Raw genomic sequence first — 115,343 nt, 5'->3', positions numbered from 1 at the left:
AAATAATTTCTAAGGCGGGATCGATGTCCATTAATAAACTACCCGAATCTTTGTACCCCAGCTTGCGGTAGAAATGCTGTGCATCTTCATTGGATTGAGAAGAGGTCATCACTTGCTTGTGCCCCATATTTCTCATCTCCGCTTCCCAGAACTCGACGAGCTTACGTCCATAACCTTTATTTCTGTACGCGTCATCAAAGTAAAGCATATTCATAAACGGGAAGAGGTCCCAGAAGTAACCGTATCGCAGCCAGCCGACTGCTTGGTTTTGGTCATTTAACGCTACAATAAACTCTTTATTCCTCAATTTTCTCATCATCAAAAACTTGCACATATGCTTGTCACGTTCAAGTATAAACGAATAGTAGCTTTCATCTGCAATTTCAAACCTCATTGTAATCCCCTCACATCATGATGTTGGATAAGTAAAGTGACTTTGTATGTAAAAATAAAACTATGAAAATTATACCATAATTATAGGTGTTCTATCATGCTATTTATTCTCTGAGTAAATCAAACTTGGTCAGCAGTGGAAGCCCCCTTAAGCGGAGATCAGCCTTAAGGGGGCTTAGCTAGCTATGCGTTAAAGGCGGAAGGGAACTGCTTCATAAAACCTTGTGAAAACATATCTGCCATTGCAAGAGCTTGCTGCTCAATTCGGTCATATGCAGCGATATCGGAAGCGTAGTCTTTGTGTAATCGATATATAGCTTCTGCTTTTGTCATATCTAGATGCTCATAAAGCATTTTTTTCATTTCGTTTTCTGGCCAGTATGGATTAATGCTGCTAAAAAACTTGGCAAGCTCATCGGCATTGGCATACCATTTTTTATTTATCTCAGCTACTTTTGCATCGTCTCCTGCTTTTGCTGCTTTGACAAGCTGTGCAGCTAAGACGAGATGGTCTCGAAACAGGGTCTCAAATCGGGCAGCAACTTGATTTCCATAGAAAAGACGAAAGATAGCCCCCATATCTGGAACGTTGCGTAAAAGTCGCTTGGTCGTTTGTTCTTCGTCAGCCAGTCCTTCCGCAATACTAATAATCGTCATTCTCGTCCATGCCACATGCTGTTCCCAGAGCGTTCGCATCAAATTCATAAATTGCACGGCAGTACTGCTAATGCCCGTTCGAGACCATGAATGAAAGCACAGATGGTGGTTTTCATGGTGGATAGGGGGTGGGTACACAGGAATCCCTGTTGGATACATATACATTGATTTGAGCTCCTTTACCTTTTTCACAGCATATGAAAGGGTATTTCTTTGGGTGAATATCACGAAGTTGTGATCTATAAAAGCAATTTATGAGCAAGTTAATAGAATAAAATCGAAATAAGAGTGAATTTTTGGTAAAATAGTAGAGGCATGATAGCAAGGGGGAGAGCAGTATGAAGACAACAGGCGTGTTATTATACCCATTATTTAGCGAATATGAAATTTCGGTTGCTCTGTCTATTTTGAAGCAAGGGAATCATCCGATTACGACGATTGGGATTGAAGAAGAACGTGGGCTTGTTGTTGGTGAGTCTGACTTCACTTGTGTGCCGGATACTACGATCCATGAAGTAGATATGTCCACGCTTGACAGCTTGCTGCTGCCAGGATGTATGGATATCTCGACGCTATTTGAGCATGAGGCATTGATGGATTTCCTGCGTAAATGTGCGGAGGTGAATCCCAACCTTATTATCGCGTCTATCTCTAGTTCGCCGTATTTGTTGGCGCGAGCAGGGTTGATTGGCGATCGTACCTATACGGTGGGTCTCACACAGGAACAACGCCAACTGCTTCAAGTATTTCAAGAAGAGAACTACAGAAATGATCTCGTAGTCCGAGATGGAAATTTGATAACGGCAAGAGGAAGCGGATTCATAGAGTTTGGTGAAGCACTGGGGAAAGAGTTGAATCTGTCATTTCAAATGAACTGGTATCAGAGAAACAGCTGAAAGGATGGCAGTAAATAACCAAATAAATAAAAGAACGTAATGATAAGCCATCTATGAATGACATAAGATTGAAAGGATACGACAAGTGAATACACAAGCATTAATAAAAATGATTATTGCGATGTCCATCTTCGGCTCTGTTGGTTTCTTTTCGGTTCAAACAGGGGTACCTGCGTTAGAGCTCGTATTTGTCCGATGTATATGTGCGACGATTTTTCTAAGTCTGGCCTGGTACGTAACAGGAAGCTATAAATCGGAGCAGTGGAAGTCAAAAGAAGTGATGCAAATTTTGTTTTGTGGGTTGTTTTTAGTACTAAACTGGGTGTTCTTGTTCAAGTCTTTTGAATTAACATCGATAACGATTGGGATTACGATTTATCATCTTGCGCCTGTTATTGTACTTCTTGTAGGAAGTATCTTTTTTAAAGAGAAGCTAACGATGTTTGCTGTACTGTCCGTCGTTACTTGCTTTGTCGGCACTGTGCTAATCGTGGGCGTGGATGCATCGATATCGATGACGGATTTGATGTCATCCGGATTACTATGGGCCTTTTTGGCTGCGGTTTGTTATGCGCTCTTGATGATGCTTGGTAAAGGTGTACAAGAGATGAGTTCATACACGGTTACCTTTTTGCAGACAGCACTCGGCATTGTTATTTTGCTACCATTCGTTAATTTCACAGAATTCTACGATCTGACTGCTGTAAATTGGTTTTATATTATCGCAACAGGTATTATCCATACTGGCATTGTTTATTTACTTTTTTTTGATAGTTTGCGTGAGCTCCCTACTGCTGTTATTTCGGCTTTGGTTTTTGTGGATCCGGCAGTTGCGATCTTGCTGGACATCGTTATAACAGGCTTTGTACCGAGTGTGATTCAAGGGGCTGGAATCGTCCTTATATTTGTAGGAATGGTGTTTGCCGTTAAAAAGCCACCAACCGATCATAGCTTAACGGAAAAGGCTTAGAGACAGAGATCGGAGCTGAGGCAGAGCTGTAGTTGGGGTTCTGACAGCATAAGTAATGTGAATGGTAAGTTTCAAAATGGGATGACAAATGACATACATAGTTAGCTGGTTAGTTAGTTGATAAGAAGCAGGAGGCGTTTAGATGAACAGACAATATCCAATAGGGACGTTTACTTGGGAAGGAACCATTGCGCCAGAGCAAAGACAGCAGTGGATTGCAGAAATTGAGCATTTGCCAGTCAAGCTGCGTGCGCTTGTTAAAGGGCTTAACGAACAGCAGCTAGAAACTCCCTATCGGGAAGGTGGCTGGACGATTCGGCAGGTCGTACATCATATTGCGGATAGCCATATCAATAGCATTACTCGCTTTAAGCTCGCATTGACGGAGGATGTGCCGACGATTAAACCTTATGATGAGGCCAAGTGGGTGGCACTCGGAGATTCGATTGATGTGGATGTTGAGGTGTCACTTGCTTTAATTGAAGCCTTGCACAAGAAATGGGTTATTTTATTACAATCGATGACGGAGCAAGATTTCCAGCGAACGTTCTATCATCCTGATTCGAAGCAGGAAATTCGTCTTGACTATAATGTTGGCCTATATGCATGGCATGGCAATCATCATGCAGCTCATATTGAGCTGGCGAAGCAGGATATTGGGATGTAGAAATAAGTTCGGAGGCAACTGCACCTATTAAACTAGAAAGCGAGTGATAGGGATGAGAAAGAAAATTGTTATAGCCGGCGGCACAGGGTTTATCGGAAAATATTTCGAGAAGCAATTCCGCAGTATGGGGTACGACGTGATCATCATCTCTAGACAACGACATCATTTAGCATGGGACGATAAGCAAGGCATTGTAGAGGCATTGAATAACGCTGATATGCTTATTAATCTGGCAGGCAAATCTGTGGACTGTCGCTACAATGAGAAGAACAAGCAGGAGATTATTCGCTCCAGAACGAGTACGACCAATCTGCTCGGTAAGTCGATTCAAGCCTGTTCCAACCCACCTTCCTTATGGATAAACTCCAGTACGGCGACGATTTATCGGCATGCAGAAGATCGTCCAATGAGCGAGGAAGGTGGAGACATTGGGACTGGCTTTTCTGTCGATGTAGCAAAGAAGTGGGAGGAAGCGTTATTTTCCTTTGAACTGCCTGCTACACGGCAAGTTGCCTTGCGGATCGCAATTGTATTAGGCAAGGAAGGCGGAGTGATGACGCCGTTTAAGAACTTAGTGCGTTTTGGGCTTGGCGGTGTGCAGGGCTCAGGCAATCAACGCTTTAGCTGGATTCATATTGATGATTTATTTCAAATCGTTATGTTCTTGCGTGAGAATGAAGAGCTGAGCGGAGTGTTCAATTGTTCATCTCCATATCCGGTAACGAATCGAGAATTGATGGAGGAACTGCGCAAGACGATGAATGTGAAGATTGGTTTGCCTTCGCCGCGCTGGCTGCTTGAAATAGGGGCCGTATTTATTAAGACGGAGACAGAATTAGTGTTGAAAAGTCGTTGGGTAATTCCTGAACGGCTGGAGCGGGCGGGCTACAAGTTTACGTATGACAAATTGGATAAGACGCTTGATGATCTGCTGACTTAGTCATTGCACACATCCTGTTAACAACTTAGAACAACCTTCACGTATCATGATTATGAAGAGGTGAACTTAGTTGAAGCGTACGCTGCTGCAAGCTTTTCTATTTTCCAGTGTGATCTGTATCGTTTACTTCGTTATTCAAATCGCAATTGGCATGTACAACACCATTACTTATGTACCAGACATCGAAAAACAGTATGAAAACGTTGAATATTTAGCGCAAGAAGTAAGCATTGGAGCTACGGGAGGCATAGTTGGAACAATTGTTCCAATTGCTATTGTATTGGCTGTTAGTATGATTAGCTTTGTTGCTGGTAAATTTGTGTGGAACAAAGTTAGACGAAATACGTAATTCGGAAAACGAGGGTGAATTTATACTGTAAGTGAATAGGTTACCCAATGGACATAGATGCTTAACATCTTATTAACTAGGAAGGTGTATATGGAACGAAAAATAGTTAAAGCGGGATTGTACGGCCTTATAGTAGGAATATTATTTTCCATTGTATATTATCCAGATGTAATAATTCAAAGGCAATCGATGGGGTATAGCAGTTATGAAGTTCCACTTAGGGAGTACATATTCACTGTACTGCGCAACGCGATCAAAATCTGTTTTTCAGCGATGATACTAATGGGGTTGTACCAACTATACAAAAGGTTTCCGAAAGCAGAGTATAGCAACAAACAGTTTATGTGGGGCGTTATAAAGTCATTTCTCATTGGAATTGTAATATTCATTATTATTTATTCTTTGATTAGTATGATGACGTAGTGCAATTCAAAAATAAAATAACGATTTGAAACACCTTTTAGAAAAGATGTTAGTGCAGCCTGTACGGCGACTCTAATGCTTGCTAAAGGGTGTTTTGCATTCATAATAAGTTCGGAATTGTCCGCAAAATAGTAGTGAATTTAGTTGAAATAGTCAAGATTCGACAAAAAAATTTAAAATTTCATAATAATTAAGTAACAAAGTACTATGCAATTGATCTATAAGGATAATGGGTATCGTTATTCTTTTTTCGTATAATTAAACTCTTGTTAGGAAGGAAGGAGATGGAATAAGCGTTTATCAATATAATGAATAAATGATCAAACTATCATTTATTTGAATATCAATGAGATAAAGAGTATGGATACGAAAGGGGATATAGACGTGAAACGGAAATGGAGATTAGTAAGTGCATTCGTATTGGTTATTTCTGTTGTCAGTTTGTTTCAGTACACAGGCTTGGCTGCTTATGTAGCTCAGTATACGTATGATGCGGGAGACCGATTAATAACAGCATCATCCAAAGAGCATGGAGAAACCTCCTATCAATATGATGCAGCAGGCAACATTTTGCGAGTAAGCACAGCACAAAATGCAGCTGGAAGCTTAATCAACGGGAATTTTTCAGGTGAGGTGCTTCCCACTGGGATTGGGCAAGGTTGGACAAGTTATGCCACAGAAGGGGTTGCAGCGGCCTATCAGATCGTAGCTGAGCCTGTGACGGTAGCCATACCAGCGATTCCAAATGGCGTAACTCCATCTGTCTATCAAGCTGTCTATCAATCTACTAGCCCTCACGTTCAGATGATTCAAGTTAGTTCGGCGCAACCGGGCGGTGCGAATATTTATCAGGACATGTCCGTAATGGGCGGTGCGACATACAGCTTAAGCGGCTGGATGAAGGCAGAAATACTGAATCATGCCGCAGCTCAAATGGTCGTGAATTTCTATGACAAGGACAATAAATATGTTAGCCATACCGTTGTGAGAAATGTGCTGACTCCTGAAGGTTGGACGCCCGTACAAACGGAACTAAAAGTTCCTGACCATGCTGTAAAAGCTCGGCTGCATTTGCAAGTATTACTTCTAAGTGACAACGGATCTGCGGTTGCGAAATATAGCAATTTGGCAGTCAATCTGTTAGCGACACCATAATGGAGGCATCTTCTATGAAAACTAGCTTAACTCGCTGGCTCGTGCTTAGTGTCGGCATGTTACTGATTTTATTGTATGGAATGCCGCAGGCAGCTTACGCGGCTGATTATACACACAACCTTTCACCAGGAGAATCTGCTCAAGTCAGCTCAAAAGACGGTAAATCGATAACGGCCAAAATGAAAGGACCTACATACGATTATGCAGAAACGAGCGAAACAAAAGGGGTAATTGGATACGGTAGAAGCAAGAGATCCACTTCTCGGATGGTGACTGGTGACGAACGGCTAACCATTACGAATACATCCAGTGATACCGTTACCGTAACGGTTGATGAAAATAAAGCGAGCATCAATTATTCATCAACTCCTGCGCTTGTAACAAAGTGGCTGCAGCCAGGTGATAGTGCTGAAATAAAAAACGTAGGAATAACAGATGAATATTTTAATGTCACAGGCAAAAATGATCATGCGGACTACGATGTAGATCAATCTTTGTTATCTTATGATGCCGATCATACGGGCGGGCAAATGATTAATTATCGCGATCGGAAAATAGCGATAACGAACCGTGATAAAGAAGCCATTGAAATCTATGCTCCGTATGCCAGCTTTAAAATTGAAACAAGGCAGCACCCAGCTGTGTTTCATCGATATATTGCTACTAATCAGACGTTGGAACTAAATAGTAGTATTAGTAATGATTCTGATTTCTATATTTACTTGAGAGTGCCTAAGGGAACAAGACAATATGATTATGTTTCTTATTACAAAGGTGAGATAAATGGTTATGGAAGCTCCTCGAATACAAATCGGAGGATGGGAGCAAATGAGAAATTTGTAATCACGAATAAAGGCAGTGAGCTTTTAGAAGTATACGGTCCATATGATGGTTTTTATCTCTATGATAGAGATGACTATGCTATGGAATCGAGGATATTGAAAAAAGGGGAAAGTATGCAGATTTCCAATAAGTCTGCTGAATCCCGTACGCTTACGCTCCGTGGAACGTATGATTTCGCTGAGTACGATATCCTTGGTAAAGTCGTTGATTTTGAAAAAGGAGCTTTTTCTACCAGTAAATCTATCGGCTCCAATAACAAAATGGTGATCACGAATAATAGTGCAGCGGATTTAGAAATAATTGCGCCAAAACAGGGATTTTCATATACATCAAGCCCTAATCCTGCCCTAATGGTCAAACAAATAGCCCCAAATCAAAGTATTGCAGGGGCTAATGGAACGACGGGAAAAGCGGCGATTAAGTTGAACGGTCTATTTGACTATGCGACCTATGATACGTTAGGTATGATTCAAACTTATTATCAAAATCGAAGCATTGCTCAGCTTCCTGTCGATTCGATGGAGAGGTTTGCATTAACGAATGTGGGATCTGCGACAGCGGAGATGTACACAGCTTACGATGCTTTTGTCTTTACGAAGCGTGACAAGCCCGTCAGCTTTAGTAAGCAACTTGCTGTTGGTGAAACGTTGAAAGCATTGAATAAAGCGACGAAAAGCTTTACGGTAACAGCCAGTAACCAGCATCATTATGCGATCTATAGTGGACAAAATAGTGTAGAGAAATTCGGTCGTCCATTAACAGGCGACACCTATAGTGTGGCAATAACGGAGCATATCGTCCTCACGAATAGTGGAGCTGCGAATCTGATTATTTCCGGAGCTGAAGATGCATTTATCCTTTCGGAACAAACTAATCCAGCTCTCTATAAAGGCTACTTGCCTGTTGGGTCAAGCTCTCGCATTACGAGCACCACGCCTGGGAACTTCAATCTTGATATCGAAGGGACCTATGATCAAGCAAGTTATAAACAAGATGGAGCATTGCGATCCTTTGATCGACTGCGGTCATCGAAATCTTTGCTGCTGTATGGTGGAGAACGAATAACCATTACAGGAGCAGGTACGGCCATGCTGCAATGGTTTGCGCCTTATGAAGCAGTAAGCGCTCAAACTAGTGAAACACCGGCACTTGCCCTACGCAAGTTGGCGGCAGATCAAAGTGTTGAATTTACGAACCAAACGACTCGATCTGAGAACATCAATCTCACAGGCAATTATGACATGATGGACTATGAAGTAGATGGGACACCAGGTACATATGCGCGAGATCGCAGTATCAGCTATCGTAGCGTGGAGGCTGGACAGCGTATTGCTGTCATGAGTCGACATTCAGAACCGATCGAAGTTTATGGTGCTTATGAAGTCTTTACGATGAAGGATCGTAAGCATCCGGTTACGTTCAAGCACAAGCTGCCAGCAGCTGCGAGTCTAGACTTGACGAATACATCGAAAAAGGCTTATTCCATTTATAGCGAAGGAAGCTATAACTTTGCCTTGTATGACGTAAAAGGACATGTATCTGACGTTGAACGTGGATATAAGAGCAAGTCCAAGCTTGTGAGCAGCGGTAATCGACTTGCACTAACGAATTCGTTAGCGACGAATACGGTCATCGAAGGACCTTATGATGTGTTCCAAGTCAAAGAGCGTGCTTTACCAGCTATATTTGAGCATGAGTTGAAGCCTGGAGCAAGCATGGAAGCAACCTTGACGAGTACACCGTCTGCTGAAGTGAAGATGACAGGCATCCATGATATGGCGAAGTATGATTCGCAAGGCAAGCTTACGTACTATCAAAATAATCGCAGTACGATAACGACTGAGAAGCTCGTCCATGGCGAAAAAGCAGCGGTACAAAATAGTGATGTGCAGCCGATTATCGTGTATGGGGCATACGATCCGTTCCGTGTTCAAGTACGAGAAAATCCGGTAACGTTTAAGCGTCATCTTCAAGCAGATGATACGATCATGCTGCGTAATAAGATGAATAAAATGATGTACGTAGATTTCGTAGGTACGTATGACTTTGCGCAGTACAATGCGGAAGGTGAAGTTTCTACTTACTATTCCAACCAGAGTGGCAGCACCAAGTCGATGTACAATCTATATAAAATGGTTGTATCTCCGACGAGTGGACAATCTGTCACCGTATCAGGAGCATTTGATGCGTTTGAGATTGTGAATCGTAAGGAACGGGCTGTAACGATCAAAACGATGCAGCCGATGGATACGATCTCGTTCTATAACATCTCAGCTGGTCCGTTTGCTCCTAGAGCTGACGCGCAATATGAGTATCAAATTTATGATGCTGCTGGAACTTTGAAGTCCGCAGGTAAAGCGGGCGGCGGTACAGCAAAATCATTTGATTCTACAGAACGAAAAGCAATTACGAATGCACAAGTGATTCCAATTACCGTCGAGTTGCCAACAGATGCGATCCGTTGGGCTGGGGATCAAAATCAATTTTTCCTTAAGCTTTTATCCGGAGACAGCATCGTAGCAACGAATGCAACGAGCGCTCCGCAGGAGCTGACCGTACGAGGGAAATATGACATAGCTGTCTACGATGAACAAGGCAAGGCTGTTCATTACAGCAAAGATGATTTGCAAGAATCCATTAAAGTACTGCCAGGTCAGCGAGTTGTGTTAACGAGTACGAAAGTTAACGGAACAGTGGTGACAGGCAATAAGAACGAACTGAAAGTAGTTCCAACGGATAAACCTGCTCTTATTCATGCGCAATTGGGAAGCGGCAAAGTGCTGGAAGCTACGAATATGAGCAATGTACAGAGTGCAATAACGGTTGTTGGTGACTTCAAATACCGTATTCTTCAGCAGCCGGAACAAGTCGGCTATAGTCCGATGACGATTCCTGCTGGTCAGACAGTATCGATTCGAAGTGCAGACACGAGCTCGATCAGCGCGTACGCACCGTATGAATGGTTCCAATTTGCAGAAAAGGATGCACCACCAGCTCCGATCTCAGGTGCTGCTGCGGCGGATGAAATTGCGAAGCTAGAAGCGTCTGACTATGATCCGCAGTCCTTCCATGCCGACCCAATTGATACGTCGACGGGTGCGCAAATTATTAACCGGACGCTGCTAACTGCGCATGGTGCGGTGCCGATTCCTTTCCAAGCACAATATCATTCTTTGCTAAAAGGGGATGCAGCGTTAGGGAAAGCGTGGGGTCATAACTATGAGCTTCGACTAGAGGTAAGTGAAACAGGAGAAGCCATAAAGGTTTATCGCAATGCATTCCATAGCAATAGCTTTAAGCAGCAGGCAGATGGAAGCTATAGGTCGGAAGATAAAGCTGTTAAGTTGGATAAAGTCGAAAAACAAGCTGATGGTGGCTATGTGTGGTCTCGGAATAAAGGAACCAACTACCACTTTGATTCAGTCGGTCGTCTTACTGAAATGAAAGACAAAACAGGCCAAGGCCTACAGTTCCAATATGATGCGAACGGTTTGCAAGCTGTAATCGATCCGCTTACGGGAGCAGCGTTAACATTTAGCTACAATGGGAATGGTGATGTGTCTTCTGTAAAAGATCACGCCAATCGCGAAGTAACATTTGGTTATGATGCTGCAGGCCGTTTGACTAAGATTACAGATGCAATGGGTAGAGTGACGAACTATGCCTATGATGCGCAGGACCGCATCGTTTCAGCGGAAAGTGAAGGTACGAAGCTATTCGTGAACGAATACGATAGCGAAGGCCGTGTCGTGAAACAGCAGGATGCGCTTGCTGGCAGCAAACCGACGTTGTTTGCTTATCAAGAAGCAGATGGGAAGCTAATCACGACCATCACAGACCGTAACGGAGATGTAATTAAACGCACGCATAATCGCAACTATCAACTGCTTGCCGTTGAAGATGCGTTGGGTCGAACGACTTCCTATACGTATGATGAAGCGGGTAATCGTACAAGTATGACGAATGCGCTGAAGCAAACAGCTCTTTACTCGTATGATGAGCGCGGGAACGTAATCAGTGCTGTCGATCATATGAATCAAGCGATGACGATGACGTACGACCAAGCAAACAATTTGCTAACCGCAACTGGACCAGATAAGAAAACGATTGTGAATACGTACGATCAGCAAAACCGTCTTATTACCGTTACGGACCCTGATCAAGGAAAAACAACGTATGCTTATGATGCAAATGGATTGCTTCAGTCGGTAACCGATGCACAAGGCGCTCAATCGCTGTACAAATATACGGGTAATCGTGTAAGTACGGTACAGAATGGCGAAGGGGAAACCCTCCATCTTGGTTACGATGAAGCAGGTCGTCTTGTTAGCGAACGGGATGAAGCAGGCAATACGACGAAGGTAGTTTATTTTGCAGACGATCAGTTGTCCACTGAGACTGATGCATTAGGAAATGTTGTACGTTATACGTATGGTAATCAAGGATTTTTGGCCAGTACGACAGATGGTCGAAATAATAAAACATCCTTCATCTATGATGGCAATGGCAAGCTTACACAAGTTACGAATGCTAAGAACGAAACGAGTACGTTTGGATACGATGGTGAAGGTCGATTGAACCGGATCACGAATCCGCTTGGCAACTATACAGCATATCAGCATGATGCCATTGGCAATGTCATTGCTGCTGCGAATGCGGAAGGTGAAACCTTCAAGTATGAATACGATGCCTTGAATCGCCTTACAGCAGTTGAAGATGCAGCTGGTGTCAAAGTATATCGTGTAACGTACGATGCGGCCGGCAATATGAAATCTCAGTCCAACGCATTGAACGAAACATGGACGTATATGTTCGACGAGAACAATCGCCTTACGCAATCTATTGATCCACTGCAGCGCCAAACGGCTTACACTTACGACGGGATGAACCGTCTGAATGCAGTAACCGATCCGCTGCAAGGACAAACGACTCAGCATTTTGACGCGCTTGGCCGATTACAAGGATTAACGGATCCCAATGGCAATGCTGCTGGTTATACGTATGATCGAATCGGTCGATTGACAGGTCAGTCTAACGCTTCTGGCGGTAATGAAGCTTATGCTTACAACCGATTAGGACAGCTGGACACGTCAACGAATGCGCGTTCACAAGTGACGACGTACAAATACGATCCAGTAGGATATTTGGCTTCTTTCACAGACCCGGCTGGAGAAGTGGCGTACACGCGTGATGCAAATGGAAATGTAGTGGAGCAGAAAGAAAACGGTGATGTTATCACACGTACTTTCGATGAACTCAATCGCGCGACACAATACGTAGACCAAGATGGTCAGCGAATGCAGTATGTGTACGATGCTGCTGGACGTTTAACGACACTCATTTATCCTGACGGCAAAGCAGTGAAGTACACGTATGATCGTGCAGGACGAATGAAAACAGTAACGGACTGGGCAAATCGCGTCACGACGTACAGCTATGATGCGAATGGTCGTCTTGTTACGACCGAGCGTCCTAATGCTACACTCGAAAAACGTGAATACAATCCAGCAGGTCGCTTAATCAAGCTTACAGATACACGTGCAGATGGGACACTCTTGCATGGTTACACCTACACGTATGATGCTGTAGGCAACGTATTGACGGAGCAAGAGCTGGCTGGCACTTCTGTTACAGCCAATGTGTACGGTACTGGCGCTACGAGCGCTATCGGTGCTGGCAAGTCTGGACAACCCGTTATGGATATCAATGGGCCGGGACTTTCCCCAATAACGCAAACAGTACCGGATGCTGAAATGACTTACACGACAGATAACCGTATGGCAACGTTTAATGGACAAGCCGTATCGTACGATGCAGATGGAAATCTCATAAACGGACCGATCGACGGCAGCATGCAGCCGTATACGTATGATGCTCGCAACAGGTTGGTCGAAGCTGGCGGTGTAAAATATGGCTACAACAGCGATAATATCCGTACTTCGGTTACGGTTAATGGAGTAACGACGAAGTACGTCGTCAATCCAGAAGCGATGCTGTCGCAAGTGCTTATGGAGACAAATGAACAAGACCAAGCACAAGTGTACTATGTGTACGGACTTGGATTAATTGGACGTGAAGATGCGTCAGGTGCATATGCAACGTATCACTATGACCGTCGCGGAAGCACGAAGGCATTGACTAATCCAGTTGGAGAAGTCACAGATACGTACACGTACGGTTACTATGGCGAAGCACTAGGACATGAAGGCGTTACAGAGCAGCCTTTCCGCTACAATGGCCGAGACGGTGTTATGACGGACTCTAATGGCTTGTATCAAATGAGAGCTCGTTACTATCATCCAGATCTGAAGCGCTTCGTGAACCGAGATATCGTGAGAGGCTCGATCGATCAGTCCCAGACGTTGAACCGTTTCGCCTACGTAAATGGCAACCCGATCTCTTATATCGATCCATTTGGACTTAGTAGAGACGGAGACTCTCCGTGGATTCAAGGCGGAGATTTCCTGGTAGATACGATGCCGGGAATCGGTACGGCTAAAGGATTCCAGCAAGCCTTTAGCGGCTACAATCATATTACGGGCGAACAATTATCGACCGCAGAACGTTGGGCAGAAGGAGTAGGCGCGACAGCGAGCTTTATTCCGATCCCTGGTATGAAGCATGCAGGTAAGTATGTAACGGAAGGTGTCTTCTGGGCAGGAAGCAAGATTAAGAACTTCTTTGGCTGGGGCAGTAAGAAGGTTGATGACGTAGCATGTAACTGCTTCACCGCAGGCACGAAAGTGCAGACGGATGAAGGGGAGAAACCTATTGAAGACATTCAGGTCGGAGATATGGTTCTTGCTAAAGATCAAAATGACCCTAATGGAGAGTTAGCTTACAAAGAAGTAACAAACCTGTACCGCAACCAACGTGATGATATAATTAAATTACATGTCGGTGACCAGATTATCGAGACAACGGACAACCATCCGTTCTGGGTTGAAGGTAAGGGATGGATATTTGCGGATGAGCTTAACGTAGGCGATAAACTCCAAAAGGCAGACGGAAGCAATCTAACGATTGATAAGGTAGATTTTGTTAAACTTAATAAGCCAGTTACGGTTTATAACTTTACTGTTGCGGACTATCACACGTATTATGTAACGGATTTGGGTATTTGGGTGCATAATACGAATTGTAAAGTAAACTATAATGGTTCTGATGTAGATGTTTATCGTGGTGGAAAAAGCTTTAAAGTAAAACCAAATGAAATCAAGATTGACCCTAAAACTGGAATGGTAAAAACAACACATGGTGTTTCGTTAGATGTTAAACCTGATACTGTTTCTAAGTTTGGTGGGGCTTACCGAATTGATTCACTACCTGATGGATTAAAAATAATTCAAAGGGGGAGCAGGGCTGAACATTTCGAGATCGTTCCAGCGTACAATATGTCTATAGATGAATTTCAAATTCTACTAAATCAAATTAATGTTTCATTATTAAAATAAGGGGGATCAACATGGGAGATTTTACAGTAACATTTACTGATAATACAGAATTAGCTGAACATGAAGCAGTAAATAAAGGATATAGAAATGATGTATTTGTAAAGGTTAAAGAAGAATACTACAACTTAAGAGTGTATGATATAGTTAGATTGAAACAGGATTTTGATAGCGAGGTAGAAGCATACGGATACTATTCGGCTGAACCAAATTTAGTGTTGGTCACAGAAGTAACCACAGATAACGTAATGAAAATTATTGCTCAACTTTATGAAGATGGATATTTTCATCATCTCAAACCTATAGACAAGAAAATGTTTGAATTAGTATAGTTATAACTTACCAAGACCTTGAGGAGTAAAACCTCAAGGTCTTTTCGATGCTCTATCCAATGTCCAATTAATTGGTTGCGAACACGCATCAGGTGCATATGCAACTTATCACTATGACCGTCGCGGAAGCACGAAGGCATTGACTAATCCAACTAGAGAAGTCATAGATACGTACACGTATGGTTACTATGGCGATGCACTAGGACATGAAGGGGCTACGAAGCAGCCGTTCGGCTACAATGGCCGCTATGGTGTTATGATGGACTCCAATAGATTGTACTAAATGAGAGCTCGTTACTATCATCCAGAACTGAAGCGCTTCGTGAACCGAGATATCGTAAGAGGTTCGTTTTATCAGTCGCAGAGGTTCTTAAACCAAAAAGGTGGTCGTTTATCAAATAAGTTACAATCAGAATTAGATTTGATTGAATAGTGAAGTGAGGATGACCATGAATAATTATATTTTATCGATTACAAAAAAGTTTGATTATTTTTTTCGAGATAAAGAAATTTCGAATATTATTTATTTGCACGACGAGGAAGATAATGAAAGATTAGATCATGTTATTTTCCTTGAACAGAATAATGGTGATGTAATAGGTATATTTATTAGAGGCATGAATCCGTTACTTTCACCGAATAGAATTTTTGATTTGGATGATTTCAATTTACTTGCTAGTTACGATGGATTAATTGAACGCAAAGATAATATACTATTCAAAGTAGAGCATTTATGTTTGTTTGTTAGTGCTAAATACAATGAACTTTTAGGTGTATATTTATCGAATGCCGATGATTCAACTTCCCTATTTATTTTATTTCTACATGATCAGATTGATGTAAAAAAGGGGTGTAATAAGTCAGATATAACTGAGATAATTACAGATAAATATTTGAATAATGGTTATATAACATATGAAAAGAAAAGTGGGGGAGGGTGGAAAGAAATAAAAATGGAAGACGGGTAACGGACTCCGTAATATGTATACTATGTAGTCTTGATCTTTTGACGGGATAACCAAACCCCAAGTATTATATGATTTTGAAAAAAGAAAAAGTCTATAAAAGGAAGACCTTGGGGGGACTTCAGAATATGCCTCTCAAGGTCTTTTTTTATGCAGCTCATTTCTTTAAAATACGACTAAGTTTGGCGAGTACTTGTTGGAAATTTCGTAGAACTAGAAGAGTTTGATAACCGTAACACTTGGTGCGGCTATCGTGGTTGCCGTTGCGAAGACATTTTGTAGCGTCAAAATGTTCGGCGCAGCACCTGTGTTGAATACAGCACCACCAGTAATGGTAGGTTGGATAGCGCTATTGGCTCCGGTATTCGCAACGGATTGAATCGATCCCGGTATTTGCACGCCGTTCAGGAATAAGGCGAAAGCTCGAAGCTGACCAGCCGCCAACGTGTTTGCATTTGCATTCCAAGTCGCGTAGTAAGTCTGGTTCGGGTCTAGAAGTATATCCGTCGAGCCCGCAACGTGTGATATTGCCGTTCCGTTAATCGTTCCGTTGGTGGAAAATGGCACGCTTGCATTACCTGCCACGGCTACGTTAACTGAACTAAATACAGTGGCATTGTTCGCCGTTACTAGTGGCCCAGTTGGTCCTGTAGGACCCGACACTCCAACGCCAGTCGCTCCTGTCGCTCCAGTTGCACCGTCAGCGCCAGTTGCTCCCGTAGCTCCGACTGCTCCAGCGGCGCCGGTAGCCCCAGAAGGTCCAGTAGGACCAGTCGGCCCTGGGTCTCCTGTAGCTCCCGTAGCCCCGGTGAGCCCTGCAGGTCCAGTAGGACCAGTTGGTCCTGGGTCTCCCGTAGCCCCAGTCGATCCTGCCGTTCCAGCAGCCCCGGTTGCTCCTATGGCACCTGTTGCCCCCGGAACGCCAGTTATTCCAGTCGCTCCCGTCGGCCCGGGAGGACCACCAGTTGGCCCTGTTGGTCCAGGAGGCCCCGTTGGACCAATTGAGATCGGCGTATTCAAAATACTGTTTAGCTTGCTGTCCAATAAATATTCCTTCTTCGTTAACTCACGTATCGTATTTCGTACACTCTCATTCATCGTGAGCACGTCACTAATTGTAGCTGGTGGTGATGTCACTCCTGGTAATGTACCAAGCACGTACTGAAGCTTTTCCCCTTCAGCATTCAAAATATGACTTAACCCAAGTTCCTCTAAAGCAATCGATGACAAGAGCAGCGTGATGGCATCATCACGTGTCACGGAGATGATAGGCGTTATATTTGGAATGTTTGATTGTGACATTAGCTAACCTCCCGTACAACTAAACTATTCTGCCATTATAGAGTCAGCATATTAGCTTCTAGTTAATATGGAACCCATCATGTGCTGATAATCTCTGAAGCACGCATAAAATAGATGATAGTTTACGAGATAGATATGGGAAGGTTGAAACAGATGGATAGCATCATTAATGATTGTGAAAGTATTTTTGAAATGCGCCCCTTAAACGTAGATGGTAGTGAAGACTGGCTTGGTGAATTCTAATGATTTTAGAAGCATTTTTTATGAAAATAGGTCTTTAGTAATGGTGAAAGTGGTTTATATACACTCCAATCCATAAATATTTACATTTGATTAAGAAAACTTTTTAAAAACAAGTAATAAAGTACTATGCAATTGATCTAAATGGTTAATATTCAGCATTATTCTTATTTTAGTATAATCGTTATATTGTTTGTACGCGTGAGCGCTATTTGTAATAGAACCATGCAAAGCGCACGAAGAAAATAACCTAATCCGAATACAATTTTTCTTATAGAGATATTTTAATGGGGGCAACTGTTATGAAATCTAGTTTACAACGCTGGCTTGTGCTTAGCGTTAGTATGCTTTTTGTGATTCTAATCGGTATATCGCAAACAGCCTATGCAGCTGAATATACATACCATTTAGCTCAAGGTGAATCCGCACGGGTCAGCTCACAAGATGGCAAGACAATAACAGCTACTTTGAAAGGAGCTGCTTTTGATTATGCGAAAACAACCCAATCGAAAGGGGCCAATGGATACGGGAAAGGGACGGAGTCTTCTTCTCATACTGTCACAGGTGATGAGCGGCTATTTATCACAAATACGTCAAACGATATCGTTACGATAGCGGTTGATCAAGACAGAGCGGCTATTGTTCGGTCGGAATCTCCTGCACTTGTAAGCAGATGGCTGCAACCGGGTGAGAGCGCGGAAATAACAAATATCGGGATCACAGATGAATACTTTTATGTAAATGGAAAAAATGATCAAGCGAATTACGATGAATATAATATGCTGCAATCCTATGAGGCTGATCATAAAGGTGGGCGAGTGCTCCTTGAAATCGCTAGAAAGATAGCGATAACCAATCGGGAAAAAGAGGCGATTGAAGTTTATGCGCCGCATTCCTATTTTAAAATAGAAACAAGACAGCATCCTGCCGTATTTCATCGATACATAGAGACGAATAAAACGTTGGAAATCAATAATGTAAGCGATAACATCTATTACATTTACTTTGATGCGGCTAAAGGAACGATGCAGTACGATTACGTTTCTTATTTGAACAACGAGATAGATCGTTATGGAAACTCTTCGGATTCCTCTCGGCAGATTGGCAGAATTAAATATGTCGTGACGAATAAAGGCGAAGAACCTTTGCATGTGTATGGTCCTTATGAGGTATTTGCTCTATATGAGAGAGAGGATTTTGCTTTGGAAACGAAGACCTTGAAAAAAGGGGAAAGTATGCAGATTGTAAATACGTCTGCCCAATCACATCCTCTCAACTTTAAAGGAACGTATGAATTTGCTGAGTACGATAATGAGGGGAAGGTTATTGATTTTGACAAAGGGGTACTATCCAGCAGTAAATCAATCGATTCCGGGAGTAAAATTATAATCAGCAATAGTAGTGAGGAAGATGTAGAAATTATCGGCCCGAAGGCTGGGGTTCTATATGAAACAGTCGTATATCCTCCACTAATAGTGAATAAGCGTGAGCAGTCTATTAGCTATAACGAGGGTTTGGCTATTGGAGAAACGGAAAAAGCATCGAATAAGATGACGAAGATCGTTATGGTTACAACTAATAATCAGCAACCCATTCCCATTCTAGATGGGCAAAAGAATGCATATCTATTTGCTCGTCCTTTTGCAAAGGCAAAAGACGTCTACACCGCAGTGGATAGTGATCTAAATGGTGAGGTTACTAGTCAGACCGTTCGAACAGAAGACGGTTCTTTAGGAAATATAGATAGGATTCCAAATGAAAGAAATGGGCCATCAGATGGATATGCTCAGAATCGGACCAGTAGTTATCGTAGTGGAAATGATGGGCAACTTGTTGCTGTTATGAACGACAGCTAGATATGCTCGAAATCATTTCGTTTATTTGGTGAACGAAATTATGCCCATAGCTAAAATGGGATTGCTTTCGAACAAAATGCGTCATATTAAGAAACTGACTATCTCTTAAGAGTCTGGGTATATGGTTACATTCCATTATTTAAATCCAGAGCAGGCAGATGGTTATTTGTGCTATTCGAATATGTTAAGGTTTTAATAGGATCATTAACTAATGCGATGAATATCTTCGTGTTATTTCTGTTCATACTAGCCTCTTGCGGTCAGTAATAATGAAAATGTAGTTAAAAAGTACTAGAGGTTCGTTTATAATACAAATAAATGAACATATTTTCATTATTAAGGGGTTAGAAAACATTGTTGAAATTACTTGATAAAATTCATCTGGGTTTACTTGCGGCTAGCTTATTCCTTAAAATGATAGCTGCTCTTTGCGTTTTGTTCATAATCACTCTTTTTGCTTATTTTCTCATCATGTCTCCGGTTATTGATAAAAACACGGAAACCATTATTACCTTAATTAAGGATGGCAAAGTGGCTGAAGCAGAAGAGATGTACCATGACAAATTTTCTATTCATATTAAGGATTATGAAGATTTGGGGAACTGTATTTGAAGAAAATAAACTTGGAGACGAAGCGTTTAATAATCAAGATTATGAACTTGCTTATCAAAAGTATAGTTATGTTTATAAAAACTTACTTGAAGATAAAGCAAAATCAGCAGCAATTGCTTTTGAGAAGCAGCAAAGGGATATGGCTAATAAACTAGAATCAGAAGGTAAATATGAGGAAGCGATTACTGTCTACGAAGAATTCGAAAAATCTGGGATGCCAATATCTGCAGATAAGAATGATCGTTCGATAAAAACGTATGGTGAGATTAGAAGAAAAATTGAGGCATTAAAAGAGCAAGTACAATTAGTAGAGATGATTACTCCTGCACTAGAAGGAGATTATAGTTCTACCTTTGAGTGGCTCGAGAAAGTGGTAAATGACTATTATAAAGATCCTTTGTATAACTATTTTAAAGCGAAAAAAAGTATAGCTAGTTTAGATAGTGCTGCAGCCAAGTATTTTTTGTACCGAATTGATCCGCAATATGAAGGTATGTTGAAGGATGAAGTACTTGCCTTGAAAGAGTTATATATCCCAAGAAGCGATTGGAATAAACTTTATTACCAGTACATAGAAGAGGTATATCCTCCTGAGGTAAGAAAGCATTTACCTGAACCAAGAAAGAGTATGTCCAAGGAAGAAGTGTTGTACGGAACTAATTTGGGCAAGCCTACCGAGAAAAGGGTAGATGAAGAGGATTTCGTTGAGAAATGGATTTATCGAAATAAGGACGGGAATGTATATATTGAATTCTCCTCTTTGGGAGATGTGCAACAAATTTTGTTCTCCTCTTAACTAAATGACAAGAACAACATTGAATAGTCGCATAGCTCTGGCTACTCTATTATGAACAATTCATGGTTGACTAGAATCACAGATCCTACAGAAAACGATATTAATGAACTAAGAAGAATCTATGGTCGTTGATGATATAGTGCGTCCTTAATTGTTATCGGTAAATCCTCAATTTAACATCTAGCTGCCAAGAGCCTCATTACTAAAAATGAAAAAACAATTTTGATGTGAAATCATTAGCTATTCCGATGTATGGGGCTAAATATGGTACACTATAAGCTGCGTAGTAAAAAGTAAAATAGGATGGATTACTTATACTGCAAAGCACTATACCCATTCGATGTAGAACTAACGGATAGCAAGGAGATAGAGTCGACAATGAAGCTTATATCATGGAATGTAAACGGCTTGCGGGCTTGTGTAAATAAAGGGTTTATGGATTATTTTCAGGAAATGGATGCAGATATTTTTTGTCTGCAGGAAACGAAGTTGCAGGAGGGACAGATTGATCTGGACCTTGGCGACCAATATTCGCAGTATTGGAATTATGCGTTGAAGAAAGGGTACTCCGGTACTGCGGTATTTACGAAGCATAAGCCATTATCGGTACGCTATGGGATCGAGGAAAATGAAGAGCCGGAAGGTCGGATTCTTACCCTTGAGTTCGAAACCTTTTATTTGGTGAATGTATATACGCCGAACGCGAAACGGGATTTGTCCCGTTTAGAAGAGCGATTGGTATGGGAGGATCGCTTCCGCAGCTATTTGCAGCAGCTGGATGCGATTAAGCCTGTCATTGTATGTGGTGATCTGAATGTAGCGCACCAAGAAATTGACTTAAAGAATGCAAAGTCGAATCACGGCAATTCAGGATTTACTACGGAAGAGCGGGAGAAGATGACGACTCTTCAGCAGGCTGGATTTACGGATACATTCCGCTATTTCTATCCAGAGCAGACAGATGCTTATTCGTGGTGGTCTTATATGCCGAAGGTGAGAGAGCGGAACATTGGCTGGCGTATTGATTACTTCCTTGTTTCTACAAGATTGCATGATTCATTATTAGACGCACGTATTGATTTTGAAATACTGGGCAGTGATCATTGCCCTGTTCATTTAATTATTGATGATGAAAAGCTATTGTCTGTATCTGAAAAACAAGCATAGGTTTTTGAATATGTAGGGTGTAATCAGGCGTTAAAAAATTATGATATACGTAAAGAGGCAGAAGATCGGTTTCTCAGTATAAGAGAGCCGGTCTTTTTTTATATAGCCAGATGTTGAAGCGATTGACACCACTCTCGTTATTTTTTGAGCGAACTGAGTGATTTCCTATAAACAGATGTTTATTCTATCAACATTGAAAGTGGAAAACATAGAATAGAGTAGTGGACCGAACGCGCTCGGTCCACTTACGTTATTTTAGGAGGTGATAGCATATGATAGAAGCACATCAAGATGAAATCGGCCCGTTTGCAGCCCAGATAACGGTTACTGCTATAACTAGTGATCGAGAAGGAGCGGTTACGGATATTCTCATTTCCTATCGTCCAGATGCAATTTTGGCGCTTGGAGCTGTTGTATTTACACTACCAGCAGGCTTTACGGCAACTACTACGGATACGTTGAATGGCACAACATTACTAAGCAGCCAAATCTCTAATAATGGGGGTAGGGTAACACTTGGATTGACACTTGATTTGTTGGGATTAGCACAATTTGATCTACTGCTCAAAGCGAAACCCCTTCCTGCTGCAGGAACATATCGATTTAGAGCAGAGAATACGCTGTTATTTTTAGGATCACAAGGGGTTGCGGAGACGGACTTTGCCGTAGAAGTGGACTCACTTGCATATGTAACGAACAATCTAGACAGTACGGTATCTGTTGTTCGATTAATGAGTGGAACCAGTGTGCAGACGATTACAGGAATTACATTTCCTGCTGGTTTAATTGATACTCTAAATGGCAGCTTCGTTTATGTTACGAATTTAATTACAAATCTCGTCTCGGTCATTGATACAACAAACAATACGGTAGTTCAATCGATACCCGTCGGGATATCTCCGATTCGGTTGGCTGTTTCACCTAACGGAGCCTTCATATATGCAGTGAACCGAGATAGCGGAAGTGTTTCGGTCATTGATACGGCAACAAATACGGTAACGGCTACCATTGCAGTAGCGAATAGCATTAATGGAGCAGCGATAACTCCTAGTGGAACTTTGTTATATGTAACGAATTCGGTTGAAAATAAGGTGCATGTCATTAGTACGGTTACAAATACGGTTATCCAAACGATTCAAGTAGGCTTTTCACCAATTGCATTAGCGATTACACCAAATGGACAACGAGTGTATGTTCTTAATTCAGGAGACAGCACGATAACTGTTATTAGTACGCCTACGAATACAGTGGTACAAACGATAGTGGGCATTGGATCATCTCCACAAGGGATTGCGATTACCGCTTCAGGCAGCTTTGCTTATATTTCAAGTTTAAATACGAGTGAGGTGCTCGTGCTCAATATTACGACAAATACCGTTACGACAACTTTTCCAGTTGGAAACGGACCGAATGGAATTGCGTTTTCTTCGGATGGTACGAAAGGTGCAGTAACGAATTATTATGATGGCACAGTCACGGTATTTGATATCGTAACGAATACCGTACTTCATACGATTTCGGTAGGTGCGGGACCTTTTGATGTAGTTGTAAAATAGATTATATGGTTACGTTAAAATGAAATACGATTGAATGTAAGCCGTGTTATATCACATTAAGCTTGTAGATGTGGTGTAGATGGCTTTTGGTGCTTTAAAAGCAGAGACTAGTAGAGTTACCTACAGTACGACAAGAAAATAGGGGGCTTGCGCCCCCGTCTATATAATTGCTATTTCATGTATACAAGCATTGATCATTATAATTTTCTGGATCAAACAACTAAGCGATACTGTAAAATGGTGAACCTTAGGAGCCTATGCAATTTGGAAGCAGGACCAAACGATACCTTGGTTACTGCTACCCCCCAAATTGAGTCCAATCGTTAATCCATTCGCAACATACTGTAAGTCAACTGTATCGCCGGCATTAAGTTGTACGTCACCAGCTAATACAACCTCTCCACTTCCAAGTATGGCTCTAAGTGTAAGAACTAAAGCTACGTTAACGTCTAGGATAGGGAACAAGCCATTGAGTAGAGGAGTTGAAGTAGGCGATGTTCGCTGTATCGTAAATGCGGGCGATACACCTGCACCGAGTGAAATGGATACTGTTGCCGTTGTTTGATAGTTAATTGTAGCTTTCATAGCATATCTTCCTGTAACAGGTGCTGTGAATACTCCAGTTGTAGCATTAAAGTTAGGGCTGCCGTAGTAAGGGGCTGCTGTGGACCAGTTAGTTAATGTAGCACTGGCTGACAATGATAATGCACTTATTAGAGCTGAGAATCCATTGGTACCAAATTCAGGTCCAGTAACACCAGTAGCACCCGTGGATCCGGTGACACCAGTAGCACCTGTTGCGCCAGTAGCGCCCGTAGATCCAGTGACACCAGTAGCGCCTGTTGCGCCAGTAGTACCCGTAGATCCGGTGACACCAGTAGCGCCTGTTGCGCCAGTAGTACCCGTAGATCCGGTGACACCAGTAGCGCCTGTAACGCCAGTAGTACCCGTGGATCCAGTGACACCGGTAGCACCTGTTGCACCAGTAGCACCCGTGGATCCAGTGTCGCCCGTTGCACCAGTAGCGCCGGTGACACCTGTGGTGCCAGTAACGCCCGTTGCGCCAGTAGCGCCTGTATCACCAGTAGAACCAGTCACGCCCGTAGAGCCAGTAGCGCCTGTATCACCAGTAGAACCAGTCACGCCTGTTGCGCCAGTAGCGCCTGTATCACCAGTAGAACCAGTCACGCCCGTTGCGCCAGTAGCACCTGTAACACCAGTAGTGCCAGTCACGCCGGTGGCGCCAGTAGCACCGGTGTCGCCTGTAGAACCAGTCACGCCCGTTGCGCCAGTAGCACCTGTAACACCAGTGGTACCAGTCACGCCCGTTGCACCAGTAGCACCGGTAACACCAGTGGTACCAGTCACGCCCGTTGCGCCGGTAGCACCGGTAACACCAGTAGTGCCAGTCACGCCCGTTGCGCCGGTAGCGCCTGTATCACCAGTAGAACCAGTAGAACCAGTAGAACCAGTAGAACCAGTCACACCCGTTGCGCCAGTGGCACCGGTAACACCAGTGGTACCAGCTACGCCCGTTGCACCAGTAGCACCGGTAACACCAGTAGTGCCAATCACGCCCGTTGCGCCAGTAGCACCGGTAACACCTGTCGGGCCTGTAACGCCCGTCGCCCCAGTTATACCTGTCCCGCCACCCGAAGGTCCCGTCGCCCCCGTAACGCCGGTAGCGCCTGTTGATCCAGTCGCGCCAGTGTCGCCAATCGGTCCAGTTGAACCGGTAACTCCCGTGCTGCCCGTCGATCCCGTTACACCAGTAGATCCTGTCGATCCAGTAACCCCCGTGCCGCCCGTAGCTCCAGTCGACCCAGTCACGCCCGTCGCGCCGGTGTCACCAACCGGTCCAGTACCACCCGTCGGCCCAGTCGCACCCGTGATCCCAGTAGGCCCAGTCGGCGTGCTTAATAAATCAATTCTCACATCCGCGGAACCAGGAGTAACTTCAATTTCTAATGTACTTGAATTAAAGGAAAGAACATCTCCAACAGCCATAGGAGCAGTCCCAGAAGGGCCGCTGACAGAAAACAATTCTGCTGGAAGCACACCAGTTGGACCGGTAGCTCCTGTCGCCCCCGTCGAACCTGTTGGTCCTACCGAGATAGGGGTAGACAAGATCGAATCGAGTTTATTGCTTAAAATGTACTCTTTTTTCGTAAGGGCGTTAATTGTGTCGCGTACGCTGGCATTCATTTGAAGGATATCACTGATGGTTGCACCAGGTGGTGTAACGCCAGGTAGAGTCCCTAGCACGTACTGCAGCTTTTCACCTTCTGCATTTAAAATATGGCTGAGTCCTAGTTCTTCTAGAGCAATGGAAGAGAGCAAAAGGTTAATTGCATCATCCCTTGTGACATTAATAATGGGGGTAATGTTGGGGATGTTTGATTGCGACATAGGAACACTCCTTTCCCTTGTGATGAGGATTCTACTAGACGCTTTATAAACCGAAGTTCAATAAATACGGGACAATTCTGCTAAAATTACTTGCTTGATGTACCGATGCGTCTATAGTCATTTGATTGCTATCATAGGATATTCAAGGATATAGCTAGTGCTTGGGTGGAAAAGAAAATTAGGTAATATTCCCAAATTGATAGCTAAAATAAAAGATAGAGGGTAGCCATCATGTATCATTCATCATTCCTATAATCACAGAAATGCTTCCTCACACATACTCATGGTTTATAGCCTATGCACAGGCAGTATTGAAAAGAGGGAGAGGCATGTTACAGTCATGGTTGGGTGTGCTTGTGTTTTTGCAGAAGGGGAAACGAAAAATGGAGGAACATCATATTTATGAAAAAATGACGATAGCAGGTCAGCAGCTAGGCTTGAATGTCTGTTTAATCAATCCTGCGGACGTTAATTATCGTACAGATAAAGCAAACGCACTCATTTATTTGCCTTCCTCTCAAAAATGGACTAGGAAATGGATCGATATTCCTCGATTTATTTTTGATCGCTGCCGTAGTTTTAATAAGAACAAATACGGTATAGTCCGAAAATTTCGTACGAAGTACAGACATTTGACCTATCTAAATTCCCCGCTTCGTAATAAATGGATCATTTACAACGTGCTGCATGAAAAACCTGAATTCCGCTCCTTTCTACCAACCACCATTTTATTCAATAGAGCACGGGATATTAAACATATGATGAACAGATCCAGGATGGTCTATGTGAAACCAGTCAATGGGACGGGTGGTCGCGGAATTCTTCGTATAGAGCATCATCAAAAACATCCGGCGTATTTGTTTGTTGAAGGTCGTGATCGATCTCGCCGCATCATTAAACCCCAATATGTAAAATTCGAACGCTTAGGTAGATATATGTATACATGGGTGAAACAGGAGCGCTTCATTGTCCAGCAAGGTATCGATGTAAAGCTTCCCAACGGACGTGTGCATGATGTAAGAATGTTAGTCCAAAAAAATGAAGTTGGACTCTGGTCATTAACAGGCATGGTTGGCAGGGTAGGTGCACGTCAAAGTGTAACCTCCAATCTGCATGGCGGTGGGCAGGCTGTTCCCATGAGAACGTTGCTTGAACGATGGATCGAGAACCGACAGCCTATTCACGAAATAGAGTATCAGTTAGAACGGTCTGGTATACAAATTGCTAAGTATGTAGAAGAGAAGTACGGATCTTTATGCGAATTGGCCCTAGACTGGGCCATAGATAAAAACGGACGATACTGGCTTCTGGAAGTGAACCCTAAACCTTCACGTGAAGTGTTTCAAAACGTAGGGGATGAAGCAGTTTACTATAGAGCGATTACAAAGCCGATTAAATATGCGAAGTGGATCATGACAAATCATAATCATAACTAGCATCAAGAAGAATTCTTCTTCATAGACTCATACAAGCAGCGTATGCCTATCCCTCTGGTATACGCTGTTGTCATGTGTTAGGGGGATAAAATATCTACAGTAAATCCTAGTCACTTGTAATCATAAACAAGGCATAAACTTCATAGAAATAGGATAAGCATAACAAGCCTCCTTAACAGAGGTTTGTAAAAATTGGGTCAGCTTAATGAAAAGGGAGATGAATGGGTAATGTCAATGCCAACTATTCCAGATATAAAACCAGAAATCGTCTTAAGACGTCACGAGGTAATCAACCTGCTGTTAACATCAATCGCCCTTGAAGAAATTGGTTTGTCACATATCATCAATGCAGAAGGTGAGAAGATACAAGCGTTGCTTAAAGATTCATGTGTCAGTTTGGATGACGCGTTAAAAATAAATCACAGTGTCGAACGTATGATGAGGAGCGTAATTAAAAATCAAATGCTGCTCCAATTTAAACTGGAGGACGTTATTGCATTGGACGAGCGGGAAGAATTTTTTGAAGAATAATGTGTTAAAAAGGACGTGGTTAAGGAAGGAGGTTCATTGTGAGAAAGAAGAATGATCGGATATATGAAGATCCTATTACCAAAGAAGAAGCTGCGGCACAGCTAATAAGGGCGATAGCGTTAGAAGAAGAGGCGTTGTCTAATCTTATTAACATCGAAACGGACAAGGCAGCAGCCTTTGTTGGGAAAAATCTTGATTTTCCCACAAGCCCAACTACTTCGGAAATTATCCAATTCAATCAAACCGTTGTCCAATTTCTTGATACGCTGCTTATGGCGGAATGGCTGCTGCTGAAAAAAATGGATACGGTTACGGGTATGCGAGAATATGATGATGTAGATCGCTTGGACGATAGGGAGTTCAAGAGATTCAGCAAGCGTGAATCCTATAATGAAGATGTATTTGACTATTAAATCAATGAATAAATGAGGCGTTGTATATGGTGCGCTCTAACATTGGAAATCAGGATACTCCATACTACCGTATGGAACGTGCAATTTTGCGCTTAGTGCGTGGAAGTTTGTATAGACGTTTATCTGTGAATGAAAGAGAAGCCTTTGCTATAGAAGCCAAAGTGTATACCTTAGTCCAGTCGATAATGGATCTGCATCATTTTCGGGATAGACGAATCCTAACAATACGTTATAGAGATAGACAATCAAATGAGTTAATTGGTGTAAATGAAAAAATCATAGCAGAAATCGTAGCGAACATTCAAATTGTTAAAGAGGAAATCCTATATCATCCATTCGAACGTGACGTACATATGGATTTTATTTTAACAAGTTTGGACAAGATTGTGGATCGTCATACAGCAAGTGAATGTCCGCTATCATCCAAGTCGATTGTTAAACGAGAAGTGGTGTCTCCTGTAATTAGGGAAGAAGAGGTTGTTCTCGGCAATACAGATGAAGAACCCGAGGTAGTGAAACCACAATCTCCAACGATGAAGGTGAAGAAAAAAGAAAATCCATTTGTACAAAGAAGCCAGATCAATACGAAAAAGAATCAAACACCGTCTCTACCCAAATTAACTACGTTCCTCACTGCTAATGTAGGAAGTATTTTATATGAACAAGGCGAATATGCGGACACAGGAACCTTGAATAAAGGGGAATCAATACATGAAAGAGAACAATTTAGAGCTAATTAACGGTAACAGCTATTTATTTGAAGAGGATTTAACGGTAGGGGTGTATATCAATAAATCCAATCAATCTGCTGTGCTCATTGACAGTGGCGCGAACAAAGATGTCGCGAAGCGGATTGATCAAGCTTTAAAGCAAAATGGCTGCCAACTAGCAGTGATTATCCTTACTCATGGTCATCAGGCGCAGCTAGGCGGGGTAAGTTATTTCAAACAAAAGTATAAACATATAAAAGTGTATGCTACATCATGGACTGCGCAGTTTATGGAGAAGCGGGCTTTGGAAAATTGGCTGTCTGGGCATATTCCCTGTGTAACAAAGGAATATGAGCACAACGAATCTGTTGATATGATTACAGACATCATTCCTTATCGTGATCGTCAGCTGGTCATTGAACAAGCATCCTTCTCTATCGTTACGCTGCCAGGTCACTTTCCTGGAATGATTGGTATTATAACTCCCGATCAAGTTTTTTACTGCGGGGATGCAGTATTCGGTGATAAGACTTTGATGAAGCAAAAATTGTTGTATTATACGGATGTGAAAGGCGCCAGAGCTAGCTTGAGAAAGATCGCTCAAAGCAAGCGATATGCTTATATCGTGTCACATGGGGGGAAATGTAAAGATATTGCATCCCTCGTCCAACAGCATCAGCAGCTTATTGATGAGACTTCACAATTTATATTAGGTCTTATTCGTGAACAACCTATGACACTGGAAAGTATCGTTCAAAAAGTCATGAATGAGTATCAACTCCAAAACAAATCAGCTCACTTTGCTTTAGCGAATTCCATCGTCAGGTCTTATTTGACGGAACTAAGCGACAGTTCAAAAGTACGTGCCACCGTAAATGATGGTATTTTGCAATACTATGCGCGTACGTCGGCAGCGTTGTTATAGTATGGGGGCTTTGTTTATTAATAACGTTTTCACATTAGAACCTGTAAGGTATAAGCCTTACTCGTATGTGGAGACGTTATTTTTTTTATTTCTATTTGTTCATTTGTTAACTCGGTAAAATAAGCTCGTATTTTGTACCCCTTGTTTGTAGATTCGACGTAATTAAAAGTTTTTTTACGTACAGGCAAATTGCTTCACAAGGACTCATATATTCTAACTGCACCCTGAAAGTACTTTTCTACTTAGATGACTGCTTCCTGAAAAATGGTTGTACTACTTAAATCGACATACGATTAGCGATGGATAGCATAGCTCGGCAAAGTTCTATAGGGAGGGAGGCTGTCACATCTGCTTTACTAACAAAAAATGCATCCTAGAGGAGAGATCGACATGTCACAAGCTAATATTCCAAACATTACACCTTCTATAACGTTAACACGTGATGATGCCATCAACTTGTTGTTGTCCTCGATTGCGTTGGAGGAACTGGGATTAGCCCATATCATTAATGCGGAAGCAGAAAAAATACAATATGCGGTTGGGACCATTCCAGGTCTTTCTGTGCCAGCAACTCTTAGTGACTTATTGCTTATTGATGACAGTGTAAAGAGCCTTCTGCAAGAAGCGATAAAAAAAGAAATTTTGCTGTCGAACAAATTGGATACTGTTGTATCCGTTATTCCAGGCAGTACAGGAGGAGTAGGTCCAACAGGAGCAACAGGTCCGGCGGGACCAGGTGGTACAGGAGCCACAGGAGCAACAGGTCCGGCGGGACCAGGCGGTACAGGTGCCACAGGAGCGACGGGTCCAGCAGGGCCAAGTGGTACAGGTGCCACAGGAGCGACGGGCCCAACGGGAGCTAGTGGGACTGGTTCGACGGGTGCTACAGGAGCTACGGGAGCCACAGGAGTAACGGGTGCCACCGGTTTCGGTCTATCGGTAACGTCAAGCAATGCGAAAGTAGTAAGCTTTATTCAGCAGACAGTATCGCCTGGTGATCCCTATGTATTTGAAGTCAATCTGGCTATAAACGGAACAGATATTTCTCATGTCGCAGGCTCTCCTAATATTCAACTCTCTCCGAATCAAACGTATTTGATTATCAGTTATTTGGAAGGATTCCAGATGCCTTCTGAAGGAATTGGCTACGCACTTCGATTAGACGGTATTCCACTAGTGGGCAGTCACGTCGGCAATGGTGGAGCTGTTGGAGTCGAGGAGCAGCTCTCAGGCAGTTACATTTTAACGACAGGTGTAGGGTTAAATATTCTGCAAATGTATAATGACCGTGCTTCAGATACGACCACTGCCTCAGACGGTGTGCCAGGTCCATCGTTAACGATCGTTAGGCTCGCCTAATAACAAGTAGAACGTTTTGAGAATGAAAAAATATTACTTAGTGATGGTTCAGTTTTATAGATTAGTGCGCATAGACATAGAAAGAGCGAGTTGAGATGAGACTGTGCGGTCAGGCATACAGCAATGAATTTAAGATGTGGTTAGTCTCCAGCGGTAAATAAATTAATGATTAGCCACTCCATGTCCGTAAGAGTGAAAAGCCTTTACATTCCATTACAGAGGTGATTTGAGAATGTCACAAGCTAATATCCCTAATATTACACCGACGATTTCCATAACAATTGGTGATTCGGTTAACCTGTTGCTAGCTTCCATTGCACTTGAAGAGCTAGCTTTGGCGCATATTATTAATGCCGAGGCAGAAAAAATCCAATATGTGCTTGGCACTTTGCCAGGAACATCAGGATTATCTCCAGCTGCTACCCTTTCTAACTTACTTGCTATCGATCGGAGTGTTGAAAGGACATTGCAAGAAGTAATTAAGAAAGAAATACTGCTTCAAATTAAGTTGGATAACATCGTAAATGGCTTGCCAATTTCACCACCGCCATCTCCATAAGTGATTATTGACTAGCTTAGCATCATTCTAGCTGGTGTACATTCTTTTATGTTTGTTTACTAACGTTGGATATGTCCACACATCAACAGATTCATGTATGCATAGTATTGCAGAAGTTCGTCTCATCTTACTCGATTATTGCTCATGTTTAGTGAATGTATTGACAATCTTAGATTACCTTCACGGAAAGCCGCTGCGAGATATATGCGAAGTGATATGAGATAGGTTGCCGTAGTGGCAGGCAGCCTATTTGCTTTGCTTGCAACCATACTTCAAGTTCTGATCGATGAGCGGTTCACATATACTTTGTAAGTAGTAATCATATAAGGCTTATCCGAAGTGTCAGGGGGAGAATAATGGACACCGTAAAAGTTTCGTTATGCATGATTGTTAAAAATGAAGAAAATTGCATCGCTCGTTGTTTAAGCAGTGTGCAGGATGCAGTAGATGAAATTATAGTCGTAGACACTGGCTCTTCGGATCGAACCGTTGATATATGTCAAGCTTATGGTGCTCAAGTTCTCGCGTATGAATGGAATGATCATTTTGCAGAAGCGCGCAATTATGGTTTGCAAAGGGCTAAGGGCGATTGGATATTGTGGATGGATGCCGATGAGGAGTTGGATAGGCAGAGCGCAAGTCAACTGAAGTCATTGCTAGCAGGGCAAAAAGAATCGATATGCTGGATCCATCTCATAAATTTCATTGGTGACTCGTCCGACGAAAATGATGCCTTTCATATTTCTCATTCCCGTCTTTTCAGGAATCATATTGGGTTTACGTTCAAGAACGCGATTCATGAAATGCTTAACCTTGAAGAAGTACTGCCTCATTTTACAGATTCTCGTCAGCAAACTTTACCGGTTAAAATGTACCATTACGGCTATATGGATGAATACGTGGAGACGAAGAAAAAATCAGAACGAAACATCCGATTACTTGAAATCGAACTGAAAAAAGAAGACCACCATCCATGGATTAAGTATCATATGGCGACTGAATATTATCGAATGAAGGATTATGTGAAATCGTTTGAATACTTGAATCTTGCCATCGTTCATTTCCTGCAAAAAGAGACGGCACCCCCTTCGCTGCTCTATAAGTTAAAGTATTCCATTCTTATTACGTTAGGAAGTGTGGACGGAGCTTGGCAAGGCATTGACCGTGCGATTCAAATGTACCCAGACTATGTAGACTTGCATTTTTACAAAGGCGTCATTTATTTTCTGAAAGAATGGTACGACGAGGCTATTCCTATATTTGAACATTGTATTGAGCTTGGAGAACAAAATATTAAGCATCTTACGTTGAAGGGCGTAGGGAGTTTTCACTCGTGGTATTATATCGGATTATGTCAGGAGAATTCAGGGCATTCCGAAAGAGCTGTTCAAGCATTCGAACAAGCGATTCAAATTTTCCCGGACTATACACCGGCGTTGGAGCGTCTCGAAGTTATGATTGGCTCACAGTAGAAAGGATAAGAGACACGATGGGACTACAGCGAATTTTATTTGTTATGTGTGTAAATAATGAAACGTTATTTCAACAAGCACAAAGACAGGTAGCTAATTTGTTAGTTCCACCTGGATTCATGGTAGAGCTGTACGATGTTCGCGGCGCAAAAAGTATGGCCAGTGGGTATAATAGTGCACTTCACCTTGAGGCGACTTATCGAATTTATATTCATCAAGATACGTTCCTCATTCATAAAGGGATGCTTTATGATCTGGTTCGACTGTTTGAAAGGCATCCTCACTTAGGCATGGTTGGGCTCGCTGGATGTGTGGAACTTCCGTCGAATGGGATATGGTGGGAGGGGAATCCGTTGGTCGGCCAAGTAATCGAACATCGGCATGATGTGTATCAATTACTTCGCTTTGATCATGGAGCTCTTGAAGCTTCTGATTATGTGCAAGTGCAGGCGATAGACGGTCTATTTATGGCGACAAGTGTCGATCTTCCGTGGCGTGATGACGTATTTGACGGCTTCCACTTTTATGATTCTGCTCATTCCAAGGAAATTGCGCTAGCGGGATATGAAGTAGGTGTGCTGGTACTGCAAAGTCCATGGTGTATCCATTATAATGGCGATGAATTCGATCAGATTTCCTATGAGCGGTACCGCCAGCTTTTTGTCCAACACTATATGTAATCCATTAACGACGCGTAGATAAAGTTGTTACGAATGAGCGCTTAATCCTGTATGTGTATTTTCTTAGGAAGGATGAGAAGTATGCATCAAACTGACAACCGTGTCACCGAGACTCGTATATCTTTATGCATGATCGTTAAGAACGAGGCTTACCTTATTGGTAAATGTCTAGAAAGTGTTAAGCATATTGTTGATGAGATCATCGTAGTAGATACAGGATCAACGGATGAAACGGTAGCTATATGTGAATCCCATGGTGCTAAAGTATTTCCGCTGGAATGGAAGGATGACTTTGCGGAAGCACGCAATTATAGCTTGCAGCAGGCTACAGGGAATTGGATATTTTGGCTGGATGCAGACGAGCAGTTGGACACGGATACAGCGTTAGCTCTACGTGAAATATTGAATGTCCAGGAAGCAGATATTGGGCTTATTGAGCTAATTAACTATATTGGGGACGCCGAAAATACCGAAGAAGCCTTTTTACTGCATCATCATCGCCTGTTCCGCAACCATAAAGGCTTTCAATTTAAGGGTCGTATACACGAACAACTCAATGTGCAAGACATTTTAGGTGCCACATTCCCTGTGCACAAGCTTCCTGTCAAAGTTCATCATTTTGGTTACATGAATGTTGTGGTTGAAGCCCGAGGCAAATCCGAACGAAACAAGCAGCTGCTGTTGAAAGAGAAACAAAGTAATCATTACAGTCCTTGGATTGATTATCATTTAGCAAGTGAGTACTATCGACTCGGACAATATGAAGAAGCCTATGAAACCGTGAATTTGGCCATCAAATCATTTATTGAAAATCAGAAGCTCCCCCCTTCACTTTGCTACAAATTAAAATATGATACCCTTCTCTCTAACGGCTCTTATGAAGGAGCATGGCCTTCTATTGAGCGGGCTATTCTACTTTACCCCGACTATGTAGATCTTCATTTTTACAAAGGACTTATCCTTTATCACAAAAATAAACCCGAATTAGCACTCGAATCTTTCCTGCATTGTATCGAATTAGGGGAGGGAAATTTGCAGCATCTCACCTTGCGCGGGATGGGCAGCTTCCATGCATGGTACCAAGTAGGGATATGCTATGAGAAGCTAGATAAACGTAAGAACGCGATACATGCTTACGAACAATCCCTTACGAGCAATGCCAAGCATGAGTTAGCGCAGCAAGCGCTAGAGCGCTTGTTGGAGCAGGAACAATTAGATTCGTCAGCTATCAAGATCAGCCTATGCTTAATTGTAAAGAACGAAGAAGAGAGCTTGCAGCGTTGTCTCGACAGTGTAGTCGGAATCGCGGACGAAATCATTATTGTGGATACGGGTTCCACGGATAATACGAAGCAGATAGCTAGTCAAAATGGGGCTAAATTATATGATTTCGAGTGGATCGATGATTTTGGAGCAGCACGAAACTTTGCGTTCAGCAAGGCGACACAGGAATACATTTTGTGGCTGGATGCAGATGATGTGATCGAGAGCAAAGATCGCAATGCCTTAAAAAAGCTAAAACGAGAACTGTCACGCGATATTAATAGTGTAAGTATGTCTTATGTGCTGACAACGAACGAGTCGGGCGAACCTTTATTTTCATTGAGACGCAACCGACTTGTGCGTAGAGCTGCGAACTTTAAATGGATTGGTCCCGTCCATGAATATTTAGAGGTGTACGGCCCGATATACCATAGTGAAATTTGTGTTTATCATAAAAAAGATAAACAGTATACCGATCGAAACTTGCGAATCTATGAAAACAGGTTGGCGGCGGGAGAAACGTTTACAGCACGAGACTTGTACTATTATGCAAATGAACTGAAAGATCATGCGCGTTATAAGGATGCACTTGAATACTATGAAAAGTTTTTGCAAACGAAGCAAGGGTGGTTTGAGGATTGTATACAGGCCTGCTTGAAGATGGAGTCTTGTCACGACAAGCTCAATCAAGAATCTGAGCGGCTGCCTGCGCTGTTTCGATCGTTCGAATTTGATAAGCCTCATTCCGATATTTGCTGCCAAATAGGGGAGTTGATGCTGAACAATCAACGTCATCATCAAGCTATTTATTGGTTTGAACAAGCGACTCAACTGGCGATTCCTTCTGACCAGTTAACGATGACACAAGCATCGACGTGGACGTGGATTCCTCACCTTAAGCTTTGTGTGTGCTACGATCAGATTGGTCAGCTGGATAAGGCTTGCTATCATAACGAGATAGCGCTGAGCTACCTGCCGGATCACCCGAGTATGCTGTACAATCAAAACTACTTCAAGCAAATATTGGGCGAAAAATATGAACTGGCATCTGTTAGTTCTGTTCATGCAGACCGTAATAGTGGGGGGAGCGAAGTATGAGAACAGGCAAGACGAGTATTATTATACTGACGCTCAATCAATTCCACCATACGATACTATGCTTGGAAAGCATTCGAAAATATACACCTGAGCCTTATGAGTTAATTGTTGTGGATAATGGCTCGACAGATCTAACGGAGATGTATTTGAGGCAGCAACCAGATGTGACACTTATTTGCAATGCTTATAATAAAGGATTTGCAGCTGGCTGCAATCAAGGGTTGGCTATTGCGACAGGGGACAATATTTTATTTTTGAACAATGATACTGTTGTGACGCCAAATTGGCTGGCACATCTGTTGGATACGTTGTATGCAAGTCCGGATATTGGCATGACAGGACCATTAACCAACTATTCAAGCGGACATCAGATAATACCTGTGCCGTATAAGGACTTGTTAGATTTGAATGCATTTGCCCATGAACATCAAATACGTAATGCAGGGAAAATGACGGAGGTACGACGTTTGATCGGCTTTTGCCTCTTAGTGAAACGTACGGTTCTCGATGAAATCGGAGGATTCGATGAATTGTACGATATAGGTAACTTTGAAGACGACGACCTGTGCTTGCGGGCTGCAAAAGTGGGCTATAGGCTTTATATTGCCAATGCCTGCTTTATTCATCATGTAGGGCATGCAACGATGAACGACATTCAAACGGTTGAACAAAAGAACAATGTGCAGTATTTAATGGGAATTAATCGTAAAAAAGCAAAAGAGAAGTGGGGAGAAGATATTTTTGATTTGATTTATAAAGAAGATGTAAAGCTGAGTTGCTGTGTAATTGCGAAAACAGAAACTTCCTTAATTAGAACGCTGGATTCTATAAAAGAAATTGCGGATGAGATTATCGTTGTAGATCGTATCGGAACATTTGGAGCAACAGCTGCCGAGTTTGGTGCTAAATATGTGGCTGGTCATCCGAGTAAAAATAACATCATGCAATGGAAGCGAGCAGTGGAGGAAACAGAGAGTCAGTATGTCCTGTTACTCGATGAGGATGAATATTTTTCTGATGAGATGCGACGAAAAATTCGGGTATTAAAACGTTCCATTGCGAATGATACAGTTGGTGTCGCCATGATATGCGATCATGTGGATCGTGCACAAAACCAAGCGCAAATTCGGCTCATTCAACGATCTATTCCATTGTTGGATGATGTTAGGAATCTGGCTGCATACGATGAAAATGTACTTATTAGTAGTATTGAAATTTACGGTGAGCAGTCTGTTCAAGAAAAGGATGCGATTTATTAGTGCGAGCTTATTGGCTTAGTCTTTATCATGAGTTATTTGATACATTCACACACAAAAAGCGCAACTGCCTATTCAGGGCAAGTTGCGCTTTTTGTATTGAGGCGTATTTTATGATTCATAGCCTTGCTTGATCTCTGCCCAATGCTTTTCCAATACATGATAATGCTGATTGATTCCTTTAGGAAACAAAATGCCGAGTCCACCGGAGTGCTCAAATTGAAGTGATGGATATTGTTCTTTCAACTCTTGCCACAATTTCCAGACGCCAAAGCCATAGGCATGAATGGAAATATCGTGGAACCATATGACCCCGTGCGGGGCAAGCTTTGGCAGCCATGATTCATAGTCATGCTTTACTGCTTCATATTGATGAAAGCCATCGATATGAAGCAGATCAATCGATCCGTTTGCAAATTGGCCTAGTGCTTCGTCGAAAGTGGTGCGTAATAGATGGCTAACGTTTGGATACAAAGAAGAAGCGAGAGAGGATACTTGATCGTAGACTTCGTTACCGTATTGGCCAGAGTGTGCATCTCCCACCCATGTGTCTACGGCATAGCATGAAGTTGGTAATGCCGCGTCCTTCACCGCTTGGCACATACTAAAGAAGGAAGCTCCCCAATGTGTACCTAATTCTACCGCTACATTCGGTTCATGCTGCCGAATGAAATCATAGCAGAAATGGCGATGGCCTACCCAAGCAGAGTGCTGCAGAATACGAGGCTCTAACTTCTCATATTCAAAAGTAGGGCTATGTTTTTGCCAAATGGTCATAGGTCACCTTCTTTTTATAATCAAGGTCATCCATTCAAGTTAAGTGAATGCAGGATAGCAGTCTATAGTTTATGTATATGAAGCAGTTGGGTATTTCGTTCATGGATCAAGCATGGATTGTGGAATGTTCTTGTGCAATTTAAATACGAATCATAAGGGTCTCCGTCGGTAGGAGAGCCTTATTTGTGCGGTTGGCGCGTGTAAATGGCCGATACGAATCGAACTCTATTTCCATATTTGTAATAATAGACGATTGAAATAGAATTGCCGCCATTAAGGGGGGACTTGTGTGTCTCAATCAAACATACCCAATATTACACCCCAAATCAGTCTCACTCGTGATGACGCTATTAATTTACTACTGACTTCCATTGCAATGGAAGAGCTTGGACTGAGTCATCTTATTAATGCAGAGGCAGAAAGGTTGCAGTATGCGATCGGAACGCTGCCCGGGCTTACGGTACCCTTGTCTTTTAGTCAAGTGTTGCAAATGAACACCAGCGTCCTCGACATGCTTCGTATCGTGAATAAAAAAGAGATGCTGCTGGCGGATCAACTTGAAAACATATTAGGCACTCCGGTACAAATAGGTGCAACGGGAGCAACAGGTGCAACAGGCGCAACGGGTATTGGCATAACCGGTGATCCAGGTGCAACAGGTAATACAGGTGTGACAGGAATTGTTGGTACGACAGGGGCCACAGGGCCAAGCGCAACAGGCGCAACAGGAAGTACAGGCGTTGTAGGAGCTACTGGCGATACAGGGGTCACGGGAGCAACCGGTGCTCCAGGTGTAACAGGAGCGACTGGAGGGCTGGGTAATACAGGACCGACGGGAGCAACGGGCGTAACGGGTACAACCGGGACAATTGGAACAACAGGTGCTACCGGAGCTACAGGTCCTACAGGGTTAACAGGACTGACGGGTGTCACGGGAGTAATTGGAGCGACAGGTTTGACAGGGCCTTGTCCGCCAGATTGTCCACCAGGGCCAACAGGACCGACAGGCCCCGATGGCGTTGGAGCAACAGGAGCGACGGGAGCAACAGGAACAGCGGGGATAACGGGGGGAATCGGTGTCACAGGTGTGACCGGTGTAACGGGCGCGACAGGAGAATTGATTACCGTAAACAATGCTAATTTTGTTACAGAAGGAACGATCATTGTCCCTGATGGTGAAGGGATTGCTTTAGAGCTCAATCAGACTGTGAATGGGACTTTAATTACGCACACACCGCTAACATCGACGATTACATTGGCACCGAACCATACTTACTTTGTTGATTATGAGACGCAGGCCATAGTAACGAGTACAACCGCAGCAGCCACACTTCAATTTAATGGGATTGATGTACTCGTGACAACAGCTAGCTATGACACATCTGCAGGTGTTCCTGTAGAGCTTTCCAGTCATACTATCATCCAGACGGGAGGAACACCCGGTACATTGGAGCTTATCAACACATCTGGAGTGGACACGGAATTTTCCAATATTTCAATATCAATTCTCGCTTTACTATAAGCAAGATTGTGAATGTGGTTTGGTCACAATTACGCTGCCATGCAGGGAGCAGGACGGAAAGTAAAGGGGTGAGGATATCTTGTCTCAATCAAATTTACCTAATATTACACCTACTATTTTGCTGACTAGAGATCAGGTCATTCCACTAATACTGTCATCCATAGCTTTAGAAGAGCTAGGTTTGAGTCACATCTTAAATACCGAGGGTGAAAAAGTTCAATTTGCACTAGGCACATTACCTGGAGTAACAACACTGGCAACATTGAGCGATATTTTGCAAATTAACGCTAGTGTTATAGATACGATAAGGGTGCTTACTAGGAAAGAAGCACTATTGGAAACGAAGCTGCAGCAAATTCTTGCTCAGGACGTGTCAACAGGAGCAACGGGATCGACAGGTGCCACGGGTGCGACAGGACCGACAGGTCCCGCAGGTGTAACTGGCCCAACAGGAGCAACGGGCGTGACTGGAGCAACGGGTGGAACGGGAGCGACAGGAATATCAGGGCCAACTGGATCAACAGGAGCAACGGGAGTAACTGGAGCCATTGGAGCAGCAGGTGCAGCAGGCGCGACGGGTCTGACTGGTATAACAGGTGTAACGGGTCCTATTGGTAGCACAGGCTTAACCGGAGCAACAGGTCCAACGGGAGCAAGCGGATCAACGGGTGCGACAGGAGTAACCGGAGGTACAGGCGGTATCGGATCTACTGGAGTGACGGGGCCAACAGGCGCTACCGGGGCGATTGGGCCAACAGGCGAATGCCCGATCAACTGTCCAACAGGACCAACAGGAGCGACAGGAACGCCAGGGCCGACAGGTGCAACTGGTGTGACAGGAGCTGTTGGCTTAACGGGTGCAACAGGTGCTACAGGAGCGACGGGCGCAACAGGTGAAACGGGTGCCCCCGCACTTGTCACGGCTAACTTCGGTAGTTTCGCTACGCCAGGGAATGCAGGTCCTTCTACTTTTCTCCCGCTTACTATTAATCGATTGTTGAATGGCACACTTATTTCTCATGTAGCTGGTTCAAGCGATATTATTTTGGAGCCTGGCCATACGTACTTTGCGGCAGCAGCGGTCGATGTTGATACAAATGCCTTAGCTGGTGGGCTTGATGTCATTCTCGGCTTAAATGGAGTCCCTCTTTTAACCATCTTTATGAGTAATCCCGCGGGAGCTTTTATTACGTTAAAAGGAAATGCTGTATTTGATACTCCTGCAGGTGGGCCATCTACATTGAACTTGTTTTCTCGTTCTGATTCAAATCAAAATGTGAATATTTGTGTATTTGCTTTGAGTTAAATAATGTCAGTGACAAAAGGGAGGGATACGGTTGTCACAGGCGAATATACCGAATATTACACCAGAAATATCGATTACGTTGGATGATTCACTGAATTTGCTATTGGCATCGATTGCGCTGGAAGAACTGGGACTCAGCCACATTATTAATGCTGAGGCGGAAAAGCTGCAATATGCGCTGGGCACTTTGCCAGGCTTAACTACACCTCTTTCGTTGAGTGAGGTACAGCTTGTAAATGATAGTGTGAAACAAACTTTGTTGGCTGCTATTAAGCATGAGTATATTTTGAATAATAAGCTCCAAGCTGTAATCGAAACACCATTACGTGGTGCGTCGGGGGCGGCAGGAGTTACAGGAGCGACGGGAGTAACAGGAGCAACAGGCGCTACTGGCCCCTCTGGTGCGACAGGTCCGACAGGAGCGACGGGACCAATAGGCGTTACAGGATTGACTGGTGTAACGGGTCCGACCGGAGCAACTGGTGATCCAGGAGCCACGGGTCCAACGGGTGCAACAGGAGTTACAGGCCCGATCGGCCCAACAGGCCCAACAGGTCTTACAGGTGCAACTGGAGCAGCGGGATTAACAGGTCCAACAGGCGCGACAGGGTTAACAGGGGCAACAGGAGCAACAGGAGGAATTGGTGCGCTTGGACCTACAGGAGTGACGGGAGATACGGGGCTGACTGGCCCGACAGGTCCCACAGGAGTGTGCCCTTGTGTTACTGGTCCGACTGGTCCAACAGGGGGCAGTGTAACGGGTCCGACGGGAGCTACAGGTGCGACAGGAGCCACCGGTGCAACAGGAGCGACGGGCGTGACGGGAACTACGGGTGTTACAGGGGCTACTGCTGTGCAAATTACGACCAACAACGGATTTTTTAGAACAACTGGGGCTGTTATTATAGCACCAGGTGTGGCCATCCCGTTAGATGAAAACTTTACCTTAAACGGTACGCAAATATCTCATACGCCGCCCTCGACAGATATTCTGCTGGCCCCCGATCAAACGTTTTATATTAGCTATCGAACAAAGCCGGAGCTTCCTACAGCAGGATCGATAACGCCAGAAGTTGCTCTTCAGCTTAATGGAGTTACCATCCCAGGGACAAATTCACAGATGGAGTCGCTGCCAGGCTCACCTCAGGCGATCACCTCTCTTTTATCAAATACGATTATTAATACGAGCAGTGGAGCACCGAGTGTGTTGACATTAGTTAATTTGGAAGCCAATCCTCGGCAATTTGACCAGACAACGATAACGGTGATTAAGCTAGCTTAAGATGTTTACGGAGGTGGAACAATGGCTAGCAGTGCAGATTTTGGATGCTCTGGCGGATGTGGTTCGATCTCCAGTAACGGCTCTCCAGCAATTCTATTTACCATTGTGCGAAATGGAAACGGAATTCAGCTCCAGGGATTGTCCAATATTACACTCGCACCGAGTCGGACGTATTTAGTCGAATACAACGCTGAATTTAACACTCCATTACTAGGAAGAGTTGTATCCACAGAGCTTCGCTTGAACGGGACATTGGTGCCAGGTTCACAAACCTCCTCTTTTCCAACCACTATGCCTCCAGGGCAAAATACACCAACGGCCTCTGTATCAGGAGGTGCCATTTTCAATACGAAATCGACTCCCGATCCAAGCATTTTGCAATTGGTTGGTTATCCTCCAGCAGGGACATCTGGCACAAATTTTAATGGTGTGAATATCCGAGTAACCGATATTACAGATTACGGCACCGTATCGTTGACGGGAAATAATGCGGCCATATATGGATTTGGTTATGTTGATGTTGCGAATAATGAAGCGGTTCCCTTTTTGGAAGCTGAGGTTGTAAATGGATCGGGGATCTTGTTTTCGGCTGCTGCTCCTACCGTTATTTCACTGGCTCCCAATGCAACATACTTTGCTGTCTATAACTTCATCGAATGTCCCTTGCTGTCAGGTTTGCCAGTAAGAGTTCAATTTACGTTGAATGATCGGACTTTGTTTCAGAGCTTATCTCTAGCGCCGCCCTTAGTTGATGGTAACTCGCGTTCAGGAGCAGCAGGTTCCGCTGTGTTTAATACAGGTCCTGGGACGAACCAATTAAAGCTTGTAAATACAAATTTAGAGACAATAAAGTTTGTTGCGGCGAACGTTAATATTGTACAGATTGGTTAAAAAGGAATGGATATTTAAAACTGTAAATAGCGAAAGCCTCTTTCCTGCAAGAAAGTGGGCGGCAGTCAGTCTCCAATTCATTTACACACTTGTTTGACTTTTGACATAAACAGGAGAGCTTCTCTCTGTTTATGTCATTTTTTTGTGAGATCCCTATCGTTTAAATGAAAGCCAGAGCATTCCTGTCTTTTAAGATAATGTTTCTATTTTTTAGAAAGATTTAATTAATTGACAACATGTAAAAATATGCTATAATCGTTTTCCAGTGATAGGTTTCCCCGAACCCCATGAAGAAAATTACCTCGAAACACTTTTTATGAGATTTACACGTAACTAACCCTTCTTAGACACTCATAATTCTCAACTCTTTTGTATTTGTTTCAAAATAATAAAGGATGTGAAAGTGAGATGATTGATACTTTTGCAGACATAATTAGACACCGAAGGTCAAATTTAAAGTTGACAATGGACAAGTTAGCTGAGAAGGCGAGTGTGAATAAAAGTATTATCTCCAGAATTGAAAATGGAGAAGTCAAGAAACCTGAAATTAATACAATAAAATCGCTTGCTGAGGCACTAGAAATATCTTATGATGAGTACATAAGGATATACATCTCATTAGAGCGTAATGCAGAGGTTATTCTAAAAATACTTCAAGAAGCTATTTCAATTTCATGTCCTGCATCCCTCATCACAGAAATTTCCACGAGATATCTAGAGATTCCTCACATAGATAGTTATGACGCTATTGAAAATATTTTCACTACAGCACACGATATCAATCATACTTCCACTAAATTAGCTTTATTTAATACTGTCGTAAATTACTCGCGTGAACATGGTGTGATGCCTTATATTGCAAAAGGTATGTATCAGGTGTACATGATCGAGCGAAATGATTTTACAAATTTACAAGCTTCATATCACTTTGGTGAAAATATATTAAACTATGTTGATTTTTTAAATCCCAAAGAGAAAGTTTATATTCATTACTACTTAGCAGTCCATGCGTATAGCCTGATGCGGTTTGAGGAATCTGTAAAACTAAGTGAGTATGTTATAAAGAATGCGACACAGGAAGAACACAAAGCGCTCTCGATTTATAATATTTGCATTTCCCTATATCAACTCGAACGATTTATTGAAAGTGAAAGTTATTTAGAAGAGTATAAAAAATTTAATTTCAGCTATATATCAGACACTTCTACAATGCTTACGGGGATTTTAAACGCAAAAATAGGGAACTTAGAACTTGCGCTAACCCAACTACATTCTTGTTTAAAAAATACATCAGACTACAATATCATTTTTATTATTTCGGAATTGATGGAGGTTTATGTAAAGTTAGACAGGATAGAAGATGCAATTAGTTTACTTCACTATGAAAGTAGATTAATTGTTTCGCTTAACGACGAGCGCACGACACCAAGCAAACGAAGGAGATTAGCCTATTTTTATAGGCAAGTAGGAACCATACTGCTGAGTAGAGACATCGAGCAATCTTTCGATTATTTTTTAAAAAGCGCATCTGAATATATGAAAGTTGGAATGGGTAAAAATGCCTTAGAAAGCGTTGCATTAATTAATGAGGCAATTCTTGAAAATGATTCATGTTTGACAACAGAACTAATTAAGAAAATCAATATTACCTTTAAACAAATTATTGAAATTTCTTAATAGAAAGGATTGGTTGACGTGAAAAAAATAATGTCAAAGTTACCGATTCTTTTGTTTGGAGCAATTTTATCATTAGCATTATTGGGGGATATTATTTTGTTTGATGCTCCTTGGATACTGCCTAAATAAAGTATAAATATTTAGTTTAATATCTAAGCAGACACTGATTTAAGTGTCTGCTTTTTTTTGTTTTTGTTGCTAGTGATTTGCATTTAGTGAAAGATCTAACAACAAAAGATATATTCTGTTTAGGGGGAACTTGATTTTTGGTGGGCAGGCAATAGGGGAGCCTCGTCCACCGTTATTAATCTGCAAGGACTGATGAGAATGCTTGAAGAGATCGAATTCTTACGGTTCCGAATAAATGAAGCCTATAAAAAAGGCTTAGAATTGACCGATGGTAGGATGGTTGAAATGAGTCAAGACCTAGATAAGCTATTGTTAAAGTACCAAAGGGAGAGCCTTCACCATGAAGTTAAGAATGAAGTATTTACGTAAAGATGCATTCTCAGAAGAAAATAAACTTCTTGTACGTAAGTTGGTGGGAGAAGAGATTGAAGACGTAGACACAACTAATAAGGCCCACTATTACACTAGGTGCGGCTGTATGTACAAAAAGTCTTATTACAAGCGTTTTGAATTTGAAAAAACATTTATTGATGTATTTGCTTGTTCGTGCGGGGCTTGGACAGTCAATCAAATGAAATGTTGGTGAAAATAAAAGTAATTTACATTTGTGTAAAAAGACCATATATGTTCATACGGGCATATGAAAGGGGTGATGATATATTAAATAATCTTGTTTTTAACATCCTTCTTCAAGTCTGACATTACCCACGAAAGCAAGTTGTGCATTGCAATGACAAAGTAGAGTAACTAAAATTATTTAACTTAAAGGAGAGTAAAAATGAAAAGAATAAAATTAATCGTTTTAGCTTTACTGCTATCCCTTTCTGTTATTAATGTTGGCGTTATTAGCGCAGACAGTTCTACTCCTACACACGAAGTCATCAAAGCAGAGGATATTGATAATCATTCAGACGTTAAACAATTCATTACGGATCAAGGTGCTTGGAATGAGATAAAGAGTTTACAAGAAAACAATGAGCTACAGTCCAGCACTAACAATTTAGATAGAGTTTATGAATCAGATTTACTAAGTCACTTGAGCAAAGAGCGTATTGACACTATAATTAACACATACGACCTTAACGCTCCAAATGTATTGCCTAATAATACTATATATATAGTAGAGAAATCTGCAACAAGCGTAAGCAATGTGTGGTATTTAAACTATAGTACCAACCAATCAGGATTTATTGTATCTGTTGTCAATGTAGGTTCTGATGCGATTGATTCTATATCAGGATCGTTGAAGAAATACAATAAAAGTGATTTGAATTGGGTTTCAGCAGGAAGTACAAGTTTTTCAAGAACTCAAATTAACACTGGAACCGTAAGTACATGGGTTCAACCAATCACAGCAGTTTCAGATTATTTTGAGTACAATATTACAGTTAAAGAAGATGCTAGTGTTTGGAATTATAACAATACAGGACAAACAAACTATCAAAGATATTCTTTCGAAGTAGGTAATTACAATGCTATTCAAGCTCTAGGTGGGCAAAGACATCATTTTGTTTCCCAATTTGCTTTAGCATCTAATGGATATAATAGCAATACAGCCCCAACAATTCGTATGATGACTGCTGACCACAGATTAACTCCAAATTGGGGTAGCTCTCATTCTGCCCAAAACTACAGAGCTACAGAAAGCCAACTCCTCAAAGACAAACAATATAGACCATTACTACAAATGGAAGTTGACGCATTTAAGCTCCTTCCAGACCCAGAAGGAAAATTTCCACGATTGTCTGATAAGTATATGGATGCATTAGTCGTAGCATTAGATCGATATGAAAGACTATTTGGATTAATTTAGTAAGGAGAATGAATGTGGAGATAGTTATTGAACCTGCTCAGGGTATTGGTCAAATTAAGTTAGGGATGACGAAAGATAAGGTTCAAGAATGTATACAATATTATACCAAATTCTATAAAAGCATTTCTTTAACCAATAACTTGTTTGATTATTTTTTTAAAATAGAATACAACAGGAATGGAGAAGTATGCTTCATAGAAGTACCTTGCAACGATAAGGGAATAATCACCTGTAAACTTAAAGATATTGATATAACAAACACACAGGCAGAAGAATTGATAGCAAAAATTAATTCCATTGAAAAATATGATGAAGATAAGTCTACTCCTGATACTTATTATTACTTTAAGTCGTTAGGATTATCATTGTGGAGATCGATGTCTCCAAGTGATGTAGATATTCAAGATCAAGATTGGTTCAAAGAACTGTCTCCGGAAGAAAAAGAAGCTGAAACGAGTTATCTTTACTTTGAATCAGTTAGTATCAGTAGCCCCGATTATTACAGTCAGAACTAAACTACATTAATAAAATAGTCAGAGTAGTAAGAAGCCTGTTCTTAATTGGACAGGCTTTTCTATTTATTCTTTGTAAAGTTCTTAAGCAAATTTTCTTGAAAGCCAAGCGTAAAATGATCATCGAAGATAGTCCGCTGAGCTGTGAGAAGATTGCTGACGGTTATATGGCTTATAATGCACGAAGGAGACCGAAGGAAGTAGGAAATCTCAATAATCTTTTGATGAGAGAACGGGCCGACGCAAGTTCAGCCCGTTCCTCTAGCTTATTCCAATGGTGTATAGTACTTAATTTCTTAATTGTCCAAACGAAAACCTAAGGATTCATAAAGTGATAAAACAGATTTATTCGTAGTTAATACCATGAACTTAGCATTGTATAGTTTAATAGACTAAACCATGTTATCTCCAAGCTTCACGAACAAAAACCTCTTCTATGGACACATGATCTTGTTCTTTCTATGCCTTTAAGCCGCCCACTAGTATGCTTTCATGACGTATAACCATAGATCGTCTAGTAAGTTAATGCAATGCTAGAGAAATAAATTGACAGAATATTCTTTACCAATTATTATGATCTAGCCGGCGTGATTGATCGATTAATTTAACAAAATTATTTGTATATGTATGTTTTGATGTAACATATATATTCCATTGATTTCTAGAATCAATATGATAACTATGTTACCGAAAACTAGTGTTTTAGTTATACTTAAACGATTAAATTCTACTAGACAAAAGGGGTATAGACATTGAATAAAATATTAAAAGCATCCGTATCAGCAATGCTTGTAGTAGGTTTAGTCTTTGGATCGATAGGAGTTACTCCAGTTACTCAGGCACAAGAAAATGTACAAGTTCAAAATGAAAATGGTCAAGTTCAATTTGAAACAGTTAGAAATGATTCAGAGTTTATAGAGTTAAAAATTACTGAAAACGGCGACCATTTATACGGTACAATAGATCTTAAAACTTCTGAGATAACGATGAAGACAGTTGAGCAACCTAAATCTCAGCTGAGAGCTATATTTAGCTCTGAAGTAGTTACTGAATATGATGTTAATGTTATTGAGCATACAGATACTGTATTAAATGCTATTATCATTGAACGAGAAACAAAAGAGGAATATATCATTCAAGAGGTATTAGAAGAGAAAGTACAAGCACAAGCACCGATAATAGGTATAATTAGATTGCTTGCTAAGAAGTACGGCGACGATATGGTTAAAGCATTGAGAACTGCAAAAAAAGTAAAAAAAGATAACGATGGTAATGAATGGGTAGATGCTAGAGATTCAGATATGAAGAAGTTTGTCACAGGTGAAAGTCATCTGTACTACAAAGCCTACGTCGACCATGATGTCGATACTACTGTTAGGATCGGTGACCCGATTGGATACCATGAGGCTCAATCAAGATCAGCAAATGGAAGTGATGTTTTTTGCAAGACTAAAATTGTGTGCAAGAATCTAGCTAAGGGAAATAGTGATGTTGATAACGCAATAATATCGGAACAAGCACATGGTAATCAACAAGAGGCAAGCGGTCAATTTTGGCATTTCCACCACAAAACAAATTCTGGTACAAATCGATCTCACTACTTTTACTATCTAGGTACTTAAGGTCACCCTCGCTACTTAACAATTAGTAAGTCATCGTAACTTTAAATTTAATTTATTGCCACAAACATTTCATATAGTTAAATGATAGTTTGTGGCAATAAAGCTGATAAACCATTATTCCTCTAGGGAAACGTTGTTAAAATCAAAAAAATAATTAAGGTACTCATAACATGATACAATTAATAGCGTACTGTTCTATGATGATAGATCATTTGGGTATAGTATTATTCCCTAGTAATAGTTTATTTAGAATAATTGGAAGATTAGCACTTCCTTTATTCGCTTACGGTATTGCTGTAGGCTTTTCCAGAACAAGTAATGTTACTAAGTATGGAGTTAGGTTATTAATAGTCGGTATAATATCACAAGTCCCATATACCTTATTATTTGGGAGTAAAGAGTTTAATGTTTGTTTCACTTTGTTGTTTGGATTGATAATAATAAAAATAATCAAAAGTAAAGTTATCTTATTTTTGAAGATTATATACACTTTGGGATTATGTATTATTTGTGAGGCCCTTGCTTTTGAGTATGGTTTATACGGAATCGCTCTTACCGTATTTTTTTCAGTGTTTAAACAGTGGACTACACTTCTAATTGCAAATAGTATCCTAGTATTTATATATTTATATTTCTATGAAAGTACAGCTGTTCAATATTATTCATTACTGGCAATACCATGTATAATGGTATTTGAAAAAAAATCTTTTCATCTACCTAAGATCATCCGTTATGCCTTCTATCCTAGCCACATTCTTGTACTTTTAATAATAGTAAATTACATCAATTAATTAATGAAAGATTGGGTGACTGAAATGATAATTGAAGTGGAGTTTGACACATTTCGACAATATATAGAATGTGAGAATGATATTTGTGAGAATATCGTAGAATTACGAGAAGAATTTTTAGAATGGTTATATGATGAAACAATTGATCATCAATATTGGAATTACCTAGACGGGATTAAAGCGGGTGTCGGTTTTAGTGCAGATGCCCTAGTTGAATGGTTTAACACGGTCAAATATAGTGAAAGAACTACAAAGGTAGTTCTTCTAGATGCAAAATTTATGGAACCAAATCTTGTGAATGCATCGATTTTCTTTTGAGTTAATGAAGCTTGTTCTTAAACAGTGAAAATTGCTTTCTTCAAAACCAACAGACTGGAACAGGCTATGTTCAGTCTGTTGGTTTTTTTGCGGTATCTTGTCGTGAACGGATGATTTGTTTCGATTTCAGAACTATGCAAACGTTATCATATCTATAATTTAGCCATCGTGCACTAGGAGTGTTCTTGAATGAAAGTAATTACACGGAGGAAGATATTAACTATATCAACCGTGCTAATTGTAATCTTTTTATTAGCAACTACGTTATATTCATACTATTTCAATAATAGTGTCAGCGTCCCAACAAACATTAACGAAAAACAAACGATACCTTGGGCCATTAATAAAATGAACGTCCGAGAACTATGGAATGAAGGTCTCACTGGGAAAGGAATTAAGGTTGCGATAATGGATAGTGGAGTTGATGCCTCCCACCCTGACCTTATTGATAATATGAATAGCGGTATAAATATTATAGATCCGACCACTCCACCTACAGACTATACGGGTCATGGCACATTTATCGCTGGAATCATAGGGGCAAGCAATAATCATTTCGGTCTAGTTGGGGTTGCTCCAGATGTGGAATTGTACCCAGTGAAAGTGCTTGATGAACTAGGGGAGGGAGACATATTACATATTGAAAAAGGTATTGATTGGTGCATAGAGAATGGGATTCAAATTATTAATATGAGCTTCGCTATTAATAATAATAAACCTCAATTACATGAAGCAATTAATAGAGCCTTATCTAAGGGGATCATTATAATTTCATCTGCAAGTAATTCATATGGGGAGACCGCTGGTTATCCCGCATCGTATAATCAAGTATTTTCAGTCAATGCAGTAGATCGGAATTTGGACATAAGTGAGCTAGCCTCTTTAGGCAAAATTGATTTCAGTGCCCCAGGTGTAGATATACTCTCTACTCACTTACATGGTGGCTATGGGGTCATTAGCGGTAACTCATATGCTGCACCGCAAATAACTGGTTTCATAGCATTACTCCTTCAAGATCCTGCAAAATTTGGTGTAACCGACTTGACGCATGACCAAATCAAAAATGTGCTCTCAAATTACTCAACGGATCTTGGTATCAAAGGTTACGATAGTTTGTTCGGAGCAGGATTTGTTAATTTTAATTAGATCGTGCCTGTCTCTAACAAGCCTGTGCCCTAAATGGGCACCTTTTTTAATTTCTGAGCACAAATCAAGATTAGCTAGACTCTATGAAGAAGATGATGTACGACAATTTTTGGGTGTCGGAATACAAAATTCTGGATGTGGATGATTTATGACGCTGATTTAGTTGCAGAAGTTGAACCAACTGTAAGCCTTCTTAAGCGTATCCATCACAAGTCTATTGTTGTTTGAGTGGCTAGGCTTTTTATGAATTCTGAGCTACCACATTATATAAGCGTCCTTTATTATCGAACTGATGATACGGGGCGTTTTTTTTATGTTTACGTTTTATTGGCAGGGGGATGCATTTTACTCTTAAGTTTCACTTCTATAGGCAAACGCCCAGACCAAATCTAGGTAGTAGCATAGAATGACGATATGAAATCATTAAAGGCAAGTGCCCAGGAGGAAAATAAATGTCTCAATCGAACATACCGAACATTACACCGCAGATAACGGTCACGCGGGAAGATGCGGTTACATTATTGCTGTCCTCCATAGCAATGGAGGAATTAGGACTAAGTCACATCATAAATGCAGAAGGTGAAAAGCTCCAATACATTTTAGGAACATTACCTGGTGTATCAGCGCCAACGGTATCCCTTACCGATATACTCGATGTGAATGAGAGTGTGCGCGATACACTTCGTGAAATTACGAAGAAAAACTTTATACTCGACAGCAAGCTAAACAACATTCTTAGTACACCTATAGCGATTGGTCCAACAGGACCTCCGGGTCCAACGGGTCCTTCTGGCGGACCTATCGGCCCGACAGGCCCAGCAGGGCCAACAGGTCCAGCGGGGGCGACGGGAGCTCAAGGAGTTCCGGGACCAGCGGGAGCTCAAGGGCCAATCGGTCCACAAGGTCCGGCAGGCCCAGCGGGTCCAGCGGGGGTTCAGGGTCCGGCCGGTCCAGCGGGACCACAAGGTGTAGCGGGCCCAGCAGGTCCACAAGGTGACCCGGGGGTAGCCGGTCCGCAAGGTGTAGCAGGTCCAGCAGGTCCTCAAGGTCCACAAGGCCCCGCAGGCCCGGCTGGCCCTGCAGGAGCAACAGGTCCAGCGGGTCCAACAGGAGTGACAGGCCCAGGAGGATTGCCGGGTCCAGACGGCCCAGCGGGTCCAACAGGTGCGACGGGCTTCACAGGTCCCGCAGGCCCGACAGGTGCAACGGGTCCAACAGGAACCGTTGGATCTGTACCATTTATAGATGTTCAAAATACTGCACCACAAAATGTTGGTGCTGCGCCAGAATTAATAACTTTTACAGCTGCGCTCACCAACGATCCGACCGTTTTTGCGATTACCACACCGAGTACTACTTTTACAATCAACCAGACTGGAAATTACTATATAAATTTTGAAATAGTAGCAGATAGCCTTGTTGCAACGACGGAACGAGTTACGGCCAATATACTATTAAATGGTAGTCCACTTGTTGGAGTATTTATAGATATTGCATCAGGTTTAGCACAAGAACTTACACGAACCATAATCGTGCCTATAACGACAGTTCCTTCCACGATCCAATTGCAAGTATCGGGAAGCGCAGGCTCCAGCTTTAACATAACTGCCGCAATGGTATCTTACAGAATCGGCGACCTTTAATGGAAATCTAGGTCTTTTTCGAAGTTGATTATTATCACAATTGCATTTGGTACTGTTTGAAGAAAATAAGGAAACGGTGAGCTAGGGGAAATTCTGTAGCTCTACTGCTTCCTTATTTTTGTTTTCTCTTTATTTATGATTCCTTAAAAGGTGTAGGTTGAAGTAGTAATGTTCGTTATGGTAATATACTCCACAATTCAAATGATTATAAATCTTAGTAAAGAGGAGTGTCATTAACGATGACAAACATGAAGCATTAACGTATTGTCGCTAGGGTCGAATACCGAGCTCGATCACCTCCATCTTAGTAGTTACTTTCATATTGTAACCAAACTAACTATTAAAAAAGGTGGAGGAATGAAGCATGAGTAAACCAGTGATGAGTATTGCGTTAGTATGCGGACCCGATAGTGATATGGAGGCAAATGCAATCCGAGCGACTTTGGAATCTTTTGATGCTCGTGTCATTACGTATTGGATTGGCAGGCCTTCTGATCTCATCGATATTTTATCAGGCAAAGATCTTTATTCGGATACGGATTTCATTATTTTTAGCTTCCATGGAGATGAGGGCAAATTTGTCATGCCTGAGCTGGATGAGTCTGTCTATGAAGAGGACGAGCCAAGGGAGGACTTTGGTCCAGATGAAGTAGCTCGATTTATTAACTTGCCAGGCAAGGTTGTACTTGCAAATGGGTGTTCATTAGGCGATCCGAAGTTGGCACAGACTTTTTTGAACGGTGGTTGCCGAACGTATATCGGACCGGATGATTATCCATACGGAAGCTCTGCGCTTATGTTCGTCGTGCGTTACTTCTATGAGATTCTTCATAACAAGAAGAGTGTGCAAGAAGCCTTTGTTTTGGCAAAGGCTATGGACGAGGAGCTGGAGATGTATCGGATTTATGAGCAAGAGTCTGCTGCTCAATAATACGGCTATTCTAACAGCCGTGATTGATTCAAGCTATAAGAAGGACAGAAAAGAAGGCTAATTTTATCCATTCTTGTATGCAATATTTTCTAATAAGATGATATGATGTAAGGAGATACATAACCCGTTCGGATATCCGAACGGGTTATTGTATACGTAATCATCGGAGGAGGAGACAGCAAGTGGGGAAACGTAAAATAACTTCTGAGGATTTGTTTAAGTTTAAATGGGTGAGCAGCCCTGCCATCTGTCCAGTCAGCAATCGTATTGCGTATGTATCGAAACAAGTTAACGAAGACAAAAGTGGATATGATACCGCCATTCGAATTGTATCAAGCAATGGAGAGCAGGATCGTGCCTGGACTCAAGGCTCAAAGGATACATCGCCTGCATGGTCGCAGGATGGAACATCATTTGCTTTTATCCGCAAGGATGGAGAGCATAATCAAGTCTGGATGATGGATGCTTCTGGCGGTGAAGCTTATGCGGTTACGAAGGCCGAGTCGGGTGTTACAAGCTTTGCTTTGTCACCGGATGGGCAGTACATACTTTATTTGTCCAAAGTAAGCGATGTTGCAGCATCTACTCAAGAAGGTGAAGATGTTCATAAACCAGGCAAGCAAGCTCTTGTCATCGATCGATTAATGTATAAGTCGGATGGGTCAGGGCTGTGGGATGGGAAAAGAACACATCTATTTGTGCACGACTGTGCAACAGGTGAAGCTAAAGCTTTAACGAATGGAAACTTTGATGTTACTAGTTTTGAATGGGCTCCGGATAGTACAACAATTGCATATACAGCAAAGAACATGCAAGATGAAACAGCTGATCCGGATCTGGTGCGGACGAATGACTTGTTCATCGTTGAACGTACGAATGGTGAATCTCGTAGATTAACAGATTCCGGCCTTTCGATTGGCAAACCAGTGTTTTCACATGATGGTCGAACAATTGCCTTCCAAGCTTCCGATTTCTCACATGGATTTGCGTCGCTGCAGCGTTTGTACACATTAACTTATCCAGAAGGTACCCTTACTTGTCGATCTCAGCACTTGGACTGGCAGCTTGGTAACAATGCAATTACAGATATGAAGGCTGGCGAGTTTGAAGGCCCAATATTCAGTAAAGATGACCAATCTATTTATACGCTCGCAACGATCGAAGGAAGTGTACACATCATTAAGTTTGGTCTAGATGGTACACACGAGCTATTGACTGAGGGGCCTCAAGAGATTATCCAATTTGAATTGACTACGGATGAGACAAGTATCGTTATGGTTAAGGCTGATTTCATGCAACCTGGCGCATTGTTCTCATATAATCTGGATACAAGCACGACTATCCAATTGACTCATCTTAATGATTCATTTTTAGAAGAGTTGGAATTAAGCAAGCCAGAGATATTCTGGTTGGAGACATCTGACGGCTGGAAGGTTCAAGGTTGGATGGTTCCACCTGTAGGCATGAAAAAAGGACGCAAGTACCCAACCATTCTAGAAATTCATGGCGGTCCACATGGCATGTACGCAAGCTCCTTTATGCATGAATTCCAATTGCTAGCTGCACAAGGCTATGCCGTTATTTATACGAACCCACGCGGTGGACATGGTTATGGCCAAAAGTTTGTAAATGCATGCCGCGGCGACTACGGTGGGCGAGACTATCAAGATTTAATGGAAGCCGTCGATTATGCAATTGCAAACTTTGATTATATTGATGAAAAACGCATAGGCGTGACAGGTGGAAGCTATGGCGGTTTCATGACGAACTGGATTGTCAGTCATACGGATCGTTTCGTGGCAGCTGTAACACAGCGCTCTATAAGCAATTGGATTTCATTCTATGGTGTAAGTGATATCGGATATTACTTTACGGAAGATCAAATTGACGGCAACGCATGGGCGGATATGGAGAAGCTGTGGAAGCACTCCCCAATTGCATATGTAGAAAAAATAAATACCCCTCTATTAATTTTGCATGGGGAACAAGATTTACGCTGTCCGATCGAACAAGCGGAGCAATTGTTTATTGCGCTGAAACGTCAGGGGAAAGAAACGCAGTTTGTTCGCTTCCCGGATGCTAACCATAACTTGTCTCGCAGCGGCCATCCAGAACTTCGTGTTGAACGATTAGATCGTATTGTGGGCTGGATGAATCGTTTTATTCCTGGCGGGGCTGTGTAACTTTGAATGTACTTATGAATGTATTCCTATGGAACACCATGTGCGTTGCTGTACTTGGTGTTCTTTTTACCATCAATACATAAATCAATTTCGAGTCAGTGAGCAGACGATAGGATCATCATAGTGAGCTGGAGATAAGGATGAGAAGAGGTGGGAGAAGATGAACGTACTGGATGATAAGAGCGATCAAAATCATAATGCTGACCCTACACCTACAAAAAACGAAAAATCTAATCGCTACGAACATATCAAGGGCATTATTTTCGACATGGATAATACACTGCTGCAATCGAAGATTGATTTCCAAGCTATGAAGCAAGAGACATATTCGTTCCTTGTGGAACATCACATTCTACCAGAAGGACTTCCTATTCAGCAGTACACAACCTCTACCATCATAGAAGAAGCGGTGGCAACCAATCGGATGTCAGCGGAGTTGCTGCAAGCGATGTGGGAAATACCTGTTAGGCATGAAGTAGCAGGTATGCATGGTGCAGTGCTGGAGCCAGGAGTGACGGAACTGCTGGAACAATTGCATGGATACTACCACTTAGCTGTAGTCACTAACAATTCAGAGAAAGCCGCCCATTCAGCTCTGAGAGATAACGGTATCATACACTATTTTGATCATGTTGCAGGAAGGGAACAAATGCAATCTCTAAAGCCATCCCCGGACGGTTTTTTGTATATTCTTAATTGTTACCCGACTACTGCGGCTGATGAGTGGTTATCAATAGGGGACTCTTGGATTGATGGAAAAGCATCCGAAAGAGCGGGAATCGAATTTATCGCTTACCGAGCAGACATAGAAAAGATGAAAAACGGAGAAGTATTTCCGAGGAAATATTTTAGCCATATTGGTGAGTTGATGAAGGTGCTGTCTTAAGTTTCAGCACAAGTACGTTTCAAATGATTGAGTAGGAATGATGAGAGCTTACAGCTTAGATGTAATTGTTAATTCGTATCTACAAACATATGCTACTTTCATAGGAGGCCAATTATGAGTCATCAAGATCAGGAATATACAGAAAGCGGTCAACCGATTTATCGCCATACGGAACGCAAACATGACTTTCAACTTGCTGAAGGGAATGAAGAATCAATTGAGAGGATTCGTAATCATATTGAGAAATATATAGGAAGGGTAGACAACGTATTTCACGAATTAATTTCCGATCTCGTTCATATTGATGTCTTTATGGTTGCCCCAACTCCAGAGAGAAATTATTATTCATTAATTACTTCCGGAATGAGCGAGCTGCCAATGACGGTGCCAGAAGGCGCAGAATCGTATTCGTATGCAGAATTGATGATCTGCCTGCCTCCGACATGGAACGTATCACAAGAGGGTTTCCAGAAGGAGGAAAACTATTGGCCTGTACGTTGGCTAAAAACAATGGCCAGGTTGCCACATGAATACGATACATGGTTGTATGCTGGACATACGATTCCAAATGGTGACCCTGCTGAGTCATATACGAATAATACCAAGTTGTCAGGCATGATGCTGGCCATTCCAACATTAGTGGATGATGTAGAAAGTTTTTTCAGCATGCCGTGCTCTGAAGATAAAGTTGTACATTTCTTTAGCTTGCTACCTTTATATCAGGAAGAAATGGATTTTAAGTTGAAAAAGGGTGTTGAGGATCTATTTGAGAAGCTTGAGCAAGCTGGTGTGAATGAAATTGTAAATATTAAGAGAAAAAATGTGTGCAAAAAATCATTTTGGATCTTTTAAGCTATTTCAAGCGGTATAGTACTACAATTATGTTTATACATAAAAATGCCCTTAACTACTAAAATGGTTAAGGGCATTTCTCTATTAAGTAGGCAGCGGAATGTATCCGCTAATTGTTAATTATTCCAAAGTGCCTGAAGGCCCAAAGAACTCATAATGGATACGATCAGGTGCAACATTAAGTTGCTGTAATTGTGTATTTATTGCTTTCATAAATGGTACAGGCCCACAGAAGTAGAAGTCTGCTTCTGCAAGATGGTCCGTGGATAGTACGGACTTAAGCCAAGTGGCATCGATGTAGCCTTCATGATCACAGTCTGTATCCACTGCTCTTTCTTCGTAGCAAGTCAATACTTTAACATGAGCATGCTCTTGGGACAGTTTATCCACTTCGTTCCGTAAAGCATGATGATTACGGTTCTTTGCTGCATGGATATAAATTGTTTCGCGTGCTGGTTCCTGCTCAGCGAGTGTATGCAGCATGCTCACCATTGGTGTTAATCCTACGCCGCCGCTGATAAGAACAACAGGAGTGCTCTTATCTTGAGCTAGGGTGAAATCACCAGCAGGTGGAGTGAGCTCTAATGTATCTCCAACGTGGACAGCATCGTGCAAGTAACAGGAAACGATTCCTCCAGCTTTATTATCGTTAGCTCCCTCGCGCTTGACCGTAATTCGATATAAATCTCCGCCTGGTGCAAGTGACAAACTGTAATGGCGAAGGTGTGTATTTGCTGAACCGTCTGGCTTCACACGAACCGTAATATATTGTCCTGGCGCAAAATGAGCAATAGGAGCATTATCATGTGGTTTCAGATAGAAAGAAGTAATGAATTCCGTTTCTTGAACTTTGCGCATAACAATGAAGGGACGATAGTCGCTCCAACCGCCTGGCTGCTGCTCTGCTTCCTTATACATATCATCTTCTACTTGGATAAATACATTGGCGATAACCCCATAAGCTTCCCCCCAAGCCGAAATAATTTCGTCTGTAGCTGCGTCTCCGAGCACGTCTTTTATAGCCATGAGCAAGTATTTTCCTACGATAGGATAGTGCTCTGGCTTAACATTGAGCGCCCGATGCTTATGTCCAATTTGCTTAACGACAGGAAGAAGGGTTTCGAGTTTATCGATATTTGCAGCAGCTGCGTAAACTACATTAGCTAGTGCGGTTGGCTGACGGTGTTGACTTTGATTCACATGATTAAAAATATTGAGCAGTTCAGGATGAGCCTCGAACATAATCGTGTAAAAACGCTTCGTAATGGCAGTACCATGTTCGCCGAGAACAGGAACTGTAGATTTAACAATTTCAATAGTACGGGAAGATAGCATAGTGGTGTCCTCCATCCATTTTCAATAGTGACTTAATTTCTGTATAGTTGTAGTTTGGTTCATTGATAGTTAGCACTAAATTAGCCGCCAGTCATTCATTTTCCTTCACACGTTGATTTTAATTTTTTCTAATCTGTCACAGTGTGATTGAACGCACATGGAATGTGATAGGTTCATGAACATCTTGTGGAAAAGTCATTCCATTGGTTGAAAATAAAGTCAATAGTGTCCTTGTAGGAGCATTTAAGAGCAAATCCAAGAGGAAGCAGAACTTGCATGGAGATCTTCTGCTTTTCTAACGGTTCATTCCGTTATACAGCGAACGGCGCCGATATTTGAGGGATAAGGCTGCTTTGGAGCGTAATAATTATATGGTATAATATACGTAAGTGAGAGAGTAATCTCTAACTCAAACCAAACAAAAGAAAGGATCAGGATACCAATGCGTCCCCGAAGGATGATGCCCCAAAGGACAATCTGGAAACGTTATGATCTTTCCTACATCTAGCTTCCCTTCGCAGAGTAAAGTTGCCACGACGGTATGACAGACTGCGGAAAAGGAAGCGAGAACTATGATGATTCGAAGGATGAAGTCCTCATCTCTTGCCCTCGCTTGTCTGTCGAAGGACAATGACAACAGAAGCGAGAGGGTACTATGATGAGGAGAAACGAACAATTACGTAAGATTGCATGGATGTTGCTAGGATCCGTATTACTAGCATTTAGTTATTATCACATTAACTTTCAGAACAACTTGGCTGAAGGTGGATTTGTAGGGTTGGCGTTGCTCGGCAAATATGCATTTGACTGGTCGCCAGCGGTTACAGTACTTGTATTAGATATTCCTGTTTTTATCGCGGCATGGTTTTTGAAAGGCCGTACCTTTATTATGAACACAGCGATTGCTGCAGGAGCGTTTTCGCTTACGTACTATTTGTGCGAGCAGTTTTCCACGCTCGTGCTTGACTTCGGCCCTAATTTGTTCTGGGCGGCTGTCGTATCCGGTATTTTAACTGGATTCGGAGCAGGACTGGTGCTGCGCTTTGGCGGAGCTACTGGCGGTGACGATATTATGGCTTTATTCGTAAGCCGTGTCACCAAGTTAAGTATAGGTACTGTATTTATTATATTTGACGTAGTCGTATTGCTAATATCCTTGATGTATTTGCCACTGATGGATGTGTTATACACGATTCTTGCGGTCGGCATTGCTGGTCAAGTTATTACATGGACGGTACAAGGTGGAATTACCGTACATCGTCCAGTAGTAGAGAAAGTTCAGTCTAAGGCTGCTGCTGTATCTGCTTCACCTACAGCAATACGTCACTCGTGATGAATAACATAAAGATAATAATTAACATGAAGAAGAACCGTCTAGTTTTTTTCAATAAGATTGAAGGAAACTGGGCGGTTTTTGTGCATTTATACATACAACGGTAGGAGTTGAAGTCGCATATGAGACGCATTTTAGTAATGGGTGGTACAAGGTTTTTTGGAAAAAGACTAGTACAGCGCTTGTTGGAAAATGGAGATCACGTTACGATTGCTACGCGTGGAATCACTGCTGATTCCTTTGGCGAACAAGTACAGCGTGTCATCTTAGATCGCGCAGACCGTCATTCCGTTCAAGCTGCTGCTCAACTGGGCGAGTGGGATCTAGTTTACGATAACATATGTTATTCTCCCGAATCCGCACAGTATGCGGTTGAGGCGTTTGAAGGGCGAGTAGGTCATTATGTATTTACCTCCACCTTATCGGTATACAATCCTTCTGGCAAGTTGCATGTTGAAGCTGATTTCGATCCATACCGTGTAGATTTGGATGAACCACTAGGTGAGGAGCAGCTTTCCTATCAAAAAGGGAAGCAGCTATGCGAAGCCGTGTTTCATCAGAAGGCTGCATTTCCTGTTTCTTCTGTACGGTTTCCAATCGTGCTTGGGCCAGATGATTATACGAAACGGTTGGAATACCATCTTGAGAGAGTGAACAACGAAATTCCTGTTTATATGCCAAATGTGGAAGCGCGAATGAACTTTATTCACTCTAGTGAAGCTGCGGCTTTCCTAGAGTGGGCGGGCAAGCATTCATGGACAGGACCGATTAATGCTTGTTCCAATGGAATGATTCAGCTAACCGATGTAATGAACATTGTGGAGCAGGCAGTTGGGAAGAAAGCAATCATCACAAACACTGGGATCGACGCTGATCGTTCTCCGTTTGGCGTGCCAGACAGTTGGTTAATGGATAATAGCTCTGCTCGTCAAGCTGGGTTTGAATTTGATGAGTTGCACGATTGGCTGCCATCGTTGGCAAAAGAGCTTACTGCGAGGTAGTAGGAGTAGTATTCAGCTAACTGAATAGGAAGAAAATTTCGTTTACATAAAAAGTCGAGGTGTAGGAACAGACTCTGTTCCTACACCTCGACTTTTTTTAGTTGTGTCTGACTTATAGGACAAATATGCAGTTATTTTTTCTATATATACGTAAGTCAGAGGAAATATCCACAAATGTGCATTTATTTTTACATCTATACCTTCTTTAAGGGCATAATCATCGAAATTAACTGCACATTTGTCCATATTTGCTGCCTAATTCAGAAAGTCACTTAAAATAGATGCATTTTTGTCCTGTTTATCCTATTATTATGCCGCTTAGGCGGTGGATTTTGCGCGCTGACTTTAGATCCTAACAGTTCTCTACGACGATGACAGTAGTCCGCTTGATTTTTATTTTTTAAAACAAGCAAGCATATTTTAAGATTAGATGTGAATAATGTGTGAAAAAAGTATGGATTATTTGTGAATGAGTGCGTTATACTATACATATACAGTTCCAACACGCGCTCGGCAACATCATTCATTTTCCTTCATCTACAGGCCGCTGCTGCCCTTACCTCATGTCAGTCGAACTTATCATACTTGCAAATAAGCGTGATTACGGAACTGAGATTCCCTCTAGTTACAGATTCAGATGTCTATTCAGTACGTTCATTTCCTTTATTAATGGTGAAAAGTAAATAATCATCCAACCAATTTGTAAGCGTTGCCAGAGCATGTCCGATTAAGAATATGTCTTATTTGGCTCCTTCACTTGAATGGATGAATTCGTATGCATCATGAATGGACAGAAGGCTGGGATGATAAAGAGAAGGCCATAATTATGAATATGGATGCCGGGAGGTAATGATGATGAAACGAAAAATGTTATGGTTGTTTGTCATTATGTTTATTGCTGTTGGAGGATTTTTTCAGTATTTTATTTGGACGGATCAATTGCAAGCAGCAGCTCAGCAAACAGCTGAAGTTGCTCAGACGGCGCAGTTACAAGCTGGAGCATATACTCCAGATTTTTCGTGGCAGGATGGAACAACAGTTACGTTGGGTAGAAAAATTCAATTTTTGATGTATTCAGCTGGTTATGTATTTGCTTGTGGAATTTTGTTAGTTATGATGAAAAGAATGCCTCGCTCCTAGTGGATATAAAGCTTAGTATCCAACATTGACCGAGCACATTATGATTACATCGAAGCCAATTGCGACAGAAAGTTGTAGGAAGTTGCAGTAAGTTGGATGTAATTTAACAATTATTCCTTATTTATTTGCTCAAGAATGCATGTTCGCTTCACTTGCTGCATATGTTTGTACCATTACATGGTCGAGCGTTCGCGCAAGGAGGGGTGAGGATGGAAGCGGTTATCAAAGTACTTTTGGATAAGTTGCCGCCTTGGGGTTATCATTTATTTGCTGTCGTATTGGCAGTAGGGTTGTTGTTTTATTTTGTCCGTACCATGTACATTAATAAGAAATTTAGTGAAATGATTACGGATGTATTGAAGCGGGATGAACGATTGCAGGGCTATCAGGAGAAGATGGAACAAGTTCAAACGGATAAACTGAGCAGCGAGCAGGCTGCACAGCAGACAAATTCCGCTTTGCGTAATATGAAGCCTTTTCTTGAGACGTTAAATGACCTGCGATCCACGCAGGATGCCTATAACGTACTGACAGATACTGCGTTCTTAATGCAAAGGATGCTTGACATGATTGCTATCGACATGAAACGCAAGCCTGGCGGACATCATCGATGCGGCATTTGGCTGTATGCGGAACAGAAGCTGACACTTCGCTTCGCCTCAGCTGGTTTCCCAAAGCATTACGTGGGTGAACGGCAGCTTCATGTTGATCGTTCAGTTGCTGGGCGCAGCTATCGCAAGCAATCAATTATCCAATGCGCTGATGTTACAAGGGATGAGGACTGGGAACGAAATACGGATTCCAAAAGTCCATACCAAACCCTGCTTTGCCTCCCGCTTGGTTCATATGGAGTTATGACCGTAGATGGGATAGAGCCGTTTAGTGAAGCTAGTCGATTAATCGGTGAGCTCTATGCCGAAATTGCTACGGGTGTACTCGCTGAACATGTTCAGGCCTATCAACGCTGGTCAGATCAGATGAATCGAAGCATTCATGATGGATTGTCCTTGTCAGAAGAGGAAGTAGGGCAGAACTTAGGTATCTGACCTTAGGTCGCAGTAGTTTACTTTCTATGTCGCTCTAATGATGACTCATCGATATTTTTATTCCAATGTCGTCTTTTCAAGCAGGTCTTGGTGTTGAGCCATAGACCTGCTTTTATGTATTTATTATAAGCGAACAGTTGTTTGTTTGATGGTCTGCTGGTATGATAGGAACATTAAAAATGAGGAAAATTATACATATGAAATGAGGTGGGTAGAACATGTGGAGGAACCGTAATGTATGGATCGTCTTAGCTGGTGAATTTATTGCAAGCCTAGGCTTATGGATGTCTATTATCGCCAACCTGGAATTTATGCAGGCACATGTCCCTTCTGACTTTATGAAGTCGTTGATCCTGTTTACAGGCTTGTTAGCAGGTGTGTTGGTTGGTCCACTAGCGGGAAGAGTTATCGATGCTAATAAGAAAAAGACGATACTCATTTATTCAGGTATTGGACGGTTAATTAGTGTGTGCTTCATGTTTGTTGCACTTGCTTTTGATTCGGTAGCATGGATGGTCATGTTCGCTATATTTTTACAAATATCAGCCGCATTCACCTTACCTGCTTTACAAGCGTTAATTCCACAAATTGTGGCTGAAAAAGATCTTATTACATTGAATGGGGTTAATATGAACGCTTCTACCATAGCGCGAATATTAGGTACGGCAGCAGCAGGTAGCTTATTAATGGTCGTTGATTTATATACGTTGTATATGGCCTCATTTGTCGCTTATGTGTTGTTGTTACTCTCAACGATGATGCTGCGTGTAGATGAAACGCAATTGGATGATAAGAAAAAACAGCATGGAGCGAAAGGAAGCTTTAAAGAAGTAATTCCGATGCTAAAGAACATGCCTGTAGCGACAATGGCACTCATCATTTCTATCGTTCCATTGCTATTCATTGGTGCATTCAACCTTATGGTTATCAATATTAGTGAAATGCATCAAAGTTCCCAAATTAAAGGTGCCTTATATGCGGTGGAAGGGATTTGCTTTATCGTAGCTGCTTTTCTTGTACGGCGTATTTCAGGTAACGGTAATTTGCTGAATCGGTTATATCTCTTCTCCTTCATGATAGCCATATCTCAATTCATGTTGTTATTTGCAGACTATGCCTGGGTTGCGCTGGCTTCATTCGGGTTGTTTGGTTTTGCGGCAGGTTGTTATTTCCCGCTGCTCTCAACTTATTTTCAGACGACGATTCCTAAAGAATATCATGGTCGCTTCTTCTCATTCCGCAGCATGATTGATCGGGTTATGTTCCAAGTCGTGCTCCTGACGGTAGGTTTGCTGTTGGATACGATCGGGCTGCAATATATGGCTGGTATCTTCGGCGCATTGTCTCTCGTATTGATTCTAATATCCATGCTGCGCTTTACGCAGGAGAAACAAGTAAAGACAGCCGCATCCACCGAGCAAGCGCAATAAAAGCACAATAGTACTTGAAACCAATACGAACATCCATCAAGAACGATAAAAAGGCCGCATTACACTGCACACGTGAACTAAGTGTGGTGTCTGCGGCCTTCTTCATTGAATTGAGGTATTGTTATTATAAAAGCAATGTAATAACAAGCAGTTCATACAGCACGAGAGGTAGAATAACGTTGCTTACATTTCTGTGCTCCTGTGGCGCAGCATATCCTCCAGCGCCAGCTTGGGAAGCTTGAGCAACTGCGGTAGGCATCATCACTTCGAGTAATAGAAAACTTCCATCGACCCCAACGATCTTGCCTTCATACATATTTCCATTATCAAGTGTAATCCGAACGGTTCTATGAAGATGAGGTTGGAGTACCTCTTGCATCGTGTCACGATACGTTTTCCATTTCGCTAGCACATCTAGATTGCCTTGATATAAAATGCCGGGCTTAGGTTGTTGGCAGGAGCATGGCATGTTGTCATTACCTCCATCTAACGATACATTTCTCATTACTGTATGTATACGCCTAGGTAACGGTTCCTCTTTACTTGTATGTATATTCCTGATTTAATGAATGGAAAGAGATGTAAATGAGGTGAGAGGATACAACATGGATGATGCAGTAAGTAGCGAACAGCTACATGACATTGTAGCGATAGCGGCATTGGTATTCGGAGTAGCACCAAGTGAAATGATTGAAATTGGTGGTTTTGAAAGCTATGTCTATGAGTTCAGTAAAGACAAAAAATCCTTCATACTTAAAATCATTCACCGAGAACGTCGTACCAAATTAATGCTGTTGGCAGAAGTGGACTATATCAATTATTTAGCTGAGCATGGCATATCTGTATCTCGTTGTATTCCAACTATAGATGGGCAGTATGTATATAAGGTAGGGCAATTTTACTTTGTGGGTTATGAGAAGGCTAAGGGCGATAAAGTGGGAGAAGAGGATTGGGGACCTGACTTATTTGTACAGTTAGGAGACATTGTAGGTCGAATGCATCGACTTGCAGAGGTGTATTCACCTTCAGATCCTTCTTATGTTCGCTCACAATGGTATGACGAGCCGCGCTTAAACCATTTTTCGGAATTGTTGCAGGGACAACCAGCTGTCATTACATATGGACAAAAGGTGTTGGAGCAGCTGCATGCTTTTCCTGTGACGTCTCAGAACTATGGGCTAATCCATTATGACTGTCATCGCGGCAATTATTTTGTTGCAGACGGACAAATTACTTTATTTGATTTTGATGATATGCAGTACAACTGGTATGTAAACGATATAGCTGTCATTTTATATTATGTGATAAAAGGCAATCAGATTGGCCAGAACAGTCAGAATATTCGGGAATTCTTGGCCTGTTTCGTAGAAGGGTACACGCGGCATCGTACATTGGAGCGCGAAGAGCTGGAGCGAATACCGACCTTTTTAAAGCTCCGTCAATTCCTACTGTATATTGCGGTAAGTGAAAAGCAAGCGGCAGGGCAGCTTACGGAGAGAATGAAGTCTACGCTCGACCGTATTCGTGGTGAGATTGAACGTAATGAAGAAATAATAGATGTAAATCTTCTTTTTTGAATCGGATAAGCAGCTGTCTGCAACAATATAAGTTGGAGGGTCGTCTATGAACAAAATGATAAGAAAGGAGCAAGGCTATGAAGAAAAAGATAGCAATCGTTATGTTGGTTGTATTTGGCGTACTTGGATCGACTGTCTATGCCGCTCCGCCTATGCCTGAGTTTAAGAAGCCTGTTAAGTTAATCCATGATCGGTTGGAGGAGAATCTGACGCGCGCAGAGTTGGCAACCGTTCTTGCTCGTTTATTTGAACTTCGGTCAACGGAGGCAGCATCCTTCGAAGATACGAAAGCACATTGGGCAGTTAACAATGGAGCGATACCTGCAGTTGTGGAAGCGAAGCTAATGACAGGGGTATCGAATAAGCATTTTAAACCGAATGAGAAGGTAACGCTGGAACAACTTCTCGTTGCTTTAATGAAAGGTTTTAAAGTTCCGATTGTAGGTACTGCTCCCATGAAAACAGAACCACAAGAATTATGGGATACCTCTGACTGGGCTTCTCCTTACGTCTTCACGGCATTGAATAAAGGAATATTGACGGAGGTAACTTCGTTCCGTACTGAAGTAAAGCGTAAAGATGTAACTACACTGGTGAGAATGTTGGCAAATATAGATACGGCACAACGGACAGCAGATCCGTTAAAGACAGATGTTCAGATTAGTACGGATGCAGCCACAGGGCAAACAAATTTTTTATTTACCGTACGAAATACAGGATCTGAGACGTTGTTGTTGGAGTACAATACATCGCAACGATTTGACTTAATTATAAAGGATGGAACAGGATCTATCGTCGAGCATTTATCTGCGGATCAAATGTTTATGCAAGTTCTTGGAGAGGAATCCTTGTCTCCAAATGAGACGGTGACTTACGATCATCAAGCGAAGTTGGAGCGGGGCAAATCGTATTCGGTAGAGTTTTGGATTACGGCGAAAGATAATAGTGCACGCGTCATTAAGCAATTTACGGTTCAGTAATGGAACAACTATATAATTGAATGATGCGAAAAGATGATTCCTGAGCAATACGGGGTCATCTTTTTTGATATCATTTTTATTTATAGCATAAAGATCGGTGAACCGTATCATAAATAAGGTCAAGTTTTTTTGCGGAATTCCTTGCGGGGCATGAGTTTGTATATATGTGTGTAGGTTTCGGGCTAAAGGCTATTCAATGGACATCGATCAAACCACATTTTAGTTCGCTTCTTCGAATGGCGGACTTCGCAAAGTGGGGAGGGTCAAAATTATAATATATGCACCAAAAATGGCTTAATCCGGTTTGGCAGGGCTGAATATGTCCTATAAAAAAGGGCTTCCACACATTGAGTTTTTCTTTCGGCTGTTAGGCCGGAGGTGCTAATGTCGAGAAGCCCTTAATTTTATTGTTTGCAGTAACATATCAAATGCCTCGGAGGTTCAAGAATTTTAGTATCCTATCTGCTTGGTTGACAATTAGGTGGCCCGTATTAGGCAGTAGTTCGATCTTAGCTTGTTGTGCAAATTGTTTAAGTCGCATAATACTCTTGCTTGCAGGTATTAATTGATCAGAATCGCCAAAAAGCATTAATATCGGCATAGTTAATTGATAAAGCAACTGATCACTGAATACTGGCATTTTTGCCGTTCGTGGTTTGAAATATTTAAACGTAAGTGATGAGAATGCAAGATCTTCTCCCAATCTGGATAACGATGAAGAAGAACTATTACCGCCACCCACTAATTTGAGTGTTTGAAGCTGGCCCCATTTTCCAAGTAGTGAGAAAAAAATTGCTTTCCATAGGAAACTGGCTTTTTCAGGTGCAAGCCCTCCGGGACAAAGCAAAACCAAATTATCAACCTTATCCGGATAGGTGGTGGCGAAACTCAATGCAATCCAGCCACCTAATGACATAGCTACAATTGAACAGCTGCTTAATCTAAGTGCAGTTATTGTTTCATTCAACCATAGAGCATATGCATCACTTTCGTAGTTTGGTCTAATTGCCGCTGATAATCCTGCTTCTCCAATAATGTCGATTGCATAGACATTGTGGGTTTTAGAAAGAGAAGCTACATCGCCGTACCAAGTGTAAGAATTTGATACGCTTCCATGCAGGAGGATTAACGGGGGACTGTCCTTTGATCCAGACTCTATGACAAAAGTCGGTCCAAGACTTGTCTCAACTACGTATTGGTGGTTTTCCACTGGCCAGCTGGCAAGTATTTTTCGATACTGTCCTAAAACTTCTCGTTTACCTTCTTCTGACCTATATATATTTTCCATTATAACTCTCCTTTCTTTCTATTTCAGAAGCCATTTTTCAGCTTCTTCTTTACTTTCATACAATCTAAAATGATTGCCTTTGTTCGTTTCCATGGCCATTTCTTTGAATCTGCCTTTTTGAATTGTCTCCTGAGGAATAATAGCAGTAGCTTTAATACCATAGTTTGTAAATTTCTGGATCATATTGCCGGCTAATTTGGTCTTAAGCTTGAAGAAGTCTTCTGATAAGGTTGCATAGTGTATCATAAGCACATTTGTCTCATGTTCCCAGCATAAAGCTATTAGATCAAGTGCATCATTCTCTGTACTTAAAGGCTCAGTAGTAGAAATCAGCTCAATATATTTTTTACTCTCTATTTCTCTAATTTGATAGTTCATTTTCTCCTCTTCCTCTACAACTTCATTTTTAAACAACTTCTGACGAGTTTCTCGGACCCAATTAAGTTCATTATTATAGGTTGATATGATGTTTTCTGAAATCATTTCCCATATTAAGCTTTCCCTATTGCTTCTATTAGGTGAATGAAGAGCACGTCTGTATTTCTCATTCTGCATAATCAAGTGCAGTTTGATTTCATTTTCATATTTTGAGAGTGCCTTACTTAATTCTTGATTACTTAACATATCTGACCATGCAAGCTGCACCAAAAATGTTTTTTTTATTTCTGGAACTTCTGGTGATGACACAAGCCACTTTTTTAGTTCTTTAAGTCCTTCTTCTGTTATGGAATATATTTTTTTTGAAGGAGAGTTATCCTGATGGACCACTTCACTAGTAACAAAATTTTCATTTTCCATGTACATTAGAGCTTTGTAAATTTGATTATTATTACCGGACCAATACATGAAGGAGGAATCCTCAAAAATCTTTTTTAATTCATATCCTGTTGAGGACTTCCAACTCAGAATGCCTAATATTGCTAATTGGATTGACATTATTACACCTCGTTATGAATAACATAGGTTAAGAGTAACTTATGTTATTGTGTTAGTCAATCTAATTTACTCTAAAAGGATAGCCCAAAAACTTGCCGTTACAGACAACGCGGTGAACCGTACCACAGATGATGCTACCCAAGATGAGGCAGGAGATTGTGTTAGATTGGAAATTATTTTAGTAGGCTTTGGAATTTGATTCGAATCACGAAAAACTGGAACGATCGTTCCGGAAATGTTATAATCCTTCTACACATAAGGAGGAGTTACTAATCGGACGGTCTAGAGAGTTTAACAAAGAGCACGTAATTCATAAAGCAATGTTAGTTTTTTGGGAAAAAGGTTATGAAGCGACAAGCATTCCGGATCTATTAAAAGCAATGGAATTAAGCAGATCAAGTTTGTATGAAACCTTTGTAGACAAAGAGACGCTATATGTTGAAGCCATGCAATATTACAAAAAACTAAGACAGAAAAAAAGAAATCTCTTAGTAAATGCGTCGTCTGCGAAAGTTGGAATTCGGCAGTATTTTGACGAGCATATTACTTCTGCATTTGATGAGAATTTGCCCAAAGGATGCTTCATTACAAACGCATCGCTTGGCTTGGATTCACCGGATGAACAACTACGCAAATTGATACGAGACAGCTTCGAGGAATTGGAGCAGGCATTTGATGAACTTCTAAGCAAAGGACAGCGGACAGGAGAAATTGACTCCAAGAAAGACATTAAGGTTCTATCACACTTATTGCTTAACCTTAACCATAGTATCAATGTAGTATCTAAGGTGAAAAGTGATAAAAAAATGGTTTATGACATGATGAACACCGTTATTGAGATGCTATAAACAAATTTTTTTAATCTTTCTGGAATGATCGTTCCGGAAAAGGAGGCTTATTCACCAGCAAAGGAGCGATAGCCTTGAGTTCAATCGAAGGTGAAAAACATGCAAACCCTATTTCGGCATGGCTCATACTCATTCTTGCTACAGCCTGTGGTCTAATCGCTGCTAATCTCTATTATGCGCAGCCTCTAGTAGGTCCCATTAGTTCGGCACTGGGGTTATCTTCTGGGGCAGTTGGCTTAATCGTTACCCTTACTCAGATTGGTTACGGAATCGGATTATTATTTATCGTACCCTTGGGGGATATACTTGAAAACCGAAAACTTGTTGTAGTGTCTTTGCTCCTCACTGTCGTAGCTTTGGCGCTTGCGGCTGTAGTCAAAAGTGCTGCCCTTTTTCTCACTGTTTCACTGTTTATCGGGTTGGGATCAGTTGCGGCTCAAATACTTGTACCTTACGCAGCTCAACTTTCGCCAGATGCTACTCGCGGTCGAAATGTTGGAAATGTTATGAGTGGTTTATTGCTCGGTATTATGCTCGCTCGTCCCATTTCAAGTATAGTGGCGGAGTTTTGGGGCTGGAGAGCCGTATACTACTTGTCCGCCACGGCGATTTTAGTGTTGGCTCTATTATTGGCAATGGTGCTTCCTGCGAGACGAGCGTTGACCACAACGCGATACTCGGTACTTTTGGGTTCCATGTTACATCTACTCAAAACTACGCCGATTTTGCAGCGTAGAGCGATCTATCACGCGTGTGTGTTCGCAACTTTCAGTTTGTTCTGGACTACGGTTCCTTTATTATTAACAAGTCCGATGTTCCATTTTTCCCAAAAGGAAGTTGCCTTGTTTGCCTTGCTTGGAGTAGTTGGGGCGGTAGCTGCACCAGTGGCAGGCCGGTTTGCCGATAGAGGCTGGACTCGACCAGTTACAGGTATAGCATTAGTTTTAGTTATTATTTCTGGGATTTTACCTCTTGTAATTCAAGGCAGTTCCACATTCGCATTAGTAACCTTGGTCATTTCAGCGATTTTATTAGACATGGGTGTTTCAGCAAATCTAGTTATCGGACAACGTGCAATTTTATCATTGGGTGCTGAGTTCCGAAGTCGGCTTAATGGTTTATACATGGCAATTTTTTTTGCTGGTGGTGCTATCGGCTCTGCGACAGGAGGATGGGCGTATGCTATAGGTGGGTGGAATGCAGCATTGTTGATTGGAATAGCTTTACCCGTCATTGCATTTATTTATTATACGACAGAGAAAAAGTAATGGATTCATTTTAAAAGTAGCGTCGTAGATAGTTGATTGCTGGTAGACACAATAGCACACTTAGAAGGCTTATTTCATTTGTTGAAGATGGAGTGAGTCTTTTTTGCATGCAGAAAATCTAAGGATGAACAGACAATAGAAAACGTAAACAGGTAGCATCGGAAGTAGTAACGTAAGCGGCGAAACAGGAGGTAGATAAATAGGTGCACTCAATTGTCTAGGGTCAATCTAATTTCGATTGGTTAAAAAGTAATTGGGAGTAATAAAAAAAGTAGTTGAAAACGCTAACATGCAAGATTATAATGTGTTTATCGAAACGTTTCGAATTATTGTTCATCTATTTTACAAACAAAGTATCTTTTTCTCGTAAACAGCTGTTTTCTTATGAGATAAGTTGTTTACATAAACAATAAGGAATGAATGGAAGTACTTAGTCGAAATAATAAGCAAGTGTTTTTGTGCGGAAAGTGGTCTTAATTTCGACAATTATCGAAACGTTTCGAATTTATAAGTATTCATCACTATGGTTCAAAAAGCACGTACATTACAGACGAGGTGAATGGAAATGAAGAGAAAATCGTTGTTGTTGGCGTTGACGGTATTACTCATGTTTTCGGTAGCTTTAGTTGGTTGTTCAGGTGGGTCTAAAGAAACAGCAGATGGGGAAAAGGTGTTAAAAGTTTGGGCCATGGGTGGAGAAGGACAGAAGCTGCCCGAGTTGGTAAAGCAATATGAGCAGCAAAATCCAGGCGTTAAAGTTGATGTGCAAGCGATCCCTTGGGGGAACGCTCATGACAAGTTGATGACGGCAGTAGCTTCAAAAAGCGGCCCTGACGTTATCCAGATGGGAACCTCTTGGATACCAGAATTTGCGAATGCAGGTGCACTGCTTGATTTGACTTCTTACATGGAGAAGTATCCGAATTTAAAAGAAGAGAACTTCTTCGATGGAGCCGTTCAAACGATGAAACATGATGGGAAAGTCGTAGGTATTCCATGGTACGTAGAGACGCGCGTGCTCTATTATCGCACAGACTTGCTAGCAGAGGCAGGCTATCCAGAAGGTCCAAAGACATGGGATGACTTGAAGGATGCTTCGAAGAAGCTGACAGCACGAGGAGAAGGTAAGTACGGTATTACGATCGATGGGCGTGACCAAATTACGACAGCATTGTTTGGTTGGCAAAACGGAAGCGAACTAATTAATGATCAGCGTGAGCCATTATTTAATCAGCCAGAATATGTGGAATCGATTGAATATTTAAAGAGCTTCTGGGATGAAGGCTTGGTGCCGCAAGGTTTAGATTTGGATCTTACTGCAGCGTTCAAAGATGGAACGATCCCAATGTTCATTAGTGGTCCTTGGATGATTGGTACTGTAAAGGAAAAGGCGCCAGAGATTGATGGAAAATGGGCAACAGTAGTTATGCCTACGAAGAAAACGAATACGTCTTCCATCGGCGGATCGAATCTTTCCGTATTCAGTCATACAAAAATGGCGGATGAAGCAGTAAAATTCGTTTCCTATATGTCCGAGAAAGAAACACAGCTGAAATGGTATGAAATGGCTAACACGCTTCCATCTGTAAAAGAAGCTTGGAATGATGAAAAGTTGAAAGAGCCGCTTGTAGCAGTATTCGGCGAACAGTTAGAAAATTCCCGTCCTGCTCCATTCGTTAAGGAATGGGAAACGATTGCTCAAGCGATTATTGCTAGCTTCGAGCAGATTACAGTCGGTGATGCAGATGTGAAGACAGAGCTGGATGCTTTGAATGAGAAAGCAAAAGAAATCTTAAACAAGTAAAAGCACCATAGCTTCATTATCATTTTAGTTTTGCTAGATCAACGTGAGCAAATGTTGTATGTTCGATGCGGCTTGCTCCATCGTGGGCAGGCTGCAGCTATAATCCGAGGGGGTGAAAGACGATGCAGCATATTTGGAAGCGGTGGACTAAATATAGAGTCCCATACTTATTTATCGCACCTACGCTTCTGTTGCTAATCGTATTCTCAATCATTCCAATTGTAATTGCATTGGTCATTAGCTTTACAGACATCGATCTAGCAGGGCTTGCTGATTATTCCAACATTAGCGCAGTTGGCTTCGATAATTTTGTACAGTTGTTTAAAGACCCGGTATTTTTAAAATCGATCTATAATACGGCATTCTATGTCATTGTCGGGGTTCCGCTCGTTATTATTCTTTCTATGAGTGCTGCACTGCTGCTTAATTACGGAACAGGGCGGCTATTTAAGACGTTCCGAGTTATCTATTATATGCCTTCTATCACGAACATTGTCGCCGTCGCTGTCGTATGGGGCTATTTGTACAACAGTCAGTACGGATTGTTTAATCATATGTTGTCTTGGTTTGATATTCCCGCACAAAAATGGCTTCAGGACCCGGTGTTGGCGAAACTGTCATTAATTTTAATGGCACTGTGGAAGTCGATGGGTGTTAATATGATCATTTTCCTAGCTGCTCTTCAGGGAATTCCGCGTACGTATTATGAGGCTGCTGAAATCGATGGAGCGAACAAACGGCAAAGGCTGTTTTACATTACTGTTCCACTGCTTGGCTTTGCTACTTTCTTTGTCACGATTACGACGCTAATTGGCTGGATTCAGTTTTTCGAGGAACCGCTCGTAATGACAAAAGGTGGGCCATTGAATGAAACGATGTCCATGGCGCTCTTTATTTACAATAACGGATTCCAACTCAGTAATTTTGGTTATGCTGCTGCAGGTTCCTTTGTTCTCTTCCTATTTATTATTGCAGCGACCATCATTCAGTTCATCGTAAGGAAAAAAGATGTGGAGTATTAAGAAGCAGCTTTCTGAACCGTATGGAATGGGAAGGAGGAAAATAGGATGACCGCTAGACGACTTGAAAAGGTATTTATGACAACACTTCTCGTTGCGGGAGGCGTTATTATGATGATTCCGTTCATTTGGATGATCGGTTCATCTTTCAAGCCAGCTAATGAATTTACAGCTATACCGCCAACGATTTTTCCTGATCAGCCGACGCTTGATAATTATAAACGATTGTTTTTGGAGATGGACTTTCTTGTCTATTTCCAAAATACGATGACGATTGTATTTTGGTCCTTTATTGGATTGTTGCTCAACGCGATGGCTGGGTATGCGTTTGCCAAGTTCGAATTTCCTGGGCGTAACAAAATGTTCTACTTGGTGCTGGCGACGATGATGATTCCGGGACAGGTTACGATGATTCCGGTGTACTTGATCGTCAATGCAATGGGATTAACGAATACGATGACAGGGATCGTACTACCAGGGCTCGTTGGGGCATTCGGTATTTTCTTGTTCCGTCAGTTTATGACGACGATACCGATGGATTTGCTAGAGGCTGCAAGGCTTGATGGAGCAGGGGAAATTAAAATATTTTTCCGACTCATCCTGCCTATTGCGAAGCCGGTGTTTGCGGTCCAAGGTATACTTACTTTCATTGGGGCATGGAATAGCTTCCTCTGGCCGCTCATTATGGCAAATGATGATTCTCTTTATACGTTGTCGGTAGGATTGTCTTTGTTAAAAGGCGAGCATGGTACTGACTTCGGCCTACAAATGGCAGGGGCTGCGTTCATGGTTGTACCGATTATTATCATTTTCTCATTTTTCCAAAAACATATTATTGAAGGTTACACGATCTCTGGGATGAAGTAATATAGACAGTATAGAGTTCGATTGGTGGAAATTTACAAGCTTAAAAATTTATAAATCTTTGAACACACGAACGTAAGATAATGACCATTTATTTTGATTTAGATAATGCATATTCATGTTTAAGGAAAGAAAGGACGACGTTTAATGGCAACGATTAAGGATGTGGCAAAGCTGGCGGGGGTCGCGCTTTCAACGGCGTCATACGCGCTTAATGGAGACAGTAAGGTAAGCGCAAAGACGAGAACGAAAGTATTGGAAGCCGCTAGTCAATTAAACTACCGCAAAAACGGCTTCGCCATGGATTTGAAAAGGAGCCGCACGAAGACGATCGCCCTTATTTTGACCGATTTGTCTGGACCGTACTACTCTGAACTGATCCAGAGCATTCAAGATGTCGCGCTTGCACGAGGCTATGACTTGATTGCATGCAGCTCTATGGGTGGTCGAGATTCAACTGCTGTGAAGTTTTTGCGCGAGAATAGGGCTGATGGAGCTATCGTGCTTGCGCATAACATTAGTAATGATACGTTGAAGGAATGTGCAAGTGAACGCTTTCCAATTGTCATTATGGATCGAGAAATATCCAGTGATTATTTGATCAATGTACTAGTTGATAGTGAACTAGGGGGATACACAGCAACTCGCTATTTAATTGAAAAAGGGCATAAGACGATCGCTTATATTAGTGGTCCTGCTAATTCCTATGACAACCAACGCCGTTATGAAGGTTATCTTCGGGCTCTGCAAGAGGCAGGTCTTGAAGAGAAGACGAAATGGCGGTTAAGCGGTAACTTCGTACGTGAAGGTGGATACCGTGCTACGAAAATGATGATTATGCAGGGAGAGCTGCCTTCGGCTATTTTTTACGGAAACGATGAAATGGCGATTGGCGGATTGAAAGCATTTGAAGAGAGCTCGGTTTCTGTTCCTGATGATATTTCTATAATTGGCTATGATGATATCCAACTTGCTGAATATGTGAGTCCAGCGCTCACAACAATTCGCCAGCCGAAGCGTGAAGCCGGTTCATTAGCAGGTCATCTGTTGTTCCAGATGATGGACGGTGATGAAGTAAATCCTGCTTACAAGCTAGGGATTGAACTGATGGAACGCAAATCGGTCATCGCTGCAAAGAACTAACGAAACACGGGCAGGAGAGGGTAACGTTGGCGAGTATTCAATGTCAGTTTTATGCGGAGACATTAGCCATGTCCACGAGTATTCAAGTTATTTTGCCGCAGCATTCTTCTTTGCGAGAGAGTAGTGGCGGCAAGCTGCCTGTATTGTATTTGCTGCACGGGCTTGGGGCAGATCATGCAGAATGGTTACGTCATTCATCGGTAGAAAGGTATGCAGAGGATAAAGGGATTGCCCTCATTATGCCAAGTGTTGGCCGCAGTTACTATACCGATATGAAAAAAGGCGCTCCTTATTTCACTTATTTGAGCGAGGAGCTTCCGGCAGTGGCACGTTCTTTCTTTCCTTTGTCTGAACGTAGGGAAGACAACTTTGTAGCGGGCATATCGATGGGAGGCTACGGAGCGCTCAAGCTGGGTCTAAGCTTTCCTGAACGGTACGCGGCAGCTGCTAGTTTATCTGGCGGATTGGATATTGTAAGTCGGGTCAATGGCCCCAATAGCTTCTTGCCATATGAAGTGGAATGTATTTTTGGAAATATAGATGGGTTAAGAGGAAGCGAGAATGATTTATTTGCATTAGCTTCTCGACTTGCTGTTAGTCAAGAGCAACAGCCTCATCTGTATCAGTGCTGCGGCACGGAAGATTTCTTGTACAAAGACAATGTATCTTTTCGTGCTCATGCTATAGATGCAGGGCTAACGATAACATATGAAGAAGAGCCTGGCGAACATGAATGGGGCTATTGGGATCGAAAAATAAAGCGAGTATTGGATTGGCTTCCTCTATGAGGGTACGAGGTTTATTTCGTATGTCTGTTTGGTGAAACGTTTCGATAAAGTGCAGCATGCTTATTAAGGCATGAATGAACGGGAGGAAACAGTGATGGTTAATCGACAGCGAATGGTAGATTTACTGCAGCAAATGACGTTAGAAGAAAAGATTGCGCAGCTGCTCCAATTAGCGGCTCCTTTCTATGATGGAGCAGACAGCGATGGCGTTATTACCGGGCCGATGAAAGAGTTAGGGATTACTGAGGAAACGGTTCGTCAAGCTGGTTCCGCTTTAGGGCTTGCTGGCGCGGAAAAGATTAAACATATTCAGCAAATGCATTTGAAGAACAATCGATTGGGCATCCCGCTCCTCTTTATGGCGGACATTATCCATGGCTTCAAGACGATATTTCCAATCCCGCTTGCTATCGGGTGCTCATGGGATTTGGAGCTGGCAGAGAAAAGTGCGGAAGTTGCGGCTAAGGAAGCCGCAGTGTCGGGTGTGCATGTAACATTTGCACCCATGGTAGACCTTGTCCGAGATCCTCGCTGGGGACGAGTCATGGAGTCTACAGGTGAAGACCCTTATTTGAATAGTATGTTTGCACGGGCATTTGTCCGAGGATTTCAGGGGGATGACCTTACGAATGACCGGCATCGTGTAGCTGCATGTGTGAAGCACTTTGCTGCGTATGGTCTTGCTGAAGGCGGAAGAGATTACAACACAGTGGATTTGTCAGAACGCCAACTCCGTGAATATTATTTGCCTGCCTACAAAGCTGCCTTAGATGAAGGCTGTGAAATGGTGATGACCTCTTTTAATACGGTAGATGGGATTCCGGCAACTGCAAACAGCAAGCTGATGCGTGATTTACTGCGGGATGAATGGGGATTTGACGGTGTGCTCATTTCCGACTGGGCAGCCATTAAGGAGCTTATCCCCCATGGGGTTGCGGCGAACGAAGAAGAGGCGGCTTACAAAGCCATTCAAGCAGGCGTTGATATTGAAATGATGACGTCAACGTATGTTCATCATATGCCTGAACTGATCGCTAGCGGCAAAGTGGATGAAGCGCTTATTGATGAAGCTGTACTGCGCGTACTTCAATTGAAGGATAAGCTTGGTTTGTTTGATAACCCGCTGCGTGGTGCTGATCCTGAAGCTGAGCGTGAGGTTGTATTTTGTGAGGAGCATCGCAACATATCGAGGGAAATGGCTGCTAAATCCTGTGTGTTGTTGAAAAATGAAGAAGGCTTGCTTCCGCTGCAACCGAGCAGCCGTATTGCCTTGATCGGACCATTTGCGAAGAGCAGCGATATTTTGGGCAACTGGTCGTGGACTGGGGTGAAAGATGACGCGGTTCGCCTAGATCAGGCGTTGTTGGCGAAAGTTCCAGACTCCCTCGTAGCAATTGCCGAAGGCTCAGGCATCGAGATGATGACAGAGGAGCATTACAGCGAAGCGTTATCGGCGGCTGAACAAGCAGATGTCATCGTGCTCGCATTAGGAGAGCACTCAGACATGAGCGGTGAAGGCGGCTGTCGAGCCGATATTAAGCTGCCGCAAGCACAGCTGGAGCTCATTGCAAGATTGAAGCAGCTGCATAAGCCGATCGTTGCTGTGCTGTTTAATGGGCGTCCGCTTGATTTGCATGGTGTCTATGATCAAGTCGATGCGGTACTTGAGGCATGGTACCCGGGCAGCGAAGGCGGGGCAGCGATTGCGGATATTTTATACGGTGATGTGAATCCGTCAGGTCGATTAACGATGTCCTTCCCTTATTCTGTAGGACAAGTGCCTGTTTATTATAATCACTTTAATACAGGTCGTCCGCATGATCCGAAGGATGTAGATGCTCGATATGTATCCCGATATTTAGATGTTCCGAATGCACCGCTGCTTCCGTTCGGGTATGGTTTGAGCTACACCACATTCGTTTATGGAGAGCTCGTACTATCAGACGAGATCATGACGGTGGATCGTCCGCTTCGTGTCGAAGTGACGGTAACGAATACAGGTGAGCTGGCAGGCGAGGAAGTCGTCCAGTTATATGTGCGTGATATCTCAGGTGATGTCGTAAGGCCGCTTAAGGAACTTAAAGATTTTGCGAAAGTATCACTTGAGCCCGGAGAAAGTCGCAAGGTGACATTTACAATTATGGAAGAGCAGCTTCGCTATCATCATGCTGATTTGCAGTTTACAAGCGATCCAGGAGAATTTGTTGTATTTGTAGGATCGAACAGTCGAGATGTAATAGAGTGTAGATTTCATTTCGTACGGTAATGCATAGAGATGACAAGGATTGGGAGTGAGGAGATGACAACGTTGACGAATAACAAAATCCGTCTTGAAGCGGGACCTCTAGCTTTTACGTTCTTACCTAGTGGCGACCTATATCAAGCGACTTATCAGGGTGTAATGATAAATCAATGGTTGGCCAACTCCATCGATGGTTCGATGAACAATTTGTATTTGCGCTTATACGAACCAGATGGCATTAAAGCCTACCCGCTCTTAGGCGTTCGTTCCACGAGCCGTGTATGGACGGAAGGAAATATGATGATGTGGGAGGGCGAACTGCCTGGAGAGGGAGCGTCGGTAAGTTATCGTGTTGTACTGACCTTGACGGAACAGGGGATTTGGTTCTGGGATGTAGCGGTAGAGGGGCAAGATGCAGACATAGACATAGATATCATCTATGGGCAAGACATCGGTATTGCTGATCCTCGCGCTGTTCGCAGCAACGAAGCGTATTTGTCTCATTATATCGATCATGCTGCATTTGAAGATGACAACCGTGGATATGTGATTTGTTCTCGTCAGAACTTGTCGCAAGGCGGACAATTTCCATATATCCAGCAAGGCGCCCTGACAAAAGGGATCGGGTATTCAACAGATGGCTTTCAATTTTTCGGCTTGTCCTATAAAGAGACGAACGAACCTGAGCGACTAACGCAAGCGACATTAGCCAATGAAATCTATCAATATGAATTTGCGTATACGGCAATTCAGTCAGAACGAGTTCCATTACAGGGAGAAGTTCGATTTGTCTTTTACGGATTATTTAAAGAGAATCATCCCGAAGCGATTTCTACGTTAGAATTCAGTAATGAAGTTCAAGAAGCATGGGCTGGTATCGAAAATGGCAAGGCGAAAGCACAAAAGCTTGGCGAGGCCGGAACATGGCTTGAGCCTGTACAGTTATCAACGCATTTTGGCGTTCCACTGGAATCGCTGCCGATTATGGATGAAGAGCTGGTACAGCTGTTTCCACAGCGTTATCAGGAGGAACGAGAGGATGGCCAGCTTCTGTCCTTCTTCACGGAACGATATGAGCACGTCGTATTGAAAGAGAAAGAGCTGCGGGTAGAGCGTCCTCATGGACATATATTGATGAGTGGCGACAATGCGCGTATGAAAGATAATGTAATAACGACGACCTCGTATATGTACGGTATATTCAACTCTCAGCTAGTCGTTGGCAATACAAGCTTTAACAAGATGATGACGAATGCTCGTAATGCGCTAAATATACCAAAAACGTCTGGGCAGCGCATTTATGTAGAGTTGGATGGCATTTATCGATTGCTTGCAATGCCGTCTTTGTTCGAGATGGGGTTCAATTACGCACGATGGTACTACAAAACAGAAAATGATTGGCTGATTATCACGAATATTACGACTGTCGACTCTCCAGAAGTGAGATTGAATGTTCGTTCGATGAATGGCCTCAGCTATCGTTTTGTTGTAACAAGTCAAATATCGATGAATGTCGATGAGTATGAGATCCCGTACCATATGAGCCAAGAGGGGAATATGCTGGTGTTCCACGCAGATGCCTCTTCGCTTAGCGCAGGGGTACATCCGAATTTAGCATACCGAATGGATATTGAGGGAGCTCAGGTGTCAGTACTGGATGAACGTATGCTGGCTCCAAAAATCAATAAAGGAAATGCGTCCTTATCTGTACTGGAGCTAAGTGAGAGCAGTGATTGGACAATGAGCGTACAAGGGTTGATTGATGGCAAAGCGTTGCCTTTACGACAGCTCGATATGGCATCTGAAATAGAACGTTACCGAGAATTCTATTCTGGCGTTATGAATGGATTCCGTTTATCGCATCAGAATGGACAGGAAGATGACTTGTTCAAAGTAAATGCATTAGCTTGGTGGTATACACACAACATGCTTGTGCATTATTCCGTGCCGCATGGCTTGGAGCAGTATGGCGGTGCTGCATGGGGGACGCGGGATGTTTGCCAAGGTCCTGTTGAATATTTTATGGCGACTCATAAATATGAGCAGGTTCGTGAAATATTGTTAACGGTGTTCGCTCATCAGTACGAAGATGATGGGAATTGGCCGCAATGGTTTATGTTCGACAAATATGCGAGCATTCAACAAGAAGATAGTCATGGCGATATTATAGTGTGGCCCTTGAAAGTACTTGGCGACTATTTGGCTGTTACGCGCGACTTTGGTATTTTAGAGGAATTGGTGCCTTACACTCGCAAGCACAGTTTCGAGTTTACGGAAGAATGTGCGACAGTGTTAGCACACGCACAAAAGGAAATCTCCTATATTCGCAATCATTTTTTGCATGATACGTATTTGTCTTCCTATGGTGATGGAGATTGGGATGATACGCTGCAGCCTGCAAACGCGCAGTTAAAGCAATATTTGATAAGTAGTTGGACAGTTGCGTTAACGTATCAAACGATTCGTCAGTTCTCACAAGTCATTCAGGCGTATAACCAGGAAATGGGTGCTGAGCTGGCTGAGATGGCGGAGGGAATCGAGCGCGATTTCAACCAATATATGCTGCAAACGGACGTTATCCCTGGGTTCGTCTATATGGAGCAGCCTGAGCATGCGAAGCTTATGCTTCACCCAACTGATGGAGAAACAGGGATCCAGTATAGACTATTGCCGATGACGCGCAGCATGATTAGCGAATTGCTGCCGCCGGAGCAAGCGGAGTCCCATTACCGTATTATTCGTGAGCAGTTGTACTGCCCAGACGGGGTAAGGTTGATGAATCGACCAGCGTCATATGCTGGCGGGGTAAGCACACACTTCAAGCGTGCTGAGCAGGCGGCTAACTTCGGTAGGGAAATTGGACTTCAGTATGTTCATGCTCATATTCGATATGTGGAAGCGATGGCGAAACTCGGCAAAGCAGATGAAGTATGGAGCGGGCTTGCAGCAATTAATCCGATTGGCCTTCGCAATGTAGTGAAGAATGCGGAGCTTCGTCAAAGCAATGCGTACTTCAGCAGCTCAGATGGGAAATTCAATACCCGCTACGAGGCGCAGGAGGGCTTTGATAAGCTGCGTGCTGGTGAGGTTGCAGTGAAAGGTGGCTGGAGAATCTACTCCAGCGGCCCGGGAATTTATATGAACCAGCTTATATCAAATGCACTTGGCATTCGACTGGAAAATGGGGATCTTATTATCGATCCTGTACTGCCGAGATCGCTGGATGGCATGCAGTTCGAATTCGAGTATTCAGGAGTACCTGTCACTTTTGTGTATCATATTACCGGAACTGTGGTTCGTAAAGTAGTTGTGAACGGAGCAGAGGTAGCTGCAGCTGAAATAGAAAATCGCTATCGTAATGGTGGTGTACGTATCAGTCAGCACGTGTTTGAACATCTTCGTACAGAATCAGGACCGATCGTAAATATTTATATGTAAAGGTAATAGCCCAATTGTAAAAGAAGTAACCCTGGTCTTCTGGAGAAAAGATCAGGGTTATTTTTTCTAGAAAGCGTTTTTTAGAGGAAGGGTGGCTCATTCAAAATGAATTACGGACGAATGGTAACACGAGTACCAATAGGTACAAGAGCAGCTAGTGTTAACACATCCTCATTGTACATGCGAATACAGCCATGAGATACTTGATGACCGATGGAAGATGGGTCATTTGTGCCATGAATGCCATAATGCGGCCTGGAAAGCCCCATCCAAAAAACTCCGAATGGTCCCCCAGGATTAGGCTCTTTATTAACAATCGTATAATCACCTGAAGGGGTTTGCGTTAACATTTTTCCGATCCCGACTGGAAATCCACGCACGACAATATTGCCATCTAACAAATATAAGGCCCGATCCGACAGATCGACAATAATACGGTAGTTAGGCATGCTTTTGTTCTCCTTCAGCTAGCCGTTTATCCTTCATACATGATGAGCGATAGAGTGCTCATTATGTTTATTTAACATATGCCCTTCGATAAGAAGGAGTGACCTTGCAACGCTAATGGGTATCGACGATATGCATATAAAGCTAAAAACAGCCTCCAGACGGAAAGTCGCTTGGCGGCTGTTTCACTAGTTACAGATGTGTACAACTTTATTTTCGTGAAATGGTTTGCATTCGTTCATTTGCTTCTATTGGGTTTAGGTATTGAAAGAAACCGATGCGATTACCCCAAGGGTCAGTGAAAGTGCTCCATTTTACGGGTACTTCTTCTCTGGTATGGATTTCAAATCGTTCGATTTGCAACTGTTTCATCAGCCTATCTCGTTCAGTTTCAATATCCATTACCCCTAGACGGATGGGGCCGCTCCCTTCGGCAGGTTGCCCTTCAGCAACTTGCAGCCAGCAGCCAGGTATAAGCTCCCATTCTGCGAAGCCTTCATGCGGCACGTAATCCGGCTGTTTATTAAGTAAAGTTTGATACCACTGTTGTCCTGCTGTGAAGTTTGTGACTCGAATCTGAATCGTCATTTCAAATAACATCTGATGAACCCTTTCGTTAGTGACTCAAAATAGAGCGCTGGTGTTAGATAAGGATAAGGATGCGTAATAGCATTAGCATTTGAAAGTTAACAGCATCCTGTACTAGCTTCTGACGGCGGCTTGCTGTTCTCAGGTTGTAAATAGCATTTCAAACTTGCAAGCATATTTGCCCATGCTTCCTTATGCCACTCGATAGCTCTTTGAGTTTCCGTAGAATCCGGGTTATGCCAGCCGGCGTGAATAACAATGACGTTCGTTCCGTTAGTAACAGGTTGGAGTGTGACGTTTACTTCAGTTAGGTGACCATCCTGATTCATCACTTCTGCGAAAGGATCAGGCCCTTTCCATTGAAAGGTAAAAGACTTAAAGGGTTCGAAATGGACAATCTGGCAGCCTTTCGTACTCATGGAATTTTTGTTCGTTGGGTCAAAATACAGTTCAAATTTGCCACCGATTGTAGCTTCGATTTCAGCTTCAGGGGAGAACCATTTTACAAGTCGATCTGCTTCCATCCACGCTTGCCATACTTGTTCTTGATTTTTCTGGATAACTATTTGTTGAGTAATAGTCATGGATAGACCTCCGAGTTAATGGTAGATAGTTTGTAGTAATCTAATTACTGGTTGAACTCAAGCAATTCGATCGCGTTGCCGAATGGATCTAGGAATGCATTATAGTATCCTGGCGGGCAAGGTTGAGGCTCATCATAGATCATCGCGACTCCCTTGTCTGTCAGTTGTTTCATTTTAGAGAGCAAATTCTCAGTCTCAAGGCCAAGCACAACCTGAGCCGTATCGGGATAGCTTGCTGCTGTTGTTCGTTCAGTTTTACATAGTACAATTGTAATTCCGTCATGCTTCAGGCCTACTGTCACTGCATCGTATTCCTCTGAAATTTCAAATCCTAACTTCTCACAGTAAAACTCCTTAGCTACCTCCATATCGCTCACATAAATTGAAATGACACAAAGTCTATTCATAAAAAAGCCCCCTTAAGTAGTGGTTATGACCACATTATAAAGGGGGACGGAGACTATAAATTCTTCTACTTTGCTCGCTTGGAAGAAGTTTGTTCGAATAGAAGCTGTGGTAAATTGACGATAATCGGTGGATCAGTATCTTGCCGTTCTCTTAATGCAATGTTAATCGTCTGATCACTACGATCGGTCACATGAATCACTTCCTCGTACATACCGCGCAAACAATGATCGAGTACGAAATAGTCCTTTGGGTTTATGCTCCACGGTATCGATACAGCCATCGCAAAATAGCTGCCAGATGGTACTTCAGTAAAGGTATGTGAACGACGACCACGATTCAATGCAGTCCCAGCAATCGGTCTTTGATCGGGGATCGGCCGTGGAAAAAGGCCAACAAAAATGATTCCACGAAAGGTAGCGGGTGCATCGATATGGCAAGTTACATTTGCACTTAATTCGGAACAAGACGGAGATTGGGTTTTCATTTGAATTGTATCTCGATCTCTATCGTTAGCAAAATCTTGGTTAATACCAACATCCTGATCTTTATATTGATTCATATAAGAAAGTAGCGAACGAGCGGAGCTGTGAAATCGCTTAGGTGATACGCCAACATGCTCTTTGAACCTAGTATGAAAGGAGCCTGCACTGCGAAAGCCAATTTTTAAAATGACTTTCATCATAAGAGAAGGCTCTTTGAGAAGTAGTTTCTTGCCAGATTCCATGCGCAACGCCGTCAAATAATGACGGGGAGAAATGCCAGTAGCTCGCTTGAATACCCTCGTAAAATGATAGGGGCTGTAGCCGACATGAGCGGCTAACTGTTCGGATGTAATCTCTTCATCAAGATGCTCTTTCATATATTGAATCGCTCGTAGGGCTGCTTTGTGCCCTTCCGACTCTAAATGTTGATTCGACTCATTCTCGATTTGCGAAGGCATGACAATCCTCCTGTCTATGGCATAGTTTGCAATCTATATTTTACCATATGAATTAAATGAGAGGTATAATTCTGCTCTGATCTTCTAAGAGTCGCCATTGCCGTTATTTTAGCAAAATAGCAAATGGAATTATCCATTTTGAATACAAATAAAGTTTAAAAATGGAAAGCTTTTTAGGGTGTTGAATGATCTAATAGATTAGATATAAAACTAGGAGGGAAATACATATGAGCACAGGAAAATGGTTGTTGGCAGTAATAGTAGCGACAGGAGTGATGTTTACCCCTTATTCCGGGGTAACAGCAGCGGAGGGTGTATCCACGCAAGGCATTGCGGCCAAGAACAGCGAGACGAAAAAGCTAGCTGATCTGGATGAAAAAATCGTAGAGACACTGAAGAATACCTTGCAAGAGCTTGCTGGTGAAGATGTGGAGTTAAAGGAAGAAGTGGTTATCTACGATGGTATTATTTTTATTCGAACAAAGGAAGAACGGAGAGGTATTGTACAAGTAAATCAAAAGACAGGAAAAGTGGAACGGGCGTCAATTGGAGTTAGTTTAAATAAAATAGACCCAAAACAATTGGAGTTGGCGAAGAATAGTTTAAAGGAAATAGACTCAAAACTAGCTTTTGAAGTTAAAGAAGTAAAGAAAATGATCGGTTCAGACTATAAACCTGGTGGCTTAGTATCTACATCAATCATTGGGGAAAATTTCGGTATAGGGCTGCATGGTGACAAAGTAGTTAAAATAACGATCCGTTATCCTAAGTCCATGTGGGATGCTGAAATAAAGAAAAAAGCAGAGCGTGAATTTAAAGCTGCAACGGGTAGAACAATGACGATAGAAGATATAGGAAGAGTTAAAGACGATAAGATGGATATTTGGACGATTGCAAGTGAAAACAGTCAATCATCTGTGTATATAGGAGTTAAAACAGGTAAAGTATGGTCTATTTCGGATGCAAAAGCTGTTGGGAAAACAGACAAGGCAATACTTACTGAAAAGAATGCAGTCTCTTATGCGTCAGCCTTTGCGAAAAAAGCATTTAATATCGATCTTAAAGGATATACGGCCAAAAAAGTACCAAATTTCCCTGTTTACGAGCTGACAAAAAAAGGTGCGCCTACGATAGAGGTTAGTTTTAATTCGAAAAAAGGGGTTATATCGATGTCGATTAAACCTGTAAATAGAGTTTGGAATTAAGGGAGATATGTTTGAAATTGGAAAGCCTTTTAGGGCGCTGATTGATCTAATAGATTGAATATAAAAAACTAGGAGGGAAATACATATGAAGACAGGAAAATGGTTGTTGGCAGTAGTAGTAGCGACAGGGGTGTTATTAACTCCTTATTCCGAGGTAACAGCAGCACAGGGTGGGTCCGTACAAGGTATTGCGGCGAAGAAGAGCGAGGCAAAAAAGCTAGCTGATCTGGATACAAAAATCGTAGAGGCAGCAAAAAAGAGCTTAAGTCAACTAGCAGGCGAAGATGTGGAGCTAATTGATTCAGTATCTATTTATGATACTAGAATTTTTATTCGTACCAAGGAAAAGGAAGACAATGGTTATGCTGTGGTAGATCAAAAAACAGGAAAAGTATTATTTGTGTCTATCTATGTAAGTAAAGATAAAGCAGATCCTAAACAAGTTGAGTTGGCGATGAAAAATTTGAAGGAAATAGACGCTGGACAAACTTTTGAGGTTGAGAAAGTAATGAAAATGTTAAGTTATGAAGACAAAGCTGGCGAGGGCGCATCTGCATCCATACAGGGGAAAAACTTCAATGTAATGCTTTCTGGTGACAAAGTAGAGTTTGCATCGGTAAGTTATCCAAAGTCCGAGTGGAATGCTGATATAAAGAAAAAAGCAGAGCTTGAGTTTAAAGCTGCGATGGGTAGAACAAAGGAAGTGGCGAGCATGACGAGATATAAAGATAAGGGTAGGGATGTATGGTCTGTTCTAGGTAAAAATGGCCAAACCTCTATAAATATAGGTGTGAAAACGGGTAAAGTATGGAGTGTTTCTGATTATCAAGCTACTGGAAAAACAGACAAGAAGGCGTTAACAGAGAAGAACGCAGTATCTTATGCAGCAGCCTTTGCGAAAAAAGTGTTTAATATCGATCTTAAAGGATATACGGCTAAAAAAGTACCTAATTTCCCAGTATACGAAATGACGAAAAAAGGTGCTCCGATGGTGGAGGTTGATTTTAACTCCGATAAAATAGTTACATCGATGTCCATCAAGCCTGTAAATGGAATTCGCAATTAGGAATAAAGGACACAGAGGTCTGACAAATTGTCAGGCCTTTTTCAATAAATTAGAAAGCTATTTAAGGCGTTGAAAGATCTAATAGATTGGATATAAAAGACTAGGAGGAAAATACATATGATATCAGGAAAATGGTTATTGGTAGTAACTGTGGCAACAGGAGTAATGTTCACCCCTAATTCAGAGGTAACAGCATCCCAGGTTATATCCACACAAGGTATTGCAGCTAGTGAAACGAAAAAACTAGCTGATCTGGATGCAAAAATTATAGAGGCAGCGAAAAAAAGATTGCTTGAACTAGCAGGTGAACATGTGGAACTTCATAATGTAGTGTCTATTTACGACAATCAAATTTTTATTAATGGGAAGGAAAGAGAAAAAAACGCTTCTGTTGTGGTAGACCAAAAAACAGGAAAAGTGATATATGTCTCTATCCAACTAGATAAAGATAAGGCTGATCCGAAAAAAGTTGAGTTGGCGATTAAAAGTTTGATGGAAATAGACAGAAATCAAACTTTTGAGATTGAAACAGTAACGAAAATGTTGAGTGTTGACAACAAATCCGGCGATTCTTTAGCTACAGCCATACAAGGAAAGAATTTTAACGTCATGTTTCACGACGACAAAATTGATTTTTTTTACGTAGAGTATCCTAAGTCTGAGTGGAATGCAGACGTGAAGAAAAAAGCAGAAAGTGAATTCAAAGCTGCCACAGGTCGGACAATGGAAATAGCAAGTATGGCGAGATATAAAGAAGAGGGAAAGGATATTTGGTCGGTACTAGGTAAAGACGGTCAAAGTTCAATAGATATAGGTTTTGTTACAGGAAGAACATGGAATATTTATGACGGGGCGGCAGTTGGGAAAACAGACAAAACGGCATTAACCGAGAAGAACGCCGTCTCCCATGCAGCAGCCTTTGCGAAAAAAGTGTTCAATATCGATCTTAAGGGATACACAGCAAAGAAAATGCCGGACTTTCCGATCTATGAAATGACGAAAAAAGGTGCTCCTACGGTAGAAGTAATGTTTAATTCGAAAAAAGGGGTCGCGTCAATGTCGATTAAGCTTGTTACCGGAGTCCGAAATTAGGAAGTGAATTATACGTCTCATATATGAATAAGGCATACGATCTGGAAGCAGTGCTAGCAAAATACCTCCGTTTCGTATGCCCAGTTATATGTGTATTTGCAGTGGAATGTTACTTTCTACTTAATTAGCATCAGCCTAGTGTGGAACGAATTTCAACTTAATCATATAAACGAATTTCTGCGAGCTGAAGTAATCCGCTGCTGTTGTTGATCATAGAAAATTTGTAATAACGATAAGAGGTTGCGTTACTAATATGAAATGTCTTGGTCTGATATCGGTTGGAGAAGACTTCATTGGATCTCGTATCAAGGGAATTCCATGTAGTTCCGTCATTCGAGCCGGATAGTGTCCAGCTGCGAGGATCCCTTTCAGGTAAATCATTGGCAGAAGTGATCGCATATGATTGGACTGCATGTGCGTTGGTACCTTGAAATTGGTATTGAATGGATGCTGTACTGTCAAATACGCACCACTTCGATGCCTCGTTATGATCAAAGGCATTTTCTTTGCCCTCACCTGCTGGGCTGTTCGGATTGCTGACCGTAACCATTCCGCCAGCAGCAATGCCTCTAGGTTGCTGGCTTGCTTTGAAAAAGGCACTATTGCTTAATGTTACTGCACTGATAGGGTCCCATTCTGGGAGCTCGTTGTCCTTAAAGACGTAACCGTCTCCATCCTTCAGTACGAAGAACCGATGCAGCCAATCAAACCCGCGCCACATAATGGAGTTCGGTCCTCCTTCGTGCGGTAGGCTAAGGGCGTGTCCAAGTTCATGCAGTGCGGCTCCGTAACCGATGGAGATCGCTTTCTGCACAGTAGTGGCAGGTTCACCAACGAAGGCAGGATCAACTGTGCTCAAATCGGTAAATTTGCTTTGCACCTCAGTCTCGTCGTTCGGGAATAACCATACGGTTGCGCCTCCGAATACGCCGTAATCTCCTCCGCCCAACGCAGTGTGGGCATACATATAGTTAGCGGCAGTGTCATACTTGGTAAAGCCAATAAAGGCAAGGTTTTTCGTGCCTGCTTGTGGATATTGCTGAGGAATGAGACTAGCTACTTCGTGATATAATTCATCTTTCTTGTAAGTCGTGTTGTAATAGTAGGACGTTGGATGATTGCTCTTTAGTACATGTACATTGACTTTGCCAGTGGTATTATCCAACTCCACATTGAACGTTTTGCGGCCATAGCCATTATTGTTCATCGAATCCGCTGTGAAGGATTGGATTACTTTCATATAAGTGCTGAGCTTTGCCGCATAGTTCTGAGGATCATTGGGGAATTGGGTTTGGTAGTGGGTATTTCCGTCACTTGGGACATACCAGAAGATGCGAACAAACGCGTTGTTGGTTTGTGGTACATAGATCAATTTCATAGCGGTTTGTTTCGTGCCGCTCTGGATAATTAAGTTGTTTTCACCAGGGACCAGATCTGCAAATACTTTGAACTGTCCTTGATGGACCTGACCCTGCATCACTTTGGTGTTTCGATTGGAAGATGTGTTTGTTACTGTGATGGAAGTTGCATTCGTATCACTCACTAAACCTCTGATCAAGGGTAAAGGATAGTCGATTGTCTCATTGTCGGTAAAGTTAGTCACTTCAATATCTGGTGCAGTGGGTGGATACAACTGTGTATGAGGGATGATGCTCTTCGGGGTAGATGGACTGCTCCAAAATAACTTAGATACAGCAGCAGCTGTACGGTCGTAATATTCCAATTTGATCGCGTATTTCTGTCCAGCACTAAGCGTAATCGTTCCGCTATGCTCAGTCGTATCATGATCATTCCACTGATCGATAAGCAATTGATTATTAACCCATAATCGCACGCCGTCGTTCGATGCGGTCGTAAATGTATAAGTCTCGCTAAATTGTGCTTGAACTTCACCTATCCAACGAACCGAGAATGTATCGGCTTCGATAGTTGGATTAGGGGAGTTCGCACCCCAATCGAAATTAATTGAAGAATCAAAGCGCTTAAACTTAAAGTTCGAAAAATCAACATTGTTGTAATAATACCCTGTCAGCCCTGTGCCATTTCCGACAGGGGCGGGCGTCGTACTGCTGTTCGTTACAGTTACCGTAATAGGTTGGCTTGTTGCATTTCCGTAATTGTTAATAAGCTTGGCGGTATACGTGTACATGCCGTTTGCTTTGCTACTGAAGCTTTTCAACTTAGTTTGGTGGTTTGGACTGTTGTCTATCAATGCTTGCGTGTCGATCAATACACCATTTTCATACCATTCTAATGACGTCCCGTTCTGTCCCCAATGTATGTTCATCGTGATGGTATAGTTCCCATCCCCATCCCAATTGTCATGTGATAGGGCAGGTGTACCCGGTACCCCTGTTGCGGCTGATGCGACTGTTAGCGGCATTAAGGTAAATAACAACGCCATTACGAGGCTTGCAGCTGTCCATTTTATAGACTTCATTTTGCTTCCCTCTCTTTATTTATCTATTGTGAGCTGAGATTCTAACAGAACAAATTCCATATCTGACATCGAACTTAGCAAAATTTGTGGAGGATGGCTAGCACATGACTTCACAAATGCTCGTCCGATCAAAGGAATGGAAGTATGTTCCTGTAAAGTCTAATCTTAATGTAGTAGTAATGCAATAGAATGAATCAATGATTATTTCGTCCTTCTACGGCAGTGTGCCTGGTGAGCTGGAAGGTGATCTGGCCCTGCAAGGTTAAAAAACCTATGTTATGTGAAATTGGAAAGAAAGAGGATATCCTACATACGATCAACCGAGCCTAATCCAACTGATTAGAAAATCAATTTGATCGTGAACGTATAATTTTGAGCGAATCGGCAATCCTTAAATTATCGACATCATCGAATGTCGTAGACAACCGCGGAGAAGACTTACGTTTCCCCATAAGCTCTTCGTCCGGTTTCTCCTCTCCCATGAAAAGGGGCTCTCGAAAGAGGGCCCCGATTTATTTTTTATAAGCCCAAATAAATATAGGGATTATTCATTTTCGCTCCACATTATATTTAAAAATCGCTCCTGATAAATAATTGCTTGTCCTTTAAAAATCGAGACTATGTTATTGCACTCCATATCGACGGTGCTCAGCTCAATTAAGAATCAGTTCTTTCCACAGGGGGATTGCGCTAACGGTTGCCACAGAGGCTATACCGCTTAAATGGGCTTGTTTTGAAACGTAACGGATGTCACGGAGCTTATTTTCCCAAAAGAGCGGTCTTATTCATCAAAATTGCTTAAATAAGCTATCCTACAACCGTTACATTTCTAGAATGGACGATTTCATGAAAATAACGTCTATGGCGCTCGTTAGAGGAATGGCGTATGCTGTCCTCGTTGCATCACATGTCACAAGTTACAAGTTACAAGTTACAAGTCCGATGGTACATCCAAGAGCCGATGAAGTGTCTTAAAGAACAATAAAGCTGCAACTTAGCTGATTAGTTTACATGAGTTGACAAGTCTACATAAAAAGAAATATGGCTTAGTTCCATTTGAGACTTCCTTGAATGGATCAGCCTTTATCGAAGCATCTTAATAGGTAGGGAATTGACTAAGAAGGAGGCGAACACAATGACGAATGTGTTGGTTATTAGCGCCCATCCCAATTCTGACAGCTTCAATCACGGTGTTCTAGATGAAGCCGTTTCTGAATTGCAGTCGCTCGGACATGAGATTCAAATCCGTGATTTGTATAGTTTGCAGTTCGATCCGGTAATGACGTTTGAGGATTTAGCCAATTCAAAAGAAGGTACAGCAAGAGGCGATGTATTAGCGGAGCAGGAATTGGTGTTGTGGGCGGATACATTGCTCATTATTTATCCATTATGGTGGGCAGGCTTGCCTGCACTGCTGAAAGGATATATCGATCGTGTATTCTCGTATGGTTTTGCTTATTCCATGGATGACAACGGATTACATAAGTTGTTAACAGGCAAGAAGGCGCTTTTGGTGACGACGATGGGTAACAGCGAATCACATTATCGCCAAGTAGGGATGTTCGAAGCACTACAGAAGACGATTGATGAAGGCATATTTGACTTTGTAGGTATCCAAGTACTCGAACATCGTTACTTTGAATCCGTACCAACCGTAGATGATACCACGAGAGGCAATATGCTTGAAAATGTGAAGGAAATGATTCGCACCCATATTGCATCAAGTTAAAAATGAAGAATTGACGAGATTGCCTATATATTTGTCCCTGTCGCCGTATATCACTAGCTGTATAACAAGTAAATGAAGATGTTTAATGAAGTACCTTTTCACCAAGAGAAGGTACTTTATTGCATGCAAGGGGAAGCTTGGAACAAGTTGCACTTCTTTCACTCTATCATTGAATATGTTACGATTAACGTCGAATACTGGAGAATAATCTTCTATCTTCTGTTTCGTAACACAACGAAGTGGTACATGATAAACCTACAGGCAAGGTGATAAGATGAGAGTCATTTCAGGGACGGCGAGAGGTCGTTCATTGAAAGCGGTGCCGGGCATGAACACACGCCCGACGACAGATAAAGTTAAAGAAGCATTATTTAGTATGATAGGCCCATATTTTGATGGCGGTACAGTGCTTGACTTGTTCGCAGGTACGGGTGGACTTGGAATTGAGGCGCTCAGCCGAGGGATAGACCATGCTGTATTTATTGATATGGATCCGAAAGCTATCGAGACGATCAAACATAATGTGAATGCTGCACGAGTAGCTGAGAAGGCAGAAATTTTCCGCAATGATGCGAAACGTGCCCTTAAAGCAATGGCGAAGCGGGATATGAAGTTTGATCTCGTATTTATGGATCCACCCTATCGTATGACTGATGCAGATGAGATGCTGACAACGATGTTGGAGCAAGAGATGCTGAGTGAGCACGCGATCATTGTGATCGAGCATGATTCTAACCACACGTATCCTGAACACATTGGAAGTATGACGTGCTTCAGAAATGCAAAGTATGGTGAAATCGCCTTATCTTTATATAAAAAGAAGCAGGATGAGCAAGAGGATCGAGGAGAGGAGTTATCATCATGACGAACGAATGCAAACCACGGATTGCTGTTTATCCAGGCAGCTTTGATCCTGTCACGTTAGGGCATCTTGATATCATTCGTCGTTCGGCGAAGCAATTTGATAAAGTAATCGTTGCTGTGCTCAATAATTTGAGCAAAAATCCACTGTTTACCGTGGAGGAGAAAAAAGAGTTACTGCGAACTGCAACGGCTGACATTCCCAATGTGGAAGTGGACGGGTTCCGTGACTTGCTTGTTAACTATATGGATAAAAAAGAAGCGCACGTTATTGTGCGCGGGATTCGTACCGTTACCGATTTTGAGTATGAAATGCAATTGGCGAGCACGAATCAAAAGCTTAACGAACGTATCGAAACGATCTTTATGATGACGAACCCTAAATATTCATATTTGAGTTCTAGTATGGTGAAAGAAATTGCTCGCTTTGGCGGTGCAGTTGGTGAATTCGTCACACCAGAAGTGGAACAGGCTCTCCGTCGTAAATATAGTGACATGAACTAATTTTTTATTTTCAATTTATATGAACGACATTAATAGCGTGTGTGCTGAAGGTAAGGCTCTCGAAGAGCATTACTTCTTCGGTGCCGATATATATATCCAGCAGCTGAGTACGGTGAGTAAGAGCAAGCCTGCACCTGCAAAGAACAGCAGTACAAATGGCTGAAGCCATACATACAGCAAGGACAGGTATTGCTCTGCTCCATTTATACTGTTCCACAGCATGATCCAAAGGGAATCAATATTTCCTTCAAATAAGGATTGCAATAAATACATGGATGGATGGTGGCTATGAGCTGCGATACCGATTCCAGTAGGTGCAGCAGGTGCAGCAGGTGCAGCATCTGCCCATACCGGAGCAACGGCAGCTGTGCTTCGAATTAGTGCCAGCAGCGGTTTCCAGCATACATACGTTAAAATGAATGCGAGCAGGGCGTGAAGCAATCTAGCTGCAAAGAAGCGCCAATAACGTAAGTCCGTTTGCTTGATCAAGCTGTGGACTTGCAAGTGTGAGCTAATGCCGCTCCATGCCAAGACAGCACTGACGAGGGCGGCTTGGAACTCTGAAGAGTTAAAAGCAGCGGAGCTGATCGTGAATGCCCCGAGATTAACTTCTAACAATCCATTCATAAGCAAGTTGCCCATTGTAGATGGGAGTGCAAGACGAGCGACTTGGATGAGGACGGAGAACATCATAATATAGCCGCCAATCATCATTAAGGTCTGGACAGCTGATGAGACAGCTTCGCCAAGCAGCCTGCCAATGGGTCTGCCATCCATTTGGCGGGCTTGTTCCATACTGGTAAGTACTCGTTGAGAAAAAGATAGTTTAAGCGATTGTGCTGCAGCAAGCTCAGTGGGATGAATACTTGATGTACTTGGCAGCTCCATTGTTCTTGAACGAGATAAATATTTGAAACTAGATACAGTTGCAACTTTTTGTCGTCCATCAATCATTCGCAGGAAGACAGCCGTTAGCAATGCAGTTATCCAATGTATGCAAGCGAGCAATAGTCCCACATCGGCCTGCTTCATAAAGCCTACACCTACGACAGCGACGAGAAAGATAGGATTGCTCACATGGGCAAGGGCGAGCAGTCGCTCGCCTTCCATACGGCTAATGCTCTGTTGTTGGCGAAGCTTGGCAATGACTTCCGCTCCAGCTGGATAGCCTGCAGTCCATCCTAAAGCCCACGCCCAGCCTCCGACCCCAGGAACGCGAATCAATAGGCGCATAAGGGGCTCGAGCACAACGCCTAGTGCGTGAACCCAGCCGAATGCTGTCAAAAGATGAGACAAGACGAGAAATGGAAGCAGGGCTGGAAATATAATCGTCCACCATACTTGAAGTCCTTGCAGTGAAGCTTGAAAAGCCGCTGTTGGATATAGCATGATGCTGACGACAAGCAGTACGACCGAGGCTCCGACAAAGAGCGTGTACAACGGATGTTGAAAAGGAGACGAGCGGAGTAAACGGACGGACCGCATTGAATTCACCTCTTTGTTAAAGATTAAAGGCAAGACGTAAGTCTGCACGCAGCTGCATATATTTTCATATGTACGTGAAATGGACGGGCTTTAGACCATACAGAAGGAAGGTGAGTCTGATGAATGAGAATGATGAGCAGCTTGGGAAGCAACAGCGCTATGGCGGATGGCATTTTTCCTGGCGATGGCTGATCGCTATTGTAGCATTGGTGTATTTTTTGGTGTATATGCCAACTCCATATGTGATTTATACACCAGGCAGCGCAGAATCGATCAAGCCTCTCGTTGAAGTAAAAGGCGGGGATGATACAGAGCAAGGTGCTTTCATGCTGACTACTGTCCGCAGAACCTACGCCAATATGGGGCTCATTATCTGGCACTCCTTCAATTCAGATGCCCAATTTGGGAAGAAACAGGATGCGCTGCAAGGGCGTTCAGAGGCAGAATATGAGACTGAGCTTGTATTTAGTATGAGCGGCTCTCAGAGCAGTGCTATATTAGCTGCATATAACGCGGCAAAGATTCCATACGATAAGGTCAATACGGGTTTGTATGTAATCTACAATTTGCCTACAGTGTCGAGTAATGAATTTAAGACACAAGATCGCTTATTGAGCATAGAAGGACAGAAGGTTAATACTGTTAAAGAAGTAAAAGCGATTATTGCAAAGTATAAAGAAGGACAGACGCTTACCGTTCAGATCGAGCGCGAAGGTAAGAAGCAAGACGTTAAAGCTAAGCTGGTTCGCTATAAGCCATACAAGCAAGCGGAGAACACCGTAGTAGGCTTTGGTACCACATTTGGAGAAAAGGTCGATATCGTACCTCGTAATCCGAAGGATAAGATTACATTCCATGAAAGTGATATCGGCGGTCCTTCAGCGGGGCTTATGTTCACATTGGAGCTAATTAATCGGCTGACGCCTGGCGATTTGTCACGTGGCCATCTCATTGCGGGTACAGGTGAAATTACACCGGAGGGCAAGGTAGGTATGATCGGCGGCGTTCAGCATAAAGTGGTAGCTGCAGATCAAGAAGGTGCTAGTTTGTTCCTCGTTCCAGAAGGAAACTATGAAGAAGCCAAGGCGAAAGTAGATACAATGGATACGAAGATGAAACTTGTGCCTGTACGTACGCTACAGGACGCATTAACAGCCATTGAACAGCTAGAGGTAAAAACTGCTAAGGTAAATGAAACGAAATAAATCGTTGATCTTTTCAACAATTATAAAAAACAAGCATCCAATGCCCATGTTATGGTGAGCGATTGGATGCTTGTTTTTATAAAGAAGGCTGATGTGTTTCATAAATAGATGCTGGAGCTATACCAGATATCGTTTCTGAGTTTTCAGTTCTCAATTCTATCCAACCTATGCTAATTACTTGGATGGAAGCGCCTTGGCGGCTCGTAAAAGTCGCGATAGGCTGTGCGCCCTTGTACAGAGGAAATACCAGCTGCATAGACTGCGGTAGCACGAATATCTGCGGCTAATCCAGCAGCTCCGCCAAGTATGTTATACTCTCTCGTGACCGTATGTACAACAGGTAAGGAAGCTGATTTTTTCATCTTTTTCAACAGAGTCTGACCCTTTTGGCTAAATCCGAGCACACGAATGTAGTGTGGACCGCGCTGCAGTGCTTCAGGACCAAAGTCTTCTTTCGTATGATCAAGAAGAATATGTGTAAGCATACGCTGGAGCTTTGTCAGCGTATATCGCTTGGTTTTTAATGCTTCAAGCAATGGTTGAACTCGCCATTCTGTTAGTTGTGGCAGCGTGTGTAAAATACGATGCTCTAAGCCCTCTGTGACTTCGAGTATGTTATTCAATACTTCTGGAGAAGAAGTAGATAGACGATAGAACAAAGCTGCGGCATATGACTCCCAATGGCCGAAATGCTTGCCTGCTGTCCATTGATTGATTATATCCTGCGATGCAAAGGGCAGGTATGGCTCAGCTGCCTGTGCGGACTCGTGATGAATAAGGCGCCTTACCGCAGTGGCGCTTGCAATCGAGTCCGAATGTGCGATCGTGTCGTGATAACCCGCTGCGACACGCCGAATCGTATAGGGCTTCATCGCGGATGTAAGCCGCTCGGAAGCCATCATATAGTGCAGGCCGAGCGAATTGTTCGGCTCTGCCAGCCAACTTGCGTCGACAGCAGCATCGCCGCCTTCGGCAGCTACCTCTGCTGCTGCCGCCTGAGCATACGCAGCAGGGTAACTGACGCCCTGCTTCAACGCAGAGCGCAGCCGCGCAGCGAACGCGGAATTCTCCCGCGTAAGCCGCTGCGCAGCCTGAGCAAGCGGCGCAAGCTCGCCCAGCTCGCTGCCGAAGCAAAAGGCGTCCACGACACCGGTGGCGGCAAGCGTCGCCACGGCCCCGTGGGCGAACCATTCTGCTGGCTGCACCGCATAAGCGGTCGGCAGCTCCAGCACAAGGTCAACCCCGTTCGCGAGCGCCATGTCGGCTCGCGCCCATTTATCTAACAGAGCAGGCTCGCCACGCTGAAGGAAGTGGCCGCTCATAACAGCAACAACTGCATCGGCATCGGCTATTTGTTTCGATTGTTGGAGATGATACAAATGTCCGTTGTGCATCGGATTGTATTCAACGATGAGACCAACCGTTTGCATATTTTAAATATTCCTTTCCATCAGGTATAGATGTATAATTTTCTCATTATCGTTCCCGAGCAAGTGATGGCATAATCATATCATGGACAAGCATCGATGTCCTAGTCGCTAGCAACGAGAAGAACGATGCAATCGACTGGATGGCTGCCGGCAGGAAGACGAAGGAAGTCACCGCACGCAATCTCGTAAACTGTCAAACATAATTGGTTGACAAAGCATGAGAAAAATCGCTATAATTAATTTTGTTTGTTTGGGGTGATAACATGAAATTTTCTTTTCGGGACGCGATCAATGGTCAACAGGCGCACATACGAGAAACGTTTGAGATAGAAGACCCTATTTTCAATCGCAGCGATATTCGCCGTATTGCACCCGTTAACGTCGACTTAACAGCGGCTGCGGAAGACGACGACCTAGTTGGCGTTACAGGGAAATTGACAACAACGTTGGACGTTAACTGTTCACGTTGCTTAACGCCTCACACTGAGACAGTTGTCATTCCGTTTCATGAGCATTTTAAGCTGACGGACTCTACTACTGATCTTCCAGCAGATGACGCAGATGATGTCATATACGTGACGGATGAACGCGTTAATCTGATTCCATATGTGGAGGAAGCGGTGTTTGTTCATCTACCATTTACAACTTTATGTCGTGAGGACTGCAAAGGGCTTTGCCCAACTTGTGGTACGAATCGAAATGATAAGGACTGTGGATGTTCCAATGAACGAATTGATCCGAGACTAGCAGGGTTGAAAGATTTCTTTAAGAACTAAAGAACTGACAACCGAAATTTGCAAGATGTAATTTGGGTAAGGAGGTGTAAACATGGCAGTACCTCAGAGAAGAACTTCTAAAACACGTCGTGATAAGCGCCGTACGCACTTCAAACTGTCCGTACCGGGCATGGTTAAGTGTGATCAATGTGGTGAGTTGAAATTGGGCCATCATGTATGTAAAGTGTGCGGAACATACAAAACAAGAGAGATCATCAAACAATAATCGTATTACTAGCGACTGACATTTACATTACGTGAGTGAAGTCTCTAAATACGGGGAATGTAGCATTTCATCATTTGGTGGAGTGCTACTTTTTTTATGTGTCTTTTGTTCCATTTTGTTCCAAATGAGAACTTATGCTTTTCAGAAGTGAAAATATTATATATACTACAATTAGTACCTGGTTCTAATACGAGGTTAAACCTCATGTGCGAATAGTTCATTTCGCTTACGATATAATTGGAGCAGGTTAACAAGAACGGATAAGCAGCATGTTACTCATAGTGATTAAAGGTGGTGTAACACATCGAGAAGCTACCTAAGCGCGAGAGACAACGGCAATTGGCCGGTATTATAGAGGAAAACCCATTCGTTACGGATCAGGAGCTAACACGCAAGCTGCGAGTCAGCATTCAGACCATACGACTGGATCGAATGGAGCTAGGAATACCAGAACTAAGAGAACGAATGAAAGTGATGGCAGAACAATCTTACGATCAGGTTCGGTCACTTCCAATTGATGAGGTAATCGGGGAAGTTATTGATTTGCAGCTCGACCGAAGCGGTATTTCTATTTTTGAAATTAAGCAAGAACACGTATTTTCTCGTACGCTTGTCGCACGTGGACATCACTTGTTCGCACAAGCAAACTCATTAGCAATCGCAGTTATCAACGAAGAAGTTGCCTTGACTGCTACGGCAGACATACGCTTTGTACGGCAAGTGCATCTTGGCGAGAAAGTAGTGGCAAAAGCATATGTACGCTCTGTGTCAGGTGAGCGGAACAAAGCCAAAGTTGAAGTATTCAGTTATGTCGGAGATGATTTGGTCGTCCACGGACACTTTATTATTTTCCGTTCTACATCAGAGGGAACAGTCAGCGAAGGAGGACATGAAGATGAGAATCGCCATTGATGCAATGGGAGGAGATCGTGCGCCAGCCAGCGTAGTAGAAGGTGCTGTGGAAGCGGCTAAAAATTGGAGTGAACTCGAAATCATTCTCGTTGGAGATGAACAAGCCATTAAGCCGCACTTATCCAACCAGCCTTCCAATATCCGTGTTGTTCATACAGAAGAGCGTATTGAAGCTGACGACGAGCCTGTTCGCGCAGTTCGCCGCAAGAAGGGTGCTTCGATGGTCATGGCAGGACGAATGGTACGTGAAGGTGAAGCGGACTGCATGATATCAGCGGGCAATACGGGAGCTTTAATGACAACAGGGCTATTGGTAGTCGGAAGGATGGAAGGCGTGGAGCGTCCAGCTCTTGCACCTATGATCCCAACTATGGATGGTAAAGGAATGCTGGCGCTTGATCTTGGGGCTAATATGGATGCTAAGCCTGAGCATCTCGTACAGTACGCGATAATGGGCAGCATATATAGAGAAAAAGTACACAGCATTAAGAAGCCTCGCGTAGGATTGTTGAACGTTGGCAGTGAAGCCCAAAAGGGAAATGAATTAACGAAAGTTGTATTTCCTTTATTGGAACAAGCCCCAATTCATTTTATTGGAAATGTAGAGTCGCGGGATGTATTGGAAGGCGCTTGTGATGTTCTCGTATGCGACGGATTCGCTGGTAACGTTATGTTGAAGACATTAGAAGGCACGGCTGGCTCATTATTTAATGTCTTGAAACAGGAATTTACGCGTTCTTGGCTCACGAAATTGGGCGCAGCGTTAGTCATGCCTGGATTGAAGCGATTGAAGCAAACGATGGATTATAAGGAACACGGCGGAGCCCCTTTACTTGGTTTGAATGGACTCGTCATTAAGGCACATGGCTCATCTGATGGGCGTGCGGTATTTAACGCGATCAGACAAGCACGTACAGCATTACAGCATAATTTAACGGAGACGATCTCCGCTGAAATTGTTCGTCAACCTAGCGGAAAGTGAGTGTGAGAGCTATGAAATTGCGTCCGGTTGGTATTATTGGGACGGGTAAATATGTGCCTGAACGTATTCTTTCCAATGCAGATTTGGAAAAAATGGTAGATACGACTGACGAATGGATTGTAACACGCACAGGGATGAAAGAGCGTCGTATCGCTGCTGATGATCAAATGACTTCTGATTTGGCGTATGAAGCTTCTGTTCAAGCGCTGACTGCTGCAGGAATTACAGCGGAGCAACTCGATCTGATCATTGTAACGACAGTAACACCGGATATGCCTTTCCCATCTACAGCATGCATCGTACAAGAACGACTTGGAGCCAAGCATGCAGCGGCATTTGACCTATCTGCGGCTTGTGCAGGATTTATTTATGGACTAGCTACTGCGTCAAATTATATTGCTACGGGCATGTACAAATATGTATTGGTAATTGGTGCAGAAACACTCTCACGAATTACGGATTATACGGATCGCAACACTTGCATTTTATTTGGTGATGGAGCAGGGGCTGCAGTGCTGGGTCCTGTAGAAGAAGGGTATGGCATTCAGTCGTTCGAGTTAGGAGCGGATGGAACAGGAGCGGAATTGCTTAAAATAGAAGTTGGAGGCTCGCGCTGCCTAACAGCAGTCGATTCTTCAGAAGAGAAGCGTCCTTTCATTTATATGAATGGTCGTGAAGTGTTCAAGTTTGCGGTTCGCATTATGGGAAGTGCTGCAGAGCAAGCATTGGCGAAGGCAGGTAAGTCCAAAGAAGACATCGATTTATTTATTCCGCATCAAGCCAATATGCGTATTATTCAATCAGCTTTGGAGCGTCTGAAGTTACCGGAAGAAAAATGTGTGATTAACCTTCCGAATTATGCAAATACGTCTGCGGCCTCTATTCCACTGGCACTAGCAGAAGCCGTCGAGCAAGGACGCTTAAAGCGTGGGGATACGGTTGTGCTCGTTGGCTTCGGTGGCGGATTGACTTGGGGTTCAACGGTATTAACTTGGTCATAAATAAAAAACAGTAGACTTCATTGGATGCAAGGAGTGGAATTAATGAGTAAGATAGCGTTTGTGTTTCCTGGACAAGGAGCTCAGTCTGTAGGAATGGGCAAAGATGTCTATGAAGCCAATCCAGCTTCGCGTGAAATTTTTGAGCTTGCAAACCGTGTGCTTGGATATAGCCTTACTGATATTATCTTTAATGGACCAGAAGAGGTATTGAAGCAAACGATCCATACACAGCCTGCTCTCATGACGGTTAGCTATGCACTATACACAGCATTGGCTGAGCGCGGGATTCGTCCCGATTATTTAGCAGGACATAGTCTTGGGGAGTACAGTGCATTAGCTGTAGCTGGTGTAATGAGCTTTGAGGATGCTGTTGCTACTGTACGTAAGCGAGGCGAATATATGGAGGCTGCTGTTCCGAAAGGTCAGGGCGCCATGGCAGCCGTACTTGGAGCGGGGCGCGAGCAGCTCGGGGCACTATGCGATGATATTTCTGCTTTCAGAGCTCCTGTTGAAATGGCAAATATCAACTGCCCGGGACAAATCGCTATCTCTGGTTCAGCCGATGGTGTACAGGCGGTAGTCGAGCGCGGAAAAGAAGCTGGAGCCAAACGTGTTATTCTACTTGAGGTGAGCGGTCCATTCCACTCCTCTCTGATGAAACCAGCTGCAGATCAGTTAAGCGATGCTTTCGATCATGTCAGCATGCAAGATGCGCAAATTCCGATTGTGTCCAATGTATCCGCTCAGGCGGAACAAGAAGCAGGACGTATTCGTCAACTGCTTGTTGAACAAGTTTGCTCCCCTGTACTATGGGAAGACAGTATACGGTATATGATTGGACAAGGCGTAGATACATTTATCGAACTTGGTTCCGGTACAGTGCTAGCTGGACTTATTAAGAAAATTGATCGTTCGGTTAAAGTTGTTTCCATTAACAGTTTAGAATCGCTTGAGGTGTTCCAATTACAAGCGTAAGAGGAACACTACTGTTTGAATCTTCTAGATACGACAGTACCAGCTCGGGTCGATGCTGACTTGAACCTTGACAATGTATGAAATGAAATTTTCATTGGATGTATCATTTTATTGTAAGCAGATAGATCCATCGATACGGTCTAATAGGCCTAATCTGTGTCATCGTTAATGGTGATGCAGGGCATACCCCGAAGCGGCGTATGCCCTATTAAAGGACAAGGAGGGTATTTGGATGTCCAAATTGGAAGGTAAAGTTGCGCTTGTTACTGGAGCTTCTAGGGGCATAGGCCGTTCTGTTGCGCTTAAACTCGCATCGGAAGGAGCAGATGTTGTCGTTAATTACGCAGGTAGTGAAGCGGCGGCTGCTGATACTGTGGCGGCAATTGAAGCTATGGGACGCCGTGCTGTTGCGATCCGTGCGAATGTTGGCAAAACACAAGAGGCAGATCAGCTCATCCAATCCACCATGGAACAGTTTGGCCGTATTGACATTCTCGTGAATAATGCAGGCATTACAAGAGATAATTTAATTATGCGCATGAAAGAAGAAGAGTTCGATCAAGTCATTGAAACAAACCTTAAAGGTGTTTTTAATTGCTTGAAAGCTGTGACTCGTCCAATGATGAAGCAGCGCTCTGGCCGCATTATTAATATCTCGTCTGTTGTAGGTGTGCTTGGCAATCCAGGTCAGGCGAACTATGTTGCAGCTAAAGCTGGCGTTATCGGCTTGACGAAAGCTTCTGCACGTGAGCTCGCTTCACGTAACATTACGGTGAACTGTGTTGCACCAGGTTTCATCGAGACAGATATGACAGATGCATTGTCTTCCGAGATGCGTGAACAGTTGCTCCATGGCATTCCGCTTGCTCGACTTGGCCAGCCAGAGGATATTGCAAATGCTGTATTATTCTTGGCTTCTAACGACTCGTCTTATATGACGGGACAAACGATTCATGTCGATGGCGGCATGTATATGTAAGGCTTTTCCGTCTACTATAATAGTAGATGTTGAGCATTTTTTTGTTAGTTGATTGATATGGCAATTTAGAAGGATTTCTCGTATAATACCAAAGAGGAGGTGAACCGGATGTCTGCAGAAGTATTTGAGCGTGTTAAACGTATTATCGTTGAACGCTTAGGCGTAGACGAAGCGGAAGTAACACTCGAAGCATCTTTCAAAGATGATCTTGGTGCTGATTCCCTCGACGTTGTGGAATTGGTAATGGAACTAGAAGATGAGTTTGATATGGAAATCTCTGATGAAGACGCAGAGAAGATTACGAGTGTAGGTGAAGTAGTCAGCTACATACAATCTCATACCTAAGGTTGTTCAAGTCCCGTTCATCATTGACGGGACTTCTCCACATTTAGTACATGTTTTAATGATAAAGTCAACGGTACACAAATAGATGGTGTTGAAGTATAGAGCCGAAAGTGAATATAATGAGGTGATCTTGTTTGAAGCATAGGGTTGTCGTTACCGGAATGGGTGTCATTACCGCTCTTGGTTCAGATATACCGACTTTCTGGAATCATTTGACGGAAGGCAAATCAGGAGTATCCAAGATTGAGTCGTTTGATGTATCTGAATATTCGACTCAGATTGCAGCTTCGGTTAAAGATTTCAATCCAGAAGCGTATGTGGATAAGAAAGAAGTACGTCGCATGGATCGGTTTGTTCAATTTGCTGTAGCTGCTAGTAAAATGGCTGTCGAAGATGCAAAGCTGGACATGGAATCTGAGGATCCTGAACGTGTCGGTGTTATCGTTGGCTCAGGCATCGGTGGACTTGGAACTTGGGAAGATCAGCACACGACATTGTTGCAAAAAGGTGTGAAGCGCGTAAGTCCATTTTTTATACCGATGATGATTGCGAACATGGCTTCAGGTCAAGTGTCGATGACACTTGGGGCTAAAGGACCTAACACAGCATCTGTATCCGCTTGCGCGACAGGTACTCACTCGATTGGCGATGCGTTCAAAATTATTCAACGCGGAGACGCAGATGCGATGGTATGCGGTGGTGCAGAAGCGACGATTCGTCCTCTTGGCATTGCAGGTTTCTGCGCGATGCGTGCAATGTCCAATCGCAATGACGAGCCGGAAAAGGCAAGCCGTCCGTTCGATGTAGATCGCGATGGTTTCGTTATGGGCGAAGGTTCGGGTGTACTCGTGATTGAATCGTTGGAACATGCGCTTGCACGTGGAGCTCATATTTATGCTGAAGTTGTTGGCTACGGCATGAGTGCGGATGCGCATCATATTACAGAGCCAGATCCTAAAGGAGCTGCTAGTTGCATGCAGCGGGCGTTGCGGGATGCTGGTCTTGAGACAACTGATGTCGATTATATTAATGCTCACGGCACGTCTACGCCAGCAGGCGACAAATCCGAAACAAATGCGATCAAGATCGCTTTCGGTGATCATGCCTACAAATTAGCTGTTAGTTCGACGAAGTCTATGACCGGACATATGTTAGGTGCTGCAGGCGGCGTTGAGGCAATTGTATGTGCGATGACATTGAAGGAAGGCGTTATAGCGCCGACGATTAATTTGGACAATCCAGATCCAGATTGTGATTTGGACTATGTACCTAACGTTGCGCGTCAAGCAGACGTGAAGGTTGCTATGTCTAATTCATTTGGCTTCGGAGGCCATAACGCAACAATTATTTTGAAGAAATACGAAGCATAAGGGGTCAGGCAGTTGAGTGCAGATCTGAAACAGTTGCAGCAGAAACTCAACATTACATTTCGTAATCGTCAGCTGCTGAAGCAGGCGTTCACTCATGCATCCTATGTGAATGAACACCGCTTCGGACAGCATCAAGACAACGAAAGGTTGGAGTTTCTTGGTGACGCCGTGTTGGAATTAACTGTCTCGGAGTTTTTGTTCGAGCGTTGCCCAACGCGGCCTGAAGGAGAATTAACGAAGATGCGAGCATCGATTGTCTGTGAGCCTTCACTGGTCAAATTTGCGAATCAACTGCAATTCGGTCAGTACGTTCTACTAGGTAAAGGCGAAGAGCTGACGGGTGGTCGTACGCGACCGGCATTGCTTGCCGATGTATTCGAATCTTTCATCGGTGCGTTGTATCTTGACCAAGGGCTTGAGGCGGTTTGTGACTTTTTGCGGCGTTTTATTTTCCCGCATCTTACGTTAGATGGGAAGCTGCAAACGAATGATTATAAGACACAGCTTCAAGAGCTTACTCAGCATCATAATTTAGGGGTGCTGGAATATCGAATCGTGGAAGAGCGCGGACCTGCGCATGAGCGTGAATTCGTATCCGAAGTTTACATGGGCGATCAATGTCTAGGCAGCGGCACAGGCCGTTCTAAGAAAGAAGCGGAACAGCAGGCAGCAGCCAAAGCATTGGAGCATGCAGTCATACCGAAATCATAACGTACTGTAAGCCGGCGCGTCGCTGCCGGCTTGTTTCGCAGAAAGAGCAAAGGGCAGCGTGCGAGATGGACGGAACGATGCCGTCAGCGGCTGGTTTTTGCTCTTTCTTTGTCCAGATGGCAGTAGACGAATGCATAGGTATGATGTGCATCGTATGAGTGGACAGCGATGTAGTACTAAGAAACGTTGAGGTGAATGGAGAACAATGTTCTTAAAGCGGTTGGAACTTGCAGGCTTCAAATCATTCGCCGATCGAACTGAATTGGAGTTTGTGCAAGGGATTACAGGTGTCGTTGGTCCGAACGGCAGTGGTAAGAGTAATATTTCGGATTCCATCCGCTGGGTACTTGGTGAACAGAGTGCCAAGTCGCTGCGAGGCGGCAAGATGGAAGATATTATATTTGCGGGTAGTGATGCCCGTAAGGCAGTGAATTTTGGTGAAGTGTCGTTAACACTGGATAACAGTGATAGCGCGCTTTCTTTGGATTTTAATGAAGTTACGGTAACGCGTCGTGTTCATCGTAGCGGTGAAAGTGAATATTTTATCAATAAGCAGCCATGTCGTCTTCGTGATATTACAGAGTTGTTTATGGATACAGGGATAGGTAAGGAAGCTTATTCGATTATTGGGCAAGGCCGTATCGAAGAAATATTGAGTACACGATCAGAAGATCGTCGAGGCATATTTGAAGAGGCGTCGGGTATTGTCAAATACAAGTCGAGAAAGAAAGATGCAACAAGGAAACTTGATGATACGGAACAGAATTTGCTCCGTATTCATGACCTAGTTACGGAATTGGAAGATCAGATTGGACCTTTACGGGAGCAGTCGGAGAAAGCTCGTCATTATAAACAACTGCGTGATTGGCTGAAGACGAAAGAAATAGCCGTTTATGTTCATCAGATTCAACAGTTGCATGATCAATGGCAGGCTGCAAATGAAAAGTTGCAGGTGCTCAAGCATCGAGAGTTGGAGCTTGCGACGGTCGTGAGTGAGCATGATGCTCAGCTAGAAGTGCATCGAATTGAGCTGCGCAAGTTAGAAGAAGAGCTGGAGAAGTTCCAAGCTTCACTTCTTCACTATAGTGAGGAATATGAAAAATGCGAAGGACAAGGTGAAGTACTGCGTGAACGTAGACGCAACCTTGAAACCAATGAAGCCCAATTGAAGCAGTCCATCGCAATGACATCGGAGCGAATGCAGGTCAAAGAGATGGAAGTACAGGGTGTTCGCGATAAGCTGCGTGCACTTGAAGTAGAGCGGAGTGAAGTTCATCGTCTTATTCAGGACGAGCAGTCTAGGCTTGTTGGTGTTGCTGGAAGTGCGAATTCGGATGCTGAGGAGTCGCTAAAAGGTCAATTGCTCGATATTATGAACCAGATGGCGCAGCAGCGAAATGATATTCGGTATTATGACCAGCAGCAAGAGACACTGCAGAAACGGATGGACAAGATGTCTGCCAACCGCAGCAAGCGGGAGGCGGAGCGTGCAGAACTTCTTCGCAAAATTGAAGAAACAAAGGGACGTACGGAAACGCTAGCGGAAGACTTGCTGTATATTCGAAATCGATATATGCAGGAGAATGAGCAGCTTAAGCAAGATGACAAGCTATTAGAGGAAAGTGAGCAAGCACTGCGCAAATGGCAGCAGAAGTATGATTCTCTTATTTCTCGACGAGATACGATGAAAGAGCTTCAGGATGACTTTGATGGCTTTATGCTAGGTGTGCGTGAAGTGTTGAAAGCTGCGCGTCGACCAAATGGATTGTCTGGTGTTCATGGCGCTGTAGCAGAGCTTATACGTGTTCCAGAGTACTTAGAAACGGCTGTAGAAACTGCACTTGGTGCGGCATTGCAGCATGTTGTTATGGAGAACGAGTCGGTTTCCCGTCAAGCGATTTCATTTTTGAAGCAGCGTCAATTGGGACGAGCTACCTTCTTGCCATTGGATGTTATACGTAGTCGAACCATGCATGATACGGATCGTAGGATCGTGGATGGCATTGAAGGCTTTGTTGGTATTGCTGCCGATCTTATCCAGACGGATAGTGCCTATAGCCAAGTTGTAGGCAGCTTGCTAGGCAATGTCGTTATTGCTGAAACATTGGAAGATGCCAACCGTATTGCAGCAAAGCTTAACTATCGTTATCGCGTAGTAACTCGCGAGGGTGATGTCGTTAATGCCGGCGGTTCCATGACTGGGGGAAGTTTAAATAAGAAAAGTGCGAATTTGCTTGGTCGTCAACGCCAACTTGAGCAGCTTGACGAAGAGATTCGCACGATTGATACTCAACTTGAGAAACTTTCCATATCCGTCAAGGAGCTGAAGCAGCGTACGACGACGTCGATTAAGCGGATCGAAGACTTGCGAGAGCAAGGCGAGACGAAGCGTATGAACGAGCAGCAGCTCGTTCATGAGATTGCGCAGCTAGAGAAAGAGGAGCGCCAGCATGATACGTTTGTAGAGGCTGAAGATCAAGAGCTATCACTTGCGAATGAGGAAAAGTCGACACTCCAAGCAGGGCGTTTAACGGCTGAACAGCGTCTTTCCGAGCTTAAAGTAGAAGAGGATCGTTTGAATGTAGCGATACAGTCGGCTGAAAAATCGCGCCGCGCTAGTGAAACGGCTAAGGAAGAGCTGCAAGGTCAATTAACGGACTTGAAAGTATCGCAAGGTAAGCTAGATCAAGAGCTCTTCTCACTTAGCGAGCAGTTGAAGCGTTCTGAGCAGGAGGCGCGTACGTACGAACAGGAATATTCGCATCAGACCCAATTGCTTATTCAAGTTCAGATTGATCTGGAAACGGTTGAGCGAGAGTCTGGTAAGCAGACCGAAGATTTGAACCATTTCCATGTGAAGAAGCAAGAAACGTCCAAGCAGATCGAGTTCAAGCGTGCAGATCGTGCAGCACTCGTGCAGCAGCTTGACTTAGCGGAGAGTGAAACTCGCGAACAGCGCACTGAGTTGAAACAGACCGAAGAAGCAATGAGGCAGACTGAGATTCAATCGAATCGAATGGATGTCGAGTTGGAAAATTTGCTGCGTAAGCTGAGTGAAGAATATGAACTAAGTTATGAGATGGCGAAATTCCGCTATCCCGTTCCAGAAGACATCCAAGCTGCACAGCTGGAAGTGAAGGATCTGAAGCGTCAAATTCACGCGCTTGGCGAAGTGAATCTGGGTGCTGTTGAGGAATTTGAGCGTGTCAATGAGCGGTACCAGTTCTTAAGCGAGCAGAAAAATGATCTCATTGAGGCGAAGACTACGCTGTATCAAGTTATTAAGGAAATGGACGATGAAATGTCCAAGCGCTTCAAGTCTACCTTTGATGAGATTCGCAAACAATTCGTAGTCGTATTTGCGAAATTATTCGGTGGCGGTAGAGCAGATCTGGTGTTGTTGGAGCCTGATCGAATTTTGGAAACGGGTATTGATATCGTTGCACAGCCACCAGGGAAGAAGCTGCAAAACCTTCAGCTGTTGTCCGGTGGAGAACGTGCATTGACGGCGATGGCACTATTGTTTGCTATTTTACACGTGAAACCAGTGCCGTTCTGCGTACTTGACGAAGTTGAAGCTGCCTTGGATGAAGCGAACGTGACTCGATTTGCACAATATTTGCGAGAGTTCTCAGAAGAAACACAGTTTATTATTGTTACCCATCGTAAAGGTACAATGGAAGAAGCGGATGTACTATACGGTGTGACGATGGAAGAGGGCGGCGTTTCTAAATTAGTATCCGTGAAGCTGGAAGATGATGAAGCGCATATTGCATAGATAGAGCGGAGGAGAACGATGAGTTTTTTTAAGAAGCTAAAGGAAAGCATCGCGAAAAAGACAGAAGCGGTAACATCGGTCTTTAAAGAAGGTTTAGAAAAGACGCGTAAAGGATTGGTCGAAAAAGTAACTGATCTTATTACACGCCGTAAAAAAATCGACGAAGAATTCTATGAGGAACTAGAAGAGATTCTCATTGGCGCTGACGTTGGTGTCACTACGGTAATGAATCTTATCGAAGATCTGCGTGATGAAGTGCGCAAGCGTAAAATCGAGGAAGCAGCTGAACTTCAGCCTGTGTTGTCTGAGAAGCTGATTGAATTGTTGCGCGGTGACCAAAATAATGAGCTTCGCATGAGTCCGAACGGATTGACGGTTATTTTATTTGTTGGTGTTAACGGCGTGGGTAAGACGACAACGATCGGTAAACTGGCACATCGTTTCAAGCAAGAGGGTAAAAGCGTACTTATGGCAGCGGGGGATACATTCCGTGCTGGTGCGATCGAGCAGTTGGAAGTGTGGGGGCAGCGTGTTGGCGTTGAGGTAATCAAGCAGCAAGCTGGTTCTGATCCGGCAGCTGTTATGTTTGATGCGGTACAAGCTGCTAAGCAGCGTGGTGTCGATGTTCTTTTATGCGATACAGCAGGTCGCTTGCAGAACAAATCGAACTTGATGGAAGAGTTGAACAAAATCTTCCGTGTTATTCAACGCGAAGTTCCTGATGCTCCGCATGAAGTGCTGATGGTATTGGATGCAACTACAGGTCAAAATGCACTTTCTCAAGCGAAATTGTTTGGTGAGAAGAGCGGTGTAACAGGGCTAGTGTTGACGAAGCTAGACGGAACAGCAAAAGGTGGTATCGTCGTTGCGATTCGCCAAGAGTTGAACTTGCCAGTTAAGTTCGTTGGCCTTGGTGAAAAAATGGATGATCTGCAACAGTTTGATTCGGAGCAGTTTGTTCACGCCTTGTTTGCTGGTATCATTCAAGATCAAGAGAAGCAAGAAGAGCAAGAAGAGCAAACAGAGCAAACAGAGCAAACAGAGCAAGTATAACAATATATAGCCATGCAGGGCTAAGACAATAATAAAAAAGAAGTTAAACACTCCTATGGGTTGTATCCATGTCGGCAAGGGAGGTTTAGCTTCTTTTTTTATAGGTTAGGCAAGTTTATCGTTATCGAGTATTTCTTACTTCACTTCATGGTGCATAGTTACTGTATGATGTTTTCTAAAGGAAAATAAGAAGAATCCGAAAATGGATGAAATGGAATACATAAAGCCAGCGATTATATAAACCATTTGCGCACCCCACAAATCAGCAATTAGTCCGGTAAATGCGATCGATAGGCCAAAGAGTAGGGTCCCAAGCGCACTTTTAGCCGCGTATAAGTTCGGCTGCTGATCAAGAGCAACGTTCAGTTGAATGTAAGTAAGTTGAGAAACATCCCTCATTTGTGTGGCTGGACCCATGACGAATACAATAATAAGGGCTACCCAAGAAGCTGTTGTAAATGCGTAAGCAAACAGCATGAGGCAAAACATCACTGAGCCTATAATCATAGATGGCAGTAGATGATTTTGTAGTTGTTTGGCTCGTTTCATAATAAGATAGGCTCCAAAAATAGAACCTGCATAATAAGCGGCATTGATATAGCCCCACCATGCTTCCGTTTCGTTCAACACCTGTTGAACAAAGAGCAGTGTAACGCCCCCTATCCAAATTCCGTTTGCTAGCCCTTCAATAATATCCATCGTTGTAACGATGCGGATGCGCGGATCACGGAATAGAATACCCCAGCCTGACCACATCGATTGTTTTTTCGCAGTTGCGTCATTAATAGTTGAAGGAAGTGGGATAAATGCTAATAGTAAAGCCGCTAATGATAGAATGACGGTACTTACCAACAACACATTGAAAGAGCCCAACTGTTGAATCAATATTCCACCAACCGTCCATCCGAACATGGAAACGAATTGTGTGCCCATATTGACGATGCTATTTGATTTAGCTCGTTGTTCTTCTTTCACAAGTCTTGGATATAAAGCGGTTGTGGCCGCGTTAGCACAACCTCGTGAATACCCAGAGATTACATTGCTTATGTATGCAAAAATCACAATGAAAGGTACCGAGTCGATAGCTGCAAGTTGCAATAGAACGACGAAGGCGAGTGAAACGACAATATTTATAAATTGGAATCTACGCAATACCTTTTCTACAGACCATCGTTTATACCATAGTGGCAGCGTAAGGCCACTACATAGGGCGGATAGTGAGCGAACAAGAGAAATTCCCCCAGCTAATGCAGCTGAACCTGATATTTGATAGACCGCAGCGATCCAAGTCATCAGCCAAAGTGAAGAAGCGAGTTCGGCGGCAGAGTGATTGAACCACAATGCTTTGAATGACTTTCCCATCCTATCTCCCCCAGTATGTAATTACTTTCGAAACTAAAATGTTTAATAACTATAACATGGAAAAAGATACCTGTCGATGTGAAAATCCTATGACAAACAAAAAAGCACTTTGTATCCGAAGTGGATAAAAGTGCTTCCCTTGTTACTCGCTTATTGGTGGCTGCTTATGACAGCGTCGGCATACAGGGTAATAGCTGTCATTCCCGCCAATTTGAATTTGTTCACCTGTATAAACAGGTCGACCAGTCTCGTCTACTCTTAGATTCATAATGGCCTTACGTTCACAGAACCAGCAGATGGTCTTCATTTCTTCGATTTTGTCTGCGTAGAGGAGCATATAACGGCTTCCTTCGAACAGCTTATTTTGAAAGTCGTTCTTCAGCCCGAATCCCATTACAGGAATATGAAGCTCATCAACAATCTGGGTCAACTGCATCACATGCTCATGTCCTAGAAATTGCACTTCATCAACTAAAATGCACGAGAGTGAACCGGCGTGAGAGCGAACTTGTTCAAATATATTGGTATTTGCATGGATAGGTATCGCTTTACGTCTCAAACCAATGCGAGATGATACATATCCAACTTCATCTCGATTGTCGACTGCTGAGGTGAAAATGAGAACGGATTTGTTCTGCTCCTCATAATTGTGTGCTACTTTTAAGATTTCAATGGATTTTCCACTGTTCATGGCACCGTAGCGAAAAAATAATTGAGCCAAACTAGCCACTCCTGTTCTTTCTAAATATCGAATCACATCATAGCATATCTGGAGTCGGTCGTATAGGAAAGGAAAAAGACACCTGTCTTTACAAGTGTCTACCTTTAAAAGGATGCTATGCAGCTATCGACCGATCTTATGCTGCTGTGCTGTAAAAATGAGCATTGCTTGACGGAGAAAAGGGGCTAGCTGGGGATGAATAAGGTCGTAATAGGAGCGAAATTGTTCTTCGTTCACATACAGATCTGCAAGCTTTGCATATCCCTCTGGTGTAGTAAGGTACATGTGACTTACCCATGCATAATGGTGTCCAATCAACCGCTGTACTTCTTCATCACCAGGTTGTAAGCCAGCATCAAGTAGTTGTGCGAGTATACAGGCGAGTCTTTCATCATGTGGACTATTATCTTGTATCATTGTTGAATCGGTTGAAGAATGCAAGGTAAGTTGTCCTGCTCTGTCATACCGTTCTTTTAATTCCTTCACGTAGCGATTCTGCTTCCCGTTATCGAAGCCAGCGAACCGCTGTTGCTCTGTTAAATCACATTCCCCACGTAAATTGGCGATGGTACGATCCAGCGTCTTAATTAGTGTATGAAGTCTATTTACTTTGCTCAACAGCAATTGGCGATGGTGCTGCAATGCTTCTGCTTGATTAAAAGTATCTCGCTGTATCATTTCATGAATATCAGCTAGTGGCAGATCAAGTTCACGGAAGAACAGTAT

At 42.8% G+C, this 115,343-nt stretch carries 99 protein-coding genes (2 of these 99 running past the window's edge); 79 read left to right on the top strand and 20 right to left on the bottom strand.

Annotation, left to right across the window (positions count from 1 at the left end):
- Together FPZ44_RS14165 and FPZ44_RS14160 are read right to left on the bottom strand one after the other, a co-directional pair.
- Positions 1-394 carry the 5' portion of a GNAT family N-acetyltransferase gene (locus tag FPZ44_RS14165; RefSeq protein WP_144991212.1) on the bottom strand. 17 nt of this gene lie to the left of the window's left edge, so only the first 394 of its 411 coding nucleotides appear in the window; it begins with the start codon at positions 392-394; its stop codon lies beyond the left edge, outside the window.
- 182 nt (positions 395-576) lie between these two features.
- Positions 577-1,215, bottom strand: a complete 639-nt coding sequence (locus FPZ44_RS14160) for a hypothetical protein (protein WP_261378328.1) — start codon at positions 1,213-1,215, stop codon at positions 577-579.
- Positions 1,216-1,388: 173 nt separating this feature from the next.
- Between FPZ44_RS14160 and FPZ44_RS14155 the strand changes: the two genes are divergently transcribed.
- From FPZ44_RS14155 to FPZ44_RS14115, 10 genes are all read left to right on the top strand, one after another.
- Positions 1,389-1,946 carry a DJ-1/PfpI family protein gene (locus tag FPZ44_RS14155; RefSeq protein WP_144991211.1) on the top strand — a complete coding sequence of 186 codons (558 nt, stop codon included), beginning with the start codon at positions 1,389-1,391 and terminating at the stop codon, positions 1,944-1,946.
- Between the two features lie 109 nt (positions 1,947-2,055).
- Positions 2,056-2,916 carry a DMT family transporter gene (locus tag FPZ44_RS14150; RefSeq protein ID WP_144991851.1) on the top strand — a complete coding sequence of 287 codons (861 nt, stop codon included), beginning with the start codon at positions 2,056-2,058 and terminating at the stop codon, positions 2,914-2,916.
- 142 nt (positions 2,917-3,058) lie between these two features.
- On the top strand, positions 3,059-3,583 hold the full coding sequence (locus tag FPZ44_RS14145; RefSeq protein WP_144991210.1) for a YfiT family bacillithiol transferase: 525 nt from the start codon (positions 3,059-3,061) through the stop codon (positions 3,581-3,583).
- A 52-nt stretch (positions 3,584-3,635) separates the two neighbouring features.
- On the top strand, positions 3,636-4,523 hold the full coding sequence (locus FPZ44_RS14140; RefSeq protein WP_144991208.1) for a TIGR01777 family oxidoreductase: 888 nt from the start codon (positions 3,636-3,638) through the stop codon (positions 4,521-4,523).
- 70 nt (positions 4,524-4,593) lie between these two features.
- Complete coding sequence (locus FPZ44_RS14135; RefSeq protein ID WP_144991206.1) at positions 4,594-4,872, top strand: hypothetical protein; 279 nt, start codon at positions 4,594-4,596, stop codon at positions 4,870-4,872.
- Positions 4,873-5,679: 807 nt separating this feature from the next.
- Complete coding sequence (locus FPZ44_RS14130; protein WP_186786052.1) at positions 5,680-6,450, top strand: RHS repeat domain-containing protein; 771 nt, start codon at positions 5,680-5,682, stop codon at positions 6,448-6,450.
- 14 nt (positions 6,451-6,464) lie between these two features.
- A complete protein-coding gene (locus FPZ44_RS14125; RefSeq protein ID WP_186786051.1) occupies positions 6,465-14,747 on the top strand; it encodes a polymorphic toxin-type HINT domain-containing protein in 8,283 nt (2,760 codons plus the stop codon).
- 11 nt (positions 14,748-14,758) lie between these two features.
- Positions 14,759-15,076: a hypothetical protein gene (locus FPZ44_RS14120; protein WP_144991200.1), complete on the top strand. Its 318-nt coding sequence runs from the start codon at positions 14,759-14,761 to the stop codon at positions 15,074-15,076.
- Positions 15,077-15,215: 139 nt separating this feature from the next.
- Positions 15,216-15,359, top strand: coding sequence for a hypothetical protein (locus tag FPZ44_RS26480; RefSeq protein ID WP_186786050.1), 144 nt, complete (start codon positions 15,216-15,218; stop codon positions 15,357-15,359).
- A gap of 166 nt (positions 15,360-15,525) precedes the next feature.
- A complete protein-coding gene (locus tag FPZ44_RS14115; protein WP_144991198.1) occupies positions 15,526-16,044 on the top strand; it encodes a hypothetical protein in 519 nt (172 codons plus the stop codon).
- A gap of 210 nt (positions 16,045-16,254) precedes the next feature.
- On the opposite strand, the gene FPZ44_RS14110 is transcribed toward FPZ44_RS14115, so the two are convergent.
- Positions 16,255-17,343, bottom strand: a complete 1,089-nt coding sequence (locus FPZ44_RS14110) for a collagen-like triple helix repeat-containing protein (protein ID WP_144991196.1) — start codon at positions 17,341-17,343, stop codon at positions 16,255-16,257.
- Positions 17,344-17,885: 542 nt separating this feature from the next.
- Between FPZ44_RS14110 and FPZ44_RS14105 the strand changes: the two genes are divergently transcribed.
- The 5 genes from FPZ44_RS14105 (at position 17,886) to FPZ44_RS14080 (ending at position 23,570) form a co-directional block, all read left to right on the top strand.
- Entirely contained in the window at positions 17,886-19,439 is a 1,554-nt protein-coding gene (locus FPZ44_RS14105) for a hypothetical protein (protein ID WP_144991194.1), read from the top strand.
- A 354-nt stretch (positions 19,440-19,793) separates the two neighbouring features.
- Positions 19,794-20,051 (top strand): hypothetical protein, encoded by a 258-nt coding sequence (locus FPZ44_RS14100; RefSeq protein ID WP_144991192.1) that lies wholly within the window; start codon positions 19,794-19,796, stop codon positions 20,049-20,051.
- Positions 20,026-20,847 carry a hypothetical protein gene (locus FPZ44_RS14095; protein WP_144991190.1) on the top strand — a complete coding sequence of 274 codons (822 nt, stop codon included), beginning with the start codon at positions 20,026-20,028 and terminating at the stop codon, positions 20,845-20,847. Before FPZ44_RS14100 ends, FPZ44_RS14095 begins: the two co-directional genes overlap by 26 nt.
- A gap of 378 nt (positions 20,848-21,225) precedes the next feature.
- Positions 21,226-22,014 carry an exodeoxyribonuclease III gene (locus FPZ44_RS14085; RefSeq protein WP_144991188.1) on the top strand — a complete coding sequence of 263 codons (789 nt, stop codon included), beginning with the start codon at positions 21,226-21,228 and terminating at the stop codon, positions 22,012-22,014.
- Positions 22,015-22,286: 272 nt separating this feature from the next.
- On the top strand, positions 22,287-23,570 hold the full coding sequence (locus FPZ44_RS14080; protein WP_144991186.1) for a BslA/BslB family hydrophobin: 1,284 nt from the start codon (positions 22,287-22,289) through the stop codon (positions 23,568-23,570).
- Between the two features lie 255 nt (positions 23,571-23,825).
- Here FPZ44_RS14080 and FPZ44_RS14075 read toward each other — a convergent pair whose 3' ends face one another.
- The gene (locus tag FPZ44_RS14075; protein ID WP_144991184.1) at positions 23,826-25,979 is read right to left on the bottom strand and encodes an alpha-helical endospore appendage domain-containing protein; all 2,154 of its coding nucleotides are present in this window, start codon (positions 25,977-25,979) and stop codon (positions 23,826-23,828) included.
- Positions 25,980-26,308: 329 nt separating this feature from the next.
- Between FPZ44_RS14075 and FPZ44_RS14070 the strand changes: the two genes are divergently transcribed.
- The 11 genes from FPZ44_RS14070 to FPZ44_RS14015 all read left to right on the top strand — a co-directional run bounded on the left by FPZ44_RS14070 (position 26,309) and on the right by FPZ44_RS14015 (position 37,684).
- Positions 26,309-27,415, top strand: a complete 1,107-nt coding sequence (locus tag FPZ44_RS14070; protein WP_186786049.1) for a YheC/YheD family endospore coat-associated protein — start codon at positions 26,309-26,311, stop codon at positions 27,413-27,415.
- A 228-nt stretch (positions 27,416-27,643) separates the two neighbouring features.
- Entirely contained in the window at positions 27,644-27,946 is a 303-nt protein-coding gene (locus FPZ44_RS14065) for an alpha-helical endospore appendage domain-containing protein (RefSeq protein ID WP_144991180.1), read from the top strand.
- Between the two features lie 38 nt (positions 27,947-27,984).
- Positions 27,985-28,359 (top strand): alpha-helical endospore appendage domain-containing protein, encoded by a 375-nt coding sequence (locus tag FPZ44_RS14060; RefSeq protein ID WP_144991178.1) that lies wholly within the window; start codon positions 27,985-27,987, stop codon positions 28,357-28,359.
- Between the two features lie 26 nt (positions 28,360-28,385).
- Complete coding sequence (locus FPZ44_RS14055) at positions 28,386-29,099, top strand: hypothetical protein (RefSeq protein ID WP_144991176.1); 714 nt, start codon at positions 28,386-28,388, stop codon at positions 29,097-29,099.
- Positions 29,071-29,994 carry an MBL fold metallo-hydrolase gene (locus FPZ44_RS14050; protein ID WP_144991174.1) on the top strand — a complete coding sequence of 308 codons (924 nt, stop codon included), beginning with the start codon at positions 29,071-29,073 and terminating at the stop codon, positions 29,992-29,994. The genes FPZ44_RS14055 and FPZ44_RS14050 overlap by 29 nt, the downstream gene beginning before the upstream one ends.
- A gap of 390 nt (positions 29,995-30,384) precedes the next feature.
- Positions 30,385-31,353 (top strand): alpha-helical endospore appendage domain-containing protein, encoded by a 969-nt coding sequence (locus FPZ44_RS26890; protein ID WP_261378327.1) that lies wholly within the window; start codon positions 30,385-30,387, stop codon positions 31,351-31,353.
- A 232-nt stretch (positions 31,354-31,585) separates the two neighbouring features.
- Positions 31,586-31,912: an alpha-helical endospore appendage domain-containing protein gene (locus tag FPZ44_RS14040; protein ID WP_144991172.1), complete on the top strand. Its 327-nt coding sequence runs from the start codon at positions 31,586-31,588 to the stop codon at positions 31,910-31,912.
- A 356-nt stretch (positions 31,913-32,268) separates the two neighbouring features.
- Positions 32,269-33,384, top strand: a complete 1,116-nt coding sequence (locus tag FPZ44_RS14035; protein WP_335926128.1) for a glycosyltransferase — start codon at positions 32,269-32,271, stop codon at positions 33,382-33,384.
- Positions 33,385-33,401: 17 nt separating this feature from the next.
- Positions 33,402-34,064, top strand: coding sequence for a glycosyltransferase family protein (locus FPZ44_RS14030; RefSeq protein WP_144991166.1), 663 nt, complete (start codon positions 33,402-33,404; stop codon positions 34,062-34,064).
- 81 nt (positions 34,065-34,145) lie between these two features.
- Complete coding sequence (locus FPZ44_RS26885; protein WP_261378326.1) at positions 34,146-36,425, top strand: glycosyltransferase; 2,280 nt, start codon at positions 34,146-34,148, stop codon at positions 36,423-36,425.
- Positions 36,422-37,684, top strand: coding sequence for a glycosyltransferase family 2 protein (locus tag FPZ44_RS14015; protein ID WP_144991164.1), 1,263 nt, complete (start codon positions 36,422-36,424; stop codon positions 37,682-37,684). The genes FPZ44_RS26885 and FPZ44_RS14015 overlap by 4 nt, the downstream gene beginning before the upstream one ends.
- A gap of 108 nt (positions 37,685-37,792) precedes the next feature.
- Here the strand turns inward: FPZ44_RS14015 and FPZ44_RS14010 are convergent, their stop codons facing one another.
- On the bottom strand, positions 37,793-38,458 hold the full coding sequence (locus FPZ44_RS14010; protein WP_144991162.1) for a class I SAM-dependent methyltransferase: 666 nt from the start codon (positions 38,456-38,458) through the stop codon (positions 37,793-37,795).
- 289 nt (positions 38,459-38,747) lie between these two features.
- Between FPZ44_RS14010 and FPZ44_RS14005 the strand changes: the two genes are divergently transcribed.
- The 18 genes from FPZ44_RS14005 to FPZ44_RS13925 all read left to right on the top strand — a co-directional run bounded on the left by FPZ44_RS14005 (position 38,748) and on the right by FPZ44_RS13925 (position 57,962).
- Positions 38,748-39,980 carry a collagen-like triple helix repeat-containing protein gene (locus tag FPZ44_RS14005; RefSeq protein ID WP_272482990.1) on the top strand — a complete coding sequence of 411 codons (1,233 nt, stop codon included), beginning with the start codon at positions 38,748-38,750 and terminating at the stop codon, positions 39,978-39,980.
- A 79-nt stretch (positions 39,981-40,059) separates the two neighbouring features.
- Positions 40,060-41,286, top strand: a complete 1,227-nt coding sequence (locus tag FPZ44_RS26880; protein WP_144991160.1) for an alpha-helical endospore appendage domain-containing protein — start codon at positions 40,060-40,062, stop codon at positions 41,284-41,286.
- A gap of 31 nt (positions 41,287-41,317) precedes the next feature.
- On the top strand, positions 41,318-42,568 hold the full coding sequence (locus FPZ44_RS13995) for an alpha-helical endospore appendage domain-containing protein (RefSeq protein ID WP_144991158.1): 1,251 nt from the start codon (positions 41,318-41,320) through the stop codon (positions 42,566-42,568).
- A gap of 21 nt (positions 42,569-42,589) precedes the next feature.
- Positions 42,590-43,459 carry a hypothetical protein gene (locus FPZ44_RS13990; protein WP_144991156.1) on the top strand — a complete coding sequence of 290 codons (870 nt, stop codon included), beginning with the start codon at positions 42,590-42,592 and terminating at the stop codon, positions 43,457-43,459.
- Between the two features lie 408 nt (positions 43,460-43,867).
- Positions 43,868-45,136: a helix-turn-helix domain-containing protein gene (locus tag FPZ44_RS13985; RefSeq protein ID WP_144991154.1), complete on the top strand. Its 1,269-nt coding sequence runs from the start codon at positions 43,868-43,870 to the stop codon at positions 45,134-45,136.
- Between the two features lie 321 nt (positions 45,137-45,457).
- Entirely contained in the window at positions 45,458-45,634 is a 177-nt protein-coding gene (locus tag FPZ44_RS27145; protein ID WP_144991152.1) for an aspartyl-phosphate phosphatase Spo0E family protein, read from the top strand.
- Positions 45,606-45,851, top strand: coding sequence for a hypothetical protein (locus FPZ44_RS26475; RefSeq protein ID WP_186786047.1), 246 nt, complete (start codon positions 45,606-45,608; stop codon positions 45,849-45,851). Before FPZ44_RS27145 ends, FPZ44_RS26475 begins: the two co-directional genes overlap by 29 nt.
- Positions 45,852-46,043: 192 nt before the next feature.
- Positions 46,044-47,078: a hypothetical protein gene (locus FPZ44_RS13975; RefSeq protein WP_144991150.1), complete on the top strand. Its 1,035-nt coding sequence runs from the start codon at positions 46,044-46,046 to the stop codon at positions 47,076-47,078.
- Between the two features lie 14 nt (positions 47,079-47,092).
- Positions 47,093-47,593, top strand: coding sequence for a hypothetical protein (locus FPZ44_RS13970; RefSeq protein ID WP_144991148.1), 501 nt, complete (start codon positions 47,093-47,095; stop codon positions 47,591-47,593).
- Between the two features lie 749 nt (positions 47,594-48,342).
- A complete protein-coding gene (locus tag FPZ44_RS13965; protein WP_144991146.1) occupies positions 48,343-49,212 on the top strand; it encodes a hypothetical protein in 870 nt (289 codons plus the stop codon).
- 170 nt (positions 49,213-49,382) lie between these two features.
- Entirely contained in the window at positions 49,383-50,003 is a 621-nt protein-coding gene (locus FPZ44_RS27140; protein ID WP_144991144.1) for a TraX family protein, read from the top strand.
- Positions 50,004-50,027: 24 nt separating this feature from the next.
- Positions 50,028-50,321: a hypothetical protein gene (locus FPZ44_RS13955; protein WP_144991142.1), complete on the top strand. Its 294-nt coding sequence runs from the start codon at positions 50,028-50,030 to the stop codon at positions 50,319-50,321.
- Between the two features lie 189 nt (positions 50,322-50,510).
- Entirely contained in the window at positions 50,511-51,467 is a 957-nt protein-coding gene (locus FPZ44_RS13950) for a S8 family peptidase (RefSeq protein WP_144991140.1), read from the top strand.
- A gap of 452 nt (positions 51,468-51,919) precedes the next feature.
- Positions 51,920-53,110, top strand: coding sequence for a collagen-like protein (locus FPZ44_RS13945; RefSeq protein WP_144991138.1), 1,191 nt, complete (start codon positions 51,920-51,922; stop codon positions 53,108-53,110).
- A 364-nt stretch (positions 53,111-53,474) separates the two neighbouring features.
- On the top strand, positions 53,475-54,041 hold the full coding sequence (locus tag FPZ44_RS13940; protein WP_144991136.1) for a delta-aminolevulinic acid dehydratase: 567 nt from the start codon (positions 53,475-53,477) through the stop codon (positions 54,039-54,041).
- Positions 54,042-54,223: 182 nt separating this feature from the next.
- On the top strand, positions 54,224-56,224 hold the full coding sequence (locus FPZ44_RS13935; RefSeq protein ID WP_144991134.1) for a S9 family peptidase: 2,001 nt from the start codon (positions 54,224-54,226) through the stop codon (positions 56,222-56,224).
- Between the two features lie 160 nt (positions 56,225-56,384).
- Entirely contained in the window at positions 56,385-57,110 is a 726-nt protein-coding gene (locus FPZ44_RS13930; RefSeq protein WP_144991132.1) for an HAD family hydrolase, read from the top strand.
- A 114-nt stretch (positions 57,111-57,224) separates the two neighbouring features.
- Positions 57,225-57,962: a suppressor of fused domain protein gene (locus FPZ44_RS13925; protein ID WP_144991130.1), complete on the top strand. Its 738-nt coding sequence runs from the start codon at positions 57,225-57,227 to the stop codon at positions 57,960-57,962.
- Positions 57,963-58,082: 120 nt separating this feature from the next.
- On the opposite strand, the gene hmpA is transcribed toward FPZ44_RS13925, so the two are convergent.
- A complete protein-coding gene (hmpA, locus tag FPZ44_RS13920; protein ID WP_144991128.1) occupies positions 58,083-59,297 on the bottom strand; it encodes an NO-inducible flavohemoprotein in 1,215 nt (404 codons plus the stop codon).
- 655 nt (positions 59,298-59,952) lie between these two features.
- Here hmpA and FPZ44_RS13915 point away from each other — a divergent pair.
- The 5 genes from FPZ44_RS13915 (at position 59,953) to FPZ44_RS13895 (ending at position 65,247) form a co-directional block, all read left to right on the top strand.
- Positions 59,953-60,630, top strand: coding sequence for a YitT family protein (locus tag FPZ44_RS13915; protein ID WP_418789151.1), 678 nt, complete (start codon positions 59,953-59,955; stop codon positions 60,628-60,630).
- A gap of 122 nt (positions 60,631-60,752) precedes the next feature.
- Entirely contained in the window at positions 60,753-61,631 is an 879-nt protein-coding gene (locus FPZ44_RS13910; RefSeq protein WP_144991126.1) for an NAD-dependent epimerase/dehydratase family protein, read from the top strand.
- An 855-nt stretch (positions 61,632-62,486) separates the two neighbouring features.
- Positions 62,487-62,771 (top strand): hypothetical protein, encoded by a 285-nt coding sequence (locus tag FPZ44_RS13905; RefSeq protein WP_144991124.1) that lies wholly within the window; start codon positions 62,487-62,489, stop codon positions 62,769-62,771.
- 209 nt (positions 62,772-62,980) lie between these two features.
- Positions 62,981-63,817: a GAF domain-containing protein gene (locus FPZ44_RS13900; protein ID WP_186786045.1), complete on the top strand. Its 837-nt coding sequence runs from the start codon at positions 62,981-62,983 to the stop codon at positions 63,815-63,817.
- 218 nt (positions 63,818-64,035) lie between these two features.
- Positions 64,036-65,247 (top strand): MFS transporter, encoded by a 1,212-nt coding sequence (locus FPZ44_RS13895; RefSeq protein WP_144991122.1) that lies wholly within the window; start codon positions 64,036-64,038, stop codon positions 65,245-65,247.
- A gap of 124 nt (positions 65,248-65,371) precedes the next feature.
- Here the strand turns inward: FPZ44_RS13895 and FPZ44_RS13890 are convergent, their stop codons facing one another.
- A complete protein-coding gene (locus tag FPZ44_RS13890; RefSeq protein ID WP_144991120.1) occupies positions 65,372-65,716 on the bottom strand; it encodes a hypothetical protein in 345 nt (114 codons plus the stop codon).
- 136 nt (positions 65,717-65,852) lie between these two features.
- On the opposite strand from FPZ44_RS13890, the gene FPZ44_RS13885 reads away from it, so the two are divergent.
- Both FPZ44_RS13885 and FPZ44_RS13880 read left to right on the top strand, forming a co-directional pair.
- Positions 65,853-66,824, top strand: a complete 972-nt coding sequence (locus FPZ44_RS13885; RefSeq protein ID WP_186786044.1) for a phosphotransferase enzyme family protein — start codon at positions 65,853-65,855, stop codon at positions 66,822-66,824.
- Positions 66,825-66,901: 77 nt separating this feature from the next.
- Complete coding sequence (locus tag FPZ44_RS13880; RefSeq protein WP_144991116.1) at positions 66,902-67,804, top strand: BsuPI-related putative proteinase inhibitor; 903 nt, start codon at positions 66,902-66,904, stop codon at positions 67,802-67,804.
- A 424-nt stretch (positions 67,805-68,228) separates the two neighbouring features.
- Here the strand turns inward: FPZ44_RS13880 and FPZ44_RS13875 are convergent, their stop codons facing one another.
- Together FPZ44_RS13875 and FPZ44_RS13870 are read right to left on the bottom strand one after the other, a co-directional pair.
- Positions 68,229-69,092, bottom strand: coding sequence for an alpha/beta fold hydrolase (locus FPZ44_RS13875; RefSeq protein ID WP_144991114.1), 864 nt, complete (start codon positions 69,090-69,092; stop codon positions 68,229-68,231).
- Between the two features lie 18 nt (positions 69,093-69,110).
- Positions 69,111-70,028: a DUF4180 domain-containing protein gene (locus FPZ44_RS13870; RefSeq protein ID WP_144991111.1), complete on the bottom strand. Its 918-nt coding sequence runs from the start codon at positions 70,026-70,028 to the stop codon at positions 69,111-69,113.
- Between the two features lie 320 nt (positions 70,029-70,348).
- On the opposite strand from FPZ44_RS13870, the gene FPZ44_RS13865 reads away from it, so the two are divergent.
- The 9 genes from FPZ44_RS13865 to FPZ44_RS13825 all read left to right on the top strand — a co-directional run bounded on the left by FPZ44_RS13865 (position 70,349) and on the right by FPZ44_RS13825 (position 83,442).
- Positions 70,349-70,876 carry a TetR/AcrR family transcriptional regulator gene (locus FPZ44_RS13865; protein WP_261378325.1) on the top strand — a complete coding sequence of 176 codons (528 nt, stop codon included), beginning with the start codon at positions 70,349-70,351 and terminating at the stop codon, positions 70,874-70,876.
- A 74-nt stretch (positions 70,877-70,950) separates the two neighbouring features.
- A complete protein-coding gene (locus tag FPZ44_RS13860; RefSeq protein ID WP_144991109.1) occupies positions 70,951-72,144 on the top strand; it encodes an MFS transporter in 1,194 nt (397 codons plus the stop codon).
- Positions 72,145-72,709: 565 nt separating this feature from the next.
- On the top strand, positions 72,710-73,948 hold the full coding sequence (locus FPZ44_RS13855; RefSeq protein ID WP_144991107.1) for a sugar ABC transporter substrate-binding protein: 1,239 nt from the start codon (positions 72,710-72,712) through the stop codon (positions 73,946-73,948).
- 122 nt (positions 73,949-74,070) lie between these two features.
- Positions 74,071-74,970 carry a carbohydrate ABC transporter permease gene (locus FPZ44_RS13850; RefSeq protein WP_144991105.1) on the top strand — a complete coding sequence of 300 codons (900 nt, stop codon included), beginning with the start codon at positions 74,071-74,073 and terminating at the stop codon, positions 74,968-74,970.
- 45 nt (positions 74,971-75,015) lie between these two features.
- The gene (locus tag FPZ44_RS13845; protein WP_144991103.1) at positions 75,016-75,834 is read left to right on the top strand and encodes a carbohydrate ABC transporter permease; all 819 of its coding nucleotides are present in this window, start codon (positions 75,016-75,018) and stop codon (positions 75,832-75,834) included.
- 144 nt (positions 75,835-75,978) lie between these two features.
- Positions 75,979-76,974, top strand: coding sequence for a LacI family DNA-binding transcriptional regulator (locus FPZ44_RS13840; RefSeq protein WP_144991101.1), 996 nt, complete (start codon positions 75,979-75,981; stop codon positions 76,972-76,974).
- Positions 76,975-77,000: 26 nt separating this feature from the next.
- Entirely contained in the window at positions 77,001-77,762 is a 762-nt protein-coding gene (locus tag FPZ44_RS13835; RefSeq protein ID WP_144991099.1) for an alpha/beta hydrolase, read from the top strand.
- Positions 77,763-77,856: 94 nt separating this feature from the next.
- On the top strand, positions 77,857-80,028 hold the full coding sequence (gene bglX / locus FPZ44_RS13830) for a beta-glucosidase BglX (RefSeq protein WP_144991097.1): 2,172 nt from the start codon (positions 77,857-77,859) through the stop codon (positions 80,026-80,028).
- Between the two features lie 33 nt (positions 80,029-80,061).
- On the top strand, positions 80,062-83,442 hold the full coding sequence (locus tag FPZ44_RS13825) for a GH36-type glycosyl hydrolase domain-containing protein (protein WP_144991095.1): 3,381 nt from the start codon (positions 80,062-80,064) through the stop codon (positions 83,440-83,442).
- A gap of 110 nt (positions 83,443-83,552) precedes the next feature.
- On the opposite strand, the gene FPZ44_RS13820 is transcribed toward FPZ44_RS13825, so the two are convergent.
- From FPZ44_RS13820 to FPZ44_RS13800, 5 genes are all read right to left on the bottom strand, one after another.
- Entirely contained in the window at positions 83,553-83,891 is a 339-nt protein-coding gene (locus FPZ44_RS13820; RefSeq protein WP_144991093.1) for a L,D-transpeptidase, read from the bottom strand.
- Positions 83,892-84,099: 208 nt separating this feature from the next.
- Positions 84,100-84,489, bottom strand: coding sequence for a VOC family protein (locus FPZ44_RS13815; RefSeq protein ID WP_144991091.1), 390 nt, complete (start codon positions 84,487-84,489; stop codon positions 84,100-84,102).
- 86 nt (positions 84,490-84,575) lie between these two features.
- The gene (locus FPZ44_RS13810; protein WP_144991089.1) at positions 84,576-85,061 is read right to left on the bottom strand and encodes an SRPBCC family protein; all 486 of its coding nucleotides are present in this window, start codon (positions 85,059-85,061) and stop codon (positions 84,576-84,578) included.
- 44 nt (positions 85,062-85,105) lie between these two features.
- Positions 85,106-85,468 carry a VOC family protein gene (locus tag FPZ44_RS13805; RefSeq protein ID WP_144991087.1) on the bottom strand — a complete coding sequence of 121 codons (363 nt, stop codon included), beginning with the start codon at positions 85,466-85,468 and terminating at the stop codon, positions 85,106-85,108.
- Between the two features lie 65 nt (positions 85,469-85,533).
- Positions 85,534-86,409, bottom strand: a complete 876-nt coding sequence (locus tag FPZ44_RS13800; protein WP_144991085.1) for a helix-turn-helix domain-containing protein — start codon at positions 86,407-86,409, stop codon at positions 85,534-85,536.
- A 227-nt stretch (positions 86,410-86,636) separates the two neighbouring features.
- Between FPZ44_RS13800 and FPZ44_RS13795 the strand changes: the two genes are divergently transcribed.
- The 3 genes from FPZ44_RS13795 (at position 86,637) to FPZ44_RS13785 (ending at position 89,772) form a co-directional block, all read left to right on the top strand.
- Positions 86,637-87,614 (top strand): hypothetical protein, encoded by a 978-nt coding sequence (locus FPZ44_RS13795; protein WP_144991083.1) that lies wholly within the window; start codon positions 86,637-86,639, stop codon positions 87,612-87,614.
- Positions 87,615-87,699: 85 nt separating this feature from the next.
- Complete coding sequence (locus FPZ44_RS13790; RefSeq protein ID WP_144991081.1) at positions 87,700-88,680, top strand: hypothetical protein; 981 nt, start codon at positions 87,700-87,702, stop codon at positions 88,678-88,680.
- Positions 88,681-88,797: 117 nt separating this feature from the next.
- Positions 88,798-89,772: a hypothetical protein gene (locus FPZ44_RS13785; RefSeq protein ID WP_144991079.1), complete on the top strand. Its 975-nt coding sequence runs from the start codon at positions 88,798-88,800 to the stop codon at positions 89,770-89,772.
- Between the two features lie 157 nt (positions 89,773-89,929).
- Here FPZ44_RS13785 and FPZ44_RS13780 read toward each other — a convergent pair whose 3' ends face one another.
- The gene (locus FPZ44_RS13780; RefSeq protein ID WP_144991078.1) at positions 89,930-92,212 is read right to left on the bottom strand and encodes a PA14 domain-containing protein; all 2,283 of its coding nucleotides are present in this window, start codon (positions 92,210-92,212) and stop codon (positions 89,930-89,932) included.
- A 1,135-nt stretch (positions 92,213-93,347) separates the two neighbouring features.
- On the opposite strand from FPZ44_RS13780, the gene FPZ44_RS13775 reads away from it, so the two are divergent.
- The 3 genes from FPZ44_RS13775 (at position 93,348) to coaD (ending at position 95,306) form a co-directional block, all read left to right on the top strand.
- Positions 93,348-93,941 carry an NAD(P)H-dependent oxidoreductase gene (locus FPZ44_RS13775; RefSeq protein WP_144991076.1) on the top strand — a complete coding sequence of 198 codons (594 nt, stop codon included), beginning with the start codon at positions 93,348-93,350 and terminating at the stop codon, positions 93,939-93,941.
- Between the two features lie 274 nt (positions 93,942-94,215).
- Positions 94,216-94,806: a 16S rRNA (guanine(966)-N(2))-methyltransferase RsmD gene (rsmD, locus tag FPZ44_RS13770; protein ID WP_144991074.1), complete on the top strand. Its 591-nt coding sequence runs from the start codon at positions 94,216-94,218 to the stop codon at positions 94,804-94,806.
- Positions 94,803-95,306: a pantetheine-phosphate adenylyltransferase gene (gene coaD, locus FPZ44_RS13765; protein WP_144991072.1), complete on the top strand. Its 504-nt coding sequence runs from the start codon at positions 94,803-94,805 to the stop codon at positions 95,304-95,306. Before rsmD ends, coaD begins: the two co-directional genes overlap by 4 nt.
- A gap of 69 nt (positions 95,307-95,375) precedes the next feature.
- Here the strand turns inward: coaD and FPZ44_RS13760 are convergent, their stop codons facing one another.
- Positions 95,376-96,791, bottom strand: a complete 1,416-nt coding sequence (locus tag FPZ44_RS13760; RefSeq protein ID WP_144991070.1) for a nucleoside recognition domain-containing protein — start codon at positions 96,789-96,791, stop codon at positions 95,376-95,378.
- A gap of 119 nt (positions 96,792-96,910) precedes the next feature.
- On the opposite strand from FPZ44_RS13760, the gene FPZ44_RS13755 reads away from it, so the two are divergent.
- Positions 96,911-97,996 (top strand): YlbL family protein, encoded by a 1,086-nt coding sequence (locus FPZ44_RS13755; protein ID WP_144991068.1) that lies wholly within the window; start codon positions 96,911-96,913, stop codon positions 97,994-97,996.
- Positions 97,997-98,166: 170 nt separating this feature from the next.
- Here FPZ44_RS13755 and FPZ44_RS13750 read toward each other — a convergent pair whose 3' ends face one another.
- Positions 98,167-99,426: a nucleotidyltransferase gene (locus FPZ44_RS13750; protein WP_144991066.1), complete on the bottom strand. Its 1,260-nt coding sequence runs from the start codon at positions 99,424-99,426 to the stop codon at positions 98,167-98,169.
- Positions 99,427-99,689: 263 nt separating this feature from the next.
- Here FPZ44_RS13750 and FPZ44_RS13745 point away from each other — a divergent pair, with 263 nt between their 5' ends.
- The 12 genes from FPZ44_RS13745 (at position 99,690) to ftsY (ending at position 112,534) form a co-directional block, all read left to right on the top strand.
- Positions 99,690-100,202 carry a YceD family protein gene (locus FPZ44_RS13745; protein WP_144991064.1) on the top strand — a complete coding sequence of 171 codons (513 nt, stop codon included), beginning with the start codon at positions 99,690-99,692 and terminating at the stop codon, positions 100,200-100,202.
- Positions 100,203-100,254: 52 nt separating this feature from the next.
- Positions 100,255-100,428 (top strand): 50S ribosomal protein L32, encoded by a 174-nt coding sequence (gene rpmF, locus FPZ44_RS13740; protein WP_028595623.1) that lies wholly within the window; start codon positions 100,255-100,257, stop codon positions 100,426-100,428.
- A 303-nt stretch (positions 100,429-100,731) separates the two neighbouring features.
- Positions 100,732-101,340, top strand: coding sequence for a transcription factor FapR (fapR, locus tag FPZ44_RS13735; protein WP_144991062.1), 609 nt, complete (start codon positions 100,732-100,734; stop codon positions 101,338-101,340).
- Positions 101,324-102,322, top strand: a complete 999-nt coding sequence (gene plsX / locus FPZ44_RS13730; RefSeq protein ID WP_144991060.1) for a phosphate acyltransferase PlsX — start codon at positions 101,324-101,326, stop codon at positions 102,320-102,322. The genes fapR and plsX overlap by 17 nt, the downstream gene beginning before the upstream one ends.
- An 11-nt stretch (positions 102,323-102,333) precedes the next feature.
- Positions 102,334-103,323 carry a beta-ketoacyl-ACP synthase III gene (locus FPZ44_RS13725; protein ID WP_144991058.1) on the top strand — a complete coding sequence of 330 codons (990 nt, stop codon included), beginning with the start codon at positions 102,334-102,336 and terminating at the stop codon, positions 103,321-103,323.
- 42 nt (positions 103,324-103,365) lie between these two features.
- Positions 103,366-104,298 carry an ACP S-malonyltransferase gene (gene fabD, locus FPZ44_RS13720; protein WP_144991056.1) on the top strand — a complete coding sequence of 311 codons (933 nt, stop codon included), beginning with the start codon at positions 103,366-103,368 and terminating at the stop codon, positions 104,296-104,298.
- Positions 104,299-104,530: 232 nt separating this feature from the next.
- Entirely contained in the window at positions 104,531-105,277 is a 747-nt protein-coding gene (gene fabG, locus FPZ44_RS13715; protein WP_144991054.1) for a 3-oxoacyl-[acyl-carrier-protein] reductase, read from the top strand.
- A gap of 108 nt (positions 105,278-105,385) precedes the next feature.
- Complete coding sequence (gene acpP / locus FPZ44_RS13710; RefSeq protein WP_028595617.1) at positions 105,386-105,622, top strand: acyl carrier protein; 237 nt, start codon at positions 105,386-105,388, stop codon at positions 105,620-105,622.
- Between the two features lie 134 nt (positions 105,623-105,756).
- Positions 105,757-106,992: a beta-ketoacyl-ACP synthase II gene (gene fabF, locus FPZ44_RS13705; RefSeq protein ID WP_144991052.1), complete on the top strand. Its 1,236-nt coding sequence runs from the start codon at positions 105,757-105,759 to the stop codon at positions 106,990-106,992.
- A 12-nt stretch (positions 106,993-107,004) separates the two neighbouring features.
- The gene (gene rnc / locus FPZ44_RS13700) at positions 107,005-107,703 is read left to right on the top strand and encodes a ribonuclease III (RefSeq protein WP_028595615.1); all 699 of its coding nucleotides are present in this window, start codon (positions 107,005-107,007) and stop codon (positions 107,701-107,703) included.
- A 205-nt stretch (positions 107,704-107,908) separates the two neighbouring features.
- On the top strand, positions 107,909-111,481 hold the full coding sequence (gene smc, locus FPZ44_RS13695; RefSeq protein ID WP_144991050.1) for a chromosome segregation protein SMC: 3,573 nt from the start codon (positions 107,909-107,911) through the stop codon (positions 111,479-111,481).
- Between the two features lie 18 nt (positions 111,482-111,499).
- Positions 111,500-112,534, top strand: coding sequence for a signal recognition particle-docking protein FtsY (ftsY, locus tag FPZ44_RS13690; protein WP_144991048.1), 1,035 nt, complete (start codon positions 111,500-111,502; stop codon positions 112,532-112,534).
- A 135-nt stretch (positions 112,535-112,669) separates the two neighbouring features.
- On the opposite strand, the gene FPZ44_RS13685 is transcribed toward ftsY, so the two are convergent.
- The 3 genes from FPZ44_RS13685 to FPZ44_RS13675 all read right to left on the bottom strand — a co-directional run.
- Positions 112,670-113,896 (bottom strand): MFS transporter, encoded by a 1,227-nt coding sequence (locus FPZ44_RS13685; protein WP_144991046.1) that lies wholly within the window; start codon positions 113,894-113,896, stop codon positions 112,670-112,672.
- A gap of 142 nt (positions 113,897-114,038) precedes the next feature.
- Positions 114,039-114,617, bottom strand: coding sequence for a thymidine kinase (locus FPZ44_RS13680; protein WP_144991044.1), 579 nt, complete (start codon positions 114,615-114,617; stop codon positions 114,039-114,041).
- 123 nt (positions 114,618-114,740) lie between these two features.
- Positions 114,741-115,343, bottom strand: partial view of a MerR family transcriptional regulator gene (locus FPZ44_RS13675; protein ID WP_261378324.1) — the 3' portion only. Its footprint extends 153 nt past the window's final position; only the last 603 of its 756 coding nucleotides appear in the window; the start codon falls outside the window, past its right edge — the gene reads right to left on this strand; it ends in the stop codon at positions 114,741-114,743.

This window comes from Paenibacillus agilis, from assembly GCF_007786455.1.
GTDB classification, from domain to species: domain Bacteria; phylum Bacillota; class Bacilli; order Paenibacillales; family Paenibacillaceae; genus Paenibacillus_B; species Paenibacillus_B agilis.
This window is presented reverse-complemented; position numbering and strand designations above follow the sequence as displayed.

Excerpts from the sequence above, each read along its gene's own strand:
- FPZ44_RS14160 (WP_261378328.1), bottom strand. The coding sequence starts at position 1,215 with ATGTATATGTATCCAACAGGGATTCCTGTGTACCCACCCCCTATCCAC.
- FPZ44_RS14155 (WP_144991211.1), top strand. The coding sequence starts at position 1,389 with ATGAAGACAACAGGCGTGTTATTATACCCATTATTTAGCGAATATGAA.
- FPZ44_RS14150 (WP_144991851.1), top strand. The coding sequence starts at position 2,056 with ATGATTATTGCGATGTCCATCTTCGGCTCTGTTGGTTTCTTTTCGGTT.
- FPZ44_RS14145 (WP_144991210.1), top strand. The coding sequence starts at position 3,059 with ATGAACAGACAATATCCAATAGGGACGTTTACTTGGGAAGGAACCATT.
- FPZ44_RS14140 (WP_144991208.1), top strand. The coding sequence starts at position 3,636 with ATGAGAAAGAAAATTGTTATAGCCGGCGGCACAGGGTTTATCGGAAAA.
- FPZ44_RS14125 (WP_186786051.1), top strand. The coding sequence starts at position 6,465 with ATGAAAACTAGCTTAACTCGCTGGCTCGTGCTTAGTGTCGGCATGTTA.
- FPZ44_RS14120 (WP_144991200.1), top strand. The coding sequence starts at position 14,759 with ATGGGAGATTTTACAGTAACATTTACTGATAATACAGAATTAGCTGAA.
- FPZ44_RS14115 (WP_144991198.1), top strand. The coding sequence starts at position 15,526 with ATGAATAATTATATTTTATCGATTACAAAAAAGTTTGATTATTTTTTT.
- FPZ44_RS14110 (WP_144991196.1), bottom strand. The coding sequence starts at position 17,343 with ATGTCACAATCAAACATTCCAAATATAACGCCTATCATCTCCGTGACA.
- FPZ44_RS14105 (WP_144991194.1), top strand. The coding sequence starts at position 17,886 with ATGAAATCTAGTTTACAACGCTGGCTTGTGCTTAGCGTTAGTATGCTT.
- FPZ44_RS14095 (WP_144991190.1), top strand. The coding sequence starts at position 20,026 with ATGAAGATTTGGGGAACTGTATTTGAAGAAAATAAACTTGGAGACGAA.
- FPZ44_RS14085 (WP_144991188.1), top strand. The coding sequence starts at position 21,226 with ATGAAGCTTATATCATGGAATGTAAACGGCTTGCGGGCTTGTGTAAAT.
- FPZ44_RS14080 (WP_144991186.1), top strand. The coding sequence starts at position 22,287 with ATGATAGAAGCACATCAAGATGAAATCGGCCCGTTTGCAGCCCAGATA.
- FPZ44_RS14075 (WP_144991184.1), bottom strand. The coding sequence starts at position 25,979 with ATGTCGCAATCAAACATCCCCAACATTACCCCCATTATTAATGTCACA.
- FPZ44_RS14070 (WP_186786049.1), top strand. The coding sequence starts at position 26,309 with ATGTTACAGTCATGGTTGGGTGTGCTTGTGTTTTTGCAGAAGGGGAAA.
- FPZ44_RS14065 (WP_144991180.1), top strand. The coding sequence starts at position 27,644 with ATGTCAATGCCAACTATTCCAGATATAAAACCAGAAATCGTCTTAAGA.
- FPZ44_RS14055 (WP_144991176.1), top strand. The coding sequence starts at position 28,386 with ATGGTGCGCTCTAACATTGGAAATCAGGATACTCCATACTACCGTATG.
- FPZ44_RS14050 (WP_144991174.1), top strand. The coding sequence starts at position 29,071 with ATGAAAGAGAACAATTTAGAGCTAATTAACGGTAACAGCTATTTATTT.
- FPZ44_RS26890 (WP_261378327.1), top strand. The coding sequence starts at position 30,385 with ATGTCACAAGCTAATATTCCAAACATTACACCTTCTATAACGTTAACA.
- FPZ44_RS14040 (WP_144991172.1), top strand. The coding sequence starts at position 31,586 with ATGTCACAAGCTAATATCCCTAATATTACACCGACGATTTCCATAACA.
- FPZ44_RS14035 (WP_335926128.1), top strand. The coding sequence starts at position 32,269 with ATGGACACCGTAAAAGTTTCGTTATGCATGATTGTTAAAAATGAAGAA.
- FPZ44_RS14030 (WP_144991166.1), top strand. The coding sequence starts at position 33,402 with ATGGGACTACAGCGAATTTTATTTGTTATGTGTGTAAATAATGAAACG.
- FPZ44_RS26885 (WP_261378326.1), top strand. The coding sequence starts at position 34,146 with ATGCATCAAACTGACAACCGTGTCACCGAGACTCGTATATCTTTATGC.
- FPZ44_RS14015 (WP_144991164.1), top strand. The coding sequence starts at position 36,422 with ATGAGAACAGGCAAGACGAGTATTATTATACTGACGCTCAATCAATTC.
- FPZ44_RS14010 (WP_144991162.1), bottom strand. The coding sequence starts at position 38,458 with ATGACCATTTGGCAAAAACATAGCCCTACTTTTGAATATGAGAAGTTA.
- FPZ44_RS13990 (WP_144991156.1), top strand. The coding sequence starts at position 42,590 with ATGGCTAGCAGTGCAGATTTTGGATGCTCTGGCGGATGTGGTTCGATC.
- FPZ44_RS13985 (WP_144991154.1), top strand. The coding sequence starts at position 43,868 with ATGATTGATACTTTTGCAGACATAATTAGACACCGAAGGTCAAATTTA.
- FPZ44_RS27145 (WP_144991152.1), top strand. The coding sequence starts at position 45,458 with ATGAGAATGCTTGAAGAGATCGAATTCTTACGGTTCCGAATAAATGAA.
- FPZ44_RS26475 (WP_186786047.1), top strand. The coding sequence starts at position 45,606 with ATGAAGTTAAGAATGAAGTATTTACGTAAAGATGCATTCTCAGAAGAA.
- FPZ44_RS13975 (WP_144991150.1), top strand. The coding sequence starts at position 46,044 with ATGAAAAGAATAAAATTAATCGTTTTAGCTTTACTGCTATCCCTTTCT.
- FPZ44_RS27140 (WP_144991144.1), top strand. The coding sequence starts at position 49,383 with ATGATACAATTAATAGCGTACTGTTCTATGATGATAGATCATTTGGGT.
- FPZ44_RS13955 (WP_144991142.1), top strand. The coding sequence starts at position 50,028 with ATGATAATTGAAGTGGAGTTTGACACATTTCGACAATATATAGAATGT.
- FPZ44_RS13950 (WP_144991140.1), top strand. The coding sequence starts at position 50,511 with ATGAAAGTAATTACACGGAGGAAGATATTAACTATATCAACCGTGCTA.
- FPZ44_RS13945 (WP_144991138.1), top strand. The coding sequence starts at position 51,920 with ATGTCTCAATCGAACATACCGAACATTACACCGCAGATAACGGTCACG.
- FPZ44_RS13940 (WP_144991136.1), top strand. The coding sequence starts at position 53,475 with ATGAGTAAACCAGTGATGAGTATTGCGTTAGTATGCGGACCCGATAGT.
- FPZ44_RS13930 (WP_144991132.1), top strand. The coding sequence starts at position 56,385 with ATGAACGTACTGGATGATAAGAGCGATCAAAATCATAATGCTGACCCT.
- FPZ44_RS13925 (WP_144991130.1), top strand. The coding sequence starts at position 57,225 with ATGAGTCATCAAGATCAGGAATATACAGAAAGCGGTCAACCGATTTAT.
- hmpA (WP_144991128.1), bottom strand. The coding sequence starts at position 59,297 with ATGCTATCTTCCCGTACTATTGAAATTGTTAAATCTACAGTTCCTGTT.
- FPZ44_RS13915 (WP_418789151.1), top strand. The coding sequence starts at position 59,953 with ATGATGAGGAGAAACGAACAATTACGTAAGATTGCATGGATGTTGCTA.
- FPZ44_RS13910 (WP_144991126.1), top strand. The coding sequence starts at position 60,753 with ATGAGACGCATTTTAGTAATGGGTGGTACAAGGTTTTTTGGAAAAAGA.
- FPZ44_RS13905 (WP_144991124.1), top strand. The coding sequence starts at position 62,487 with ATGAAACGAAAAATGTTATGGTTGTTTGTCATTATGTTTATTGCTGTT.
- FPZ44_RS13900 (WP_186786045.1), top strand. The coding sequence starts at position 62,981 with ATGGAAGCGGTTATCAAAGTACTTTTGGATAAGTTGCCGCCTTGGGGT.
- FPZ44_RS13895 (WP_144991122.1), top strand. The coding sequence starts at position 64,036 with ATGTGGAGGAACCGTAATGTATGGATCGTCTTAGCTGGTGAATTTATT.
- FPZ44_RS13890 (WP_144991120.1), bottom strand. The coding sequence starts at position 65,716 with ATGCCATGCTCCTGCCAACAACCTAAGCCCGGCATTTTATATCAAGGC.
- FPZ44_RS13885 (WP_186786044.1), top strand. The coding sequence starts at position 65,853 with ATGGATGATGCAGTAAGTAGCGAACAGCTACATGACATTGTAGCGATA.
- FPZ44_RS13880 (WP_144991116.1), top strand. The coding sequence starts at position 66,902 with ATGAAGAAAAAGATAGCAATCGTTATGTTGGTTGTATTTGGCGTACTT.
- FPZ44_RS13875 (WP_144991114.1), bottom strand. The coding sequence starts at position 69,092 with ATGGAAAATATATATAGGTCAGAAGAAGGTAAACGAGAAGTTTTAGGA.
- FPZ44_RS13870 (WP_144991111.1), bottom strand. The coding sequence starts at position 70,028 with ATGTCAATCCAATTAGCAATATTAGGCATTCTGAGTTGGAAGTCCTCA.
- FPZ44_RS13865 (WP_261378325.1), top strand. The coding sequence starts at position 70,349 with ATGTTAGTTTTTTGGGAAAAAGGTTATGAAGCGACAAGCATTCCGGAT.
- FPZ44_RS13855 (WP_144991107.1), top strand. The coding sequence starts at position 72,710 with ATGAAGAGAAAATCGTTGTTGTTGGCGTTGACGGTATTACTCATGTTT.
- FPZ44_RS13850 (WP_144991105.1), top strand. The coding sequence starts at position 74,071 with ATGCAGCATATTTGGAAGCGGTGGACTAAATATAGAGTCCCATACTTA.
- FPZ44_RS13845 (WP_144991103.1), top strand. The coding sequence starts at position 75,016 with ATGACCGCTAGACGACTTGAAAAGGTATTTATGACAACACTTCTCGTT.
- FPZ44_RS13840 (WP_144991101.1), top strand. The coding sequence starts at position 75,979 with ATGGCAACGATTAAGGATGTGGCAAAGCTGGCGGGGGTCGCGCTTTCA.
- bglX (WP_144991097.1), top strand. The coding sequence starts at position 77,857 with ATGGTTAATCGACAGCGAATGGTAGATTTACTGCAGCAAATGACGTTA.
- FPZ44_RS13825 (WP_144991095.1), top strand. The coding sequence starts at position 80,062 with ATGACAACGTTGACGAATAACAAAATCCGTCTTGAAGCGGGACCTCTA.
- FPZ44_RS13820 (WP_144991093.1), bottom strand. The coding sequence starts at position 83,891 with ATGCCTAACTACCGTATTATTGTCGATCTGTCGGATCGGGCCTTATAT.
- FPZ44_RS13815 (WP_144991091.1), bottom strand. The coding sequence starts at position 84,489 with ATGTTATTTGAAATGACGATTCAGATTCGAGTCACAAACTTCACAGCA.
- FPZ44_RS13810 (WP_144991089.1), bottom strand. The coding sequence starts at position 85,061 with ATGACTATTACTCAACAAATAGTTATCCAGAAAAATCAAGAACAAGTA.
- FPZ44_RS13805 (WP_144991087.1), bottom strand. The coding sequence starts at position 85,468 with ATGAATAGACTTTGTGTCATTTCAATTTATGTGAGCGATATGGAGGTA.
- FPZ44_RS13800 (WP_144991085.1), bottom strand. The coding sequence starts at position 86,409 with ATGCCTTCGCAAATCGAGAATGAGTCGAATCAACATTTAGAGTCGGAA.
- FPZ44_RS13795 (WP_144991083.1), top strand. The coding sequence starts at position 86,637 with ATGAGCACAGGAAAATGGTTGTTGGCAGTAATAGTAGCGACAGGAGTG.
- FPZ44_RS13790 (WP_144991081.1), top strand. The coding sequence starts at position 87,700 with ATGAAGACAGGAAAATGGTTGTTGGCAGTAGTAGTAGCGACAGGGGTG.
- FPZ44_RS13785 (WP_144991079.1), top strand. The coding sequence starts at position 88,798 with ATGATATCAGGAAAATGGTTATTGGTAGTAACTGTGGCAACAGGAGTA.
- FPZ44_RS13780 (WP_144991078.1), bottom strand. The coding sequence starts at position 92,212 with ATGAAGTCTATAAAATGGACAGCTGCAAGCCTCGTAATGGCGTTGTTA.
- FPZ44_RS13775 (WP_144991076.1), top strand. The coding sequence starts at position 93,348 with ATGACGAATGTGTTGGTTATTAGCGCCCATCCCAATTCTGACAGCTTC.
- rsmD (WP_144991074.1), top strand. The coding sequence starts at position 94,216 with ATGAGAGTCATTTCAGGGACGGCGAGAGGTCGTTCATTGAAAGCGGTG.
- coaD (WP_144991072.1), top strand. The coding sequence starts at position 94,803 with ATGACGAACGAATGCAAACCACGGATTGCTGTTTATCCAGGCAGCTTT.
- FPZ44_RS13760 (WP_144991070.1), bottom strand. The coding sequence starts at position 96,791 with ATGCGGTCCGTCCGTTTACTCCGCTCGTCTCCTTTTCAACATCCGTTG.
- FPZ44_RS13755 (WP_144991068.1), top strand. The coding sequence starts at position 96,911 with ATGAATGAGAATGATGAGCAGCTTGGGAAGCAACAGCGCTATGGCGGA.
- FPZ44_RS13750 (WP_144991066.1), bottom strand. The coding sequence starts at position 99,426 with ATGCAAACGGTTGGTCTCATCGTTGAATACAATCCGATGCACAACGGA.
- FPZ44_RS13745 (WP_144991064.1), top strand. The coding sequence starts at position 99,690 with ATGAAATTTTCTTTTCGGGACGCGATCAATGGTCAACAGGCGCACATA.
- rpmF (WP_028595623.1), top strand. The coding sequence starts at position 100,255 with ATGGCAGTACCTCAGAGAAGAACTTCTAAAACACGTCGTGATAAGCGC.
- plsX (WP_144991060.1), top strand. The coding sequence starts at position 101,324 with ATGAGAATCGCCATTGATGCAATGGGAGGAGATCGTGCGCCAGCCAGC.
- FPZ44_RS13725 (WP_144991058.1), top strand. The coding sequence starts at position 102,334 with ATGAAATTGCGTCCGGTTGGTATTATTGGGACGGGTAAATATGTGCCT.
- fabD (WP_144991056.1), top strand. The coding sequence starts at position 103,366 with ATGAGTAAGATAGCGTTTGTGTTTCCTGGACAAGGAGCTCAGTCTGTA.
- fabG (WP_144991054.1), top strand. The coding sequence starts at position 104,531 with ATGTCCAAATTGGAAGGTAAAGTTGCGCTTGTTACTGGAGCTTCTAGG.
- acpP (WP_028595617.1), top strand. The coding sequence starts at position 105,386 with ATGTCTGCAGAAGTATTTGAGCGTGTTAAACGTATTATCGTTGAACGC.
- smc (WP_144991050.1), top strand. The coding sequence starts at position 107,909 with ATGTTCTTAAAGCGGTTGGAACTTGCAGGCTTCAAATCATTCGCCGAT.
- ftsY (WP_144991048.1), top strand. The coding sequence starts at position 111,500 with ATGAGTTTTTTTAAGAAGCTAAAGGAAAGCATCGCGAAAAAGACAGAA.
- FPZ44_RS13685 (WP_144991046.1), bottom strand. The coding sequence starts at position 113,896 with ATGGGAAAGTCATTCAAAGCATTGTGGTTCAATCACTCTGCCGCCGAA.